Origin of the sequence: Hyphomonas chukchiensis, from assembly GCF_000682695.1 — a bacterium.
Taxonomy (GTDB): Bacteria; Pseudomonadota; Alphaproteobacteria; order Caulobacterales; family Hyphomonadaceae; genus Hyphomonas; species Hyphomonas chukchiensis.
The window spans coordinates 1-115,343 of the sequence record NZ_AWFG01000085.1 but is presented as its reverse complement, the minus strand read 5'-3'; the positions used below and the strand labels follow the sequence as shown (position 1 = coordinate 115,343).

At 61.1% G+C, this 115,343-nt stretch carries 107 protein-coding genes and 1 tRNA gene (1 of these 108 running past the window's edge); 34 read left to right on the top strand and 74 right to left on the bottom strand.

Annotated features, from left to right (window positions below; translation table 11 throughout):
* The 4 genes from HY30_RS18050 to HY30_RS18035 form a co-directional block, all read right to left on the bottom strand.
* Positions 1–1,070, bottom strand: partial view of a tyrosine-type recombinase/integrase gene (locus tag HY30_RS18050; RefSeq protein WP_034744323.1) — the 5' portion only. It extends 163 nt beyond the left edge of the window; 1,070 of the gene's 1,233 nt are visible here — the first part of the coding sequence; the start codon lies at positions 1,068–1,070; its stop codon lies off the left edge, out of view.
* Positions 1,071–1,361: 291 nt separating this feature from the next.
* Positions 1,362–1,844, bottom strand: a complete 483-nt coding sequence (locus HY30_RS18045; protein WP_081812361.1) for a MarR family winged helix-turn-helix transcriptional regulator — start codon at positions 1,842–1,844, stop codon at positions 1,362–1,364.
* 11 nt (positions 1,845–1,855) lie between these two features.
* Positions 1,856–3,796 carry a tetratricopeptide repeat-containing sulfotransferase family protein gene (locus HY30_RS18040; RefSeq protein ID WP_241765777.1) on the bottom strand — a complete coding sequence of 647 codons (1,941 nt, stop codon included), beginning with the start codon at positions 3,794–3,796 and terminating at the stop codon, positions 1,856–1,858.
* Between the two features lie 136 nt (positions 3,797–3,932).
* Positions 3,933–6,518, bottom strand: coding sequence for a TonB-dependent receptor (locus tag HY30_RS18035; RefSeq protein WP_034744315.1), 2,586 nt, complete (start codon positions 6,516–6,518; stop codon positions 3,933–3,935).
* A gap of 260 nt (positions 6,519–6,778) precedes the next feature.
* Between HY30_RS18035 and HY30_RS18030 the strand changes: the two genes are divergently transcribed.
* Positions 6,779–8,422 carry a BCCT family transporter gene (locus HY30_RS18030; protein ID WP_051615698.1) on the top strand — a complete coding sequence of 548 codons (1,644 nt, stop codon included), beginning with the start codon at positions 6,779–6,781 and terminating at the stop codon, positions 8,420–8,422.
* A 37-nt stretch (positions 8,423–8,459) separates the two neighbouring features.
* Here HY30_RS18030 and HY30_RS18025 read toward each other — a convergent pair whose 3' ends face one another.
* Positions 8,460–8,900 carry a BCCT family transporter gene (locus HY30_RS18025; RefSeq protein WP_081812364.1) on the bottom strand — a complete coding sequence of 147 codons (441 nt, stop codon included), beginning with the start codon at positions 8,898–8,900 and terminating at the stop codon, positions 8,460–8,462.
* A gap of 560 nt (positions 8,901–9,460) precedes the next feature.
* Between HY30_RS18025 and HY30_RS18020 the strand changes: the two genes are divergently transcribed.
* From HY30_RS18020 to HY30_RS18000, 5 genes are all read left to right on the top strand, one after another.
* Complete coding sequence (locus HY30_RS18020; protein ID WP_241765776.1) at positions 9,461–10,858, top strand: circularly permuted type 2 ATP-grasp protein; 1,398 nt, start codon at positions 9,461–9,463, stop codon at positions 10,856–10,858.
* A gap of 4 nt (positions 10,859–10,862) precedes the next feature.
* Positions 10,863–11,804 (top strand): alpha-E domain-containing protein, encoded by a 942-nt coding sequence (locus HY30_RS18015; RefSeq protein ID WP_034744305.1) that lies wholly within the window; start codon positions 10,863–10,865, stop codon positions 11,802–11,804.
* Between the two features lie 3 nt (positions 11,805–11,807).
* Positions 11,808–12,605 (top strand): transglutaminase family protein, encoded by a 798-nt coding sequence (locus tag HY30_RS18010; RefSeq protein ID WP_034744302.1) that lies wholly within the window; start codon positions 11,808–11,810, stop codon positions 12,603–12,605.
* A gap of 38 nt (positions 12,606–12,643) precedes the next feature.
* Positions 12,644–13,375, top strand: a complete 732-nt coding sequence (locus tag HY30_RS18005) for a proteasome-type protease (RefSeq protein ID WP_034744300.1) — start codon at positions 12,644–12,646, stop codon at positions 13,373–13,375.
* A 130-nt stretch (positions 13,376–13,505) separates the two neighbouring features.
* Positions 13,506–14,705 (top strand): CaiB/BaiF CoA transferase family protein, encoded by a 1,200-nt coding sequence (locus HY30_RS18000; RefSeq protein ID WP_034744297.1) that lies wholly within the window; start codon positions 13,506–13,508, stop codon positions 14,703–14,705.
* Between the two features lie 13 nt (positions 14,706–14,718).
* Here HY30_RS18000 and HY30_RS17995 read toward each other — a convergent pair whose 3' ends face one another.
* Complete coding sequence (locus tag HY30_RS17995) at positions 14,719–15,597, bottom strand: LysR family transcriptional regulator (RefSeq protein WP_034744295.1); 879 nt, start codon at positions 15,595–15,597, stop codon at positions 14,719–14,721.
* A 107-nt stretch (positions 15,598–15,704) separates the two neighbouring features.
* Here HY30_RS17995 and HY30_RS17990 point away from each other — a divergent pair, with 107 nt between their 5' ends.
* The 3 genes from HY30_RS17990 to mmsB are packed head-to-tail and all read left to right on the top strand — an operon-like array spanning position 15,705 to position 18,882.
* A complete protein-coding gene (locus tag HY30_RS17990; RefSeq protein WP_034744293.1) occupies positions 15,705–17,201 on the top strand; it encodes a CoA-acylating methylmalonate-semialdehyde dehydrogenase in 1,497 nt (498 codons plus the stop codon).
* A 5-nt stretch (positions 17,202–17,206) separates the two neighbouring features.
* Positions 17,207–17,983 carry an enoyl-CoA hydratase-related protein gene (locus HY30_RS17985; RefSeq protein WP_034744291.1) on the top strand — a complete coding sequence of 259 codons (777 nt, stop codon included), beginning with the start codon at positions 17,207–17,209 and terminating at the stop codon, positions 17,981–17,983.
* A gap of 8 nt (positions 17,984–17,991) precedes the next feature.
* Positions 17,992–18,882: a 3-hydroxyisobutyrate dehydrogenase gene (gene mmsB / locus HY30_RS17980; RefSeq protein ID WP_034744289.1), complete on the top strand. Its 891-nt coding sequence runs from the start codon at positions 17,992–17,994 to the stop codon at positions 18,880–18,882.
* Here mmsB and HY30_RS17975 read toward each other — a convergent pair.
* The 6 genes from HY30_RS17975 to HY30_RS17950 form a co-directional block, all read right to left on the bottom strand.
* Positions 18,879–19,676 (bottom strand): crotonase/enoyl-CoA hydratase family protein, encoded by a 798-nt coding sequence (locus HY30_RS17975; protein ID WP_034744287.1) that lies wholly within the window; start codon positions 19,674–19,676, stop codon positions 18,879–18,881. The genes mmsB and HY30_RS17975 overlap by 4 nt on opposite strands.
* Before the next feature lie 62 nt (positions 19,677–19,738).
* Positions 19,739–20,533, bottom strand: a complete 795-nt coding sequence (locus tag HY30_RS17970) for a TIGR03084 family metal-binding protein (protein ID WP_034744284.1) — start codon at positions 20,531–20,533, stop codon at positions 19,739–19,741.
* A gap of 131 nt (positions 20,534–20,664) precedes the next feature.
* Positions 20,665–21,114, bottom strand: coding sequence for a ribose 5-phosphate isomerase B (gene rpiB / locus HY30_RS17965; RefSeq protein WP_034744281.1), 450 nt, complete (start codon positions 21,112–21,114; stop codon positions 20,665–20,667).
* A 24-nt stretch (positions 21,115–21,138) separates the two neighbouring features.
* A complete protein-coding gene (gene guaA, locus HY30_RS17960; RefSeq protein ID WP_034744278.1) occupies positions 21,139–22,701 on the bottom strand; it encodes a glutamine-hydrolyzing GMP synthase in 1,563 nt (520 codons plus the stop codon).
* A 126-nt stretch (positions 22,702–22,827) separates the two neighbouring features.
* Entirely contained in the window at positions 22,828–23,286 is a 459-nt protein-coding gene (locus HY30_RS17955; RefSeq protein ID WP_034744275.1) for a hypothetical protein, read from the bottom strand.
* Positions 23,283–24,590 (bottom strand): RsmB/NOP family class I SAM-dependent RNA methyltransferase, encoded by a 1,308-nt coding sequence (locus HY30_RS17950; protein ID WP_034744272.1) that lies wholly within the window; start codon positions 24,588–24,590, stop codon positions 23,283–23,285. Before HY30_RS17950 ends, HY30_RS17955 begins: the two co-directional genes overlap by 4 nt.
* A gap of 124 nt (positions 24,591–24,714) precedes the next feature.
* On the opposite strand from HY30_RS17950, the gene HY30_RS17945 reads away from it, so the two are divergent.
* Positions 24,715–25,017 carry a DUF1330 domain-containing protein gene (locus HY30_RS17945; RefSeq protein WP_034744269.1) on the top strand — a complete coding sequence of 101 codons (303 nt, stop codon included), beginning with the start codon at positions 24,715–24,717 and terminating at the stop codon, positions 25,015–25,017.
* Between the two features lie 5 nt (positions 25,018–25,022).
* Here the strand turns inward: HY30_RS17945 and HY30_RS17940 are convergent, their stop codons facing one another.
* Positions 25,023–25,934, bottom strand: a complete 912-nt coding sequence (locus tag HY30_RS17940; protein WP_034744266.1) for an NAD(P)/FAD-dependent oxidoreductase — start codon at positions 25,932–25,934, stop codon at positions 25,023–25,025.
* A gap of 167 nt (positions 25,935–26,101) precedes the next feature.
* Here HY30_RS17940 and HY30_RS17935 point away from each other — a divergent pair, with 167 nt between their 5' ends.
* Entirely contained in the window at positions 26,102–26,704 is a 603-nt protein-coding gene (locus HY30_RS17935; RefSeq protein ID WP_034744263.1) for a GNAT family N-acetyltransferase, read from the top strand.
* A gap of 339 nt (positions 26,705–27,043) precedes the next feature.
* Here HY30_RS17935 and guaB read toward each other — a convergent pair whose 3' ends face one another.
* Complete coding sequence (gene guaB, locus HY30_RS17925) at positions 27,044–28,501, bottom strand: IMP dehydrogenase (RefSeq protein WP_034744257.1); 1,458 nt, start codon at positions 28,499–28,501, stop codon at positions 27,044–27,046.
* A gap of 254 nt (positions 28,502–28,755) precedes the next feature.
* On the opposite strand from guaB, the gene HY30_RS17920 reads away from it, so the two are divergent.
* Positions 28,756–30,081, top strand: a complete 1,326-nt coding sequence (locus HY30_RS17920) for a serine hydrolase domain-containing protein (protein ID WP_051615696.1) — start codon at positions 28,756–28,758, stop codon at positions 30,079–30,081.
* An 11-nt stretch (positions 30,082–30,092) separates the two neighbouring features.
* On the opposite strand, the gene HY30_RS17915 is transcribed toward HY30_RS17920, so the two are convergent.
* Entirely contained in the window at positions 30,093–30,515 is a 423-nt protein-coding gene (locus HY30_RS17915; RefSeq protein WP_034744254.1) for a hypothetical protein, read from the bottom strand.
* Positions 30,512–30,922 (bottom strand): GFA family protein, encoded by a 411-nt coding sequence (locus HY30_RS17910; RefSeq protein ID WP_034744252.1) that lies wholly within the window; start codon positions 30,920–30,922, stop codon positions 30,512–30,514. Before HY30_RS17910 ends, HY30_RS17915 begins: the two co-directional genes overlap by 4 nt.
* Positions 30,923–31,063: 141 nt before the next feature.
* On the opposite strand from HY30_RS17910, the gene HY30_RS17905 reads away from it, so the two are divergent.
* Positions 31,064–31,357: a dodecin family protein gene (locus HY30_RS17905; RefSeq protein WP_081812359.1), complete on the top strand. Its 294-nt coding sequence runs from the start codon at positions 31,064–31,066 to the stop codon at positions 31,355–31,357.
* 72 nt (positions 31,358–31,429) lie between these two features.
* Entirely contained in the window at positions 31,430–31,639 is a 210-nt protein-coding gene (locus tag HY30_RS17900) for a dodecin (protein WP_034744249.1), read from the top strand.
* A gap of 8 nt (positions 31,640–31,647) precedes the next feature.
* Here HY30_RS17900 and HY30_RS17895 read toward each other — a convergent pair whose 3' ends face one another.
* Both HY30_RS17895 and HY30_RS17890 read right to left on the bottom strand, forming a co-directional pair.
* Entirely contained in the window at positions 31,648–32,352 is a 705-nt protein-coding gene (locus HY30_RS17895) for an RlmE family RNA methyltransferase (protein WP_034744246.1), read from the bottom strand.
* The gene (locus tag HY30_RS17890) at positions 32,342–33,475 is read right to left on the bottom strand and encodes a Ppx/GppA phosphatase family protein (RefSeq protein WP_051615702.1); all 1,134 of its coding nucleotides are present in this window, start codon (positions 33,473–33,475) and stop codon (positions 32,342–32,344) included. Before HY30_RS17890 ends, HY30_RS17895 begins: the two co-directional genes overlap by 11 nt.
* Positions 33,476–33,648: 173 nt before the next feature.
* Between HY30_RS17890 and hspQ the strand changes: the two genes are divergently transcribed.
* Entirely contained in the window at positions 33,649–33,978 is a 330-nt protein-coding gene (hspQ, locus tag HY30_RS20610) for a heat shock protein HspQ (protein ID WP_034744386.1), read from the top strand.
* Positions 33,979–33,997: 19 nt separating this feature from the next.
* On the opposite strand, the gene HY30_RS17880 is transcribed toward hspQ, so the two are convergent.
* The 3 genes from HY30_RS17880 to rfaE2 all read right to left on the bottom strand — a co-directional run bounded on the left by HY30_RS17880 (position 33,998) and on the right by rfaE2 (position 37,493).
* The gene (locus HY30_RS17880; protein WP_034744244.1) at positions 33,998–35,773 is read right to left on the bottom strand and encodes an SLC13 family permease; all 1,776 of its coding nucleotides are present in this window, start codon (positions 35,771–35,773) and stop codon (positions 33,998–34,000) included.
* Between the two features lie 77 nt (positions 35,774–35,850).
* Complete coding sequence (locus HY30_RS17875; protein WP_034744241.1) at positions 35,851–36,030, bottom strand: hypothetical protein; 180 nt, start codon at positions 36,028–36,030, stop codon at positions 35,851–35,853.
* Positions 36,027–37,493, bottom strand: a complete 1,467-nt coding sequence (gene rfaE2, locus HY30_RS17870) for a D-glycero-beta-D-manno-heptose 1-phosphate adenylyltransferase (RefSeq protein WP_051615692.1) — start codon at positions 37,491–37,493, stop codon at positions 36,027–36,029. The genes HY30_RS17875 and rfaE2 overlap by 4 nt, the downstream gene beginning before the upstream one ends.
* A 216-nt stretch (positions 37,494–37,709) precedes the next feature.
* Here rfaE2 and HY30_RS17865 point away from each other — a divergent pair, with 216 nt between their 5' ends.
* The 6 genes from HY30_RS17865 to HY30_RS17840 all read left to right on the top strand — a co-directional run bounded on the left by HY30_RS17865 (position 37,710) and on the right by HY30_RS17840 (position 44,144).
* Positions 37,710–39,167 (top strand): cryptochrome/photolyase family protein, encoded by a 1,458-nt coding sequence (locus tag HY30_RS17865; RefSeq protein ID WP_034744238.1) that lies wholly within the window; start codon positions 37,710–37,712, stop codon positions 39,165–39,167.
* The gene (locus HY30_RS17860; protein ID WP_034744234.1) at positions 39,164–40,480 is read left to right on the top strand and encodes an NAD(P)/FAD-dependent oxidoreductase; all 1,317 of its coding nucleotides are present in this window, start codon (positions 39,164–39,166) and stop codon (positions 40,478–40,480) included. Before HY30_RS17865 ends, HY30_RS17860 begins: the two co-directional genes overlap by 4 nt.
* Positions 40,477–41,283: a DUF1365 domain-containing protein gene (locus HY30_RS17855; RefSeq protein ID WP_051615691.1), complete on the top strand. Its 807-nt coding sequence runs from the start codon at positions 40,477–40,479 to the stop codon at positions 41,281–41,283. The genes HY30_RS17860 and HY30_RS17855 overlap by 4 nt, the downstream gene beginning before the upstream one ends.
* Positions 41,280–42,503, top strand: a complete 1,224-nt coding sequence (locus tag HY30_RS17850; protein WP_034744231.1) for an SAM-dependent methyltransferase — start codon at positions 41,280–41,282, stop codon at positions 42,501–42,503. Before HY30_RS17855 ends, HY30_RS17850 begins: the two co-directional genes overlap by 4 nt.
* A gap of 147 nt (positions 42,504–42,650) precedes the next feature.
* Positions 42,651–43,313 carry a hypothetical protein gene (locus tag HY30_RS17845; protein ID WP_034744229.1) on the top strand — a complete coding sequence of 221 codons (663 nt, stop codon included), beginning with the start codon at positions 42,651–42,653 and terminating at the stop codon, positions 43,311–43,313.
* Positions 43,314–43,430: 117 nt separating this feature from the next.
* On the top strand, positions 43,431–44,144 hold the full coding sequence (locus tag HY30_RS17840) for an SDR family NAD(P)-dependent oxidoreductase (protein ID WP_034744226.1): 714 nt from the start codon (positions 43,431–43,433) through the stop codon (positions 44,142–44,144).
* Positions 44,145–44,155: 11 nt separating this feature from the next.
* Here the strand turns inward: HY30_RS17840 and HY30_RS17835 are convergent, their stop codons facing one another.
* From HY30_RS17835 to tpiA, 4 genes are all read right to left on the bottom strand, one after another.
* Positions 44,156–44,869: a hypothetical protein gene (locus HY30_RS17835; protein ID WP_155839414.1), complete on the bottom strand. Its 714-nt coding sequence runs from the start codon at positions 44,867–44,869 to the stop codon at positions 44,156–44,158.
* A gap of 40 nt (positions 44,870–44,909) precedes the next feature.
* Positions 44,910–46,544: a CTP synthase gene (locus HY30_RS17830; protein WP_034744220.1), complete on the bottom strand. Its 1,635-nt coding sequence runs from the start codon at positions 46,542–46,544 to the stop codon at positions 44,910–44,912.
* A gap of 63 nt (positions 46,545–46,607) precedes the next feature.
* Positions 46,608–47,093 carry a preprotein translocase subunit SecG gene (gene secG / locus HY30_RS17825; protein WP_034744217.1) on the bottom strand — a complete coding sequence of 162 codons (486 nt, stop codon included), beginning with the start codon at positions 47,091–47,093 and terminating at the stop codon, positions 46,608–46,610.
* Between the two features lie 80 nt (positions 47,094–47,173).
* Positions 47,174–47,920, bottom strand: coding sequence for a triose-phosphate isomerase (gene tpiA / locus HY30_RS17820; RefSeq protein ID WP_034744214.1), 747 nt, complete (start codon positions 47,918–47,920; stop codon positions 47,174–47,176).
* A gap of 87 nt (positions 47,921–48,007) precedes the next feature.
* Here tpiA and HY30_RS17815 point away from each other — a divergent pair, with 87 nt between their 5' ends.
* The 7 genes from HY30_RS17815 to lexA all read left to right on the top strand — a co-directional run bounded on the left by HY30_RS17815 (position 48,008) and on the right by lexA (position 55,335).
* Complete coding sequence (locus tag HY30_RS17815; RefSeq protein WP_081812356.1) at positions 48,008–49,921, top strand: SurA N-terminal domain-containing protein; 1,914 nt, start codon at positions 48,008–48,010, stop codon at positions 49,919–49,921.
* Positions 49,918–51,345: an anthranilate synthase component I gene (trpE, locus tag HY30_RS17810; protein ID WP_051615689.1), complete on the top strand. Its 1,428-nt coding sequence runs from the start codon at positions 49,918–49,920 to the stop codon at positions 51,343–51,345. The genes HY30_RS17815 and trpE overlap by 4 nt, the downstream gene beginning before the upstream one ends.
* Positions 51,342–51,920 (top strand): anthranilate synthase component II, encoded by a 579-nt coding sequence (locus HY30_RS17805; protein ID WP_034744207.1) that lies wholly within the window; start codon positions 51,342–51,344, stop codon positions 51,918–51,920. Before trpE ends, HY30_RS17805 begins: the two co-directional genes overlap by 4 nt.
* 10 nt (positions 51,921–51,930) lie before the next feature.
* Positions 51,931–52,689: an alpha/beta hydrolase gene (locus HY30_RS17800; RefSeq protein WP_034744204.1), complete on the top strand. Its 759-nt coding sequence runs from the start codon at positions 51,931–51,933 to the stop codon at positions 52,687–52,689.
* Positions 52,690–52,758: 69 nt separating this feature from the next.
* A complete protein-coding gene (trpD, locus tag HY30_RS17795; RefSeq protein WP_034744201.1) occupies positions 52,759–53,790 on the top strand; it encodes an anthranilate phosphoribosyltransferase in 1,032 nt (343 codons plus the stop codon).
* Positions 53,787–54,590, top strand: a complete 804-nt coding sequence (gene trpC / locus HY30_RS17790; RefSeq protein WP_034744199.1) for an indole-3-glycerol phosphate synthase TrpC — start codon at positions 53,787–53,789, stop codon at positions 54,588–54,590. Before trpD ends, trpC begins: the two co-directional genes overlap by 4 nt.
* A gap of 61 nt (positions 54,591–54,651) precedes the next feature.
* Positions 54,652–55,335: a transcriptional repressor LexA gene (lexA, locus tag HY30_RS17785; protein WP_034744196.1), complete on the top strand. Its 684-nt coding sequence runs from the start codon at positions 54,652–54,654 to the stop codon at positions 55,333–55,335.
* On the opposite strand, the gene HY30_RS19560 is transcribed toward lexA, so the two are convergent.
* A complete protein-coding gene (locus HY30_RS19560) occupies positions 55,326–57,386 on the bottom strand; it encodes a ComEC/Rec2 family competence protein (protein ID WP_162176976.1) in 2,061 nt (686 codons plus the stop codon). The two genes, lexA and HY30_RS19560, sit on opposite strands and share 10 nt — an antisense overlap.
* Positions 57,387–57,432: 46 nt before the next feature.
* Between HY30_RS19560 and gltX the strand changes: the two genes are divergently transcribed.
* Together gltX and HY30_RS17770 are read left to right on the top strand one after the other, a co-directional pair.
* Entirely contained in the window at positions 57,433–58,902 is a 1,470-nt protein-coding gene (gltX, locus tag HY30_RS17775; RefSeq protein WP_034744193.1) for a glutamate--tRNA ligase, read from the top strand.
* Positions 58,903–58,942: 40 nt separating this feature from the next.
* Complete coding sequence (locus tag HY30_RS17770) at positions 58,943–60,247, top strand: citrate synthase (protein ID WP_034744378.1); 1,305 nt, start codon at positions 58,943–58,945, stop codon at positions 60,245–60,247.
* Here the strand turns inward: HY30_RS17770 and lpxB are convergent.
* From lpxB to zwf, 44 genes are all read right to left on the bottom strand, one after another.
* Positions 60,244–61,401, bottom strand: coding sequence for a lipid-A-disaccharide synthase (gene lpxB / locus HY30_RS17765; protein WP_034744190.1), 1,158 nt, complete (start codon positions 61,399–61,401; stop codon positions 60,244–60,246). The two genes, HY30_RS17770 and lpxB, sit on opposite strands and share 4 nt — an antisense overlap.
* A complete protein-coding gene (locus HY30_RS17760) occupies positions 61,398–62,231 on the bottom strand; it encodes an LpxI family protein (RefSeq protein WP_034744376.1) in 834 nt (277 codons plus the stop codon). Before HY30_RS17760 ends, lpxB begins: the two co-directional genes overlap by 4 nt.
* Before the next feature lie 10 nt (positions 62,232–62,241).
* Positions 62,242–63,030, bottom strand: a complete 789-nt coding sequence (gene lpxA / locus HY30_RS17755; protein ID WP_034744187.1) for an acyl-ACP--UDP-N-acetylglucosamine O-acyltransferase — start codon at positions 63,028–63,030, stop codon at positions 62,242–62,244.
* 47 nt (positions 63,031–63,077) lie between these two features.
* Complete coding sequence (lpxD, locus tag HY30_RS17750) at positions 63,078–64,094, bottom strand: UDP-3-O-(3-hydroxymyristoyl)glucosamine N-acyltransferase (protein ID WP_034744184.1); 1,017 nt, start codon at positions 64,092–64,094, stop codon at positions 63,078–63,080.
* Between the two features lie 13 nt (positions 64,095–64,107).
* Positions 64,108–64,698 (bottom strand): OmpH/Skp family outer membrane protein, encoded by a 591-nt coding sequence (locus tag HY30_RS17745; protein WP_034744181.1) that lies wholly within the window; start codon positions 64,696–64,698, stop codon positions 64,108–64,110.
* Positions 64,699–64,726: 28 nt separating this feature from the next.
* A complete protein-coding gene (gene bamA, locus HY30_RS17740; RefSeq protein WP_034744179.1) occupies positions 64,727–67,294 on the bottom strand; it encodes an outer membrane protein assembly factor BamA in 2,568 nt (855 codons plus the stop codon).
* A 39-nt stretch (positions 67,295–67,333) separates the two neighbouring features.
* On the bottom strand, positions 67,334–68,503 hold the full coding sequence (locus tag HY30_RS17735) for a M50 family metallopeptidase (protein WP_034744175.1): 1,170 nt from the start codon (positions 68,501–68,503) through the stop codon (positions 67,334–67,336).
* 5 nt (positions 68,504–68,508) lie between these two features.
* Positions 68,509–69,708 (bottom strand): 1-deoxy-D-xylulose-5-phosphate reductoisomerase, encoded by a 1,200-nt coding sequence (gene dxr / locus HY30_RS17730; RefSeq protein WP_034744172.1) that lies wholly within the window; start codon positions 69,706–69,708, stop codon positions 68,509–68,511.
* Positions 69,709–69,711: 3 nt separating this feature from the next.
* On the bottom strand, positions 69,712–70,530 hold the full coding sequence (locus tag HY30_RS17725) for a phosphatidate cytidylyltransferase (RefSeq protein WP_034744169.1): 819 nt from the start codon (positions 70,528–70,530) through the stop codon (positions 69,712–69,714).
* Positions 70,530–71,291, bottom strand: a complete 762-nt coding sequence (locus HY30_RS17720) for an isoprenyl transferase (RefSeq protein ID WP_034744166.1) — start codon at positions 71,289–71,291, stop codon at positions 70,530–70,532. The genes HY30_RS17725 and HY30_RS17720 overlap by 1 nt, the downstream gene beginning before the upstream one ends.
* Positions 71,291–71,845, bottom strand: coding sequence for a ribosome recycling factor (frr, locus tag HY30_RS17715; protein ID WP_034744163.1), 555 nt, complete (start codon positions 71,843–71,845; stop codon positions 71,291–71,293). The genes HY30_RS17720 and frr overlap by 1 nt, the downstream gene beginning before the upstream one ends.
* Positions 71,842–72,597 carry a UMP kinase gene (gene pyrH, locus HY30_RS17710; RefSeq protein ID WP_034744160.1) on the bottom strand — a complete coding sequence of 252 codons (756 nt, stop codon included), beginning with the start codon at positions 72,595–72,597 and terminating at the stop codon, positions 71,842–71,844. Before pyrH ends, frr begins: the two co-directional genes overlap by 4 nt.
* 112 nt (positions 72,598–72,709) lie before the next feature.
* Positions 72,710–73,612, bottom strand: coding sequence for a translation elongation factor Ts (gene tsf, locus HY30_RS17705; RefSeq protein ID WP_034744157.1), 903 nt, complete (start codon positions 73,610–73,612; stop codon positions 72,710–72,712).
* Positions 73,613–73,651: 39 nt separating this feature from the next.
* A complete protein-coding gene (gene rpsB, locus HY30_RS17700; protein WP_034744154.1) occupies positions 73,652–74,452 on the bottom strand; it encodes a 30S ribosomal protein S2 in 801 nt (266 codons plus the stop codon).
* A 145-nt stretch (positions 74,453–74,597) separates the two neighbouring features.
* Entirely contained in the window at positions 74,598–78,020 is a 3,423-nt protein-coding gene (gene dnaE, locus HY30_RS17695; RefSeq protein WP_034744151.1) for a DNA polymerase III subunit alpha, read from the bottom strand.
* 79 nt (positions 78,021–78,099) lie between these two features.
* Positions 78,100–78,789: an ABC transporter ATP-binding protein gene (locus HY30_RS17690; protein WP_034744148.1), complete on the bottom strand. Its 690-nt coding sequence runs from the start codon at positions 78,787–78,789 to the stop codon at positions 78,100–78,102.
* Positions 78,789–80,081 carry an ABC transporter permease gene (locus HY30_RS17685; protein ID WP_034744145.1) on the bottom strand — a complete coding sequence of 431 codons (1,293 nt, stop codon included), beginning with the start codon at positions 80,079–80,081 and terminating at the stop codon, positions 78,789–78,791. Before HY30_RS17685 ends, HY30_RS17690 begins: the two co-directional genes overlap by 1 nt.
* Positions 80,078–81,397, bottom strand: a complete 1,320-nt coding sequence (gene proS, locus HY30_RS17680) for a proline--tRNA ligase (RefSeq protein WP_034744374.1) — start codon at positions 81,395–81,397, stop codon at positions 80,078–80,080. The genes HY30_RS17685 and proS overlap by 4 nt, the downstream gene beginning before the upstream one ends.
* A gap of 49 nt (positions 81,398–81,446) precedes the next feature.
* Positions 81,447–81,680, bottom strand: a complete 234-nt coding sequence (locus HY30_RS17675) for a DUF1467 family protein (RefSeq protein WP_034744142.1) — start codon at positions 81,678–81,680, stop codon at positions 81,447–81,449.
* The gene (mce, locus tag HY30_RS17670) at positions 81,680–82,108 is read right to left on the bottom strand and encodes a methylmalonyl-CoA epimerase (protein WP_034744139.1); all 429 of its coding nucleotides are present in this window, start codon (positions 82,106–82,108) and stop codon (positions 81,680–81,682) included. The genes HY30_RS17675 and mce overlap by 1 nt, the downstream gene beginning before the upstream one ends.
* 5 nt (positions 82,109–82,113) lie before the next feature.
* Positions 82,114–83,799 carry a ribonuclease J gene (locus tag HY30_RS17665; RefSeq protein WP_034744135.1) on the bottom strand — a complete coding sequence of 562 codons (1,686 nt, stop codon included), beginning with the start codon at positions 83,797–83,799 and terminating at the stop codon, positions 82,114–82,116.
* A gap of 6 nt (positions 83,800–83,805) precedes the next feature.
* Positions 83,806–84,573 carry a type III pantothenate kinase gene (locus tag HY30_RS17660; protein ID WP_034744132.1) on the bottom strand — a complete coding sequence of 256 codons (768 nt, stop codon included), beginning with the start codon at positions 84,571–84,573 and terminating at the stop codon, positions 83,806–83,808.
* A gap of 5 nt (positions 84,574–84,578) precedes the next feature.
* Positions 84,579–85,316 (bottom strand): biotin--[acetyl-CoA-carboxylase] ligase, encoded by a 738-nt coding sequence (locus HY30_RS17655; RefSeq protein WP_034744130.1) that lies wholly within the window; start codon positions 85,314–85,316, stop codon positions 84,579–84,581.
* Positions 85,313–86,740, bottom strand: coding sequence for an NADH-quinone oxidoreductase subunit NuoN (gene nuoN / locus HY30_RS17650; protein WP_051615685.1), 1,428 nt, complete (start codon positions 86,738–86,740; stop codon positions 85,313–85,315). The genes HY30_RS17655 and nuoN overlap by 4 nt, the downstream gene beginning before the upstream one ends.
* Before the next feature lie 6 nt (positions 86,741–86,746).
* Positions 86,747–88,246 (bottom strand): NADH-quinone oxidoreductase subunit M, encoded by a 1,500-nt coding sequence (locus HY30_RS17645; protein WP_034744127.1) that lies wholly within the window; start codon positions 88,244–88,246, stop codon positions 86,747–86,749.
* A complete protein-coding gene (nuoL, locus tag HY30_RS17640) occupies positions 88,246–90,390 on the bottom strand; it encodes an NADH-quinone oxidoreductase subunit L (RefSeq protein WP_034744124.1) in 2,145 nt (714 codons plus the stop codon). Before nuoL ends, HY30_RS17645 begins: the two co-directional genes overlap by 1 nt.
* Positions 90,391–90,396: 6 nt before the next feature.
* Positions 90,397–90,705, bottom strand: coding sequence for an NADH-quinone oxidoreductase subunit NuoK (nuoK, locus tag HY30_RS17635; RefSeq protein WP_034744121.1), 309 nt, complete (start codon positions 90,703–90,705; stop codon positions 90,397–90,399).
* A gap of 4 nt (positions 90,706–90,709) precedes the next feature.
* Positions 90,710–91,249, bottom strand: coding sequence for an NADH-quinone oxidoreductase subunit J (locus tag HY30_RS17630; RefSeq protein ID WP_422120004.1), 540 nt, complete (start codon positions 91,247–91,249; stop codon positions 90,710–90,712).
* Positions 91,250–91,381: 132 nt separating this feature from the next.
* Positions 91,382–91,867 carry an NADH-quinone oxidoreductase subunit NuoI gene (nuoI, locus tag HY30_RS17625; RefSeq protein WP_034744115.1) on the bottom strand — a complete coding sequence of 162 codons (486 nt, stop codon included), beginning with the start codon at positions 91,865–91,867 and terminating at the stop codon, positions 91,382–91,384.
* Positions 91,864–92,955, bottom strand: a complete 1,092-nt coding sequence (nuoH, locus tag HY30_RS17620; RefSeq protein WP_034744112.1) for an NADH-quinone oxidoreductase subunit NuoH — start codon at positions 92,953–92,955, stop codon at positions 91,864–91,866. The genes nuoI and nuoH overlap by 4 nt, the downstream gene beginning before the upstream one ends.
* Before the next feature lie 9 nt (positions 92,956–92,964).
* Positions 92,965–95,064, bottom strand: coding sequence for an NADH-quinone oxidoreductase subunit NuoG (gene nuoG, locus HY30_RS17615; protein WP_034744110.1), 2,100 nt, complete (start codon positions 95,062–95,064; stop codon positions 92,965–92,967).
* Positions 95,065–95,070: 6 nt separating this feature from the next.
* Positions 95,071–96,375 (bottom strand): NADH-quinone oxidoreductase subunit NuoF, encoded by a 1,305-nt coding sequence (gene nuoF / locus HY30_RS17610; protein WP_034744107.1) that lies wholly within the window; start codon positions 96,373–96,375, stop codon positions 95,071–95,073.
* Between the two features lie 3 nt (positions 96,376–96,378).
* A complete protein-coding gene (gene nuoE / locus HY30_RS17605) occupies positions 96,379–97,167 on the bottom strand; it encodes an NADH-quinone oxidoreductase subunit NuoE (RefSeq protein ID WP_051615683.1) in 789 nt (262 codons plus the stop codon).
* Positions 97,168–97,620, bottom strand: a complete 453-nt coding sequence (locus HY30_RS17600; protein ID WP_034744104.1) for a VOC family protein — start codon at positions 97,618–97,620, stop codon at positions 97,168–97,170.
* 3 nt (positions 97,621–97,623) lie between these two features.
* Positions 97,624–97,965, bottom strand: a complete 342-nt coding sequence (locus HY30_RS17595; RefSeq protein ID WP_034744101.1) for a nuclear transport factor 2 family protein — start codon at positions 97,963–97,965, stop codon at positions 97,624–97,626.
* Positions 97,962–99,167, bottom strand: a complete 1,206-nt coding sequence (locus HY30_RS17590) for an NADH-quinone oxidoreductase subunit D (RefSeq protein WP_034744098.1) — start codon at positions 99,165–99,167, stop codon at positions 97,962–97,964. Before HY30_RS17590 ends, HY30_RS17595 begins: the two co-directional genes overlap by 4 nt.
* A complete protein-coding gene (locus tag HY30_RS17585; protein WP_034744096.1) occupies positions 99,167–99,787 on the bottom strand; it encodes an NADH-quinone oxidoreductase subunit C in 621 nt (206 codons plus the stop codon). The genes HY30_RS17590 and HY30_RS17585 overlap by 1 nt, the downstream gene beginning before the upstream one ends.
* A gap of 9 nt (positions 99,788–99,796) precedes the next feature.
* Positions 99,797–100,399 carry a NuoB/complex I 20 kDa subunit family protein gene (locus HY30_RS17580; protein ID WP_162174863.1) on the bottom strand — a complete coding sequence of 201 codons (603 nt, stop codon included), beginning with the start codon at positions 100,397–100,399 and terminating at the stop codon, positions 99,797–99,799.
* On the bottom strand, positions 100,369–100,743 hold the full coding sequence (locus tag HY30_RS17575) for an NADH-quinone oxidoreductase subunit A (RefSeq protein ID WP_034744090.1): 375 nt from the start codon (positions 100,741–100,743) through the stop codon (positions 100,369–100,371). Before HY30_RS17575 ends, HY30_RS17580 begins: the two co-directional genes overlap by 31 nt.
* A 245-nt stretch (positions 100,744–100,988) precedes the next feature.
* A complete protein-coding gene (gene eda / locus HY30_RS17570) occupies positions 100,989–101,624 on the bottom strand; it encodes a bifunctional 4-hydroxy-2-oxoglutarate aldolase/2-dehydro-3-deoxy-phosphogluconate aldolase (RefSeq protein WP_034744087.1) in 636 nt (211 codons plus the stop codon).
* Positions 101,621–102,592, bottom strand: a complete 972-nt coding sequence (locus HY30_RS17565; protein ID WP_034744084.1) for a glucokinase — start codon at positions 102,590–102,592, stop codon at positions 101,621–101,623. The genes eda and HY30_RS17565 overlap by 4 nt, the downstream gene beginning before the upstream one ends.
* On the bottom strand, positions 102,593–104,425 hold the full coding sequence (gene edd / locus HY30_RS17560) for a phosphogluconate dehydratase (RefSeq protein WP_051615681.1): 1,833 nt from the start codon (positions 104,423–104,425) through the stop codon (positions 102,593–102,595).
* Complete coding sequence (gene pgl, locus HY30_RS17555) at positions 104,425–105,171, bottom strand: 6-phosphogluconolactonase (protein WP_155839413.1); 747 nt, start codon at positions 105,169–105,171, stop codon at positions 104,425–104,427. Before pgl ends, edd begins: the two co-directional genes overlap by 1 nt.
* A complete protein-coding gene (zwf, locus tag HY30_RS17550; protein ID WP_034744075.1) occupies positions 105,140–106,609 on the bottom strand; it encodes a glucose-6-phosphate dehydrogenase in 1,470 nt (489 codons plus the stop codon). The genes pgl and zwf overlap by 32 nt, the downstream gene beginning before the upstream one ends.
* 272 nt (positions 106,610–106,881) lie before the next feature.
* Between zwf and HY30_RS17545 the strand changes: the two genes are divergently transcribed.
* Positions 106,882–107,898: a LacI family DNA-binding transcriptional regulator gene (locus HY30_RS17545; RefSeq protein WP_034744072.1), complete on the top strand. Its 1,017-nt coding sequence runs from the start codon at positions 106,882–106,884 to the stop codon at positions 107,896–107,898.
* On the opposite strand, the gene HY30_RS17540 is transcribed toward HY30_RS17545, so the two are convergent.
* Positions 107,895–109,505: an alpha-amylase family glycosyl hydrolase gene (locus HY30_RS17540; protein WP_034744069.1), complete on the bottom strand. Its 1,611-nt coding sequence runs from the start codon at positions 109,503–109,505 to the stop codon at positions 107,895–107,897. The genes HY30_RS17545 and HY30_RS17540 overlap by 4 nt on opposite strands.
* 135 nt (positions 109,506–109,640) lie before the next feature.
* Here HY30_RS17540 and HY30_RS17535 point away from each other — a divergent pair, with 135 nt between their 5' ends.
* Positions 109,641–110,132 (top strand): flavin reductase family protein, encoded by a 492-nt coding sequence (locus HY30_RS17535; protein WP_051615679.1) that lies wholly within the window; start codon positions 109,641–109,643, stop codon positions 110,130–110,132.
* A 62-nt stretch (positions 110,133–110,194) separates the two neighbouring features.
* Positions 110,195–110,746 carry a hypothetical protein gene (locus HY30_RS17530; protein WP_034744064.1) on the top strand — a complete coding sequence of 184 codons (552 nt, stop codon included), beginning with the start codon at positions 110,195–110,197 and terminating at the stop codon, positions 110,744–110,746.
* Between the two features lie 8 nt (positions 110,747–110,754).
* On the opposite strand, the gene HY30_RS17525 is transcribed toward HY30_RS17530, so the two are convergent.
* Positions 110,755–112,407 (bottom strand): sensor histidine kinase, encoded by a 1,653-nt coding sequence (locus HY30_RS17525; protein WP_162176975.1) that lies wholly within the window; start codon positions 112,405–112,407, stop codon positions 110,755–110,757.
* Between the two features lie 132 nt (positions 112,408–112,539).
* Here HY30_RS17525 and HY30_RS17520 point away from each other — a divergent pair, with 132 nt between their 5' ends.
* Positions 112,540–113,844, top strand: a complete 1,305-nt coding sequence (locus HY30_RS17520) for an FAD-dependent oxidoreductase (protein ID WP_034744058.1) — start codon at positions 112,540–112,542, stop codon at positions 113,842–113,844.
* A gap of 29 nt (positions 113,845–113,873) precedes the next feature.
* Here the strand turns inward: HY30_RS17520 and HY30_RS17515 are convergent.
* Together HY30_RS17515 and HY30_RS19555 are read right to left on the bottom strand one after the other, a co-directional pair.
* Positions 113,874–113,949 (bottom strand) — tRNA-Trp (locus HY30_RS17515).
* An 83-nt stretch (positions 113,950–114,032) separates the two neighbouring features.
* A complete protein-coding gene (locus tag HY30_RS19555) occupies positions 114,033–115,193 on the bottom strand; it encodes an aspartyl/asparaginyl beta-hydroxylase domain-containing protein (RefSeq protein ID WP_051615677.1) in 1,161 nt (386 codons plus the stop codon).
* Positions 115,194–115,343 lie beyond the last annotated feature (150 nt).

The following is a 115,343-nucleotide window of genomic DNA, read 5'->3' as shown; positions in this document are numbered from 1 at the left end:
CGAAATGTGCTTCGGAAGCCATGGATTGTATAATCATTGGCGCCAGTACCGCTCATAAGATTTCGCAAGGCAGCTTCTGACACGTGACTCGCAATTGTCGGCGATTTGAAAACGAAACCAGAGGTATCCAGCGAGCGGCGCTCGACCAAAAGCGCCAGACACGCAGAGCTCAGGGGGATGCGCTGTTCCTTGCGGGCCTTCATCCGCTCTGGGGGTATGGTCCAGACAGACTTTTCAAAGTCGATTTCCGACCAGAGTGCACCCCTGCCTTCAGATGATCTGACAGCCGTCAGGATAATAAATCGCAGGCACTGGGATGCGCAGCTGTATCTGCCCGACAGTTCCGCGAAGTAATCCGGTAATTTTGAATAGGGCATTGCCGGATGGTGCTGTCGAAGCGAGCGCATATTAGGCAAGAGCAGATCGAGATTACGCTTCCATTGTGCTGGGTTTTTGCCGTCTCTGAGGCCAAGAACCTCAGCGGCGGCAAGCACGCGTTCGATCCTTTGTTGCACACGGCGGGCTGTTTCCGGTTTCGTTTGCCAGATCGGCTTCAGACAGTTGAGCACATGTTCCGTCTTGATCTCGTCTACAGGCAGACCGGCAATCGGCTTCGCATAGTCGCGAAGCGTATTGTACCATTGCTGTCTTGCCTTTGGATTGGAAAGGCTGACCAGGTTCTTATCCATCCAATCTTTCGAAAATTCGGAAAACGTAACGCGAGCCTCCTCCTTTTGTGCGGCCAGGCGTTTTTCTTCGCGTCGCCTCATCTGTAGCTGGTGATGAGCCTCGCTGAGCGAGGTTTCAGCTGTCACCAGTTCGGCCAATTCGCCCTCTACGAACTGTTTTCGAAGTTCAAATGCCTTTGTTCTTGCGGCCGCGAGCGTTACTGCGGGATACGCTCCCAATCCGAGGACCTGGCGTTTGCCGCCATACGTCTTCATGAAGATAAAGGTTCGAGACCCACCGGGTTGAACCTGAAGATAAAGACCACCTCCATCAGCGTAACGACCCGCCGCTTTTTTGGCATTGATCGCTCTGTCACTCAGTTTATTTATCCCCTGTGCCATCACCACTCTCGTAATTTTGTCGCAACTGTTTAGGCACGCTAGTGCTTTGCTAGTGCATTTTCTAGTGCACTCGTGACGCTGGTTCGGGATGAAATCAAATGAAACAAGCTGCATCAAAAGTTCCCCACTACGGCCTTTACTGCATTGTTATTTATTGGCTTATTGTCTAATAATGGAACAACAAGGAATGGGATGAGGTTCCTATATGACGGCCTCCTCCTCCGCCATCAATGGCATTTAGTAATCGTGCAAATGAACGACAGGTTCGGCCCAACAGCAGACTGCTCAAATTCAGTCAGGAGTTTGGTCGAGATCACCAATGTCCAGGACTGGCGCAGCATCCATGTTCTCTGCATTCACTAGCGACGTTACGGTTTCCAATGCAGAAATCAGCATTGATTGATGCCAGTCTGGAAGCTGATTGAAGTTGCGCGTAAACGTTTCGTGCAGCGGATCGGGCGATGTCTGAAGCGCTGTTTGGCCTTCCGGCAGAAGCCTTAGCCAGACGCGGCGCCGATCTTCATCGCAACGCCTGCGAGAGATGAATCCGCGCGCTTCTAGCTTGTCCACGAGGCTCGTGATTGTGGCATGTTTCAGTTGGGTTGCTTCAGCAAGCCTTCCCGCAGAAACCTCGCCAGCTTCCGACAATAAACGCAAAACGCTCAATTGTGATGGCGTAATCCCGGCCGTCATCGCGAGCCGCTTGGAAGCCATCTCCGTTACCCGCTGAATCTTGCGCAGCGCTATCAGGGCATCTTCAGAACGTAGGCTCAATGTCGTTGACCTTATTCAGGCGTAAGGTCGGGCCCTAGCGCAGCTTTCAGAGGGCCCATGTGTGCCTCATATGGGCGCCATTGTTCAAGCCCGGCCTTGTTGATTGGCTGGCGCACCTGTTCTGAGCTCGCCGTGCGCACGGCGCGTTCGGTATTGTGGAAGTCCACACAGCGCGCATCAAATGGCAAACCGCAATAATCGAGCAGCCGCCGGACTTGGCCCTCGAGATCATCTAGCACGTCCTCATGCTGGACCTTGAGAATACGTCCGTTGGGCAGGACAGAGTTCCAATGGTCCATTAAATCGACATAGCCGCGATAGTAGTTGCCAATATCGTCGAGGCTGTAAGTGAATTCCTGGCCCTCAGCGAACAATTGCTTGAAGCCCGACCAGCAGCAGTCCATCGGATTACGCCGCGCATCAATGATTTTGGCCTTGGGCAGGATGAGATGTATCAGGCCGATATGCCTGAAGTTGTTCGGCATCTTGTCTGTAAAAAATGGCGCCCCTTCCCGGTGAATACGAGTGCTTTCGATATAGTCCTTTCCCAGTGAAGCGAGCTGCTCAGCCGACATCTCGGAAAGGATGCGCGGGTAGCGCTCCCGATCCGTCAGCTGTTTGCGGCCACGCAGCTTGTGGGCCATGGAAAGGATATTGGGCAGTTCCAGCGTACCGTCCACATCAGGATGCGACGCGAGGATCTGCTCTATCAACGTTGAGCCAGCGCGCGGCAGCCCAACGATAAAAATCGGATCAGGCGCCACAAAGCCCTTCCCGGCCTGCGCCGCAAAAAGCTCAGGCGTGCATACTGACTTCTGTGCATCGAACTCAGCATGCATCTGGTCTGTCGAATAGCGCACGGTCTGGTGCTTCAGCCGGTTTCCGAGCGCGTATGCCTCAAATGCCTCATCATATGCGCCGCGGTCCTCGTACGCCTTGCCCAGCGCGAAGGCGACATGAATGCGGGCCATGCGATCGAGATCGGGGTCGACTGATTGCGTCTTCAGTGCAGAAAGTTCCTGATCAGTAAATCGGTAGGTCTTGAGATTGGCTAGCCCGTACCAGGCATCTCCCTGTCCCGGCGCAGAGCGCGTTGCCGCCTGATAGGACAAGACAGCCTCATCGCTTCGGCCATATGTTTTCAGGGCATGTCCCCGTGAAACAAGCGTCGCCGGGTCGTCCGGCAGCGTTTCAAGGACTTTGTCAAAGTATGCAAGGGCAACGTCAAAATCGCCAGCCTGCATACTCTCAATCGCAAAATAGGATTGAAACAGGGGGTTGTCAGGTTCGCGCTCAATCAAGGTCCGTGCTTGATTCAGAGCCTCACTGAACTTCTGCCGTTTCCTCAGTACCTTGATGAAATCAAGCCGGAGCTGGATATTGTCTGGCTCGAGTTCGATGGCGCTTTCCAGCAGGAAATCAGCATCTTCATCCACACCAAGCCGCGTGCCGATATCGGCAAGCAGACGCATGCCTTCGACGTGTGTCGGATTACGCTGCAAAAAGGCGCGGGCAATTTCTTCGGCACGAAAAATCCGCCCCTCATGCACGTAGTTTGTGACCGCCAACAGTTCACGCGGCAGCGCTTTCAATCGTTCGGCCTGATCGCGCGCATTGGCGGCCGCTTCTTTATTTCCGAATCCGGTGTGCAGGTCCGCCTGAGCGGTCCAACTAGCTGAAAGAGCCGGGTTAAAGCGGGTCGCCAGTTCATAGGCACGGAGGGCGCCAGGCGTGTCACCAAGCTTACGTTTCAGGTGCCCCTCTTCCTGGAAGGCACGGCCGAAGTCTGGAGCGGCCGCCTTCAGCTCTGCCAGTCGATCCGCCGCATCACCATGGCGGCCCTCGTACCGGGCGCAGACAGCTGCGATGTAAAGTGCATCCTGGTCATTTGGCTGGTGTTCAAGGATAGCCTGCGCCATAGCTGCGGCGCTCGCAAAATCCCCCGCCTGCATGGCTTTTTGCGCATCTTTCGGCGTCGTGTCGGAACGTTCGGTATATGTCATGTGAGCCGTTATACCCTCGTCTGAACGAAATGCAGCGCCCTGATCCTGCCAGGGCGCTGCAATATCAATGGTTTGGTGTCACGTTCTAGTAAGAGAACGAGACCCGTACACCCACAGTGCGCGGGCGCATTGGCGTGACGCGTTCCCGGTCGAAAACGAAATTGTTGGATAGTTCGGCATACTCGTTTGTAAGGTTGCTTCCGAACAGTTCCGCCGTCCATTTGTCAGCTGTCACGCCGAGCGTCGCGCCGAGTGTCACCCAGCCATCGATCTCGGCCTTGTTGATCTCAATGATATCGCTGACAGCGCTATCGGAGAAAACAATCTGGGGCATGAAGTGGGCGCGCAGGGATGATCCGGCGATCCGCCGCTCGAGATCCCACTCATAGCGAGCCCGAATATTGCCCTGATAGGCTGGCGCAAAGGCCAGCTCAGACCCCAGCACAACGTCATTGGTTGGCGTCAGGACTTCAGTAACTTCAGAGTCCAGTAGCGAGAACGCACCAGCCAGTGTCAAACCGTCGACAGATGCCGGAGCCCACGTGAACTCGCCTTCGAGGCCCTTGATTTCCGCGTTTGCCGCGTTGTCGGAGAAGAACAGGTTGACGATGGATGGATCGAAGATCGTTGTCTGCAAGTTATCAATCTTCACGAAGAAGGCTGAGCCGTTCAGCCGAAGCGAATTGTCGAACAATTCGGTTTTCCAGCCGATTTCGTAGTTCTTCACTTCATCTGTATCGAGAGCGTACGGAACCGAGAAGCCATTCGGGCCAGATGCACCGCCGGGACGGTTTAACAGCCCCGGTCGGAATCCTTCCGAATAGGTCGCAAAGAACAGGAGGTCATCGGTTGGCGTCCAGTTTCCAGTAACCTTGTAGATAAATCCGTCAGTGGCCGCTTTGTCAGGCGCGCCCACGGCGTTGTTTGGCGCGAACTGGGCCGAGATGTTCGTACCCGCCAGCTGAAGGTCGGAGTCTTGGTACAAGTTATAGAACGATGAGTTCGCACTGCCCTCGAGGTCAACTTCAATATCGTACCAGCGGGCGCCCAGCGTCAGGGCGAATTGATCGGTGATGTCGAATGTCGCTTCGCCGAAAATCCCTAATTGCTTATCGGTCCGTTTAACATCATTTCGGAATATCACACCGGCCGGGAAAGGGCCCGGCTGGCTGTAATAACCAGGTGAGGCATTGCCGATCGCGCCAGTCACATCCGTATTGGTCAGTGGATAGTTCGGTGCGAAGCCGATCGACCCATCCGAATAGGCGACGCTTGTCGAGCCAGGATAGGTGAAGTCGTTAAGCTCACGCAACTCCAGGTCGCTATAGAATCCGCCGAACGTGGCCCGGATACGATACTCTTCAGGCGTGTTGAAGCGCAGCTCGTGCGTCTGGATTTCTGTTTCAGTGCTCGATTTCACAAACAGGTTCGGCGCATAGCAATTGCCTGCAGGCGCAGCGCCACCCGCGGGATAGCTCACGTTATAATCACAGATATAATAGGGCAGATATTGTGCGACGAAGAGATAGTCGGAATAGTCGACAGTCTGGTCCGTTGTTCGCTCTGTATAGGCCCCAGTGTACAGTGCTTCAAGCGCGCCGATCCTGCCCTCCAGTGTCCAGGCTGTATTGTGATAGCTGTCCTCGATTGTATCATCTGTAAACCGCACAATATCGTAATCGTCGAGCTCGGGGTCCGCGAAGAATACGCCATCAGAATCCAGGCTCTGCTGGGAATGTGACACGCTGAGGCGCCAGTCAGCATCGAACTCATACAAGCCGCTGAGGCGGAAGCCCTGATAACTTGTGTCGTTGATATCGTTCTCCGCAATTGAGGCATTGTTGGCGGATATGATGTTAACTCCAGACAGATCTGCTCCTGCCTGGAAGCCCGCGCGGTTGGGCTGAACAACCGTGCCGTTCGCGCGTACTGTGCCGGCAGGGCGGAAACGCGCTGAATCGGTGATGTCGAGCGTTCCGCCGACATTGTCGATATAGCCGCCCTGATTATCGGTATAGACAACGCCTCGGAGGGCGAACTTGTCAGTGACCGGCAAGTTGATGACGGCCTCAACACTATTGCTCATCTCTCCGCCATCAGTGAACGACGTCGATGCCTTTACCTTGGCTTCGAAGCGTCCAAGTTTCGGTTTGTTGGTAATGAGGCGAACTGTGCCTGCCTGAGAACTGGCGCCGAACAGTGTACCTTGTGGTCCTGACAGGACTTCGACGCGCTCAAGGTCGGCTGCATATACATCAAGATTTCGACCCGGTTGCGAAACCGGCTGTTCATCTAGGTAGAGCGCGACGTTTGGCGCGAGCCCCGCCACGCCTGCCGTCGTGAGGTTTGGCGTAGTCGAGGCGATCCCTCGAATATAAATCGTACTTTGCCCCGGGCCTGATCCGCCAGCGGTGACGCCCGGCAATTGTACAAGATAATCAGTGAAATTCTTGACGCCAAGGTCATCAAGCTCGGTCTGCCCCAGCGCGGTCACCGTGACAGGAATCGATTGTGCGCTTTCGGTCCGCTTCGTTGCGGTAACTGTAACTGCCTTCAGGCGCCTCGTTTTGGTTTGGGGTTTGGCGGCTGCAGCGCCGTCCTGCGCCACAGCGATCGGTGTTGAAAGGCTCGCAATCGCTACCAGCGATGCGCCATACATAAGTGTCTTCATGCTTTTCCCCTTAAGTTGGTTCCAACCGCTCGGCGCTTGCACTCTGGGCGCGGCTCAACGAATCGCGGTTGCTCGTCAGGGTCCGGCTAACGTTTTATTTCGATAAGAGAAAGGTTATTGGCCGATATTTTCTATAGTAACCTATATGGTGTGACACAGAGTCCTCATTTATTGATATATTTCTAGAATTTCGCGCAGGGTCACATATCCGAGCTATATCATTATTTTGATTATCAAGATGAAATCTGCAATAGGCGAGCATGACCGCAATCCCCCCAGCACCGCCCAACGACGAAGCCGATCTTCTTGCAAGCAACCCGTACGAAACTGACTATGAGATTGGTCAGGACAATGTCGAGGTGCTGGGCTTGGATGTTCATAACCCCGTTTTTTTCACGAGCGCGGCACTGGTCATCCTGTTTTCGGCGGTCTCCCTTATCTTTCCTGAAGCGTCGAGCCTGGCCATGGCGAGGGCTAAAACGTGGACTTTGCAGAGTGCTGACTGGCTGTTTGCCATCACGCCGGTCATCGTCCTTTTGTTCTCGCTCTCACTGGCCATCAGCCCGCTCGGTCGCATTCGTCTGGGTGGCCCCTCAGCCGTACCCGATTTCAAAATCCACTCATGGATCGCCATGCTTTTCGCTGCAGGCGTCGGGATCGGCTTCATGTTCTATGGCGCAGCCGAGCCACTCGCCTATTACACGGATTGGGCCGGCACGCCGCTGAGCGCCGAAGCCGGAACGCCGGCGGCCGAGCGACTCGCCTTTAGCGCAACGATCTTTCACTGGGGCATCGCGCCCTGGGCCATCTATGCCATCGTCGGACTCTCTCTCGGCTTCTTCGCGCACAATAAAGGGCTACCGCTGAGCATCAGATCAGCCTTTTACCCCATACTCGGTGAGCGGATATGGGGATGGCCCGGCCATATCATTGACCTCTTCGCAGTCGTGTCGACAGTCTTCGGGCTCGCGACCACGATCGGCATCGGCGCGACGCAGGCGACCAGCGGTCTCTCCTACCTGTTTGGATTTGAGCCGACCCGTTTGATCCAGATCCTTCTCATCCTGGCCATGACAGGACTTGCTGTTTTATCGGTTCTTCGCGGTCTGGACGGCGGCGTAAAACTGCTCAGCAATATCAACATGGGCGTGGCATTCGCCCTGCTCATGTTCGTCATAATTGCTGGACCCACGGTGGTAATATTTACCGGTATCGGCACCAACTTCCTGGACTATATTCTTGATACACCTTCCCTTACCACATGGGTCGGACGCGAAGACATTGTCTGGTTCCATGACTGGACCATCTTCTACTGGGCATGGTGGATATCCTGGTCGCCATTCGTGGGCATGTTCATTGCGCGCATCTCCCGCGGTCGTACTGTGCGCGAATATTTTTCCGTCGTCCTGCTTGCGCCCTTCACTATCTGCGTCATCTGGTTCTCGGCTTTCGGCGAAACGGCCATCGCCCAGCACAAGTCCGGCGTCGGTGAGCTGGCAGGCGACATGACAAGCGCTTCGATCACATTGTTTGAAATGCTGCATGACATGCCCTTTCCGGAAGTGACATCAGGCGTCGCCATTCTCCTGCTGATAGTCTTTATAGTAACTTCGGCAGATTCCGGCGCACTGGTCGTCGACACGATCACAAGCGGCGGCAAGACGGATGCGCCCGTTGCCCAGCGTGTATTCTGGGCATGCATGCTAGGGGTGACGGCATCCGCCCTGCTATATGGCGGCGGTACAGATGTCCTGAGATCCCTTCAGGCGGGCACGATAACGGCAGCGCTACCTTTCACCGTCATCCTGCTTGCATGCTGTCTTAGTCTCTATATCGGCATGCGCGATGAGTGGAAGGAGATGAAAAACATCCAACCGGATCTGCTGGAAGAAGACGCGGTCTGATATATCCAGGTTGGCTGCAAAGTATCGCACTCCGAACCTAAGTCTCTTCGGCTTTTGTACTCACGACAGCGTGCGCAGTGTCTTCCTTCAACCAACCAAGCAGTGAGCGCACCATAAATATGCCGGCGATCGCAATGGGTAGCCCCGCAAGCAGCACAGCTGACTGAACAACTTTCAGGCCACCGATAAACATGAGGCCCACTGTAAGCAGGCCCAGCACACCGGCCCAGAAAAGGCGGTGCCAACGAGCAGGATCTCCTCCAGCATGCAAAACCTGAGTCGCAGCAGAGGCGAGCGTGTAGCTTGCAGAATCGTACGTCGTGGCCACAAAGACAGTTGTCACCGCCACGAAAATCGCCAGAGCCACCTTGCCGAGTGGAAGGTGAGCTATGATGGCGGCAATAGTGGCCGGCGCGTCCTCGTGGACCATGTCTACAACCGGTAACGGCCTACTAAGCAGGCGCCTCAGGACAGGCATGCAAAGAACCTGACCAGCTTCCCTGAAGCCAGCATCTGAGAGGTCGGAAATCACCGCTTCATTCAACGTCGGCAGCCATGGTCCGGAACGCGGTAACTTTCAAATCTGGTGGACGGAAGACTGAGGCGCTCGCTCTTTTTTTCAGCGTGCGGCTGTATTTCGATTTCCGTAGGCAAATCCCATATTGAACAGTGTTGGAAACCAGAACCAGAGCAGCGTTCAGGACAATAGACGAATTTGCGTTTCTAGGCTTTGAGTTCGTCATGGGGCGTCATGCCCGGAGTCGATCTCGGCACGCGGGGCGGGATTCCCTTAGGCACCCACCCCTGCCATTTTTGGACGAGTGCTGCTGCCCTTTACGAGTGATGCATGCAAGCAGGAATCCGCAAATCTGCCGGATATGGCGACTGGTGCACACATCTAAGTCGAATTTTCATGAACCTGCTGCAAACCTATTCACGCTGTGTGGCCTCTCAGGCGCACGGTTCTACCCCCTTGCAACGATTATGGATTTGGTGCGTTGTGACTTTATGGGTGGAACTCCAGTTTTCTTTGATGAAATGCGCGGATCTGATGAATCGGCACGTCAGCCATATGCTGAATACTGTGCCTGGCTTGAATCGGTCAAAATAAACGAGCTTCACAAGAAGTCGCGCGAAGCGGAAACCTTCTTCAGGCGCACCGGCATTACTTTCAATGTCTATGGCGAGAAGGACGCGGACGAGCGGCTTATCCCGTTCGACCTGGTTCCCCGCATCATAGATGGCAAGGAATGGCGCCTGCTCGTTCGCGGCATCGAGCAGCGGGTCAAGGCGATCAATGCCTTCCTGCACGACATCTATCACCGCCAGGAAATTCTCCGTGCGGGGCGTATTCCTGAACATCTTATCGCCAATAACGAGGCCTTTCTGCCCGAGATGATCGGTGTGACGCCGCCCGGCGGCGTCTACACCCATATTGTCGGTGTGGATCTCGTGCGCACCGGCGCAAATGAGTTTTATGTGCTGGAAGATAATGCCCGCACCCCGTCAGGCGTGTCCTACATGCTCGAAAACCGGGAAACCATGCTGAAGATGTTCCCGGAACTCTTCTCGCGGATCAAGGTCCAGCCGATCAGCAACTACCCTACGCTCCTGCGGCGCTCGCTTGGCAAATGCGCGCCGGCGCGCAGTGAAGGGCGGCCCACCGTAGCGGTCCTGACGCCGGGCTTGCACAACTCCGCTTATTTCGAGCACGCCTTTCTGGCCGACCAGATGGGCGCCGAACTTGTGGAAGGCCATGACCTGCGTGTGGTCGATGGCCGCGTCGCCATGCGCACCACGCAAGGCTACCAACCTGTCGATGTCCTCTATCGCCGCATCGACGACGAATACCTTGATCCACTGAACTTCAACCGGTCCTCAATGCTGGGCGTGCCGGGCATCATGGATGTCTATCGCTCCGGTGGCATCACGCTTGCCAACGCACCCGGTACAGGCATCGCCGACGACAAGGCTATCTACTCCTACATGCCTGATATCGTTGAATTCTACACTGGCCAGACCGCCATCCTCAAGAATGTGCCGACCTATCGCTGTTCGGAAGCAGACTCGCTGAAATATGTCCTCGAAAACCTGCACGAACTTGTCGTGAAGGAAGTCCATGGCTCCGGCGGTTACGGCATGCTTGTCGGGCCCGCGGCCAGCAAACGCGAACTGTCGGCTTTCCGCGCCAAGCTCACGGCCAAGCCCTCAAACTATATTGCCCAACCGACGCTTGCTCTCTCAACGGTGCCTGTACTGACACGCGGCGGACTCGCACCGCGCCACGTCGATTTGCGCCCTTACGTGCTCGTGTCGCCTGATAATATCGACATCACCCCTGGCGGCCTCACGCGCGTTGCCATGAAGGCCGGGTCGCTCGTGGTCAATTCCAGCCAGGGCGGCGGCACCAAGGACACCTGGGTGCTGGAGGAATGATATCATGCTAGGCAAAACCGCCGGCGGGTTATTCTGGCTCTCCCGTTACCTTGAGCGAAGTGAAAACACGGCGCGGCTTGTCGAAGCCGGCTTCCGTATGGCCCTGACGCGTGCTGCGTCCGGTGAGGATGAATGGGGCTCGGTTCTCACAACGGTCGGCTGCCTGAATGCCTACAAGGCCAAGCACGAAACGATCACGCCCAACACATCCGTCGACTTTTTGCTGCGCGACAAGACCAATCCGATGAGCGTTTACAGCGTCATGCAGATGGCACGCGACAATGCCCGCGCGACACGCACGGCCCTGACACGCGAAGTCTGGGAAGCTGTCAACGACGGTTGGATGGTGCTGAAGGAAATGCTCCGTCGGCCGGTCGCCCAGGCAGATCTGCCAAATGTTCTGACCACCGTGCGCCAGCAAAGCGCGCTTGTGCGCGGTGCTCTTCAGGGGACGATGCTGCGCAATGACATTTTCAGCTTCTCGCGTATCGGATCGCTGATTGAACGCGCAGACAACACGGCCCGGATCCTCGACGTAAAATACTATGTCCTCTTGCCCACAGGCGCACCTGTCGGATCGTCCCTCGATAATGTGCAATGGGAAATGATCCTCCGGTCCGCCTCTGCCGACCGTTCGTTCCACTGGCTCAACGCCGGCAATGTCACCCCCAAGGCCATTGCGGAGTTTCTGATACTCGACGCGCGGATGCCGCGCTCGCTCGCCTTCTGCTATGATGGGCTGATCGATTCGCTGCGCGAACTTGGAGCGGAGTATGGCGACACGCGCCCAAGCCACGACCTCGCGGCCAAGCTGGAAGAGCGCCTCACCGGCCGGACGATCGATAACATCATCGACTCCGGTCTCCACGAATTCATCCGGGAGTTCATCAAGGCCAATGCGGAGCTCGCCGCCCAGGTGGAGCAAGATTACAGGTTCTACGAATAAATCATGAGACTCCATATCAGCCACACAACGCGTTATTCCTATGACCAGCCCGTCCCCTACGGTCTGCAGCAGATCCGTCTGACGCCCAAGCCGTGCGACAGCCAGTCCATCGTCAACTGGACGATCGACATTGAGGGGGGCCGAGAGGAATGTGCTTTCAACGACCAGCACGGCAACCGGGTTCAGCTCCTGAGCCTCGATTCAGGTCAGAACGGGATCTCGATCACCTGTACCGGCGATGTCGACACAATCCCGACGAACGGCGTTGTCGGCCTTCATTCCGGGCATGCGCCCCTGTGGTATTACAAGCGCCAGACGGCGCTGACCCAGCCTGGAAAGCTCATTCGTAAGCTTGCCAATGACATGCCTGAAAATCCCAACACGATCGAAAGACTTCACGACCTCTCTGCCACGATCCGGGAGGCCATCGGGTATGAAACTGACCGCACGGACACAGGCACAACGGCCGAAGAGGCCCTCAAGGTCGGCCATGGCGTCTGCCAGGATCACGCGCACACCTTTGTCAGCGCGGCACGCCTTCTAGGCTTTCCCGCCCGCTATGTCAGCGGCTACCTGATGATGAACGACCGCGTGCACCAGGAAGCCAGCCATGCCTGGGCTGAGGCCTATGTGCAGGATGTCGGCTGGATCGGTTTTGACGTATCGAACGTGATTTCGCCTGATGAGCGCTACGTGCGCATCGCGACCGGCCTCGACTATGAAGAGGCGGCTCCCATAGCGGGAATAGTCTTTGGGGATGGCGCTGAATCCCTGCTTGTCACCCTTCAGGTCCAGCAGTAACCCTTGATGGCTAATAAGGGAAAACTGGCGGGAATCGTATGACCTACTGTGTGGCGCTGCGCCTCGACCAGGGGCTTCTGTTCATGTCCGACACCCGCACCAATGCGGGCGTCGACAACATTTCCACATTCAAGAAGATGTTCAACTGGTCCGTCGAAGGCGACCGCGTGATCACCATCATGACCGCCGGGAATCTTGCGACGACTCAGGCCGTCATCAGCCTGCTTGATGAGCGTTCCGTCGTGCCGGCAGACCGCAAGCAGACCCTCCTCGCGGCGCCGACCATGTTCCAGGTTGCACGCCTGGTTGGCGATACGCTGAAGGAAGTTATCCACTCACAAGCCGAAGGCCAGCAGGAATCCGAAAGCACGTTCAGCGCGACCATGATTGTCGGCGGCCAGATAAGGGGCATGGAGCCGCGCCTCTTCCTGATCTACCCGGAAGGCAACTTTATCGAGGCCAGTGAGGAAACCCCCTTCTTCCAGATCGGGGAAACCAAGTATGGCCGCCCCATCATCCTGCGCGCCTTTGATCCGACGATGAGCTTCGAAGAGGCCATCAAGCTGCTCTATGTCTCATTCGACTCGACCCTGAAGGCCAATCTGGCCGTCGGCATGCCCCTCGATATGCACGCCTACAAGATCGACACATTCGAAACAGGTATTCTGAGCCGTGTCCCACCGGAAGATCCCTATTTCAAGGTGATCTCATCGGGCTGGGGCGAAGCCCTCAAGGAAGCCTTCGATAAACTGCCCGACTTCAAATTCTGACTGTCTGACAGCATCTCGTCTTTCTAACGCTGCGTCACCCCTCTCCTGTGAGGGCTCGGGACTTCCCTTTTCAGTTCCCAGCGTCCAACCTTGCGCCAGAAAAATTGATAAACGGCACAGGGATTGAGGAATGCTCGAAGGATTGAAAGTCATTGAATACGCGACCTACATGGCCGCGCCGGGCGCGGGCTGCATCCTGTCTGACTGGGGCGCCGAGGTCATCAAGATCGAACCTCCGGGTGGCGACCCGATCCGTAATTTCTTCCGCACGATCGGCACCGACTATCAGGACAACCCTGTCTTCGACTTCGACAATCGCGGCAAGAAATCCATCGTCGTTGATACGACCACATCCGAAGGTCAGGAGATTGTCCGCAAGCTCGCCTCCGAAGCTGACGTCTTTCTCACCAATGTGCGCCCCGGCGGCCTGACACGGTCGGGCATGGATCATGAGAGCCTGCGCAGCCTGAATCCAAAGCTCGTCTACTGCTCGCTCACCGGCTACGGCCTTGAAGGCCCCGACGCAGACCGGCCCGGTTTCGACATTGCCAGTTTCTGGAGCCGCACCGGCGTTGCACGCCTCACCATTCCCAAAGGCGAAGACCCCTACGCCCTGCGCACCGCCTTTGGCGACCACACGACGTCCATGTCCGCGGCCGCCGGCATCTGCGCCGCCCTGGTCGAGGCCCAGCGCACCGGCAAAGGACGGCTCGTGGAAGCCTCCCTCTTCCGCACCGGCCTCTATGCCATGGGCTCGGACTTCGCGATCCAGCTCTTCTTCGGTCGGATCGCCTCCACGAAGAGCCGCACCGAACAGATCGTGCCCATCTCGAACTTCTACCAGACAAAAGACGGACACTGGATCTGCACCGTCGCCCGTCAGGGAGACGTCGATTGGGTGCCTATGTGCAAGGTGATCGACCGCGAAGACCTCGCCGAGGATCCGCGCTTCACGACCTCCAAGGCCCGCCGCCAGAACATGGGCGAAGTCATCGCCCTCATCGACGAAGGCTTTGCCAAATACACCAAGGCGGAAATCTCCGAACGTCTCGACGCCAATTCCATCGCCTGGGCCCCGGTCCAGACGCTTGGCGAAGTCGCAGAAGATCCGCAGGCCTTTGCCTCTGGCGCTATAGTGCAAACCCCGAGCTCAAAGGGCGATGGCTCGACCTATGCTTCACCCGCGTCTCCGGTCCGCTTCCCGGGCGCAGACGATGGTCCCAAGGGCCCTTCCCCCCGCATGGGCCAGCATACGCGTGAAGTCCTCGCCGACCTCGGAATGGACGAAGCCCAGATAGACGCGCTGCTCAAGTCTTCCGTGGTGGCATGAGCGTCGGCGCGGATCAGAACTCTGCCTGACGCTGTTTCACCAAGTCAGCGAGATAATCAGACAGGACCCTGATCCGCGCCAGCGAGGCCACGTCCTCGTGCACGGCAAGCCAGAACGACCGTTTGACCTCAATCTCGTCAGTGAGAACCGGCACGAGTTCTGCGTGCCGTGAGGCAATGAATTTCGGCAGGATGCAGAGCCCCGCACCGGCCCGCGTCATTTCTGTCTGCGCAATGATGCTCGGGCTTGAGAGCGCGTGATGAAGCCCCGGTAGCACGTCGTCGAAATACCGCAGCTGCGGCGAATAGATAAGATCGTCGACGTAACCGATCAGTTTGTGGGAGCCGAGTTCGTCGATGGAATTGATCGGCGGATGCGCGGCGAGATAGGCTTCGCTTGCATACAGCTGGAGTGAATAGTCGGTCAGCTTGCGCACCTTCAGCCGCCCCGCCTTCGGCCGCGTCAGCAGCACCGACATGTCGGCCTCCCGCTTCGGAACGCTGACGAGACCTGACAGCGCGATAAGGTCAATCGCGATGCCTGGCCACTCCGCCACGAAATCCGCAAGCGCCGGCGCCACAAAGGCCGTGCCGAAACCCTCCGTCACGCCGAGCCGCACCTTACCGATCAGCGACCGTTCGCCCTCCCCGGACTCGCCGACGGCCAGGGCCAGTGCCTCCATGGCTTCCACCCTTGCCGCGAGTGCCTCGCCCTCCGGCGTCAGCACATGCCCCCGCCGCGTGCGCTCGAACAGCGTCTGGCCGACGTCCGATTCCAGTCGCCGCAGTCTCCGGCTCAGCGTCGTCGGATCCTGCTGCAGCAGAGCCGCCGCAAGATCGAGCTTCTGCTGCCGGCTCACCACGAGGAAAAGTTTCAGGTCATCCCAGTTCATCAAAATCTACCTGCATAAACGCAGGCACAAGCTGCAATTATGTACATTTACCAGACTATACACGGGTCTTAGACTGGCCAAATCAGAAGACAAAGGGAATTCAACGCATGCGCGACGTCCACCATTTCATCGACGGCAAACAGGTTGCCGGCACATCGGGCCGCTACGGCGACATCTACAATCCGAACACCGGTGAGGTTCAGGCGCGCGTGCAGCTGGCGACGGAAGCCGAACTCGACGCCGCCGTGCAGAGCGCGCAGGCCGCCTTCTTCGGCTGGTCCACGACCAATCCCCAGCGCCGCGCCCGTGTCATGTTCGAATTCAAGCGCTTGCTCGAGGCCAATATCAACGAACTCGCCGAGCTGCTCTCCTCCGAACATGGCAAGGTCGTCGCGGACTCCAAGGGTGACGTTCAGCGCGGTATCGACGTCGTCGAATTCGCCTGCGGCATCCCGCATCTGCAGAAAGGCGAATATACGGAAGGCGCAGGTCCCGGCATCGACGTCTACTCGATGCGCCAGCCGCTCGGCGTCGTCGCCGGCATCACGCCCTTCAACTTCCCCGCCATGATCCCCTGCTGGATGTCTGCCGTCGCCATTGCCTGCGGCAACACATTCATCCTCAAGCCTTCCGAGAAAGACCCGTCAGTCCCCCTTCGCCTTGCCGAACTCTTCATGGAAGCGGGCGCGCCAGCTGGCGTCCTCAACTGCGTGCACGGCGACAAGGTTTCCGTCGACGCCATCCTCAAGCACTCCGACATCAAGGCCGTCAGCTTCGTCGGCTCATCGGACATCGCGCAATATGTCTACAGCCTTGGCACCAGCCACGGCAAACGGGTCCAGGCCATGGGCGGCGCCAAGAACCACGGCATCATCATGCCCGACTGCAACATGGAACAGGCCGTCAAGGACATCGTCGGCGCGGCCTATGGCTCGGCCGGTGAGCGCTGCATGGCGCTCCCCGTCGCGGTCACCGTCGGCAAGAAGACAGGCGACGAGTTCGTCGAACGCATGCTCGACGCCGCGCGCGGCCTCACGGTCGGCATCTCCACCGATGCTGACGCCCATTACGGCCCCGTCGTCTCCGCGGCCCACAAGGCCAAGATCGAATCCTACATCCAGATGGGCGTCGATGAAGGCGCAGACCTCCTGATGGACGGCCGTGGCCACACGTTGCAGGGCCACGAAAATGGCTTCTTCGTCGGTCCCTCCCTGTTCGACAATGTGAAGCCCCACATGCAGTCCTACAAGGAAGAGATCTTCGGCCCCGTGCTTCAGGTCGTGCGCGCTGAAACACTGGAAGAGGCTGCCGCCCTGCCCTCAAACCACCAGTACGGAAACGGCTGCGCGATCTTCACGTCCAACGGGCGCGCCGCGCGCGAGTTCGCTGCGCAGGTCAATGTCGGCATGGTCGGCATCAACGTGCCGATCCCGGTGCCGGTGAGCTATCACACGTTTGGCGGCTGGAAGCGCTCGGCCTTCGGCGACACCAACCAGCACGGCCCCGAAGGCGTCCGTTTCTGGACAAAGATCAAGACAGTTACCCAAAGATGGCCGGAAGGTGATATCGGAGACCAGGCATTCATCATTCCGACAATGGGGTAATTATCATGGCAAATTTCGACACGATCACCTTTGAGCACAAAGGGCGCGTCGCCCTCGTCACGCTGAACCGGCCGGAAAGCCTCAATGCGCTGAACCAGCAAGTCATGGCCGAGGTCGCAACGCTATTTGCCGAGATCGACCGCAACCGGGATATCGCCGTCACCGTGCTCACCGGCGAGGGCCGCGCCTTCGCTGCCGGGGCCGACATCAAGGAGATGCAGCCGCAGGGCTTCTCCGACATGTATGTCGAGGACTATTTCGCTGGCTGGGACCGTTTCGCCGCCTGCCGCAAGCCCGTCATCGCCGCCGTCAATGGATTTGCCCTCGGCGGCGGCTGCGAGCTGGCCATGATGTGCGACCTGATCATCGCTTCCGAAAAAGCAAAGTTCGGCCAGCCCGAAATCAAGCTCGGCGTGACGCCGGGCATGGGCGGCTCGGTCCGCCTCACCAAGGCTGTCGGCAAGGCCAAGGCCATGGACATGGTCCTGACCGGTCGCATGATCGACGCCGCGGAGGCTGACCGCATCGGCCTCGTCTCCCGCGTTGTGCCGCATGACGAACTGATGAGCACTGCCATGGAGGTCGCCAACACCATCGGCACCTATTCCCTGCCCTCGATCATGGCCGCCAAGGAAATGGTCGGCCGCGCGCTCGAAATGCCCACAACGGAAGGCGTACGCTTCGAGCGCCGCCTCTTCCAGGGCCTTTTCGGCACGCATGATCAGAAGGAAGGCATGGAAGCCTTCACCGCAAAACGCGACCCGAAATTCACGGATCGCTAGGAGTTCAAATGACACGCATTGCATTCATCGGCCTTGGCAACATGGGCGCTGGCATGTGCGCCAACCTCGCCAAGGCAGGCCACACCGTCCGCGCGTTCGACCTGAGCAAGGACGCCATCGCCAAGGCGGAAGCGTCCGGCGCCAAGGGCGCAGCCAGCGTGGCCGACGCTGTCGCTGACGCAGAAGTCGTTGTCTCCATGCTCCCCGCCGGCAAGCACGTGCTCAGCGTCTATTTCGGCCCGGATGGCGTCGCCGCCAATGCGCCAAAGGACACACTCTTCCTCGATTGTTCCACAATCGCTGTCGAGGATGCCCGCGAAGCTGCCCGCCAAGCCGAGGCTGCTGGCTTCAGCATGGTCGACGCGCCCGTCTCCGGCGGCACAGCTGGCGCCGAGGCTGGCACGCTCACCTTCATGTGCGGCGGCCATGATGACGGATTCGCCCGCGCCAAGCCGCTCCTTGAAAAAATGGGCAAGAACATCTTCCATGCGGGCGCCAGCGGCAATGGTCAGGCGGCCAAGATCGCCAACAACATGCTGCTCGGCATCTCGATGATCGCCACATCGGAAGCATTCAACCTGGCTGACAAGCTCGGCCTCGACGCGCAGACCTTTTTCGACATCTCGTCCACGGCGTCGGGCCAGTGCTGGTCGATGACCTCCTACTGCCCTGCCCCCGGTCCGGTGCCGACGTCGCCCGCTAATCGCGACTATAAGCCCGGATTCGCCGTCGCCATGATGCTGAAGGATCTCCACCTCGCAGCCGATGCCGCCCGCGCCGCCGGCGCCGACATCCGGCTCGGCGAGATGGCCGAAACCATCTATGCTAGGCTGGATGAAAAAGGCTTCGGCGGTCTCGACTTCTCCGGCGTCATCAAGGACGTGCGCGGCGAAATCTAGCGGCCCTTGAACTCGGGCTTGCGCTTTTCGAGGATCGCGTTGACGCCTTCGATATGATCTTCGGTCTCGTGCATCAGCGCTTGTGCCGAGGCCGAAAGTTCCATGATCGTATCATAGGATGCCATGTTCGCCTGGCGCATCAGCGTCTTCGCAAGGCGCAGGGCCTGCGGCGGCTGCTGCGCGATACGCTCGGCCAGTTTCATTGCCTCATCCATCAGCTGGTCTGCCGGATAGATTTCCGACACGAGACCCCATTCCTTCGCCGTCGCCGCATCAATCACATCGCCGGTGAACAGAAGCTGCGCTGCACGTGAGGCGCCGATCAGGCGCGGCAGCAGCCAGGCCCCGCCATCACCCGGGATCAGGCCCAGCTTCAGGAATGTCACGCCCAGCTTCGCATGGTCAGCTGCGAGGCGGATATCCGCCATGCACGCCACGTCACAGCCAAGGCCGATGGCCGGTCCGTTGATGGCCGAAATCAGCGGCACTTCCATATTGTAGAGTGACTTCACGATGACATGGATATTGTCGCGATACCCGCTCCGTACGTCATAGGGCGAGCCGCCAAACGCGCCGGACCGTTCCTTCATCGCCTTCACATCACCGCCAGCCGAAAACGCGCGCCCTGCGCCTGTCAGCACGGCGCAGCGGATCGAGGCATCCGCCACGACTTCGGCGCACACGGCGGCAACAGCCGGGCCATCGCCCGCCTGCCCCAGCGCATTCATCATGTCCGGGCGGTTGAGCGTCAGAACGGCAATCGGGCCGCGTTTTTCGAGAAGGAGGATCGACATGTCTTTCAGGTCCCTTGGTTTCTTGCTTTGTCCGCTGTGCTGGCAGGCAGCGCCGCATTTGTCTACTGCTGCGGCGTCATCGTGTGACGCACGCCCGGTGCAGGCGGGTTCTCCGGCGCGCCTGCAAAGCACTGGGCAAAGCCCATCCATTGCATTGCCACCGGCCCCGTCACCTTCAGCTGCGTATCTGCAATATTGCGTGTCTGCGTCACCACCTGTGCAAACTCATCAGCCCGGCCCTCGATGCGCTCTGCCTCGCTTGGCTCGCCATAGGTCCATACTTCGCCAGATGGCGTCGTCAGCGACACAAACGGCATGGGCTCCGGCACATCCAGCTTCCGGTTCCGGAATGTCCAGCCGAACGTATTGATGCCCAGAACGACGATATTGCGGATACGATCTGCGTTCTCCCGCACGACGCCCAACTGGTCATACACTTCCTGCCCATGCGCCCATGTCTCCATCAGCCGCGCCGTGATCGACGACCGCGCGCTCATGTCCGGCCCGGCCCATTTCAGACGCGCCTTGGGATCAGCCATCGCAAATACGTCGGCGGTCCTCTCGGCCTGAACCATCCACCGCGCGACCAGCGCCGGCCCTGATGCGCCATTCACATGTGCCGCCTCGACAGGCCGCATGCCGCCTGCGCGCGCGATCTCCTTCATCTGGGCCACGAGTAGCGCTTCGTCATTCAGCTGCAGCCAGGCCATCCAGTTCCAGTAATGCAGGTGGCGCAACACATCATTGATCGTCCAGCCCTTGAACGCGGTCGCCTGCCCGAACGCCGCATCGTCCAGCGGCGCGACCAGCGCATGCAGCGCCTTGCTCTCGTCCAGGAAATCCTGTGCCTGTTCCATACCGTCGCTCCTGTTTTGCCCAGATAAGCCGAGGGCATGTGACAAGGCCAGACTGCCCCGGCGACAGGTCTATCAGTGGAGCTTCAATCAAGAGATGTTCTCAACGGACCGATACCAGCCGCGAGGCGGCGCTAAGCCTCCAGCGCCGAGATCATATCCACGCGCAGCGCATGTCGCCCACCCTCGAACTCCGCGGCCAAGAACGCGTCAACAATATCCAGCGCCAGTCCCTGCCCTACAACGCGTGCGCCGAGGGACAGCATGTTGGCATCATTATGCTCGCGCAGCATTCGCGCCGAGAATGTGTCGGCGCAGACACCGCAACGGATGCCCTTCACCTTGTTCGCGGCCATCATGATCCCCTGCCCGGTGCCGCACAGGACAATGCCCAACTGGCAATCGCCGGATGCAACAAGCCGCGCCGCTGCTGCGCCATGTTCTGGATAATTTGTGCTTTCCGATGTCGTCGGTCCGATATCGACCGCCAGCCAACCCCTGGATGTGACATGCGCGGCAATGGCCTGCCGCAGCTCAATCGCCCCATGGTCGCTGGAAAGGACAATGCGTTTGCTGGCCGTCATCTGGAAATCATCCCGCTCTCAGGCCTATTCCCACTCAATCGTACCCGGCGGCTTGCTTGTCACGTCATATACGACGCGGTTCACGCCCTGCACTTCATTGATGATGCGCGTTGCCACGCGGCCAAGGAAAGCGTGCTCGAACGGATAATAGTCCGCCGTCATGCCGTCCGTAGACGTCACGGCCCGCAGCGCCAGCACGGCCTCATAGGTCCGCACGTCGCCCATAACACCGACCGTATTCACCGGCAGCAGCACGCTGAACGCCTGCCAGATCTCGTCATACAGACCGGCCTTCTTGATCTCGTCTATATAGATGAGGTCGGCCTTGCGCAGCGTATCGGCCTTCTCGCGCGTGATCTCGCCCGGAATGCGGATCGCAAGCCCGGGCCCCGGGAATGGATGGCGCCCGATAAAGCTTTCCGGCAGGCCAAGCTCGCGGCCCAACGCGCGCACTTCGTCCTTGAACAGCTCGCGCAGCGGCTCGACCAGTTTCATGTTCATGCGTTCCGGCAAGCCGCCCACATTGTGGTGGCTCTTGATCGTCACGCTGGGTCCGCCCAGGGCAGACACGCTCTCGATCACGTCCGGATAGAGCGTGCCTTGTGCCAGGAAGTCCGCCCCGCCAATCTTCTTGGCCTCGGTCTCGAACACATCGATGAACAGGCCACCAATGATCTTGCGCTTCTTCTCAGGGTCGGACACGCCAGCGAGCTTTCCTAGGAACAGGTCCGACGCATCAACGTGCACCAGCGGAATATTGTAATGCTCGCGGAACAGGCTCACGACCTGCTCACTCTCGCCATGGCGCATCAGGCCATGATCGACATAGACGCAGGTCAGATGCTCGCCAATGGCCTCATGGATCAGCACGGCCGCCACGGAAGAATCAACGCCGCCCGACAGGCCGCAGATCACCTTGCCCTTGCCGACCTCCGCGCGGATCTTCTCGATGGCCTCGGCGCGATAGGCGGCCATCGTCCAGTCGCCCTTCATGCCGGCCACGCCATGTGTGAAGTTGCGCAGGATCTGGCGCCCATGCGTCGTATGAACGACTTCCGGGTGGAACTGCGTGCCGTAGAACTTGCGCTCAGGGTCCGCGATGATCGCATAAGGCGCGCCCGGCGACTTCGCGATCACGCCGAAGCCCGGCGCCATCTCGGCGACATGGTCACCATGGCTCATCCAGACCTGTTCATGCTCGCCGCTTTCCAGCAGGCCTTCGAGGAACGGGTCATCGACCACTTTTTCGATGAAGGCGCGGCCGAACTCGCGGCTCGTGCCGCCTTCGACCCGTCCGCCCAGCTGGTGCATCATCACCTGCTGGCCGTAGCAGATGCCGAGCACGGGGATGCCCGCCTCAAAAATGGCCATGTCGGCCATCGGGGCCTCGTCCCAATAGACGCTGGAAGGCCCGCCCGACAGAATAACCGCCTGCGGGTCGTAGGTCTCGACAAAGGCCTTGTCGACCTTGTTGAAGGGGTGGATTTCGCAATAGACGCCGCTTTCGCGCAGGCGCCGGGCGATCAGTTGCGTCACCTGGCTGCCGAAGTCGACGATAAGGGCGCGTTCGTGTCTTTGCTCTGTCATGGCGCCGTTTAGCTGAGTCCCGCCCTTTCGGGCAAGCCTCCAGTCGCCGCAAAGCGCGGAATCCCTGCATCAAACCCGCTAAGGGCCCCATTTCGTCCCGTCAGCCGGGCTGGCGGGACGAAATGGCTAGAACTCGCGCGCCTGCGCTGAGCTGATCGGCCTGCCGGCGCTGCTTTCTATCCACCGTGCCAGCCTCAGCGACACGAGTATCCGGATACGCGGCTCAGGCGCTGCCCGCAGCTCGCAGAAGGTCCAGAACAGGAATGTCCGCTCCGCGCGCACGATATCGTCCAACGGTATACCGAGCGGTGGCTGGAACAGGCCGAAGATGAACCAAGGCTTCAGGATCAGCAGGCCGCTGTCGACCGTCACGTTCAGGCAGGCGCGGTAACGCACAAGCCGCCAGCGCGAATAGCCCATCATCGCGCTCTGGAAGCCCCGCGAAACACCCCGTATCTCACCGTGATAGGCATAGTGCTGGCCCAGCCTTTGCCAGCCGGAAACCCGGCCCAGCAGCCAGATCACGCCGCACCACATCGCGATGAACGCGACCGGGAACAGCGTGAGGGCCAGAACGACTGTCATCCCGCGCGGCGCAGAACGGCAAAGAAGAACCCGTCCGTCCCCGCCCGGCGCGGCGTCAGCCGCACGCTGCCGGTCGGCATGCGAAAGCGCTGTACCACATTGGCGCCCTCATCCGTCAGCAGGCCCGAGGCAATCGCCGCCCCGGCCGCGTCTTCCTCGGTGAACTCCGGATGCGCGGCAAGGAACTCCGCCACGCGGTCCTCGTCCTCTTCCATCAGGAAGGAGCAGGTTGCGTAGACCATCCGCCCGCCCGGCTTCACGAATTCGCTCGCCTTGGCGATGATGTCCGTCTGCTCGGCCATGCGCTTTTCCAGCTGGCCCTGCTTGATCCGCCACTTGGAATCAGGCCGGCGGCGCCATGTGCCTGTCCCTGTGCAAGGCGCATCGACGAAGACGCAGTCCATCTGCCCCGTTAGCGTCTCCAGCTGCACCGGCTCGCTCGGGTGCACCAGTTGCACATTGTGCGCGCCGGAACGCTTGAGGCGCGGAATCAGCGCACTGAGGCGCTTGCCGTCAATGTCATAGGCAAAGATCTGCCCCTTGCCCTTCATCTGCGCTGCCAGCGCAATCGTCTTGCCGCCACCGCCGGAACAATAGTCCAGCACTTGCTCACCCGGCTGCGCATTCGCGGCCGCCGCCGCTATCTGGCTGCCCGCATCCTGCACTTCCACCCAGCCCTTGGAATAGGCCGGGATGCTCTCAAGGCTCGTTTCGCGCTCGCTCGGGTCTTTCGCCGGTATATGGAAGGCATTGTGCAGCAGGCGGGACTGCTCGGCCTTGGCGCTCTTCAGCGGCATGGACGCCTTCTCGGCATCCACCTTCAGCGTGTTGACCCGCAGGTCCACGTCCGCGCGCACAGCCATGGCCTGCGCTTCGACCGTCGCTTCCTCGCCGAACACGCGCGCCATCATCGGCGCCATCCATTCCGGATAGTCGCCCTGCACATGCGGCGGCGCGGACGGATCCGGCGCCATTACGAGATGCTCGCGCTCGCTCAGCGTCAGTTTCGAGGGCGCATGCTCCTCGTCCATTGCCGTGTCGATCTGGCGGATATCCCAGCCCCAGGCGAAGGCCAGCGCGCCCAGCACCAGCGCCCGCGGGCTCTCGTCATCCATGCGATAGGCAATCGAGTTGCGCTTGCGCAGCGCATCCAGCACGAGGCCCGACACCCAGGCCCGGTCCTTGCTGCCGGCATAGCGCGCCCGCTTGCCCCAGTCCCGGGCCGCCGACTTCACAGGCTGGTGCCGGTTCAGCACGTCCGTCAGGACATCGATTGCCGCCGAAATCTTACCGCCATTGCGCATTATTCTACCTCATTCTTGATCTGACGGACGCTTTACGCGCGCTTGGCCTCCAAGGAAACCAATAGACACTGGATTGTCTGCATTCTTAGATGGGGGTCAAAGAGGCAGGCGGGGACTGGGCGCCATGACCGTCTATATCGTCGCCCGGATCACGATTTCAGACCGCGAGGCCTGCGGAAAATACGAACAGGGCTTCATGCCGGTGTTCAATCTCTTCGAGGGAAGGATGCTGTCGGTTGATGAATCCCCACACGTCCTCGAAGGCGAATGGACCTGCACGCGCACCGTATTGGCCGCGTTTCCCAGCAAGGACATGGCCCTCGAATGGTACAATTGCGCGGAATACCAAGCCATACTCCCCCACCGCCTTGCAGGCGCCAAGGCTGAGATCGCCATCCTTGCTGGTCTTCCCGCACCGGCGGCCTGACCGCCTCAGCGGCGAGCAATTTCCAGCACGCGCCGCGCCATAGCCCGTCCACTCGCTACCGCATCCGACGCAAGCGCTCCCAGCGCCCAGTCCCCGCCTGCCAGCAGTGTGCCTGCACCATTGGCCACAAAGGGCTGGCCCAGCGGCTGCGCCACCCGCGCATACCGCCAGCGATGCCCCCCCACATAGTCAGGTTCGCCGACAAGCCCTGTCGTCGCCATGAAGGCCTTCAGCAACAGGCTCGCCGCCGAATCCTTGTCCAGCTCAAGATGTGCGGCCGACCACGCGATAGAGGCATGCACGGTCCACCGCTCCGTCGCGATCTGCCCCGGCTTTGACAGCATCGGAATGGCCAGCGCGAGCGGCTCGGGGAGTGTCAGCACGTCCTGCGACAGCCCGCTTGGGGCATCAAAGCCCAGCAACAGGGTCCACAAGGGCGTCATGCGAACATTGGCGATGGCCTCCGCCATCTCCGTCTCATGCACCAGCAAGGCTGCGGCCTGAGGTGACGGCACAGCAAGGATCACGGCGTCGAACCCCGCATGCACGCCGCCTGCGGCGTAGGTCAGACTGAGTCCATCAGCCGTGTCCCCGACACCTGTGATGGTTATCTCGCGCTGCACATTGATGCCCTGCCCCAGATTGCGCGCCAATGTGCTCATGCCCGGTATGCCGATGCCGCGTGCATCATGCGGTCCCTCTGACCAGACACTACCGCCTGCAGCCTGCGCCACATCCACCGGCACGCCCGGCGCACCATGGTCGATCGGTCCGAGCTCGGTCCGGCGCGTGGCCAGACGCCCGCCCAGCCCCCGGCTCTTCTCGAAGACAACAGGGTCCAGGCCGGCCTCCTTGAGGTCCCGCGCTGCGGACAGGCCGGTCAGACCGGCGCCAACGATGGCCACGCGTTGGGTCATGCAATGCTCCTCTCCCTGCTAGAAGCCATCACCTAGACCGCGCCAGACCAATGTCCCGCTTTGTGTACGTTTTTCTTCAGCGCGCGACGGTCGCGCCGCCAAATATGGAAACTAGTCATCGCTATTTGTCTTCCCTATACTCCCGTCAGGCTGAGAGATGGAAAGACATGAAAATCGAACTTCCGGACAATGTGCGCGCCGCAACACAAGCTGACTGGCGACAGCTGGGCGACATCACGGCTGAGGCCTTTTTCGACGACCCGGTGAACAAATGGATCTTCGGCACCAACCGCGCCATCAAGAGCACTTTCACTGTCCTCGCACGCGACATCTACCTGAAGAACGGCCTCTGCTATCTTGCGGGCGATGGCGGCGCGACCATGTGGTCCCAGGGGGATGCGAACCGCAATCCGCCCCTGATGGCGATACTCTCAATCGCAGCTGGCGTCGCGCGCTGGGGTTCCAAAGGTGCCGTTGGCCGCGCCCTCAAGGCGGGCGAAGTGATGGATGCCAACCACCCGCACGAGCCTCACATGTACCTCTTCTCCATCGGCACACGGAAGGCCGCGCGCGGCAAGGGGCTCGGCAAGGCCCTCATCCGCCCCATGCTGGAGGCCTGCGACCGCGACGGCCTGCCCGCCTATCTCGAAAACTCGAACCCCGACAATACCGGCTTCTACATGAGCCACGGCTTCGAACACATGAAATACATCGAAGTCGGCCCCGGCGCCCCGCCCCTGCAAGCGATGTGGCGCAAGCCGAAGGCCTGACCTCTAGGACGGTCATCCTTCGTTTTCTCTCAGATGCGCTCTTGGCCGCAATGCACACAGGCTTTGCGCGGAATGCCGAGGGCCCAGGCTTGTAGCAAATTCCGATTGCCCCAATTCGGATCCTTAGGACCGTGGACCCACCAGACAATGCCGCATTCCTGGCACTTAAGGAAAAGTGCCCAGAAGTAGACTATCATATGGAAGCCAAAGCCTGCCAAGATCGGCCACCATGCTTTCAAGAGCAGTGCCAGAGCCGGTCCAACTACGAGCACGGTAAAACTGCCCGTAGCAACGGCGCCCCAGTATTTTACACGAAGCGGGTCCTTTGACTCCGCCATCCTACCCCCGGCTCACCGAATAGTTCGGTGCTTCGCGCGTCATCATCACATCGTGCACATGGCTCTCGGAGAGGCCAGCGCCCGTGATCTGAACGAACTCGGCCTTCTTGTGCAACTCGTCGATATCCTTGGCGCCGACATAGCCCATGGCCGCGCGCAGGCCGCCGACCATCTGGTGCACGATGGGTCCGATCGGTCCCTTGAACGGCACCTGGCCCTCGATGCCTTCCGGCACGAGTTTCTCGGCTGCCGCGTCCTTCTGGAAGTAACGGTCCGCCGAGCCCCGCGCCATCGCGCCAAGGCTGCCCATGCCGCGATAGGCCTTGTAGCTGCGTCCCTGATACAGGAACACTTCGCCCGGCGCTTCTTCCGTACCGGCAAACATGCTGCCCATCATGGCCGTCGCCGCGCCAGCGGCCAGCGCCTTGGCAAAGTCGCCCGAGAACTTGATGCCGCCATCCGCGATGATCGGAATGCCCGTCTTCGCGCCGATGTTCGCACACTGCTCGATTGCCGTCAGCTGCGGCACGCCTACGCCCGCCACGATCCGCGTCGTGCAGATCGAGCCCGGCCCGATGCCGACTTTCACGGCGTCCGCACCCGCATCAATCAGCGCCTTGGTCGCTTCGGCCGTTGCCACGTTCCCGGCAATGATCTGCACGGAGTTCGAAATCTTCTTCGCCCGGCGCACGGCGTCCGCCACGCTGATCGAATGGCCATGCGCCGTATCGATCACCACCGCATCAACGCCCGCCTCGATCAGCGCCATCGTGCGCTCATAACCGGCATCGCCAACAGTCGAGGCCGCCGCAACGCGCAGGCGCCCGGCCGCATCCTTGGCGGCGTTCGGGTTCACCGCCGCCTTATCCATGTCCTTGACTGTCAGCAGGCCAATGCAGCGCCCGTCATTGTCAACGATCAGCAGGCGCTCGATCCGGTGCTTGTGCAGCAGCGCGCGGGACTCCGACGGCTCGGTGTCCATCTTCACGGTGACGATCTCGCGCGTCATCAGGCTCGCGACGGTCTCGTTCAGGTCCTCAGCAAAGCGCGTGTCGCGGTTCGTGATGATGCCGACAACCTTGCCGTTCTTCTCGACCACCGGAATGCCGGAAAAGCCGGTCCGCTTCTTCAGTTCGCGCAGCTCGCCCAGTGTTGCGGTCGGCGCGATCGTGACGGGATTCATCACCACGCCGCTCTCGTATTTCTTCACCATGGCCACTTCACCGGCCTGTTCCTCGATGGAGAGGTTGCGGTGAATGACGCCAATGCCGCCTGCCTGCGCCATGGCGATGGCGAGGCGCGCCTCGGTCACGGTGTCCATGGCGGCGGAAATAAGGGGGATATTCAGGCTGATGGACTTGGTCAGGAACGTCGAGACGTTCACATCAGCGGGTAAAACCTCGCTCGCGCCGGGCTGCAGAAGCACGTCGTCGAAGGTAATGGCTTGTCGGATTTTCATGTGGGGAGCTCCCTTTTTGGCCTAGTAAGGGAGTCGCAGGGTCTTGTGAAGGGGGTAGTTTCGTCACAATTGCAGAACAATCGCTTTCAGCTGCAATAGACTTTCCACCACCGTCTTTCAGATGGTGCAGCCCTTCAGGAAGGCCTTGCCCGATCTGATAATCCATTGCCGAGGGAATTTGTTCCGCCGCAAGGATTGAAGTCCTCCCCCTTCCCCTTTAGCGAGACAAGCAGAGGTTTTGGGAAGGCCTACACATGAACAAGACAACGCTGCTGCGTATTTGCAGCGGGCTCATTCTCATTATGGTTGCGGCCTGTGGAGCCCAGAAAGCTGCGCCAAAGGCCGATGAGCCAGACCTGGCGCCCCTCGTTGCGGAAGTGCCGAAACCCGATCCGGCCGACTCCTTCTTCGCCCCCGTGCTCGACCAACTGGATGACAGACTCGCAGCGTCCGTGACAAATGACCATGTCGCCAGCCTGTCCTATGCCCTGATCAAGGATGGCCAGCGCGTGCGGAGCGGCTTCTTCGGCAGCCGCACCCTGGATGGCGAAGAGCCCGTCAACGACAAGACCATCTACCGGCTTTCCTCGATGACCAAACCGGTCACGGCCGTTGCCATCCTCATGCTGCAGGAAGATGGCAAACTCGACCTGGACGATCCCATCACCAAATACCTCCCGGAAATGCAGTCGCTGAGAGTTTCCAATTCGCCCGGCAGCAGCAGCAAGCCCGCCATGCATTCCGCGCCTGAGACCCCCACAATTCGCCAGCTCCTCACCCATACGGCGGGCTTTGGTTATGCTTATGGCAACCAGGATTACGTCAATCGCCAGTTCGTGGAGCGGAACGTCCTGACGGCGCCATCCATGGACGAACTGGTTCGCCGGACGGCCGGCATTCCGCTCAAATATGATCCCGGCACGGCCTGGTCCTACTCCATCGCCTCGGATCTTCAGGGCGCCATCATCGAGCGCATCACCGGCCAGTCCCTCGGCGACTTCATGCAGGCGCGCATCTTTGGTCCGCTCAATATGACGGATACGGCCTTTGCCGTCAGCGCCGCGCAAAAGGATCGGCTGGCGGATGCGACGGCCTGGACGCCTGACACTCCGATCCACCGGGTCGACGGCCCGCTGGCAACGATGGACCGCGCCAGCATACCGGTTGACCTGGGCGGCCAGGGGCTTCTCTCGACACTTGCAGACTATGAACGGTTTGCGCTTATGCTGCTCAACGAGGGCACGCTGGACGGGCAGACATTGCTGAAACCGGAATCGGTCACCCTGCTGCGCACCAATGCACTCCCTGTGGTCGATCCGGCCTCGCCGCGCACCTTCTTCAAGCGCAAGGCCGGTACCGGCTACGGGTTTGGCGTCGGCGTCGTGACGGATACGATCCAGTCCGGCCTGGCTGCGCCCGAGGGCACTTACTACTGGGACGGTGCAAGCGGCACATGGTTCTGGATCGATCCGAAGAACCACGTGATATTCATCGGCCTCCAGCAGAACTTCTCACCGGCAGGCGTCAACAGGCGCCCGTCGGCCATGCGCAGCGTCTATCACGCCATCTATAGCGACTAGTCTCTGCCGGCTCAGTCCACGCAGATCGCGTACTGTGCCACACCGTCATTGACCTCTGTATAGCAACCGAACGGGCTATCGTCGGCCTGGCAGACGCCATCCTCGGTCGGCTGGCCCATGTCATCATCCGAGTCGGCAGACAGCAGGCAACGCCCCTCGCAATCCTCCGAGCCCTTGCAGGCCTTGCCGGCATCCGCATAGGGCTGGACGCACTGGTCATAACCCAGCATGCCGCCCGGCCCGACAATGCCACCAGCCGCTTCGCATTTCGCGCGCTCCGCTTGGGTGGCCCGCTTGTCGTCCAACCATATCTTCTCGTGCCCGGTCGCCGCCGCCGGGGCCGGGGCATCACTTGCCGCGCCCATATCGGCGCCGTCCATGCCCGTACAGGCGCCCACCGTCGCCAGCGCGGTTGCCGCCAGCAGGGCCCTCATTGGCCCGGTGCCTTGTCGAACACGGGAATGCCCTCGGGTTTCGCATGGAAGGGCTGGGCGTCACACATGTAAATGGCCATCTGCGGGCTGCCAAAGTCCGCCGGATTGTCGAGCGTGCCCGCCTTCAACAGGAAGGCGCCCGGCAAATTCGGGCTTTCCGACCACAAGGACGTCCCGCAGGTCGCACAAAAAGAGCGCGTCACAGGCGTTTCGATATCGCTTCTTGTATAGGTTGCGGGCTTGCCAGCGGTCACCTTGAACGCCGTCGCCGGTACGCCGAACACCATGTTTGGCTGCCCGCCGGAGTAATATTGGCACTCCCGGCAATGGCACTGTCCCTTGAAAATTGTATCGCCATCAACCTCAAAGCGCACTGCGCCACAATAGCACCCACCCTTGGCTTTCATGCTGCTCTCCCTTTTCTGTTCATTCTACTGTGACGCCGTTGGTTAACGACTTCAAGACACTCCCAAATGGAACGATTGGCATGCCCAGTGCATAGACCCAATGGAGGGATAAATGCGTACTGGAACTGAAAGGAGACTTGTTTGGCATCGCCCACCTACACCACGCGCCAGATCACAGGCACGTCCGATATTTCAGTCGATGACGCGATTGCACGCGCCCTTAGCGTTGCCCGCCAGCGTTTCAGCGAACCTGACTGGTTCGATGTCGTCACCGCGCGCGGCTACCTGAGCAACGGGAACGTTTCGCATTATCAGGTCACGCTGGATCTCGGTTATGCCAAAGAGCGCGGCACGCTGGATGACGACCGCTATTTCACAGCCGCCTGTTCCGGTCGCAAATCCGAGCTCTATCACACGGTCGATCTGCGTCTCTAACGCTTGGTTCCCGAAAGTTACGGAACATTCCGTCTGCTCAGACGATTGGTCTCCACAACAAGGAGGACCACAATGTCAGCAGACACCTACGCCATCACCAAGATCGTTGGCACATCGAAAACATCCATCGAAGACGCCATTGACGGCGCCCTTGCCACTGCCAGCAAAACGCTGCGCAGCCTCGACTGGTTCGACGTCACCTCCACGCGTGGCTTCATCGAGAACGGCAAGGTCAAATACTATCAGGTGACAATCGAACTCGGCTTCAAATACGAAGGCTGACATTCGGCCTAGGCGCGAAAGCCCTTGGCAATCACGAAAATCTCAGGGCTGCCCGCACGACTTGCGGGCGGCTTTATATGTTTCACGGTCTTGAAGTTCGCCTTCAGCATGTCGAGCACATCCTTCGTCGTGCCGCCCTGGAAGACTTTCGAACAAAAGCTCCCGCCCGGTGCCAGATGTTCGACGGCAAAAGCCGCTGCCATCTCGACCAGCGCCACCGTCCGCAAGTGGTCTGTCTGCTTGTGACCCGTCGTATTCGCCGCCATGTCTGACAGCACCAGATCAGGCTTTCCCGTCAGGCCTTTCAGCATGCGCGCCACATCGTCCGGCTCATTGACGTCGCCCTGAATGATATGCGCGCCCTCGACAGGATCGACCGGCAGGAGATCAATCCCGACCACTTCCAGCGCGCCCTTTGCCACAGCCACCTGCAGCCAGCCACCCGGCGCGCAGCCGAGGTCGACAATGCGCTGGCCTCGCTTCAGCAGGCCGATCTTCGTATCTATTTCGAGCAGCTTGTACGCCGCGCGCGCCCGGAAGCCTTCGTCCTTGGCTTTGCGCACATAGGGATCCGCCAGCTGGCGCTCGAGCCACTTCTTCGAACTGTCGCTCTTGGCATGGTGCGCATGTATCTTGCGCTCGCCTGTCTGGCGTCCGGAAGACCCTTCCTTGCCGGTCGGTCCCTTCCAGCGGCGCTTCTCTTCATCCGCCATCTTGTGTGCCCTTCTGATCCTCAGCGCCGGCCCGTGCCTGTGAAGGCTTGCGCCCCCGCCGTCCGCGCCGACGCGGTTTCGGCTTCTTGGGCCCATACATCATCGACAGCAACAGGCCTTCGCGCAGGCCCCTGTCCGCCACGCGTAGCCGGCCCGTCGGACAGGCCTCCCACACCGCATCGACAATCGCGCAGCCTGACAGCATCAGTCCGGCGCGCTCATCGCCAATGGTCGGCAATTTCATGCGGCCTTCCATGCCGACATCCCGCAGCAGCTTGATCGCGGCCAGGCCATCCGCCTGACTCAGCCATGTTCCGTCCACCTTGTCACGGCGATAGCGGTCGAGCTTCAGGTGCACACCAGCCAGGCAGGTCACCGTGCCGGACGTGCCGATCATGTGCGCTTCCGATTCCGCCATTGCCTCACGTACGGCCGCGATGCCCGGCCAGCTGGCAATCGTCTGCCGCGCATGGTCCAGCATCAACGGATAGGCTTCCACTTCGTCCAGATGCGCAAAGGCCTCCGACAGCGTAACCACACCCAGCGGCAGGCTCGTCCAGTCGAGGATCGGCGCGCGTTCCAGGAGGCCCTTGAACCCGTTCTCGCGCGCGGCGCGGGCGTCGACCCATGACAGCTCCGTCGAACCGCCCCCGATATCCACGACAAGCACGGACGCGGCGTTCGGCTCGATCAGGTCATGGCAGCCGATCGTCGCCAGCCGCGCTTCTTCCTTGGCCCCGATGATCTTGAAGGTCAGGCCTGTCTCTTTATGCACACGGCGAATGAAGTCGGCACCATTGGCCGCCTTGCGGCAGGCCTCGGTCGCGATGCAGCGCACCCGGCCGACGCCATGCTGTTTCAGCTTCTTGCGGATATTCTGCAAGGCGTCGATGGCCCGTTCAATCGCGGCCTCGGACAGGCGCCCGGTCTCGTGCAGGCCCTCGCCCAGACGGGCGATCTGGGAATGCGAATCGACCACGCGAAATGTCTTCCCCCGTGGTTCAGCGACCAGCAGGCGGCAATTATTTGTTCCAAGGTCGACGGCCGCAAAAAGCGGTGCCGTCTTTCCGTTGCGCTGGGCGCCTCGCTTTTCGCGGGTACCGGGCGCTTTTTTATCAGCCATGGTGTGGCCCAAATTGATGACTTGAGGCATTGTTATCACAGGAGTGGGAAATGGCTAGTGGACCAAACTTCTTCTCGTGGTTGAAAAACCCGTTCAGGCGTCGGCGCAGGAAAGCGCAGACAAAACCCCTGCTATTGATCAATCCGATTGACGGAAATCGTAGATACAACGCCATATCCAGGCACAATGCCAAGTTCCAGATAGGCCAGGTCGTCCGCCATCGCATGTTTCCCTTCAGGGGCGTAATCTTCGATGTGGACCCGCAATTCGCCAATACGGCGGAATGGTATGAGTCGATCCCCGAGGAAGTCCGCCCCCGCAAGGACCAGCCCTTCTACCACCTCTTCGCCGAGAATGAGCGCACCCATTACGTCGCCTACGTCTCCGAACAGAACCTCCTGCCGGACGATTCCGAGACCCCGCTGACCCATCCCGAAATCCACGAATGGTTCACGCTGACAGGCCGGGGCACTTATGAACTGAAGAAGGGCGTCGCCAACTAGGCCTCGCCCGCGCGCCCGCTCACACCAGGTAGAAGAAATAGATCGCGACACTCGTCGCCACGCCCACGATCAGGTTCATGGGCACGCCGATCTTCAGGAAGTCCGAGAACCGGTAATTGCCCGCGGCGTGCACGATCGTGTTCGTCTGGTAGCCGATGGGCGAGGCAAAGCTCGCGCTCGCCCCGAACATCACCGCCACGACCAGCGCGCGCGGATCGATGCCCAATTGCGTGCCGATCGCGATCACCAGCGGCGTCATGATCACCGCCACCGCCGCATTCGTCACGACTTCCGTCAGCACCGAAGTCAACAGGTAGACCATCAGCACTAGCCAGAACGGCGACGCCGTCACCAGCACAGGCTGCAACGCGCTGACCAGTGCCTCGACACCTCCCGCGGATTGAAGACCCGCCCCCACCATCAGCATCGCTATGATCAGCGTCAGCACACCGGCATCCATCGCCTCGAACGCATCGTTCAGCGTCAGGCAGCCAAAAGCCAGCACCGCGCCCACGCCAATCAGCGATGTGATCAGCAGCGGCACGCCAAACACGGCCGACGACAGGATCACCGCGATGAGGATGGCAATCGCCAGCGGCCCACGCTTGCGGCGGAACGGCTCCACCTTGAGCGAGGTGTCGACCACCAGCGCGCCTGAGGCCGCAAGGTCGCGCAGCTCGCCGGGTGTGCCGTCAATGATCATACGGTCCCCGGCTTTAAGACGCGCACTGGCAAGGTCCGGCCCCGGCAGGCTGCCAAAGCGGGTCAGCCCGCGCACGGTGACGGCATGCCGCGAGAGGTAGGTCATTTCCGAAATCCGCCGCCCGATATTGGGGTCATTCGGCGTCACCGTGGCCTGAGCGTGTTCCTCTGCCCCGCCATCCAGCTGCCGCAGCTTGATGCCGATCCGGAACAGGCCGGAATCCACCATGGTCAGCAATTCCTGCAGGTCCGCACGCAGCGTGATCCGGTCCCCGGCTTTCAGCACGGAGTCTTCATCCCCCACGGCCAGTCGCCGGTTACCGCGGAACAGTGAAATGACGTTGATGCCCTTCTTCGCGAGTTCCGGCACCTCCGAAACCAGCTTTCCCACTGCCGGAGCCTCCTCGCGAACATACACATCCGTCAGGTAGGAGGAATCCAGCGCCGGCCGCGCCACATCGCCTTCTGATCGCGGCAGCAACAGCCAGCCAAGTCCCAGCAGGATGGCGATGCCCGAGGCGAACGTCACAAGGCCAATCGGCGTGATCTCGAAAATCCCGAACGGCTCCAGCCCGTTTTCCTGCGCCACACCAGCCACCAGAAGGTTTGTCGATGTCCCGATCAGCGTACAGGTGCCCGCCAGGATCGAGATATAGGACAAGGGGATCAGTAGCTTCTTCTCGGAAATCTTCAGCCGCTGCGACAACTCGATCACGATGGGCAGGAGGATGACCACCACCGCCGTATTGTTCACGAAGGCCGATGCCACCGACACAATCGTGCCCAGCAGCAACAGGGCCCCGACAGCCGACTTGTCCGCCACTTGCAGCACGGAGGCCGCCATTGCATCCAGCACGCCCGTGCGGCGCAGGGAGGCGGCGAGGATGAACATCGCCCCAATCGTGATCGGCGCGCTGTTTGAGAAGGCGGACAGCGCCCCCGCCTCGTCCAGATAGCCGAGCACGAGAAACGCCGCCGCTCCCACCATGGCCATGGCGGCCGCCGGCAAGCGCTCGAGGAAGAAGCCGACAAACATCAGCAGGAGAATGGAAAGTGAAATCAGCGCGGAGTGGTCGGTCAAAAAGGCCTGCATTCATGTATCCCGCTGTCAGTGGTGAGGTTCATACGCGTAGCTGCCCCGCGAGTTGCCTCACATACCGCGCGATCGTGTCAGCTTGACGGCCCCAGGTCCGTTCCCTCGATCAGCGCGATCACGGCGTCCCAGTGCGCCAGCGCCTCGACATCGCCCTGCGCCGCCACTTCAGCGGCCCGCAGCGTTGCGATCACGGCGGCATCCTCGCCATACTGGCGCATCAATTGTCCGGCGGTGCTGGCGGCTGTCTCGCTCATTCGGCTTGCGCATTCGCGCGTGCAATGGCCGCCGTCGTCGACTGGCCGTCCACCAGCGGCACGATATGCACCGTCCCGCCCCGCGCCAGCACGATATCGGCGCCGACAATCGTGTCGATGGAATAGTCCCCGCCCTTGACCAGAAGATCAGGCTGAAGCGCCTCGATCAGCGCCAGCGGCGTATCCTCGTCGAACACGACAACCGCATCCACGGCTGTCAGGCCGGACAGCACCCGCGCCCGCGAGACCTCATCATTCACCGGCCGCGTCGGCCCCTTCAGGCGCTTCACCGAGGCATCCGAATTCAGCCCGACGACCAGCCGCCCGCACCGCGCCTTGGCTTCCTCCAGCACACGCAGATGGCCCGGATGCAGGATGTCGAAACAGCCATTGGTAAAGCCGACGGTCAGGTGCGCATCGCGCCAGACCTCAACCTGATCCTTCAAGGTCTCCAGCGGCACATGTGACACGCCGCCATTGCGCAGGCCCATCTGCAGCGCCTGGTTCAGCTCGCTCGCTGCCACGGTCGCCGTGCCCGACTTGCCAACGGCTATGCCCGACGCCGCAATCGCCAGCGACACCGCCTCTTCCAGCGTGCCGCCCGCTGCGAGGCCGAGCGCCAGCGCGGCAATGCTCGTGTCGCCTGCGCCGGACACATCATACACTTCGCGCGCCTCGCCCGAGCGATGCATGACCTCGCCGCCCTGCGTGGCGAACGACATGCCCTTGGCAGCCCGCGTCACCACAATGGCTTTGGCCGGCAGAATGCTTAGCGCCTGTCCCAGCGCTTCGGCGGCATCGCGGTCGGTCTCCACCGGCAGGCCCATGGCCTGGCTCAGCTCCATCGCATTCGGCTTCAGCACGTCCACCGCCCCATAGCGCGCAAAATCGAGCCCCTTCGGATCGGCAATCACCGGAATGCCATGCGCGCGGCCTGCCGCAATCGCCGCCTCGATCACGCCCGGCGTCACGGCGCCCTTGGCATAGTCGGACAGGATAATGAGGCTCGCATCCTTCGCCGCGTCTTCCAGCGAGACGACAAGATCGGCCTCCGTCGAGAGGTCAATCGCCTGCGTATCCTCGGCATCCACGCGCAACAGCTGCTGCCCGCCCGCCACAAAACGCGTCTTCAGCGTCGTCGGACGGTCGCGCATGACGATCAGGTCAGCTTCAACCCCGTCAATCTGCCCCAGCAATTCGGCCAGCGCGCGGCCTTCGGCATCGTCACCCACCACGCCGATCAGCGAAGTCTGCATGCCCAGAGTCGACAGGTTACGGCCCACATTGCCCGCGCCGCCCGGCATCGCCGCTTCCCGCGTCCGCCGCATGATCGGCACCGGCGCTTCAGGCGAAATACGGGCCACATGGCCATAGACAAACCGGTCGAGCATCACATCGCCGACGCAAACAACGCGTTTGCCGGCCGCCGCGCGGACCAGTGCCATGAGTGCGCCGGTATCCATCAGCAATTGCCCGCCATGCTGGGTACATAATCTGTTGCAACTACAACGCAATGTGGCTGAAGCCCGAATTTCGAGGCCATGGCGGCGACTCCCTTTGTTGAACGGATATAGCCCCGCACTGCGCCCCGTGAAACCCATCGTGGCATCAACTGATCCAGATGCGCATCTGGGGCGTAAGAGAGGCATACACTAACCCGTAACCATTCGGAGCCTGTCCTGAGTAATTCTGCCCCCGCCATCGTCTGGTTCCGAGAAGACCTGAGACTAGCTGACAATCCGGCCCTCACGGCGGCCGTGAAGACCGGCCGGCCGCTGGTCCTCCTCTATATCCATGACGAAGAGTCTTCCGGCTTGCGCGCCCGCGGCGGGGCATCCAAATGGTGGCTCGGCAAGTCACTGGCAGAGCATGCGCGCCGCATTGAAAAGGCCGGCGGGCGTCTCACGATACGCGTCGGCGCCGCGAAGGACGTACTGAACGACGTGATTGTCGAAACCGGTGCCACAGCTGTCTTCTGGAACCGCCGCTATGGTGGCCCTGAGCGCGCCCTGGATGCTGACCTTAAGACAAGTCTCAAGCAGGACAACATGGACGTCAGCACATTTAATGGCCGCCTGCTGACGGAGCCGTGGGACATCACCACCGGCGCGGGAACGCCCTACAAGGTCTTCACCCCCTACTGGAAAGCCATGAAGGCCGCCTATCGCGCGCCTGACGCCCTTCCGGCCCCCAAGTCACTGAGCGGTCCCGATATCGAGTCCGTCACGCTGGATTCCCTTGGCCTGCACCCCACAAATCCTGATTGGTCCGACGGACTCGAAGAAACATGGAGCCCCGGTGAAGCCGGCGCCATGGACCGCCTCTCCGATTTCCTCGAGGGCCCGATCAACACCTATTCCAAAGATCGCAACAGGCCCGACCTCGAAGACGGCACGTCGCGCCTTTCGCCCCATCTCCACTTCGGCGAGATCAGCCCCGCCCAGGTCTGGCGCGCCGTCCAGCACGGCATCAACGCCGACAGGTTCGACGAATCCAGTGCCATGACCTTCCTCTCCGAGCTGGTCTGGCGGGAATTCTCCTACGTCCTGCTTTATTACAATCCGGACCTCGCCACGGAAAACTACAATTCCGATTTCGATGCCCTGCCCTGGCGCAAGGATTCCGATGCGGTAAAGGCATGGAGCGAGGGCCAGACAGGCTATCCCATCGTCGATGCCGGCATGCGCCAGCTCTGGCATACCGGCTACATGCACAATCGTGTGCGGATGATCGTGGCCTCCTTCCTCACCAAGCACCTGCTCCAGCCATGGCAGGTCGGCGAGGACTGGTTCTGGGACACGCTGGTCGATGCCGACCAGGCCGCCAATCCCGCCAGCTGGCAGTGGACCGCCGGCAGTGGCGCCGATGCGGCCCCCTATTTCCGCGTCTTCAATCCGATCACGCAGGGCCAGAAGTTCGACCCCAACGGCGCTTATGTCCGCCGCTGGTGCCCGGAATTGTCCGACCTGCCTGACAAGTTTCTGCACACCCCATGGGAAGCCGGCAGCGACACGCTCAAGGCCGCCGGCATAACCCTCGGCAAGACCTACCCCAAGCCGATCGTCGACCACCCAACGGCCCGCCAGCGCGCACTCGACGCTTATGATACCCTCAAGGAAAAACGGAACGCCGCATGAAACGCATCGCAATTATCGGATCCGGCATTTCCGGCCTCGGCGCCGCCTACGCGCTGAAAGACACCGCAGACGTCACCGTCTACGAGGCGGATGATCGCCTCGGCGGCCACGCCTGCACCCATGTGTTCGACTATGACGGCCATGAAACAGCCGTCGATCTCGGCTTCATCGTCTACAATGGCCTGAACTACCCGAACCTGATCGGCTTCTTCCAAGCGCTTGGTGTCGCCACACAGCCCTCGGACATGAGCTTTGCCGTCTCGGATCGTGACGGCTGGGAATGGGCGTCCACGGCGCGGGGCATATTCGCCCAGAAGCGCAACTTCCTGAGCCCGAAATTCCACCGCTTCTGGCGCACCATCCTGCGCTTCAACGATCTCGCCCGCGCCGAATTCGCGGCCGGAAAGATCGCCGACACGACACTCGGCGCCTGGCTCGACATGCACGGCTTCGACCAGCCTTTTCGCTGCAACTATATCCTCCCCATGGGCGCCGCCATCTGGTCGACACCCGAAGCCAACATGCTGGACTATCCGGCCCAAAGCTTCTTCCAGTTCTTCGAAAACCACCGCCTGATGCACAAGGAGCGCCCGAAATGGCGCACGGTCACCGGCGGCAGCCAGACTTATGTTCGCGCCGTTGCCGCCGAACTCGGCCAGCGCGTCCGCACGAATGCGCCCGTCACCCGCGTTTCCCAATTCGGCGACAAGGTCACCGTCCTGACCGCCGACAAGCGCACCCAGGTCTTCGACGACGTCATCCTTGCCTGCCATTCCGACCAGGCCCTGCGCCTCGTCGAGGACAGTTTCGAGGATCAGGCCTTCCTGCTGCGCTCGATCCACTATCGTCCCAACACGATCTACCTCCACCGTGATCCGGCGCTGATGCCGAACCGCCGCAACGCCTGGGCCAGCTGGAACGTCATCAAGCAGAGCAATGGCGACATCTGCCTCACCTACTGGATGAACCGCCTTCAGGGCCTCGACGATGCGCGCCCCCTTTTCATCACGCTGAACCCGGAATTCGCCCCGCGCGAAGATCTCACATTCCATGAATACAGCTTCGACCATCCGCAATTCGACGCCGCCGCCGAGGCCGCCGTGCGCGGGCTGAACCGGACACAGGGCCGGAATGGCCTCTGGCTCGCGGGCGCCTGGATGGGCCGCGGCTTCCATGAGGATGGCCTCAAGTCGGGCCTGTCGGCCGCCCTGTCGCTTGGCGGCCGGGTCCCGTGGGAGGTGAAAAACGTGGACATTCATGCGCCTTCGCGCAAAACTCCGTTCATGGAAATTGCAGCAGAGGTGTCGGTTTGACCGCCCCAGCGCTCAATTTGTGGCAGGGGCAGACGGTACACGCACGCTATGTGCCGTTCGAGCGCCGCTTTGCCTACAAGATCGCCATGATCGATATCGACATTGATCGCCTCGACGAAGCCGATGCGCAGACGTCGCTTTTCGCCGTCGACAAGCCGGGCCTGTTCTCCTTCCGGCGCCGCGACCATGGCGCCCGTCAGGATGTGCCCTTGCGTCCGTGGGCCGAAGACATGCTGGCCAAGGCCGGTGTATCGCTTGAAGGCGGCGCCATCCGCCTGGTCACCTTCCCGCGCCATCTCTTCTACAAGTTCGCGCCGATCTCGCTCTGGTATGGCTACGGTCCGGACGGCGCCCTGCGCGGCATCATCTACGAAGTGAACAACACGTTCGGCGACACCCATTCCTATGTCGCATCCGTTTCCACCGACCGGTCACGGCATGAGGCGCAGAAATACTTCCACGTCTCCCCCTTCTTTGATGTCAGCGGCACCTATCGCTTCACGCTGCGGGCGCCGGCCCAACGCCTCGGCGTGGTGGTCGAAAGCCTCAAGGACGGCCAGCTCATGCACATGGCCAATATCCGGGCCACGCGCCAGTCGGCCACGCCCCTCGCGCTGCTCGGGCTCGCCCTGAAGAGGCCTTTCTCGACGCTCGGCGTCACGCTCGCCATTCACTGGCAGGCTGCCTTCCTCTGGCTCCGCGGTGCGAAATACAGGTCCCGCCCGACGCCGCCCGACCGCACCGCCACCATCGCCACGGAACCGGCAAGCGCCACAGCCCAGATCGTGAAAGACGCCGCATGAGCGATCCCATAATTGCCACCGCGCAATCCATCGGCCGTCTCAAGGGCGTGCCCACCACGTTCCGGCTGGTCGCCCTCACCGTCCTGCGCACCCAGCGTGGCAAGATCCAGTTCACGCTGCCCGATGGCCGCAAGCTGCTCTTCAGGAATGCAGAGCCCGGCCCTGAAGCTGAAGTCATTGTGCATGACTACAACTTCGTGAAGCGCGCCCTGGCCGGCGGCGATGTCGGCTTTGCCGAGGCCTATATGGACAGCCAGTGGTCCACGCCGAACCTCACCAAGGTGCTGCAATTCTTCTCGGCCAATTTCGAAAGCGCCCAGCGGCTCGCGCGCGGCGGCATGGTCGTGCGCTGGGCCAACATGGTCCGCCACCTCTTCAACCGCAATTCCAAGGCCGGTGCGCGGCGCAACATCATGGCCCATTATGATCTGGGCAATGACTTCTACAGCCTCTGGCTCGACCCCAGCATGACCTATTCCTCGGCCATCTTCGAAAGCCCGAACCAGTCCCTCGAGCAGGCCCAGCAGGTCAAGTACAAGGGCATCTGCGACCGGATTGATGCTGGCCCCTCCAGCAGCATCCTTGAAATCGGCTGTGGCTGGGGCGGCTTTGCGGAATACGCCGCCAAGCATCGCGGCAGCAAGGTCACCTGCCTCACCATCTCTCCGTCCCAGCGCGATTACGCCATGGAGCGCATGCAGCGCGAAGGCCTCTCGGAACGCGTTGAAATCCGCCTCGAAGACTATCGCGACCATCAGGGCGTCTATGACGGCGTCGCCTCGATCGAAATGTTCGAGGCCGTCGGCGAGTCCTACTGGCCGAGCTATTTCGCCAAGATCTTCGACAGCCTGAAACAGGGCGGCAAGGCGGCGCTCCAGATCATCACCATCGATGACGATCTCTTCCAGAGCTATCGCAAGCGCGTCGATTTCATCCAGCGCTACATCTTCCCGGGTGGCATGCTGCCAGGCGAAACGGCTCTCAAGGACCAGTTCGCCAAGGCAGGCCTGCGCCATGACGGCGTGCATTATTTCGGTCAGGACTATGCCCGCACCTGCCATGAATGGGCCCGTTCGTTCAATGACAAATGGGACGAGATCCAGACCTTCGGCTTCGACGAACCCTTCAAGCGCATGTGGAACTTCTACCTTTCCTATTGCGAAGCCGGCTTCCTCGACGGCCGCATCAATGTCGGCCAGTTCTCGATCTCCAAGGCCTGACCCTGCAGGACAAGTGAGGCGCTTTCCCCGCACACCCCGGGCGAAAGTGCCCGTCGCAGCTGGTCCCGATGAAAATCTGTCCTACCGCACTGGCGTGCACACTATCCTCGCCAAATGCATTACCAGCCCACCCCTCTTATCAGCAGCATGGTCCGCTTCGCGTGGAACCAGGCGGGCTATCTGGTCGAAGGGCTCCACCGCTCTTTCGCCCTCGGGCTCACCGGCTGTCGCCCCTTCCTGCTGCGTCCGGTCCGCGCCCGCCTCGCCGCAGAGCTTGCGCGTTTCGAGCCGCTCGTCCGTCGTCTCCTCTTCCTGATGGCACTTGAGCTCGGTGCCCTGCCGCCACGCGTGCAGACCAACGCAACGTCCAAACCTGGCAGCGCGCCGCACAGCGCCCGGGCATCTTCCCGCTTCCTCCGTAAGCCCCGTTTCCGTATCGCGGAGCCGCCGAAACGCGCGGGCCACACCCTTCCGCCCCGCCGCGCCGCCTCCACCGGCCCCGGCTTCCGCTATCTCGACCTGCCCCTGCCGCCGCCCGCGCCCTTCGCCTACCCGCCGCAGCCGACAGACCTTCTTCCCGCAAAACCGCTGATACAGCGCCTGCGCGCGCTCAATGATGTTTTCGAAAATCCCCTCGTCTACATCACTGCCATGCGCCGCCGCCTCGGCCGGCCGCAAACCCCGCCCCCGGTTCGCGCCGATATGCCAGCCGCCTTCCGCTCCGGCGCTCGGTCAAAGCTCGAACGCGAAAACCTGAGCGGCCTGCAGGCGGAAATCGCCGCCGTCCTGGCGCACCTCAACTCGTCCTGACACCGGCCATGGCCGCAGCCTTCCTGACGCGACATGCCCCGCGCATGTGGCGCCATCTGTTCTGGGCGCTTTCCTTGCGCGGCCCGCGCCTTAGCTTCTCGCGGAAGGAGCACCACCATGCAGGCAGTCATTTTCGGCGCATCCGGCGGAATAGGCCGCGCCCTCGTGGCCCGGCTCGCCGCCCGCGCCGACATCAGCCACATCCACGCCGTCTCGCGCTCCGGCACTGAGGCAGACGAAAAGATCATGCCGCACACGGCCGACATCACAAGCGAAGCCGATCTTGCCGCCCTCGCCGCCGCGCTGAAAGGCACAGGCGACATCGCCCTCGTCATCGTCGCTACCGGACTCCTGTCGGACGCGTCCGGCCTCCAGCCCGAAAAGTCCTGGCGCCATCAGTCCCTGGACGCCTTCGAACAGGTCTTCCGCGCCAATACGTTCGGCCCGGCCCTCGTCGCAAAGCACATGCTGCCCCTGATGCCCCGCAAGGGACGCGCCGTGTTCGCCGCCCTCTCGGCCCGCGTCGGCTCGATCAGCGACAACCGCCTCGGCGGCTGGCACGCCTACCGCGCCTCCAAGGCCGCCCTCAACATGCTGGTGCGCAATTACGCCATCGAACAGGCCCGCGTGAACGACCGGTTCATCGCCGTCACCCTGCATCCCGGCACGGTCGATACCGGCCTCTCCCGGCCCTTCCAGTCAAACGTCCCCGACGCACAGCTCTTCAGCCCGGACCAGTCGGCCGGCTATCTGCTCAAAGTCATTGAAGGCCTCACCCCCGCCAATACCGGCAAGAGCTTCGACTGGGCCGGCAAGGAAATCCCGGCCTAGAGCAATGGATCCTAGTCGATCTTGACGATGTAGGAAGAAGGCTCACTGTCTATCGCAATTGCAGAACCCAAGCTCAGCGAAAATGGGTATGAGCCATCTTCCCGCATTTTCCCGATCGACAGGTTCATGAGGGCATCCGGCGCAGACCAGCTTGTATTGTGCTTGTATTTGCCGGTATCAGGCCCTTCGCCGTATGCCTCTTCATCGAATTCAAGCTGAAAACCCGCACTGTTTATTTCAAGTGCTTCGACACGGTCGCGTAGGCTGTAGGGGTCATCTACGTTGCCATCCAGACGGCAATTCCTGCCGCCTATCGAGTCGGAAGGCTCCTGCATGAAAGGGTAGCTTAGCACCACGCCAGGTTTCACAGGGCTGCCCTCAGTGACCAGCCCGCCATAAAAGCGCCGCCGTTGCTCAGCAGTGATCTGTCCCTGCGCTGACAATATAAGCAGAAATCCAGAGCCGTCCTGCGCGCGCGCACCAACGCGGTAATGCGGCTTGATACCCCAGATATACGGATCGATCACTGAGGTCGGAACCTTCACCCAGCCTGCATCCGTTGCCGCCATCCACGCCTTGGTCGCATCCAGACCGGTGTCGATACAGAGGGTCTCCACCACTTCAATAATGTCGTCTGTCGAAGATGCGGCAGCGCTTTGCGCGCTAGCCATTGCCGGCGCGCAAAGCAGGAGAACCCATAGAGAGGCAAAAGCGAAAACGCGCATTTTGCCTACCCTAAGGCGAACTTAATCTACTTCAAGATGCCTAGACCAGCCGGCTCTGTTTCACCGCCGCGCCGATAAAGCTCGCAAACAGCGGGTGCGGCTCGAACGGGCGTGACTTCAGTTCCGGGTGGAACTGCACGCCTATGAACCATGGGTGATCCGGCAGCTCGAAAATCTCCGGCAACCTGCCATCCGGCGACATGCCCGAGAACAGTACGCCCGCCTTTTCCAGCTGCTTGATATAGCTGGCATTCACTTCATAGCGGTGGCGGTGGCGCTCGGAAATGTCCAGCGAGCCATAGATCTCGGCGACCTTGCTCCCCTCTTTCAGGCGGGCCGGATACGCCCCGAGGCGCATCGTGCCGCCCTTGTCGGTGTTCTCGTCCCGCACAACGCGCTCATTGCCCTTGGTCCACTCTTCCATCAGGCCGACGAGCGGAGATTTGGTCGGGCCGAATTCGCTGGTCGAGGCATCCTCGATGCCCGCCATGTGCCGCGCCGCTTCCACGACCGACAGCTGCATGCCGTAGCAGATGCCGAAGCATGGCACGGCGCGCTCCCGCGCAAAGCGGGCTGCCCGCATCTTGCCGTGCGCGCCGCGCTCACCGAAGCCGCCCGGCAGGATCACGCCATGCACGCCTTCCAGAATGTCCAGCGGCGCATGCTCATCGTCGAACTGCTCGGAATCGATCAGCTTCACGTCGACCTTCACCTGGTTGGCAAGGCCGCCATGCACCAGCGCTTCCATGACCGACTTGTAGGCGTCCGGCACGTCCGTGTACTTGCCGACAAGGCCGATGCAGACGTCGCCGTCGGGGTTGCGGATTGTCCTGGCGATCCGGTCCCAGGACGTCAGGTCAGGGTCCGGCGCATCCGTGATCCGGAAATGGCCCAGCACTTCCGTGTCGAGGCCCTCGGCGTGATAGGCGGCCGGCACGTCATAGATGTGGCCCACGTCACGCGCCTCGATCACCGAGGACGGACGCACGTTACAGAAGCTCGCAATCTTGCCCTTTTCCGTCTCCGGAATCGGCCGGTCACAGCGGCACAGCAGGATATGCGGCTGGATACCGATCGAGCGCAGCTCCTTCACCGAGTGCTGCGTCGGCTTGGTCTTCATCTCGCCGGCGGCCGGAATGTAGGGCAGCAGCGTCAGGTGGATGAAGCAGGCCCGCTCGGGGCCCAGTTCCTGGCCGAGCTGGCGGATGGCCTCGAAGAAGGGCAGGCCTTCAATGTCGCCCACCGTGCCGCCAATCTCGCACAGCACGAATTCCACGTTCTCGCCCGGATCGGACAGGACGAAATCCTTGATCTCGTTGGTCACGTGCGGAATCACCTGGATCGTCGCGCCGAGATAATCCCCGCGCCGTTCCTTCTCGATGATGCGGCTATAGATGCGCCCCGTCGTGATATTGTCCGACTGGCGTGCCGAGACGCCGGTAAAGCGCTCATAGTGGCCAAGGTCGAGATCGGTCTCTGCCCCGTCATCGGTGACATAGACCTCGCCATGCTGGCGGGGGCTCATCGTGCCCGGATCGACGTTGAGATAGGGGTCCAGCTTGCGCAGGCGGACCTTGTAGCCCCTTGCCTGCAGCAATGCGCCGAGTGCGGCGGAAGCAATCCCTTTGCCAAGGGATGACACCACGCCGCCCGTAATGAAAATATAGCGGATCATGGGACTATCCCGATGCCGTGATTCGTTGATGATTGGCGCGGGCAAAATGCCCTTGCCGCAAATTTACTGGGGATTGCCCGTTTCCGGCTCAGCCGGGACAGGGGTTTCCTCTGCTGCCGGTTCGCCTTGCGGCTGGGCAGGTTCGGTTGCCGTCGGATCGACCAGGTCATCCGATGGCGCTTCCGGGGTCGACAGCGTGCCCGATCCGGCATCCTGTCCGTCCAGCAGCGATGTCGACGGGTCAAACAGGTCCGACGGGGCCGATGGGGCGCCCGTCTCGTCGGCGCCAAGCGCCTTTTCGACGTCGGAGCGCGTATCATTGCTCCGGTTGGCAATCGCGGTCAGGGCAAGGCTCGTCACAAAGAACACGCCGCCAAGGATGATCGTGGTGCGCACCAGTGCGCCAGCTGCCCCGCGGCCCGACATCAGCGAATTGCCACCGCCGCCGCCGCCCATTCCCAAACCGCCGCCTTCCGACTTCTGGATCAGGACCAGCCCGGTCATGATGACACAGGCGAAAATATGGACGACGAGGATGAGATTCTGCATGGCGGACCGAATTTCCTGAAATCAAGGGGCCCGCATATCGCCTATGAAGGCGAACGCCAAGCCTCTCCCGTCAGTCTGGGTTAAATTGCTGACATGTAAATGGAGAGGAAATCCTCGGCCTTCAAGCTCGCACCGCCGATCAGGCCGCCATTAACATCAGTCACGGCAAGGATTTCGGCCGCATTGGCCGGGTTCATGCTGCCGCCATAGAGAATCAGTGTGGCCGCCGCTTCAGGCCCGAACCGGCCGGACAGCCAGGCCCGGATGGCGCCGTGAACTTCGCCGATCTGGTCCGTACTGGCCACCTTACCGGTTCCGATGGCCCAAATTGGTTCATAGGCGATCACGAAATCACCTGCGGCAATTCCCTCGGGAATGGAGCCCGCAAGCTGGCTTTCGATCCGCTCCAGCGTCCGCCCGGCTTCGCGCTCTTCAAGGCTTTCTCCCACGCAGATGATCGGAACAAGGCCCGCCCGCAGGGCCGCTTTGGCCTGTGCAGCCACCACGGCATCGGTCTCGCCATGGTCCGCGCGGCGCTCGGAATGGCCCACAATGACGTGGGACGCGCCTGCATCTGCCAGCATTTCGGCCGAAATATCCCCCGTATGCGCGCCTTTTTCGTTCGGATGGCAGGTTTCCCCGCCGATTCGCAGGGCCGAATGACCCGTAGCCGCAGCGCCAAGCGCGACGAGGGTTGCCGGCAGGCAGAGCAATGCCGTCACGTCCTCTTTACCGGCGCCAACTGCAACAGCCACTGCCTCTATCTGTGAAAGGCCCGCTCTCAGGCCGTTCATTTTCCAGTTTCCCGCGATCAGTGTCCGTGACATGCAGCCATCCCTATCTTGCAAGACTAAGCCGTGTCGCCTAGCAAGCACTGAGCCATCCCGCAAACCTTCAGAAAGACTGCGTCAATTATGCTAGCCGTGATGAAAAGCCTGATGAATTCGATCTTCGGCAAGATCGTCGTCATGATCATCTGTGCAGGCATGGCCCTCTGGGGCGCTGACCAGGCGTGGACCGCCGTGAATTCCGGCCTCGGCAGCAACCTCGCCGCCGCCGGCGCGCGCGGCATTGATGCCCAGACGCTTGACCGCCGCGTCGAAAACCTCCTGCGCAACATCAACGCGAATGCCGACAAGCCGATCACCAAGTCGGAAGCCGTCGAGCAGGGCATCATCGACCAGGTCTTCCAGCTCGAAAAATCCAAGATCGTCAGCCTCGGTTACGCCAATGCCATCGGCATCAAGCCCTCCACCGACGCCGTGGTCGAACAGTTGAAAACGGTCGACGCCTTCAAGAACCCGCTCACCGGCGAGCTCGATCTGAACACCTATCGTGAAGTGCTCTACCAGAACCGCTTCACCAAGGAAGAATACGAGCAGCAGGTTTCCGACGATCTGGCCCTGAAAACGCTCAGCGAAGGCGCCACCGCCGCGCTCTTCCCGCCGCAAGTCCTTGCCGGCATTCAGGCACTCTATATTGGCGAGACGCGCGACGTCGCCTGGTTCATACTCGATGCGTCCAAGGCGCCCACGCCCGATGCACCGACGGACGAGGACATCCGCGCCTATTATGACGCAAACCTCGCCGCGCTGGAGCAGCCCGAGCGCCGCGCCATCGACCTTCTGCAGATGTCGGCCGATGATTTCCTCTCCAAGGTCACCGTCACCGAGCAGGAAATCGCGACCATTTACGAGGCGACCAAGTCCGAGCGCTTCTCCGAGCCGGACCAGCGCACCTATATCGAGCTCTACTTCGCTGACCGTGACACCGCCCGCGCAGCCTTCGGCCTGCTCGCTGGCGGCGCAGACCCGGCCACCCTGCCCGGCGTCCTCTCCAGTGAGACAAAAACCGGCGCCAGGGAAAGCATTGCCGACACCGCCCTGCAGGACGCCATGTTCGGCCCCGGCAAGCAGAGCGGCGCCCTCTTCGGCCCGCGCGAGGTTGACGGCCGCTGGCAGGTTGCGCGCCTCGTGTCTGTCCAGCCCGGTGCCGTCTACCCGATCGAGACCGTGTCCGACGTGATCCGTGGCGAACTGGCCCGCGAGCGCGCCCAGGTCCTGTTCTATGAGAAACTCGATGAGCTTGATCGCGCCATTGGCGCCGGTTACCCGCTCAGCCAGATCGCCTCCGAACTGGGCGTGCCGGTCATCAGTTTCGAACCGGTCGATGCCAATGGCATGACGGCCGATGGTCTCATGATGAACGGCCTCATTGCCGCGCAGGATGCCTTCCGTGGCGCCTTCCAGATCAATGCAGGCGATGTCTCCAACCGGTTTGACGGCGAGGATGCCGTCTACCTGACCTCGCCCCGCACGATCATTGCGCCCAGCACGCCCGAGTTCGACACGATCAAGGATGACATCCGCCAGACGCTGGTGTCGCAGCGCGCCGCAAGTGCGATGAAGACCTATACGGATGGCATCGTCGCCAGCATCAAATCCGGCGAGACATCGCTGGCAGACGCGGCAGCCGCCGCCGACTCCGCGGTCGACTCCACGCCCATGCCGCTGACGCGTGTCACCGCCGAGCAGAGCGGCCTGCCAACGCCGGCCATCACCGCCATCTTCAGCGGCGCCGAAGGCGATGTGTACGCCTATCCGAGCCGCGCTGGCGACAAGTACATGGTTGTGCGCCTCAACACGATCACGCCGCCTTCGGACGAAGCGCTTCAGGTGCTTGGCACACGCGCCACCTCGTCCCTGAACCAGGCCCTGAACGAAGACCTGCAGGTCGCGCTTCAGGCCGAGATCGAACGCGCGATCAAGCTGAAGACCAATCCCGGCGCGCTTGACGCCTACAAGAAATCGATTGCCACCGATCAATGAGCACCGCCCGTCTGATTGTTCGCAGGCGCATCGGGGATATTGAAACGCCCGTCGGCGCGATGCTGAAACTGGGCGATGACCAGCCCGGCAGCTTCCTGTTCGAATCCATTGCCGGCGGCCAGCGCCTCGGCCGCTATTCCTTCATCGGCCTTGAACCGGAACAATGGTTCCGCATTCAGGACGGCGTGGCCGAAACCGCCAGCGACGCCGCCTTCAGCGATGCCGTGAAGCTGGACGCCACCCCCGTGGCCGCCCTGCGCGCCTTCGTGGCCAGTGCCCGCGCCGAAACCGACACGCCCCTGCCCCCCATGGCGTCGGGTGCGTTCGGCTATGTCGGCTATGACATGATCCAGCATGTCGAACCGGTCACCATCACCGCCGAAGACACGCTCGACGTGCCCGAAGCCCTGCTGGTCATTCCCAGGGTGGTCATCGTGTTCGACCATATCTATCAGGAAATCCTGCTGATCGGCCGCGTCCACAATGGCAACGAGGCCGCGATCAACACGCTGCTCGACGAGGTCGAAGCCCGCCTCGAGCGCCTGCCGGTCGTTCCGCCCAAGGACCAGAAGCCGGCCGAGGTGACGCTCACCTCCAACACGACCAAGGAGCGCTATTTCGAGATCGTCGAGAAGTGCCGCGACTATATCCGCGCCGGCGACATCTTCCAGGTCGTGCCGAGCCAGCGCCTGTCGACGCCCTTCACCCGCAAGTCCATCAGCTTCTACCGCGCCCTGCGCCGCCTGAACCCGTCCGCCTTCATGTTCCACATGAACCTCGGCACCGTGCGTCTCGTCGGTTCCAGCCCGGAAATCCTTGTCCGCGTCCGCGATGGCCGCGTCGCCATCCGCCCGATCGCCGGCACGCGTCCCGTGTCGGGTGACGCCGCAGAGGATGCCCGCCGCGCCGAAGGCCTGCTGGCCGATCCCAAGGAAATCGCCGAACACCTCATGCTGCTGGATCTTGGCCGCAATGATGTCGGCCGCGTCGCCGCCTATGGCAGCGTCGAGGTCACCGAGCGCTTCATCGTCGAGCGCTACAGCCACGTCATGCACATCGTCTCCCATGTAGAAGGCAACCTCCGCGAAGGCCTCGACGCCGTGGACGCCCTCTTCGCCGGTTTCCCGGCGGGCACCGTCTCCGGCGCGCCCAAGATCCGCGCCATGCAGATCATCAACGAGATGGAAAGCGCCAGCCGCGGCATCTATGGCGGCGCCGTCGGCTATTTCGGTTGGAATGGTGACCTCGACACCTGCATCGCCCTGCGCACCGCCATCATCAAGGATGGCCAGCTCCACATCCAGGCGGGCGGCGGGGTCGTCCTCGATTCCGTCCCGCAATACGAATATGACGAGACCCTGCACAAGGCGGGTGCCCTCCGCCGCGCCGCCGAACTCGCCGCCACCTACGAGTTCGACCAATGAAGCCGCACATCCTCGTCGTCGACAATTATGACAGCTTCACCTGGAACCTCGTCCACTATCTGGAAGAGCTTGGCGCCCATACGCAGGTCATCCGCAATGATGAACTGACCGTCGAAGAGGCCCTCGCCCTCAAGCCCGATGGCATCCTGCTCTCCCCCGGCCCCTGCACGCCGAACGAGGCCGGCATCTGCGTCGACCTGATCAAGTCCGCACCCGACGACATGCCCATCCTCGGCGTCTGCCTCGGCCACCAGTCCATCGGCCAGGCCTTCGGCGGCGCCGTCATCACGGCGAAGGAAATCCGCCACGGCAAGCTGTCCGACATTCACCAGACCGGCAGTGACCTCTTCGAGGGCCTGCCCGAAACCTTCACCGTGGTCCGCTACCACTCGCTCTCCGTCCGCGAGAATGACCTGCCAGACTGCCTCGTCGCCGACGCCCACACGGACGATGGCGAGATCATGGCCCTTCACCACAAAACCCGCCCCCTCTACGGCGTCCAGTTCCACCCCGAATCCATCATGACCGAACACGGCCACGCCCTGCTGAAGAACTTCCTCAGCAAGGTGAAATAGAAGGCGCGTCATGAGCGATCTGGATGCCAGAGCCGAAGCGCTCCTCGAAGCCCTGCCGATCAGCCCCAGTGCCGCGCCGGGCCAGAACTTCCTCCCGCCCAATACCCGTAGCGACATTCCCGGCGAATTCGGCGACACGCCCGTCTGGCGCGCAGGCACAGGCCCGGCCACGCTGTTCGTGCACGGCTGGGACGACACCCACCGCGTCTGGCGCCGCTTCGCGCAGGATTTCCTCCAGAACACACGGCCCCTCCTTCTGATGGACCTTCCCGGCCATGGCGCCTCGAAAGCGGAAGCCTGCACGCCCGTCATGGCGGCTGCGTCCGTCGCAGCGGTCTGCGCCGCCGAAAGCCCCATCGACACGATCATCGCCCATTCCTTCGGCTGTGAAGCGGCGGCCCTCGCCATCGCCGCAGGTGCCGCGCCCGACTATTTCGTCATGATCGCCCCGCCCTTGCTCGGCTGGGCGGACTATCAGCGCATGCGCGGAGAGGATGAAGCGATCATCGCGCGGGCGCTTGAGCTGCATGAAGAAAAGACCGGCGCCCCCATGTCCAAAACGGACATCACGGCTGCCCTTGCCAATTATGAAGGCTCCATCCTCATGATCGGCTCGGCCGCCGACGAAAGCTCCCCGCTCGGCCTGATCCGCGATCTCGCCGAAACCCTGCCGGGCGCCAAACTGGTGACGCGCGAAACGCTCAGCCATCGCGATCTCGCCCTCGATCCGGGTATCCTGTCCGATATCCTGGCCTTTCTTGGCTATTGAGTCCCGTTTGGCGCATTGAACCGCGTCTCCAAGGCCGCTATCGGTGTCCCTCTTCATTGGAAATGATTGATGACTGACACTGCCCTCACCACGGCCATCAAGGCCATCGCCCGCAATGAGACGCTGGAAGGCGACACGCTCGAAACGGCGTTCGAGCTCCTGCTGACTGGCGAGGCCGCCCCGGAAGAGATCGGCGCCTTCCTGACAGGTCTCGCGGTACGCGGCGAGACGGCCACCGAGCTGACCGCAGGCGCCCGTATCATGCGCCAGCATGCCCGCAAGATGCATGTCGACGGCCCTGTTCTCGACACGTGCGGCACCGGCGGCCTGCCATGGAAGAGTCTCAACACATCCACCGCCAGCGCGCTCGTCATCGCCGCCGCCGGTGGCCGCGTCGCCAAGCATGGCAACCGGTCCGTGCCGCCCAAGACGGGTTCGGCCGACGTGCTCGAAGCGCTCGGCGTGAACCTCGAAACCGACGAGAGCGAATTCCAGGCCTGCCTCAATGGCGCCGGAGTCGCCTTCATGTTCGCCCGCGCCCATCACAGCGCCATGCGCCATGTCGCGCCCGTGCGCGCCAAGCTCGGCATCCGCACCATCTTCAACCTGCTCGGCCCGCTCTCCAATCCGGCCGGCGCGCAATTCCAGGTGCTCGGCGTCTTTGCCCCGCAATGGACCCGCCCCATGGCCGAAGCCCTCGCCGCCCTCGGCACAACCAAGGCTTGGGTTGTCCACGGCCGTGACGGCATTGACGAATTGTCCATCGCCGGCGCCTCCCATGTCTGCGAAGTCGAGAATGGCGCCATCCGCGAATTCGAGATCCATCCCGCTGATGCCGGCCTCGACACCAGCCCGCTCTCGCGCCTCGAAGGCAGCAGCGTGCAGGACAATGCCATGGCCATCACCGATCTGCTCGACAGCCAGGAAGGCCCGTTCCGCGACGCCGTGCTGCTCAACGCCGCCGCCGGGCTCCACGTCCTCGGCCTTGCCACCGATCTGAAACAGGGCGCCGCCATGGCGACCGAAGCCATCGACACCGGCAAGGCCCGCGACACGCTGCGCCGCCTCGCCGCCCTCTCCAACGGGCAGGAACCGGCATGAGCACCGCCCTCGACCGCATCATCGCCTACAAGCATGACGAAGTGGCCGCCCTGAAACAGGCCGAAAGCTTCGAAAGCCTCTCCCGCATGGCCAGCGAGGCGAGCCCCGTTCGCGGCTTTGCCGCCGCCATGGACCGCGTCGCGGCGCAGGACGAAAACGCCCTGATCTGCGAACTGAAGCGCAAGAGCCCGTCCGCCGGCGAAATCCTGCCCGGCGCTGACCCTGTCGCCATTGCCACGGAATACGAGTCCGGTGGCGCAGCCTGTCTCTCCGTGCTGACCGATGGCCCGAGCTTTGGCGGTTCGCTCGCCGATTTCTCTGCCATCCGCAGCGCCGTCAGCCTGCCCATGCTGCGCAAGGATTTCCTCGTCGACACGATCCAGGTCGCCGAGGCCCGCGCCCATGGCGCTGACTGCATCCTCGTCATCCTGTCGGCCGTTGACGACGTCCTGGCCGCCGAGCTTTCGGCTGCCGCAACTGGTTTCGGCATGGATGTTCTCATCGAAACCCATGACGAAGCCGAACTGGAACGCGCCCTGCGCCTTCCGTCGCCGCTGATAGGCGTCAACAACCGCGACCTGAAGCGCATGGTGACCGATCTCTCGACCACCGAGCGCCTTGCCCCTCTGATGCCCCCGGATCGCCACCTGATCGCTGAAAGCGGCATATCCACGACAGATCACATCATCCGCCTCCGCGCCACGGGCGCCCGGCGCTTCCTCATTGGGGAAAGCCTGATGAAGGTGAACCAGATGCGCGAATCCGCCGTGACAGGGTTAAGAAAAGCCCGTTCCAATTGACCCGAAACATGAACGCATGTAGAACAGATGAGAACATAGATTCGGACGGAAGGAATCACCCGTGCTGACCAGTAAACAGAGAGAGCTGCTGCTCTTCATCAATGAGCGGATCAAGGAGACCGGCGTTTCCCCCTCTTTTGATGAAATGAAGGAAGCGCTCAATCTTGCTTCCAAGTCCGGTATTCACCGCCTGATTTCGGCGCTTGAGGAACGCGGATTCATCCGCCGCCTCGCGCACCGGGCCCGCGCCCTTGAAGTGCTCAAGATGCCTGAGTCCGCGATTCCCACGCAGGCCTCGCGCGGCCGCAAGGATTTCAAGCCCGCGCTTGTCGCCACCGGCCTTCCGACCGAGGCCCGCGCGCCCCGTGCCATTCCGATCCTTGGCCGCATTGCGGCCGGTGTGCCCATCTCTGCCATCCAGCAGGACAATGGCCATATCACCGCGCCGGATGACCTTGCCGAGGGCGAGGAGCATTTCGCCCTCGAGGTCAAAGGCGATTCCATGATCGAGGCCGGTATCCTCGAAGGCGATCTCGTCATCCTGCGCCGCACCGAAGCCGCCAATACGGGCGACATCGTCGTCGCCCTCATCGACGGCGAGGAAGCCACGCTCAAACGCCTCCGCCGCAAGGGCGCCTCCGTGGCCCTCGAAGCCGCCAACCCGGCCTATGAAACCCGCATTTTCGGTCCCGACCGCGTGCAGATACAGGGCCGCCTCGTCGCCCTCGTCCGCCGCTACGACTGACACTGCCGCCAGGGCCGGTCGCGGCATACCGCACCGGCCTCGACGACCCATCCCGACTTGCCTTGCCACACGGAGAGCCCGCCTTCGCGGCTGACCGCGTCCCAATCATGGTTGAAGGCGCATGTCTCACCGGGTGGCGTAAGTGACAGTTGCAGGACCGCCCCATCAACCGGGCGGCAACTCCCCTCTTCACTCAGTTCGACGATGCCGGCCGGCGTTTCGAGTTCACACGGCAGCTCGCCGCAGCGCGTCGTCTCCAGCGTGCTGTAGCGCAGCGGCGCAAGGCCGTCGCCATCGGCAAACGCAAACCGCGTCATCCCGCCTGCGCTTGTTCGCGCGAAAACCTCGCCGGAAGCAGACCAGTGCAGCACCAGTTGGGGGCTCGATGTCCACAAATAGACCGCCGGAAGGACCGCGAAGGCACACAGAAGTACCCGACCTGCCCCGCGAGCGGTCGTCACAAGGGCCAAGGCGACTGCAAAGAGCGCCATGCTCGCCCCCGGCATCGCCGACGGAAGGGACACTTTCGACGGCGCCATGTCCGCGCACCCATGCGCAATCATCAGCACCAGCTCCAGCGAATAGCCAAACAGCCTGAGCCCCACATCCCCCAGCCCGAACGGCGTCAACAGCAGTGCCAGCGCCGCAGATGGCGCACTCACGAAACTGATCACCGGCATCGCCAGCAGGTTTGCGATCAGCCCCAGCCCCGCCAGTCTGTCGAAATGGTAAAGTGCGAACGGCGCAGTCGCCACAGCAGCCACAACAGATGTCATCACCAGCGAGGCCCACGCAAACGGGATCGGCCCCAGCACGCGTTCCCGCCCGGCCCTGTGGTGCGACCAGGCCTCATAGGTGGCGATCAGCGCCCCCGACGCCGCGAACGACATCTGGAATCCCGGCGTCATCACGCTTTCCGGCTGCAGCAGCACAACAGCAATCATCGCAATCGCGAATGACCGCATCGAGATCGCCGCCCGGTCAAACAGCACAGCGCCGAACACGACCGCCGACATGATGAAGGCCCGCTGTGTCGACACGCTCGCCCCTGAGAGGACCAGATAGGCGAGGCTCGCCAGAAGCGCCGTCACTGCCGCCGGCTTCTGCACCGGCACGCGCAGCGCCAAGGGCTCGAAAAGGACCAGTACCTTCTGCGTCAGGAAGAACACAAGGCCGCCGACAATGCCCATATGAAGGCCGGAAATGGCCAGCAGGTGGGCAAGACCTGATCCTCTCAGCGCCTCCTGGTCCTCCTCCGCCATGAAGCTGCGATCCCCCGAGATCAGCGCCGCTGCAAATCCGCCTGCGCGCTCGCCTGCCGCGACATTCACATGGGCGGCGAGGTTCCGGCGAAAGGTCGAGAGGCTGAGGCCAAGCCGGTCAGCAAGCCCGGTCGGCGGGCCGAGGGTGCCGCCCCGGCAACGGCCCTGCACATAACCGACGGCGCCCAGTTGTTGGAACCAGGCCTGCCGCTGGAAATCATAGTCGCCGGGCAGGACGGGCGCCGGCGGCGGTCTCAGAACGGCCCAGCAGCGCACGAAGCGGCCGGGCGCCACTTCCAGCCGTGCCATGTGGGTCAGCCGCACGAAACGCGGCTGGTCCTCCGGCGCGAAGCCCTGAATGGCATGAACCTCAAGGCGCAGGCGCGGCCCCTTCTTGCCGGGCTCCACACCCGCCACCCAGCCTTCCAGCATGACCGGCCGCGTTGCCTCGCTCACGACCGGCGCGTCCACAAGCCGGGCCCGCACAGCGCCCGCCGTGAAGCCCGTCACGATCCCGAAACCGGCCACCATCAGCACATAGAGGAAGGTCCACGTCACCATGCGCCGGGCGGCGAGCAGGAGCACGGCTGCCCCGATCCATGCGCCGATACAGGCCAAAAGTCTTGGCTCCTCGGGGACCAGAAAGTAGGTTGCGGCTCCCGCGCAGAGGGAAAAGGCGAACAGGAGCGGGCGCGCATCAATCGCGGCGAGCGACCACATCCCGGTCCACAGGGTGTGCCAGGCCGGGGCCGCCCCCTTGCCTTCCGGCGCAACCTTGTGTTTGTGCACCGCAGATGAACTATCCGCCTGCATTTACCTGGAGCCCGCCGCCCTTATGACCGTTGTCACGCGATTTGCCCCCTCTCCCACCGGCATGTTGCACATTGGAGGGGCAAGGACCGCACTTTTCAACTACTTGTTTGCCCGCCACCATGGCGGCCGCTTCCTGCTGCGTATCGAAGACACAGACCGCGCCCGTTCGACCGACGAAGCCACCGCCGCCATCCTTGAAGGCATGGCCTGGCTTGGCCTTGAGGCCGATGAGCCGCCGCTGATGCAATCCAGCCGTGAAGCGCGCCATGCCGAAGTGGCCGCCGAGATGCTGTCGCGCGGCACAGCATTCAAATGCTACGCCACCCCTGAAGAGCTGCAGGCCCGCCGCGACCTCGGCGAGGAGAAGCGTCAGGCCGCCAAGGCCGAGGGCTTGAGCGAGGAGGCCCGCGCCGCCCTGCTGGCCGAGGCAAATGACCTGCTGGCACCCTACCGGTCGCCATGGCGTGACGGTGCGCCGGCGCCCTCGCCAGACGCCGCCTACACGATCCGCCTGCGCGCGCCCGATGGCGGCGACCGCGTTGTGGAAGATGGTGTTCAGGGCAGTGTCCGCATCCAGGCCAGCGAGATTGACGACCTGATCATGCTGCGCGCCGACGGCACACCGACATATATGCTGGCCGTCGTTGTCGACGACCATGACATGGGCGTGACGCAGGTGATCCGCGGGGACGACCATTTGCGCAACACGTTCCGCCAGATCCCGATCTACGAGGCCATGGGCTGGCAAGCGCCTGCCTTCGCGCATGTCTCGCTGATCCACGGGCCGGACGGCGCCAAGCTCTCCAAACGCCACGGCGCGCTATCGACACTCGCCTATCGCGAGATGGGCTACCTGCCGGAAGCCATGAAAGCCTACCTGCTCCGCCTCGGCTGGAGCCATGGGGACCAGGAAATCTTCACTGAGGAAGAGGCCATTTCGCTCTTCGATCTCGCCGGCATAGGGCGCGCGCCCGCCCGGCTCGACCTTGAGAAACTGGGCCAGATCAACTCGCACTTCATGCGCCTCGCCGACGATGACCGGCTGTTCGGCCTGCTTAAGCCGCTGTTCGAGGCAGAGGGCCCGCTGCAGCCGGATCAACAGGCGCGCATTCTCCGCGCGCTGCCACATTTGAAGGACCGTGGCACCACCCTGTCAGAGCTGGCATCCGCTTTTGCATTCCTTCAGGCCCAGCGACCACTGGATCTGAACAAGAACGCCAGGAAGGCGCTTTCCCCGGAAGGGCTTGACCGGCTCGCCGGGTTGCGCCACGAACTGGCGCGGATATCGCAGTGGACAGCCGAAGAAATTTCGGGAACGATTACTTCGTATTGCACTGCACAAGACCTATCTATGGGGCAGGTAGGTCAACCACTTCGTGCCGCACTCACTGGCGGCCTTCCCGCACCCGACATTGCGCCGGTGCTGGAATGGCTCGGCAAAGAGGAAGCGCTCGGGCGAATTGACGATCAACTCGTCCAGGCTGGCACCTGAGCCACGCCGGACAGACACTGAACATGAAGGGCATATGCTGATGGAAAACAAGACCAAGAACGCCGGAACCGCCAAGCTTGAAGTCGCTGGCAAATCTTATGATCTGCCGGTCCTGTCCGGTACACACGGGCCAAACGTTGTCGATGTCCGCAAATTCTACGCGGAATCCAACCACTTCACTTTCGATCCCGGCTTCACGTCGACAGCCAGCTGCGAAAGCCAGATCACCTTCATCGATGGGGACGAAGGTGTGCTGCTGCACCGTGGTTACCCGATCGGCCAGCTGGCCGAACAGTCGACGTTTCCGGAAGTCTGCCACCTGATCCTGAAGGGCGCCCTGCCGACCAAGAGCGAACTCGACGTCTTCAACAACGAGATCAAGCAGCACACCCTGCTCCACACGCAGATGGACCGCTTCTTCGAAGGGTTCCGCCGTGACAGCCACCCGATGGCGATGCTGACCGGCGCCGTTGGTGCGATGGCCTCCTTCTACCCGGGCGCCATCGACAGCGAAGATCCTGTGGAGCGCCACCTCGGCTCGATCCGCCTTGTCGCCAAGATGCCGACGCTCTGCGCCCGCATCCTGAAGTACAATATGGGCCAGAAGTTCGTCGATCCGCGCAACGAATTCTCCTATGCCGAGAACTTCCTGAACATGTGTTTCTCGGTCACCGCCGAGGATTACAACGTTGACCCGAAAATCGCCAAGGCGATGGACCGCTTCTTCATCCTCCACGCCGACCACGAGCAGAACGCCTCGACATCCACCGTGCGCCTTGCCGGTTCGTCGGGCGCTCACCCGTTCGCGGCTGTCGCTGCAGGCGTTGCCTGCCTCTGGGGCCCAAGCCATGGCGGCGCCAACGAGGCCTGCCTCAACATGCTGCACGAGATCGGCACGGTCGATCGCATTCCCGAATATATCGAGAAAGCCAAAGACAAGGACGATCCCTTCCGCCTCATGGGCTTTGGTCACCGCGTCTACAAAAACTACGATCCACGCGCCACCGTGATGCGGGAATCGGCCCACGAAGTGCTCGACCTGCTCGGCCTGCGCGACCAGCCAATCCTGAAAGTCGCCATGGAGCTGGAGCGTATCGCGCTCGAAGACGAGTATTTCGTCGAGAAGAAGCTCTATCCGAACGTCGATTTCTATTCCGGCATCATTCTCGATGCGATGGGCTTCCCGAAGCAGATGTTCACCGTGCTGTTCGCGCTCGCCCGTACGGTTGGCTGGGTCGCCCAGCTGAACGAGATGATCGACGACCCGACGCAGCGCATCGGCCGTCCGCGCCAGATCTATACCGGCCACGCCAAGCGCGATTACGTTCCGATGGACAAGCGCTAGGCGCCGGCTTCCTCAAGGATCACTTCAGCCGCAATTTCGGCTGCATCGCGATCGCCCTCTTTCATCCGGGAGAGGGCGATTTGCTGTTCGGCCCTCTGATCGGCCAGCGCGTCCGGATCGGTCAGCCATTGCAGCGCGCGTGCCGCGATAAGCTCGGGCTTTTGCTGTGTCTGGACGAATTCCGGCACGATCTCCTGATCATCACTGACGATGTTCAGGAGCGTGATGTGGCGCTTCTTGTAGAGGAGCCCGCGCGCAAGCGACCAGGTGACCCAGCCGGTCTTGTAGGCGACGATCATCGGCGTGCCCTGCATGGCGAGCTCGCTTGTCACCGTGCCGGAACAAGCGAGCGACAGATCGGCCGCCGCCATGGCATCATAGCGCTCTGCCGGATTGGTCGAGACCGTTGCCCATTCCGCAACATCCGGAAAGGCCTCGGCGAATTGCGCGGCGACGCTGGCGGCGGGCGCCATGATGATCGTGCGGTCCGGGTCGGAGTCCTTGAGGATTCGGGCCGCTTCAACGAGCGCCGGCGCGACACGCTTGATCTCGCTCGAGCGGCTGCCGGGCAGAACGAGCACGACTTGCGCATTGGCAGGAATGCCATGGGTGATGCGGAAGGATTCGCCATTCCCCCATTGGTGACGCGAGAGGGCCGGATTGCCGATCACCGTCGTCTTCAGGCCATAGGGCTCGTAAAATGGCGCCTCGATCTCGTGCATGCACAGGAGGTGATCCACGGTGGCGGCGAGCGTCTTCGCCCTGCCCGGCCGTGTGGCCCAGACCTGCGGCCCGATCAGCTTGACGAGTTTGATATGCGGCGCCCGCGCCCGGACGCGCTGCGCAACACGCAGCATGAAGCCCCATGAATCCACCAGGATCACGGCGTCAGGCGCATCTGCGACAATGGCGTCAGCGGCTATGTCGGCCAGCTTCACCACAGTGCCATAGGCTTTGAGACCTTCCAGAAGGCCCAGAACGGAGAGCGGCGCGATATCCAGCGGCGACTCGATGCCGAGGGATGCCATTTCGGCGCCGCCAATGCCCGAGATATGCGCGCCGGGTTGCCGTGCCCTGACGGCTTCAATCACTTCGCGGGCCAGCAGGTCGCCGGAGGCCTCAGCCGCCACGAAATAGAGCCGGGGCGCCGTCATGTGTCGAATCCGTAGATGAAGACGCCGAGCCGCTCTGCAGCGGCCTGCATCTTGTCCCGGCCCAGCATCAGGGCGCCGTCAGCCTCGACGGCGAGCCCTGCGAGACCCGCAGCGGCGACATGTTCGACCGTTGAGACGCCGACCGTGGGCAGGTCTATGCGGCGTTCCTGACCGGGTTTGGGCCGTTTTACGAGAACGCCGCGGCGCGCGTCGGGAGTTCCCCGGATCGCTTCCGGGAGGCCTGCGCACCGTGCCAGCATCGCGTCGGTGCCTTCCTGAGCCTCAACGGCGAGCACGAGCCCTTCGCAGACCACGCAGCCCTGCCCGATATCGAGATCGCCGAGGGCCGCCACGACATGGGCGCCGCGCGAGATGTCCGCGAGCGCCGTCTCGGTGGGTTGAGGACCGGCGATCAGGCCTGAAGGCGCGAGAAGGCCGGCATTGACTGTATCGGAGCCCACCACGTTGAAGCCGTTTTTCTCCATTTCCTTGACCATGAGGCGCAAGAGCGCGTCGTCGCCCTTGCCGGCTTCGGCGATGACCTTGGGCAGCAGGGCGGCGCCGCGCAGGTCCAGCTTGAGGTCCTTGAAGTTCGGGCGCTTCACGATGCCGGCAAACAGCACGTCCTTGCAGCCGGCCGCCTTCAACAGGGTGAACAGTTTGCCGATCTCGCCCAGGCCGACCACATCGCCCGGATAGGCGGCAAGACGCGGCTCTTCAAAGCCCTTGAGCCGCAGGACGTATACGCCCTGCCCCGTCTCCACGGCATTTTCTGCGATGCTGACCGGCAGGTCACCAAGGCCCGCAATCAATCCGAGAGGTGCAGTCATGACGCGCACATCAGGGTTTGCAGATCGGCCGGTCGCCGCCCTGGCGAATGAAGTCGATCAATTCCATGGCCAATGGCTTGTCGGCGAAGGTCACGGCGGCCTGCGCCAGACGGTCCTTGAAGATGCCGTCGCCGGTGAAGACGGCCTTGTAGGCCCCGCGGATTTCCTGGAGCTGCGCCTTGTCGAATCCGCGCCGTTTGAGGCCCACCATGTTGAGGCCGGAGAGCCTGGCATGGTTGCCGACAACGGAGCCGAACGGGATGACATCCTCGACGAGGATCGCGCCGCCACCGATGAAGGCATTCCGGCCGATGCGCGTGAACTGGTGCACGGCGGCGAGCCCGCCAAACCAGACATTGTCGCCCACGGTGATGTGGCCTGCGAGCGAAACATTGTTGGCCATCACGACATTGTTGCCGATGTGATTGTCATGCGCGATGTGCGCGCCAATCATGATGAAACAATTGTCGCCGACCTGGGTCAGTCCGCCGAATTTCGGGATCCCGGTATGGGCCGTCGCATATTCCCGGAATGTGCAATTGTTGCCGATCTGGAGACGGGACTCAGGCGTTTCCTGAAAACCGATCACCTGCGGGGGTCCACCCACGACGGCGTGGGGATGCAGGACGCTGTTCTCGCCAAGCGTCGTGTGCCCGGTAACGACAGCATGCGAGCGCAGCTCGCTGCCAGCGCCAATCACGGCATGGGGGCCGACATGGCAGAACGGGCCGACGCGCGTGCCTTCGCCGAGCTCGGCGCCGGTCTCGACATAGGCGGTAGGATGGATTTCGACGGGCATAGGCGGGTCCGGGCGCTGCGGTTAAGGGAAGATCGGGGCAGCCGCGTTCAGGAGGTTTTCTTCGGATTTGCCTGTTTCTGCAACCAGGCAACTTCCCGCATCCACTGACGGATGGGCTTGGCCGGTGTGCCGCCCCATGTTTCGCCTGCCTCGATATTGCGGAAAACACCTGCCGAGGCCGCAAGGTTCACGCCGTCGCCGATGACGACATGATCGGCAATGCCGACGCGTCCACCGATCCGCGCGCCGTCACCGACGGTCACAGAGCCGGAAATGCCGCCGAACGCGGCCATGACAACGCTGCGTCCGAAAACGACATTGTGGGCGATCTGGCAGAGATTATCGATCTTGGTGCGCTCGCCAATGATCGTGTCGTCGAACACGCCGCGATCAATGCAGGAATTGGCGCCGATGGTGACATTGTCCTGCAGGATAACGCGTCCGAAATGGGGCGCATCCTCCATGCCGGCCGGACCACCTGTGACGCCGAAGCCGGCCTCGCCTATGCGCACACCCGACAGGAGCGTGACCTTGTCGCCGACAAGGGCGCAGATAAGCGAGACATTGGCCCCGATACGGCAATGGCGGCCAACCTGGACGCCGGGTCCGACCACTGCATTGGCGCCGATGACCGTGCCCTCACCAACCGTGGCGCCGGGTCCCACGACGGCACCGGGCGACACAATCGCACCGGGATGCACCTTGGCCTCAGGTGAAATGCGGTCGTCGCCCGACCAGACGAGGTGACGCGGCTGGAACAGCGCGTAGGCCACAAGGCCATGAAAATGGCGCGGCAGCGATGTTACAAGACAGGGAACGCCTTCCGGCACATGCTTGCGATTGGCCTCGTTGAGAATAAGCGCCGACACATCAGGGCCGACGGAAACCTCGCCTTTGCCGTCACCGTCGAGAAAAGCGAGGTCTCCGCGGCGACCTGTGGCCGCTGCGGAGACCCCTGTAATCTCGACCGACGGGTCGCCCTCAAGGGTGGCACCCGTCAGCTCCGCGATCTTGCCAAGCGTCAGAGCGCCCTGCGGTGCATAGAAGCGTGGATCGACCGTCACGGAGCCTTCAGTCCTATTGTGCGGGTTGGGCCGGCGCGCGCTGGCGTGTTACCGCGATGGTCGGCGTCTTGGCATCCAGTTTGGAGATCACCAAAGCGCTCACATCGATCGCATCCGTGCTGTAGATGACCTGGGATTTCGACATCACGACCTGGGCATTCTTCTCCTTCACGACGTCCATCAGAACAGGTTCGATCGCCTTGTTGAACTCGATCAGAGCTGCGCGCTCGGTCAGCTGGAATTCCTGGCTGACGGTCTGGCGCTTCTGGGCAAAGGCGTTGGCGCGGGTCTGGTAAGCCGTGAGCTGCGAGACGAGCGCCGTATCGGCAGCGACCGCTTCACGGGTCTTGCCTTCGACCTTCGCCTGGAGCGCCTTGCCGTCCGTTTCGAGCGTGGCGCGCGTTGGCTCCAGCTCGTTCTTCATCTGGGTCTCAAGGTTCTTCAGCTTGGTCTGGATATCCTTGCCGGCCTTGCTGTCGCTGAGAATGCGGCCCTCGTCGATCATGACGACGGTCGTGCCCTGGGCAGACGCTGCAGGGGCCGTAACGGCCGCAGCGCTGACAACCAGCGAAAGGGCAATAAGCATGTTCTTGAATAGGGACATGGTCCGTCTCCTGTTTGGCATTTCTGGATTAGAAACGTGTAGAGGTTGAGAACCGGAAAGTTTCGGTTCGGTCATAGTCTTCCCTGCGCAGGATCTGCGAGAAGTCAAAGCGGATGGGTCCGAATGGGGAATCCCAGAACACGCTGAGACCGGCGGACGCCCGCAGGGATGTGGCATCCTTGGTGAGACGCACAGCCGACACCGGATTACCGGCTGCGTCTGTCGTATCATAGTAGATGGTCGGGCTGACATCAGGCCCACGCAGCGTGCCGACAGAGCCGACATCTGCGAACAGGGCACTCTTGATGCCATATTCTTCAGGGAAGACGCTCGGAAGCGTGAGCTCGAATGTACCCTGGTAATATAGGTTGCCGCCGAGCGAGTTACCGCGCCGCGTCGACAGGAGTTCACCGGTTTCGGGATCATAGGTCCGCACGATTTCGCGTGGGCCAAGGCCGGCCACGTCAAAGCCGCGGAACGTGCTGCCACCCCGGAAGAAGCGGTTGTTGATCCGGATGCCCTGACCATCTTCAAGCGGGAAGATATAGCCGCCCGAGAAACGCGCACTGGCAATGACGCCCTTCCAGATGCCGCGATAGAGCGATGCGCTGCTTTCGGTCCGGAGGTATTTCACATCCCCGCCGAGACCAGCGGCTTCCTGGCTGAAGCGGAAGTCAAAACCGCGTGTTGGCTGGATCGGATCGTTCGTCCGGTCCCAGAAGAAGCTGTAGCCGACGATACTGGAAATCTCGCTGCGTTCTGACCGGCAGCTGGAATCGCGCAGAAGGAAGAGCGGGTCACACCGGTCGACAACCAGAAGCTCATCCGGGAAGTCTTCCGTTGTCGCTGCGCGATACTTGTCATCGGTAAGATCATTCGGCGTGTCGGCGCCGGCCGTCTGGATCACGCGCGTAGACTGGAAGCCTGTGAGTGTATCGAGCAGAATGTCGACATCCGGAATCTGCACGTCATCCGACTGGATCTTGTAGCTGAGGCCCATCTGCATCCGTTCACTGAGCGGGAAGCCGACGCGCAGGCCAGTACCGATGGTTTCGGCCGTGTAGCTGCCATAGTCCTTGAAGTCCTGCTTGGTGGCGTAGACATCAACGCCTGCCGACAGGTTGCGGTCGAGGAAGCGAGGCTCCGTGAAGCGCAGGTCCACCACTTGCTGACGGCTGGACGTCGAAATACGCGCGACGACCGACTGGCCACGACCGCGCAGGTTGCGCTGGGAGGCGCTGAGATCGAAGAGATAGGAGTCGACCGACGAGAAGCCCGCTGCGAAGGAAAGCTCGCCCGTCGGCTGCTCGGTGACCTTCACGTCAACGATGCTCTTGTCCGGACCATCGCCCGGATTTTCCACGATTTCGACATCCTTGAAGAATCCGAGTGCACGCACACGGTTCTTGGAACGGTCAAGCAGGATGCGGTTGAAGGCATCGCCCTCGGAAATGCGCAGTTCACGGCGGATGACGCGGTCGAGGGTCTGCGTGTTGCCGACGATATTGATGCGCTCGATATAGACGCGCGGACCTTCATCCACCGCGAAGGTGACGTCGATACGGCCCGTATCGGGGTTCACGTCGAGCTGTGGACGGATGTCGACAAAGGCATAGCCGGCAATACCGGCGGCGTAGGTCAGTGTGTCGATCGTGTCTTCGATCAGGTTGCCGCGGAAGAGGTCGCCCGGCTGGATGGGCACGGCGGCGCGCAGCGCCTTGGCATCGAGCTTCTCAAGCGCGGTTTCGACCTTCACCTCACCGAAATCATACTGACGACCCTCATCGATGGTCATCGTGATGTAGAAGTCTTTCTGGTCAGGCGTCAGTTCGGCGACAGCCGAGTCCACGCGGAAATCGTAATAGCCATTGTTCTGGTAGAACTCGCGCAGCTTCTCGCGGTCATATTCCAGACGGCCGGGGTCATAGTTGTCGTTCGAGCTGAAGAAGCGCCAGAGGCGCGACTGACGTGTCACGATCTCGCTGCGCAGGCGCGAGTCGGAATAGGCCTTGTTGCCGATGAAGTTGATCGAGCGGACGCCGGTGACCGGGCCTTCGGTGATTTCGAACACGAGATCGACGCGGTTCTGCTCGAGTGGCTTGTATTGCGGCTCGACCTTGGCGGCGAAACGGCCGGACTGGCGATACAGCTCCAGGATGCGCTGCACGTCGGCCTGAACGCGGGCGGCGGTGAAGATGCCGCGCGGAGCAGCCTGGATTTCTTCCTTGAACTTGTCGTCCTTGAGGGCCTTGTTGCCCTCGAAAATCACGCGGTTGATGATCGGGTTCTCGACGACGCGGACGAGCAGGTCGTCCCCGCTCCGGTCGATGGACACGTCAGCAAACAGGTTGGTCGCGAACAGGGTCTTCAGGGAGAGGTCGATACGTTCCGGATCAAACGGATCACCTGGCTCCACCAGGAGATACGATTGCACCGTGCGCGCTTCAATACGCTGGTTGCCTTCAACAAGAATGGAGCGGATCGTACCGCCATAGCGGCTGTCTTCCTGCGCTTCGGCGGTATTGGTCAGTCCCGGCAGGACGACGAACGAAAATACGCTGGTCGCCATAAGGGTTGCTGCAAGGAACTTACGCATTGTGGACAAATCTTTCTTGTTTTCTTTGAGACAGCCGTATCAGCCGCCCGTTCCCCCGAACAAGCCGGTCTCCATGATGTCACCCCATGTGATCACCACTACCATCCCCAATAACAGGATCAGACCGAATGTCAGGCTCATCTCCTGCACTTTCTCTGGCAGTTCCCTGCCCACAATCGCTTCATAAGCATGAAAGACGAGGTGTCCGCCATCCAGCACAGGCAGTGGCAGGAGGTTGAAGAAGCCGACACCAACGGAAATGGCGGCGCAAATGCTGAGCAGCATCCAGAATAGCTGCTCCAGCTTGGCGGTCTGGCTGACGTCAGGCTGTTCCCAGACCTTGTTGACGACCCGCCGTGAAATATCACCGATTCCGACAGGGCCGGTCATCGTGTGCACGGACATCTTGCCGGTCACGATGCGCGACAGCATGGTGACGGTCCGGTCAATCGTTGCGCCTGTTTCCACCACGCCTGCGCCGAGCGCCTGGACGGGATTGTATTTGATCCGCTCGCCCATCGCGATTGGCGCCATCCCGATGCCGATGGTCGCCTGGGGCACCATCTGGCCGAACTCGTTTTCGCGGACCACTTCGTCCGGCGTCACTTTCAACGTAACAGGCGCGCCATCACGCAGCATCTCGAACGTCATTTCCTCATTCGGATTGAGCATGATCGGAATGGTAATGCTGCTCGCATCGGTGACCGGATGCCCGTTGATGCTGACAAAGGCGTCACCAACCTTCAGGCCACCGCGCTCAGCGGGCGAATCGGCCACGACGGCGGCGATCCCGACGGAATAATTGGTGCGGCCATGGGTGCCGAGGATGAGGGAGAATATGAGGCTGGCCAGAACGAAATTGGCGAGGGGGCCTGCGAGGCTGACGAGCATGCGCTGCCAGACGGTCAGGTTCTTGTAGGCCTTTCCGAGAGGCCCCTGCTCCACCTTGCCGACATCCCCGGCCAGCTGGCTTTCGCCGACGAATTTCACGAAACCGCCGAGCGGGATCCAGTTGACGCGCCAGCGCGTGCCGACCTTGTCCTTGCGCTCGAAAACGGGGCGGCCAAAGCCAACCGAAAAGGATTCAACCGCGGCGCCGAACAGGCGGCCCATGAGATAATGTCCAAGCTCATGAATGATCACGACGATGCCCATCATGAAGACGAGGCACACGATGAAGAGCGGACCCTGGCTAAGCAGCTGACCCAAACGACTTACCCTCCTGCCCGGCTAGGGGCCCTTCTTAACAATTCGGTCGCCGTATCGCGTCCGAACTGGTCCAGATAAGCTATTTCATCCAGCGTGTCACAGGCCAATGAGGCCATATTGCCGGAAGAAAAGCGACTCAAGGCTTCTTCTACCGCCCAGCTTATGTCCAGAAATCCGCATTGACCCGCAATAAATGCAGAAACGGCGGCTTCATTAGCGCTATTTAATACGGTCGTACCGCCTGTTCCGAGACTTATCGCGTGCCGGGCGAGTTCGATGGCCGGAAAGCGCGCAGGATCAACAGGTTCGAAATCCAGACGGCCCAGCGCCGCCAGGTCGAGCCGGGCGACATTCGTGGTTAACCGGTCCGGCCAGCCGAGGGCATAGGCAATCGGGGAGCGCATGTCCGGCATGCTCAGCTGGGCGATCACCGAGCCATCGGTGAAATGCGCCATGCCATGAATGATGGATTGCGGATGCACGAGGACTTCGATGTGCGCCGCATCGACCTCAAACAGGTAGGCCGCCTCGATGAATTCGAGCGCCTTGTTCATCAAGGTGGCACTATCGATGGAATTCTTGATTCCCATGGCCCAGTTGGGGTGGGCAGCCGCCTCAGCGGGCGTTGCGCCGGCCATTTTTTCCAGAGATGCCGTGCGAAACGGGCCACCGGAGGCGGTAATGCTGAGCTTCTCAAGCGATCGACCGTCGCCGATGGACTGGAAAATGCCGCTATGTTCCGAATCAACCGGCAGGATGCGCGCTCCGGACTTGGCCGCCTCGGAAAGGATCAGCTTGCCGCCGCAGACGATGCTTTCCTTGTTGGCGATGGCGACATCCGTGCCCTGGCGCACGGCAGCGAGCGTGGAGGCCAGCCCTGCCGCGCCCACAATGGCCGCCAGAACGCGGTCGCAGGGTCGTGTGGCTGATTCTGTAATGGCTGATGCACCACCGGCGGTTTCGATGCCGCTGCCCGCGAGTCGTTTCCGCAGATCGGGCAGCTGGCTCTCGTCAGCGATGACTGCAATTTCAGGACGGACGGCCAGCGCCTGTTCGGCAAGCGCGGCGGCATCCTTGCCCGCCGCCAGCACGACAATTTCGAACGGGGTGTCACCTGCCGCATTGGCCTGCGCGACGACGTCGAGGGCAGATGTGCCTATCGAGCCGGTCGAGCCCATGATGGAAATACGACGGGGTTCGGCCATGAACTAGAATCCAAGCGTTTCTGCGAACCCCGGTATGGCATAGAGCGCAAGCGATCCGAAAATACAAACAGCACCCAGACCGTCCACGCGGTCGAGCACGCCGCCATGTCCCGGCAGCAAAGTGCCTGCATCCTTGACCTTGAACCGGCGCTTGATGCCACTCTCGAAGAGGTCCCCCATCTGGGCGACGACAGAAGTGCCGACTCCTGCAGCAATCCATACAGGATAGGATGCCATTTCGATGTCGCCGATGGCGAGGCCGCAGAGGCCGCAGGCCGTCACCGCGCCCAACGCCCCGCTCCAGGTCTTGTTGGGGCTCTCGCTCGGCAGGAGGCGGGGTCCGCCGAGACCGCGCCCGGTGAAATAGGCCGCCGCATCAGATGCCCAGACAAGCGACATGAAGAACAGGGCCGCCGCGCGGCCGTCCCAGGGGCCGGAGCGAAGGAAATAGAGGCCAGCCGCCATGCCGGAGACGTAGAGCAGGCCGAACATGGCTGTACTGCGAACGCGCGGCGTACCGCCCGCTGCGACGGCGCAAAACACCATCCCGGCAGCAAAAACCAGCGCAGAGACCCATAAGACGCCGAGGGGCAATGAGAGCAGGAATAGCGCGGCAGCGGCAGACATGGCGCGCGGCCGTGGAAAGACGCTTATCTGGCTCCACTCATGGGCCATGGCAGCTGCGAAGACGGCGCAGCCTATGCCAAGCCACCAGCCGCCCGCCCAGACCATCCCAACGGCCACGGGAATGAGCACCGCTGCGGACATCAGGCGCAGTCCCAGTTCCGAGAACCGCCTATCGCGCGGCGTCCAGTCGCCCATCAGTAGGCCCCAGGCGAGACCGCGCCGAACCGGCGTTCGCGCTCCTGGTATTTCGCCAGCGCCTCCTCAAGAGAGGCGCGATCAAAGTCCGGCCACAGGACATCCATGAAAACGAGTTCTGCATAGGCGCACTGCCAGAGCAGGAAATTGCTGAGCCTGTATTCGCCGCTCGTGCGGATAAGCAGGTCGGGGTCCGGCAGCATGTCGGTATCCAGAAAATGGCCGAGCCGCGTTTCGTCGATCTCGTCTGGCTTCAGTTCACCCGCCTCAACTGCGAGCGCCATGCGGCGGGCAGCGCGGGCAATTTCCTCGCGGCCACCATAATTGAAGGCAATCGTCAGGAAGAATTTGCTGTTGTCGGCCGTTGTTCGCTCGGCCTTGTCGACGAGGGCCGCGACATCCGCCGGCAGGCCTTCGCGTTGGCCGATGATGCGAATACGCACGCCCTCCCGCGTCAGCCGGGCCAGGTCGCGCTGGACATAGGCCTTCAGCAGGCCGAACAGCGCGTTGACTTCAGCGGCAGGCCGACGCCAGTTCTCGGTCGAAAAGGAGAAAACCGTAAGATAGCGGATGCCGATCTCGCCGGCGGCTTCCACTGTCCGCCTCAGCGCCTCGACGCCCCGCTCATGGCCGGCCGCACGCGGCAGTCCCCGCGCCTTGGCCCAGCGGCCATTGCCATCCATAATGATCGCGACATGGGAAAGTCCCGGCTGCTGCCCCGATACAACATTGGTGACATCAGAGGCGGATGCAGCAGCCATTAGACCTGCATGATCTCCGTTTCCTTGGCCTTCAGCGCGTCATCCACACGGCCCACAAAGGCGTCCGTCAGCTTCTGGACTTCATCGGAGAGGCTGTGGAGGCGGTCTTCACTGATCTCGCCGTCCTTCTCCATCTTCTTCAGGCTGTCCATGCCGTCGCGGCGGATGTTGCGCACGGCGACTTTGGCCGCTTCGGCATATTTGCCGGCAATCTTGGTCAGTTCCACCCGGCGCTCTTCGTTGAGCGGCGGGATCGGGATACGCAGTGTCTGGCCATCCATGATCGGGTTGAGGCCGAGACCGGACTCGCGGATCGCGCGGTCCGTCGCGCCAACAACGGTCTTGTCCCACACGTTGACGGACAGCATGCGCATGTCGGTGACGGAGACCGAAGCGACCTGCGAGAGCGGCACGGTCGAGCCATAGGCGGGCACGTTGATCGAATCGAGCAGGTTCACCGAGGCCCGGCCGGTGCGCAGGCCGCTGAACTCGGTCGACAGCGACGTCAGCGCGCCTTCCATCCTGCGTTCAAGATCCTTCTTGTCATAGGTCATTTCGCGACCCCTCCTTCATTCGATATCGTTGTCGATGTGCCCCGCCCGTGCAGGACATTCAGGAGCGAACCTTCTTCCTTGAGCGAGAAAACCACAATCGGGATATTGTTGTCACGCATGAGGCTGACCGCCGACGAATCCATGACTCGCAAGTCCTTGGCCAGCAATTCCTGATAGGCCACCTTCTCATAGCGGGTTGCGCTGCTGTCGAGCTTGGGGTCGGCCGTGTAGACGCCATCGACCTGGGTGCCCTTCAGGAGGGCGTCGCAATTCATTTCTATGCAGCGCAGGGCTGCGCCCGTATCCGTGGTGAAGAACGGGTTGCCGATGCCGGCTGCGAAGATGACGACGCGGCCCTTTTCCATGTGGCGCTGGGCGCGGCGGCGGATATAGGGTTCGCAGATCTGGTCCATGTTGATGGCCGACTGGACGCGCGTCGGCACGCCCTGGCTTTCCAGCACGCTCTGCATGGCGAGAGCGTTCATGACCGTGGCCAGCATGCCCATGCTGTCGGCCTGTGCCCGCTCCATGCCCTTGGCAGCGCCCGCCATGCCCCGGAAGATGTTGCCACCCCCGATGACGAGGCAGATCTCGGCGCCGGCTGTGCGGGCCCCTGCAATGGCTTTGGCGAACTGTTCAACGGTCGGGATGTCGATGCCGAACTGGCCGGGGCCCATGAGGGCCTCGCCGGACAGTTTGAGGAGCACACGCTTGTATTTTAGCGGGCTGGTCTCCGGATTCTCGCCTGGCATAGCTTTCTCCGTCACTTGAAGCCCTGAATAGAGCTCCTAAAAGATTCCCGGCTGCCTGTCATGGGCAGCCGGGACTGTTTAAGGCCTCACGTGGGGCTAAAGGCAAGCCCGATCAGCTGCCTTTTGTGAGGGAAGCCACTTCATCTGCGAAGTTATCCGCAGCTTTTTCAATGCCTTCACCCAGTTTGAAGTGGACGAAGCCGTTCAGAGTCGCGCCCTGATCCTTCAGATAGGCCGCAACCGTCTGGTCAGGGTTCATGACGAAGGGCTGCTCGAGAAGAACAACTTCCTTGTAGAACTTCTGCATCCGGCCCTTGATCATGCCTTCGATGATATTGTCAGGCTTGCCGCTTTCACGGGCCTGTTCGGTCAGCACGCGCTTCTCGGTTTCAACAAGCGCCGGGTCGAGCTCGTCCGTCGTGGCAGCAGCCGGCGACGTGGCAGCGATGTGCATCGCGATCTTGCGACCGATGTCTTCGAGGTCGCCGGAACCCGACAGAGCCACCAGGACGCCGACCTTACCCATGCCAGCCGTTTCGGCGTTGTGGATATAGGAAGCGACCTTGTCTGCCGAGACCTTTGCCGAACGGCGCAGCGTCATGTTTTCGCCGATCGTGGCGATCATGCGCTTGATCATGTCGTCGACCGTGCCGTTGCCGTCTGGTGCAGGCGCAGCTGCAACAGCTTCAACAGACCCATCGGTGCCGAGGGCGGCTTCAGCGATGCCGGCGAGGGCTTTCTGGAAGCCTTCGTTACGGGCCACGAAGTCAGTTTCGGCGTTCAGTTCGACGATCGCGCCGGACTTGCCGTCAGCCGACACTTTCACAGCCACGAGGCCGTCAGCCGCGGTGCGGCCCGACTTCTTGGCAGCTTTGGACAGGCCTTTGGCGCGCAGCCACTCGATGGCGGCTTCTTCATCGCCGTCATTTTCAACGAGGGCTTTTTTCGCATCCATCATGCCTGCGCCGGTTTTCTCGCGCAGTTCCTTGACGAGCGCAGCAGTAATCTGGGCCATTGCGGTTATCCTTCAGTGTAAAAGTTCAACTCGGAGGGCTTAGGCGCCCGTTGCGTTTTCCGTGGTTTCGCCATCAGCAGCAGCGACGTCAGCATCGGCCAGGCCATCGAGATCTTCGAGGGCGCCGAGGTCAACACCGAGGCCAGCCGTCGACTCTGCGAGACCATCGAGCACTGCGTCTGCGAACAGGTTGCAGTAGAGCGAGATGGCGCGCGCCGCGTCGTCGTTGCCGGCAAAGCCGTAGTCAGCGTCTGCAGGATCGCAGTTCGTGTCGAGAACAGCCACGACCGGGATGCCCAGCTTGCGGGCTTCCATGACGGCAATGGCTTCCTTGTTCGTGTCGATCACGATCATGGCAGCCGGCAGGCCGCCCATTTCCGAGATACCACCAAGGGCGCGCTCAAGCTTGTCGCGGCGACGCTCCAGGTCGAGAAGCTCTTTCTTGGTGAGGCCTTCGCCGCCACCGGTCGAGAACATCGCGTTCAGCTCTTTCAGCTGCTTGATCGACTTGGACACAGTGGTCCAGTTGGTCAGCGTGCCGCCGAGCCAGCGGTGGTTCATGTAATACTGGGCGCAGCGCTGGGCTGCTTCTGCCACAGGATCAGACGCCTGGCGCTTGGTGCCGACGAAGAGAACGCGGCCGCCCTTGGCAACCGTGTCGCGCACGAAAACGAGCGCCTGGTGGAGCGACGGGACGGTCTGGGACAGGTCCATGATGTGGATGCCGGAACGCTCGCCGTAGATGTACGGCTTCATGCGTGGGTTCCAGCGGTGGGTCTGGTGACCGAAGTGAACGCCAGCCTCGAGCAGCTGACGCATTGTGAAGTCAGGTAGTGCCATTAATTTTCTCCATCCGGTTGGCCTTCGCAGGTGGAACGTTGGGCCAGAATGGCTTTCCGCACCGGATGCACCCGCGAAATGGTTTCAGATAAGGCGGCTTATACATAATTCCGCGAGGGCGGCAAGCTGCGCAGATGCGCTTTTGTTACGCGGCCTTCATGGGCTCGACACGCTCGACACCGGGGGCATCCTTGAGGGCCCGCTGGGCCTTGAGGCCGATCGTATATGTATCCGCGAGGCGCAGGAGGACAATCCGGCCATCCTCAAGCGGCATCTCGACCAGAATCGCCCCCCGTTCATGGTCCTGCAGGCGTCCGAGATGGCTGATGATGCCGACGATATCGTCCGTTCTGGCGCCGACAGCGAGCCGCACCTTGAGCGCGCCCATGGATTTGGACAGCCGCGCCGATTCCAGCTGGACGATGCGCTCGGCATTGAGCTTGATCTCGTCGCCGGTGCGCTTCACGCCGACGGTGATGGCGACAGAATTGCCGACCTGCAGCAGGTCATAGCTCTGCTGCAGGGTTTCCGGGAAGACCATCATTTCCACCTCGCCTGTCGGATCTGACAGGGTCAGGAAGGCAAACTTGCCGCCGTTACGGGCCGGCTTCTCGTTGCGCATCCGCACGACGCCGATCAGCTCAAGCGGCTTGCCATCGCTGGCGCGCTCCTCGATCTCGATGGCGAGCGTCACCCGGTCCCGGTCGATCCCCTCAAGCACGTCATCCAGCGGGTGGCCGGAGAAATAGAAGCCGATGGATTTGAATTCCTCGTCCAGCTTCTGCTGACCGTTCCAGGCCTTGGCCGTGGGCAGCGACGGCCGCAGCGCCGGCTCGGCCTCGCCGAACAAGCCCCCCTGCCCGCCCTGCCGGTCCTCGGCGGACTTGTTGGCCATCTGGGCGAGAATAGGCGCGGCGGCGAGCACCTTGGCGCGGTTTGCGTCCAGCCCATCCAATGCGCCGGACTTGGCAAGCGATTCAAATGCCTTCTTGTTGATGTGGCGCGGATCCACCCGTTCGGCGAAGTCATAGAGATCACTGAACTTGCCATCGCTGTTCCGGATCGCCTCGACATGGCGCATGGCCTCAAGGCCAACGCCCTTCAGCGCGCCCAGCGCATAGACCACCGCACCGTCGCGCACATCGAAATCAGCGGTCGAGGAATTCACATCCGGCGCCAGAACCGGAATCTTCAGGCGGCGCGCTTCCTGGAAGAAGGCGGCGAGCTTGTCTGTGTTGCCGAGATCGAGGCTCATGGAGGCGGCGAGGAACTCGACCGGGAAGTGCCGCTTCAGGTAGCCGGTCTGATATCCGATCAGCGCATAGGCGGCGGCGTGGGACTTGTTGAAGCCGTAACCGGCGAACTTCTCCATCGTGTCGAAGATCTCGTTCGCAAGCGGCTCGTCCATGTCCTTGCTGGCGGCCGCGCCTTCAACGAAGCGCTTGCGCTGCGCGATCATCTCTTCGAGCTTTTTCTTGCCCATGGCCCGCCGCAGGAGGTCAGCTTCGCCAAGCGAATAGCCGGCGATTTCCTGGGCCATCCGCATGACCTGTTCCTGGTAGACAGGCACGCCATAGGTGGCTTCTAGGACCGGTTTCAGGTCCGGGTGGGCATATCGCACGCCTTCCGGGTTTTCCTTGCCTTGCACATAGACCGGGATGTTCTCCATCGGGCCCGGCCGGTAGAGCGAGATGATGGCGATGACGTCTTCGATATTGTTCGGGCGGACCTTGCGCAGCGTGTCGCGCATGCCCGCACCCTCGAGCTGGAACACGCCAAGCGTCTCGCCGCTCGCCATCAGGTCATAGGTCGCCTTGTCGTCGAGATTCTCCCATTCGGGGCCGACATCGCGCCCATCGCGCCGGATCAGCTTCAGCGCGCGGTCGATCACCGTCAGCGTTTTCAGGCCGAGGAAGTCGAACTTCACGAGCCCGGCCATCTCGGCATATTTCATGTTGAACTGCGAAGCAGGCAAGTCGGCGCGCGGATCATTGTAGAGCGGCGCGATCTCGACCAGTGGCCGGTCGCCAATCACAACGCCGGCCGCGTGCGTGCCCGCGTTCCGGTAGAGCCCTTCCAGCGCGAGCGCAATCTTGATCAGCTCGCCAACGCGCGGGTCCGCCTCGATCTCGTCATCGAACTTCGGCTCGTCGTCGATGGCTTCCTGCAGCTTGGGCGGCTTGGCCGGGTTGAACGGGATGAGCTTGGCCAGCCGGTCGACCTGGAAATAAGGCATCTGCATCACGCGGCCGACGTCGCGCACCACGGCCTTGGCCTGCAGCGTACCGAACGTGATGATCATGGCCACACTGTCAGCGCCATACTTGTCGCGGACATAGCGGATCACTTCGCTGCGCCGCTCCTGGCAGAAGTCGATGTCGAAGTCGGGCATCGAGACGCGTTCAGGGTTCAGGAAGCGTTCGAACAGAAGGTCGAAGCGGATCGGGTCGAGGTCAGTGATCAGCAGCGACCAGGCGACAAGCGAGCCCGCACCTGAGCCCCTGCCCGGCCCGACCGGGATGCCCTGCTCCTTGGCCCATTTGATGAAGTCGGAAACGATCAGGAAGTAGCCCGGAAAGCCCATCCGCTCGATGACGCTGAGTTCGTAGTCAAGGCGTTTGAAATAGGTCTCCCGCTCGGCGTAGAGCTTGCTGGCCGCTTCCAGACGGCCTTCAAGGCCTTCCGTGGCCTGCTTGCGCAACTCCTCGATCTCCGAGCGCCCTTCATTGCTGAACGAAGGCAGGATCGGTGCACGCGTGACGGATTTGACGGAGCAGCGCCGCGCGATTTCAGCGGTATTCTCAATGGCTTCGGGCAGGTCCGCGAACAGCTCGGTCATCTCGGCGGCGGACTTCAGGTATTGCGAGGGCGAGACCCGTTTGCGGTCTTCCTGACCGAGATACTGTCCATTGGCGATGCACATGAGCGCATCGTGCGCCGTGGCATCGGTCGGCTTCATGAAGCGCGCGTCGTGCGTGGCGACCAGCGGCAGGTCCAGCTCATAGGCGAGGTCAATGAGGCTCGGCTCAACGGCGACTTCGTCTGGCGTGCCGTGGCGCGTGATCTCGACATAGCAGCGGCCGGGAAAGGCGCTCGCCAGCGTCGAGAGTTCGGTGCGCGCATCGGCGGTGCGGCCCTTGAGCAGGTGGCGGGCGACTTCACCCTCGGAACCGCCGGTCAGCACGATCAAGCCATCCGTGTCATTCAGCAGGAGGTCGCGGTGCAGCTTTGGCACGCCGTCGTCGGCATCGAGATAGGCGCGTGAGGACAGCAGCATCAGGCGCTGATAGCCTGTCTCGTCCTGCGCATAGAGCGAGATACGGCTCGGCTCGCTGCGATGGGCGCCGTCGGTCAGGTCGAAGCAGCAGGCCATGATGGGCTGGATGCCGGCATCAGACATGGTGAGCGAGATTTCGAGGGCGCCGAAGAGGTTGTTCCGGTCTGTCACCGCCACCGCCGGCATGCTGTGTTCCAGCAGCCAGCCTTTCAGGCCCTTGGGCGTGATCATGCTTTCGAGCAGCGAATAGCTCGAGCGCACGGCAAGGTGGATGAAGGGCGACTCAGGCAAAGCGGTTTCTCCTGTGGAGAGTGTACAATGCCGCTGCTGCCGCAACCAGACCACCCGTCAGCGACGAGTGGTCCACAGCTTATTCCGGCTTGTAATCCACCAGCTGGCCGTCCTGCAGGGTCAGGACCCGGTCCATGTGCTGTGTCAGCGCGAAATTGTGCGTTGCCACCAGAACGGCGGCGCCTTCGTTGCGCACCATCTTGATGAGGGTCGCGAAGACGCGTTCGGTCGTGACCGGGTCAAGGTTGCCGGTCGGCTCATCGGCGATCACGAGGCGCGGGTCATTGGCCAGTGCGCGGGCAATTGCCACGCGCTGCTGCTCGCCGCCGGACATCTGGCCCGGCTGGTGATGGCCGCGATCGGCGAGTCCCATGACTTCCAGAAGCGCCTGCGCCTTTTCGCGCGCGGCTTTCTTCTTCACGCCGGCAATCATCAGCGGCATGGCGATATTGTCTGCCGCGTTGAATTCGGGAAGCAGGTGGTGGAACTGGTAGACGAAGCCGATCTTGTTGCGCCGGACAGCCGTGCGGCCCTTGTCATCCAGCGACAGGCAGTCGATGCCGTCGAGCATGACCTTGCCGCCTTCCGGGCGCTCCAGCAGGCCGGCCGTATGCAACAGGGTCGACTTGCCCGAGCCGGATGGGCCAACGAGGCCCACAAGTTCGCCCGCGTTGAGGCGCAGTTCCGTCCCTCTCAGGACGGGCAGTTCGCCAGCCTCGGTCCGGTAGGTCCGGTCGATGCCGATAAGTTCGAGAACGGGACCGGACATTATTCGAACCTCAAGGCGCTGACCGGATCCTGGCGGGAGGCCCACCAGGCCGGAATGAGTGACACGCCCATCGACATGAAGAGCGCATAGAGCCCTGTGCGGATGACTTCATTCCAGTCAAGAATCGCTGGCAGGCCCTCAAGGCCATAGGTTTCCGCATCGAAGACTTCGCCCTGGACGAACAGGTTGATGAAGGATTCCACGTAATGAATGTTGAGCACCACCAGAACACCCACAAGAACGCCCAGAAGCGCCCCAAGCGTGCCCAGAACCGTGCCCACAAGCAGGAAGACGCGCAGCACGCCGCCCTGGCCAAGGCCGATGGTACGAAGGATGGCGATGTCGCGGGACTTGTTCTTCACCAGCATGACCACGCCGACGATGATGTTCAGCGTCGCGATCGCCATGATGACCATGACGAGCAGGCGCACCATCGTGCGCTCGACGCGCAGGGCATTGAGATAACTCTCGCGCTGGCTCTTCCAGTCGAATGTGTAGAGCGCATTGCCCGTCGCGTTGGCGATGGCGGCCATGGCTTCGTGTGTTTTCTCGGGGTCCTTCAGCCTTATATCCAGCATGGAATAGTGGCCCTTCGACTGGAACAGGATCTGCGCCTGCTCCATCGGCATGAAGGCATAGAGGCTGTCGAGTTCGACGCTGCCTGTCTTGAAGATATCGCCGACGATGTATGACTTGCTGCGCGGCGTGCCGCCCATCGGACCAGCGGTTTGCTGGGAGGTGATGATCTCGACCTTGTCGCCCGGGCGAACGCCCAGCCCTTCACGGCCGGCCGCGAGGAAGGCGCCAAGCATGATGACGTCACCGCCATTGCGGCCAACACCAAAACCGGCGTCCACAGCGGCCTTGCCGCCATCCTTGAGGAAGGGCATCGTTGCCAGATCTTCATTGCGGATGGCACGGACTGCGGCGCCGGTCTTGCGGCCATTGGCCGTGATCAGGACATATTCCTCGATATAGGGCGTTACGCTCGTGATGCCGTCGATCTCGCGGATCTTGGCCGCGAGGGCGTTGGCCTCGTCTTCGGTATAGCTGCTGACAACGCCGTAGACATGGGGCTGGCCACCGAGCAGCGCGTCCAGCAGGGTCGCGCGGAAGCCGCTCATGACGGACATGGTGATGATCAGCGCGGCCACGGCGAAGAAGATGCCGACAAAGGAAATGATCGAGATCAGCGACGCGCCGCCATGTTCCCGCTTGGCCCGCAGGTAGCGCCAGGCCAGCGTGCGTTCCAGCTTGCCAAAGGGCGAGGCGCGATGACCCAGTTCGCTCATTTTGGTGCCACTTTCCTGATCGCTTCGGCAAAGGGCATCTCGGTCTTCTCACCCGTCTTGCGGTTCTTGACCTCAACAACACCGTTTTCGACGCCGCGCGGACCGATCACGATCTGCCATGGCAGGCCGATCAGCTCCATACGGGCAAACTTGCCGCCGGCGCGTTCGTCCGTGTCGTCATAGAGCACGTCCATGCCAGCATCGGTCAGTGCCTTGTAGGCATCTTCGCAGGCTGCGTCACAGGCCTCATCGCCGACGCGCATATTGATCAGGCCGACATGCCATGGGGCGACCGATTCCGGCCACACGATACCGTTCTCGTCATGGCACGCCTCGATGATGCCGCCGACAAGGCGCGAGACGCCAATGCCGTAGCTGCCCATCTGGACAGGCACCATCTGGCCGTCTGCCGTTTGCACAACCGCGTTCATGGGAAGCGAATACTTGGTGCCGAAGTTGAAAATGTGGCCGACTTCAATACCGCGTGCAGAAACCTGGCTCTCGGCCGGGATCGCTGCGAAGGCTGCCTCGTCGTGCATCTCTTCGGTGGCGGCATAATATTGCGTGCGCTTTTCGACTTCAGCGTTCAGGTCGCTGTCGAAATCGAGGTCCAGTCCGGGCGGCGGCAGGTCCAGCAGGGCCTTGTCGCAGAACACGGCGCTTTCGCCTGTGTCAGCCAGGATGATGAATTCATGGCTCATGTCGCCGCCAATGGGGCCGGTATCGGCGCGCATCGGAATGGCCGTGAGGCCCATCCGGTCAAAGGCATTGAGATAGGCGCAGAACATCTTGCGATAGGAGACGCGGGCGTCTTCTTCCGTCAGATCGAAGGAATAGGCGTCCTTCATCAGGAATTCACGCCCCCGCATGACGCCAAAGCGCGGGCGCACCTCATCGCGGAATTTCCACTGCTGGTGATACAGGTTCAGGGGCAGCTGCTTGTAGCTTTTCACATAGGCCCGGAACACGTCCGTGATCAGCTCTTCATTGGTCGGCCCGTAGAGCATCTCGCGGTCGTGCCGATCGGTGATGCGCAGCATTTCCTTGCCATAATCGTCGTAGCGGCCGGATTCGCGCCAAAGGTCGGCCTGCTGGAGCGTCGGCATAAGCATTTCGACAGCGCCCGCACGGTTCATTTCCTCGCGCACGATCTGCTCGATCCGCGTCAGAACCTTCAGTCCCATCGGCAGCCACGTGTAGATGCCGGCGCCGTTCTGACGAACCATGCCGGTGCGCAGCATCAGCTTGTGCGATGCGATGGCCGCATCTGCCGGGGCCTCTTTGCTGACCGGCAGAAAATACTTGGAAAGGCGCATGAATTCCCCGTTATCGATGAACTTGGCGCTCAACTAGCCGCAGCCGCCCCTACTCCGCAAGGAGCAGCGGCACAACCACGGCGGCAATGACTGTCAGAACTGCGGCGCCGATACTGGCCCACAGCGCTTTCTTCCAGATCATCGGCTTCACAGGCGCACCCTCTTCGGTGCCCGGCGTATGTGCGCCATCCTCGAACTGCCCGCGAACGCCGATCGGCAGGACGGCGAAGAAGCAGATCCACCAGCACAACACGAAGACGACAACGCCGCTCGCTATGGTCATCAGTGGTCGCCTTTCGGCGTTTCCATCAGCTCGATCAGAACACCGTTGGAGTTCTTCGGGTGGACAAAGATAATCATCGTGCCGTGCGCGCCGATGCGCGGCTTACCGAGCACTGTCGCGCCGCGCTTGTTCATCTCGTCGACGGCCTGATTGATGTCATCAACCTCGAAGCAGACATGGTGCTGCCCGCCCTTGGGGTTTTTCGTGATGAAGTTGGCGATAGGCGATTCGGCGTTCAGCGGTTCGATCAGTTCGATCTGCGCGTTGGGCAGGTTGACGAAGCAGACTTTGACGCCCTGCTCGGGCATGTCGAATGGCGTGGTGATGTCGGTCGCGCCGTAGAGCGTGCGATAGGTTTCGCAGGCTTCCTCAAGATCCGGAACGGCGACGCCGACATGGTTCAGCGGGCCCAGTTTGAATTCGCTCATCGTGTTCAACTCCTCAATACGGTCACATCTATCATCGGGCGGCGGCCGAACGTGGCGTCGCAGGCCTTGCGCAGGGCGCGGCCGATCTCGCGTTCAACCAGATCATCTTCCAGCCGCGTCTTGCGTTTCATCTTCTGCACGGCGTTTTCCGCTGCCTCATCCAGCTCGTCGAGGCTTTCGTCAGCAAGGCGGCCGTCGGCTTCCGAGAAGCCGCGCACGACGACGACCGGGCCGTCGATCACGTCGCCCGCCTCGTCGATGACGACGCTGGCGAGGACGAACCCGTTTTCTGCCAGTTTGCGGCGCTCATTGATGCCCTGCGCACCTTCCGGCACGAGGAACTTGCCATCGAGATAAAGGCGCCCGGCCGGGACCAGATCGATGATCTCGGCCTTGCCGGGCGCGAGGCGCACGAGGCTGCCATTGCGCGGCGCAATGGACTGCGGCACCTGCAGTGTCTTGGCATAGGCGGCGTGCTCCAGGATATGACGGCGCTCCCCATGGACAGGCACGGCAATCTCGGGCCGCACCCACTGGTACATGCGCTGCAGCTCGCCGCGGCACGGGTGACCGGACACGTGGATCGGGTCCTTGACCATGCGTGGCGTGATGATCCGCACGCCCTGGTCGGCGAGCGAGTTCTGGAGCTGGAAGATTTCGCGCTCATTGCCGGGAATGATGCGGCAAGAGAAGATCACGCAGTCGCCCTCATGGAGCGTTACATTGCGGTGGTCCTTGCGGGCAATACGCGCGAGGGCTGCCCGTGCCTCACCCTGACTGCCGGTGCAGAGATAGAGGATGTTCTCGGCCGGAATGGAACTGGCGTCCGCCTCGTTCACGAATTCCATGTTGCGCGGCAGGATGCCAACGGCTTTGGCGGCGTCCGTGATGCGGTGCATGCTGCGTCCGACAAGGCAGACGCTGCGGCCCGCGAGTTCGGCGGCCTCGATGATGGATTTCACACGCGCGACGTTTGACGCGAAGGTGGTGACGGCAACGGCCTGCTTCTGTTCGGCGATGAGTTCGATCAGGCCCTGCTTCACCGTCTCTTCCGAGCCGGACTCGCCTTCCTCGAACACGTTCGTGGAATCGCAGACCATGGCCAGCACGCCGCGATCACCGAGCGCCGTCAGGCCCTTGATGTCTGTCGGCCCGCCAATCTGGGGATCGGGATCGATCTTCCAGTCGCCGGTATGCAGGATCATGCCTGCGGGCGTCTCGATGGCGAGCGCGTTGGGTTCAGGGATGGAGTGGGTCAGGGTCACGTAAGTGACCGAGAACGGTCCGGCAACGACCGTACCACCCAGCGCAACCGGCTTCAGCCAACGCGGATCGACGCCCCGCTCCAGCATCTTGGAGCGCACAAGTTCCGTGGTGAAAGGTGTCGCATAGATCGGCGCCTTGGTCTGCAGGCGCGGATAAAGCAGGCCGACGGCGCCGATATGGTCTTCATGGGCGTGCGTGAGGAAGATCGCGTCGATCTGCTCGCCGATGAGATAGTCAGGATCGGCGCAGATGAGGTCGATTCCGGGCGTATCCAGCGATCCGAACGTGACGCCCACATCGACCAGGATCCAGCGGCGCGCATGGGCCGGTCCATAGCCATAGGCGTTCAGGTTCATGCCGATTTCCTCGCATCCCCCTAGCGGGAGGAAAACGAGTTCGTCGGAGATCTGTGCTGAATCGGCCATAAGGTCCTATTTATTTCGTTTGTAGATTTCGAGGAGACCCGTGATGAGAATATCCGGGTCGTAGTGGTCAATCGTTTCGCTGGCGCCTTCAAAAAGCGAGGCAACGCCGCCGGTTGCAACCACCTGCAAGGGCTTTCCATACTCGGCCTTGATGCGTCGTACCAGCCCGTCAATCAGGTCGATATAGCCCCAGAACACACCGGACTGCATGGCGCTGACCGTATCCTGGCCAATTACCCGCGCAGGGCGCTGAATGGCGATGCGCGGCAATTGCGCGGCTGCATCATGCAGGGCGCTGACAGAAAGGTTGATACCGGGCGAGATAATGCCGCCCTCAAAGCCGCCATCCTCGGCGACAATATCGAACGTCGTGGCGGTGCCACTGTCGATGACGATCAGGTTGCCGGGATAGGTCACATGCGCACCAAGCGCGCTGACGATGCGGTCGGCGCCGACCTGTTCCGGCCGGTGAATGCGGATCTCGACGCCCGATTTGAGCGACGGATCCCCAATGAACATGGGCTCCACGTTGAGATAGCGGCGCGCGAGATTGCGGAAGTTGAACACGGCTTGCGGCACAACGGTCGAAATCACGCAGCCATTGATCTTGCCAAGGTCCATGCCGTGCATGTCCGCCAGACGCCAGAGCCATGCCGCATGGTCGTCAGCCGTCTTGCGGGCGTCGGTGGCGCTGCGCCACTGGACAACCCACTTGTCGCCATCGTGCACACCGAAAACCGTATTCGTGTTACCTACGTCAATCGCAAGCAGCATCGCGCTTATACTCTCCCTATCAGGTCAACGTCTCCAGCCCTTATGGTCTGCCGCGTGCCATCGGGCAATCTGAGTATAAGGGCGCCTGTTTCGTCCATATCTTCGAAAATGCCTTCAACAGGTTCTCCCGAAGCGGTTACACGTATGGTGCCACCAAGGCCCTCGGCGCGTTCCAGCCAGCTTTCCCGCAGCTTCGCGAAACCCGCCCGGGCCTCAACGAGGCGTGCCGAAAAGGCTTCGCGCAGGGCATCAAGCACCATGTCTGCGTTGATGATCGTATCGCCGCGCAGGGCGGCAATGGAGGTTGCGCTTTGCCCTGCGCCCTCGGGCGCATGCGTAACATTGATGCCCATGCCCGCCGCGACCCAGGTGTCAGGGCCCGAACTACCGGTTTCAATCAGGATGCCGGAGAGTTTTGCGCGATGGATACGCACGTCATTTGGCCATTTGACCTGAACATCGGCATCCGGTGCGAACTGGAGGGCCATATCGCTGACGGCCAGCGCTGCAGCGAATGGCGTGCGGGCAGCGACAGCCATGCCACCCGGCTCGCGATACAACACTGTTGTGAAGAGGTTTCCCGGCGGCGAGAGCCAACTGCGCTGCAGCCGTCCCCGTCCTGCGGTCTGGGCTTCGGCAACCAGCCAGCAATCAGCAAAGCCGCCTGCCGCAGCCCGCCGCTTTGCCTCGCTATTGGTGCTGTCTATCGTGCCGAGGTGATGGACGGGCCAGTCAAACTTCAAGAGGGCAGTCCCAAGGCGGCCGTATTGGCCCAATCGGCAAGCGCATTGATGAAGATCAGGAACACGATGCCTGCGACAAAGGCCGATGCCAGAACCGTCAGCGTGACAGATCCGTCAATCGGCTCGAAACGCTCTTTCGGTTCATCAAACCACATGATCTTCACGACGCGGAGATAGTAGCCAAGCGACACGACCGACGCGACGACCAGAATGATCGCGAGCGGCATGAGACCAGCCTGAATGCCGGCATTGAATACTTCCCATTTCCCGAAGAAGCCGCCGAATGGCGGCAGGCCGGCAATCGAGAAGATCAGGATGGACAGGGCAATCGCCAGCCAGGGGCGAGTGCTCATCAGGCCGCCAAGCTCGTCAATGCTTTCCACCATGCCGCCACGGCGACGCATGGCCAGGACGCCGGCGAACAGGCCAAGCGAGGAGATCACGTAGAGGGTCATGAAGACCAGCAAGGCCCCTGCCCCGGTCTCGCGACCGGCAGCGACCGCGACGAGCGCGTACCCCATGTTGGCGATCGACGAATAGCCGAGCAGGCGCTTGATGTTCGTTTGCGTCAGCGCGCCGAACGAACCGATGAGCATGGACATGCCGGCGATGATCGAAATAACCATCTGCCACTGGTCCAGAATGTTGCCAAAGGCCGTGAACATGACATTCGCGAAGACGACCATGGAGGCCATTTTCGGCGCCGTCGCAAAGAAGGCGCCAACTGGCGTCGGTGCGCCTTCGTAAACGTCGGGCGTCCAGACGTGCATAGGCGCGGCAGAGACCTTGAAGGCCAGACCGACGATCATCATCACCATGCCGAACAGCAGGCCGATGGACGTGTCAGCCGTGAAGATGCCCGCATAGCTCGTCGTGCCAGAGAAGCCGTACACGAGCGACGCACCGTAGAGCAGCATGCCGGAAGCCAGTGCGCCGAGTACGAAATACTTCAGGCCCGCTTCGGAGGAGCGTGCGGAATCGCGGTGGAAAGCGGCCAGCACATAGGACGACAGGCTTAGCGTCTCGATACCCATATAGAGGGTCATCAGGTCTGAAGCGGACAGGATGATGCCCATACCGAGCGATGCGAAGATCGTCAGCAGGACGTATTCGTAACGGATCGTGTCATGACGCTTGAGGAAGCCCTCGGACATGATCAGCGCAAAGCCGCCAACAGAGAAGCTGACGAACTTTGCGAAGTTTACGAACGTGTTCGTTCTGACAAGGCCGCCAAAAGCCTCACCGCCCTGGTAGAAGACGAGCGTGAGCGCCGCAGCGCCGAACAGGGCCAGCGCGCCGTATTTGAATGACAGGCTGTTGAACCGGTCCTTGAGCAACGCGCCCAGCAGGACGCCCACGAGGCCAGCTGCCGCAAGCCAAAGCTCCGGTCCGATTGCCAGGATCATAGCGGTATAGTCGAGCATGGGCCGTCAGCCTCCGACCATCAGGGACAGAATGCGGTTGGTCGCCCCTTCAGTAATGTGGAAAATCAGGTTCGGCGCGACGCCAAACAGCAAGGTAAGCAAGGCCAGCGGCACGATGCAGACCAGTTCGATCATGCTCATGTCGCGGATGCCTTCGAGTTTCGGATTGGTGATCTCGCCGAACACGGTGCGACGGTAGAGCGTCAGCATGTAAACTGCCGAGAAGATCACGCCGAGGGCTGCGCCTGCAGCCGCCCAGGTCGAGGCCTGGAAGCCGCCAACCATGGTCAGGATCTCACCGATGAACCCGCTGGTGCCTGGCAGGCCCACGTTTGCCATCGTGAAGAGCATGAACAGGGTTGCGTAAACCGGCATGCGATTGACGAGGCCGCCATAGGCCGCAATTTCGCGTGTATGCATGCGGTCGTAGACGACGCCTACGATCAGGAAGAGCGCGCCGGAGATCAGGCCGTGGCTGAGCATCTGGAAGATCGCGCCCTGTACGCCGACCTCGTTGAACGAGAAGATGCCGAGGGTGACAAAGCCCATGTGCGCAACAGATGAGTAAGCGATCAGCTTCTTCATGTCGGTCTGGCGCCACGCGACGAGCGAGGTGTAGACGATGGCGATGACGGCCAGCGCAAACATGGCAGGCTGGAACAGGTGGCTCGCATCCGGGAACATCGGCAGCGAGAACCGCAGGAAACCATAGCCGCCCATTTTCAGGAGTACGCCCGCCAGGATGACCGAACCGGCCGTCGGCGCCTGAACGTGGGCGTCGGGCAGCCAGGTATGCACCGGCCACATCGGCAGTTTCACCGCGAAGGATGCTGCAAAGGCGAGCCATAGCCAGGTCTGCACCTCAGGCGCGAAGGCAAATTTCTCCAACACTTCAATGTCGGACGAACCAGCCGCCTGGAACATGTAGACGACAGCAACCAGCATCAGGAGCGAGCCGAGCAGTGTGTAGAGGAAGAACTTGAAGGCCGCGTAGATCTTTTCCTTGCCGCCCCAGATGCCGATGATCAGGAACATCGGGATGAGGCCAGCCTCGAAGAAGATATAGAAGAGCACGATATCCAATGCTGCGAAGACGCCGAGCATGAATGTTTCGAGGATAAGGAAAGCGACCACGTATTCCGTGACACGTGTATGAATCGAGTTCCAGCTTGCCAGAAGACAGATCGGCGTCAGGAAGGTCGTCAGCAGGATCAGCGGCATCGAGAGGCCGTCGACACCGACCTTGTAGGTTACCGCGCCATACCATGCGTAATGCTCGACCAGCTGGTAGCCGGATGCGTTTGAATCGAATGTCAGGAATGCTGCCACCGAGGCAATGAAGGTTGCACCGGAGATGATCATGCCGGCAAGCAGGGCTGCGCGGTTGTCTTTACCGGCTTCCTCCTTGCTGAAGCTGCCGGCCGTAGCCGTGCGCACGCCCATGATGATGAGCGCGCCAATCAGTGGCAGGAAAACGACTGCTGAAAGGATGGGGAACCCGCCCATTAGTTAGCTCCTCCAGCCCGCAACCACATCACAGCGCCAAAGACGAGCGCCGCACCGATGATCACGAAGGCGTAATGATACAGGTAGCCGGTGTGCATGGCCGACAGGCGGCGCGCACTCCAGCGGGTAAGGGATGTGACGCCATCGGGCCCGAGACGGTCGATGACTTTCTTGTCGGCCTTCCAGAACAGGTTGCCGAGCATGGCAGAGCCCTTGATGAGCGTCGCGTTGTAAATCTCGTCGAAGTACCACTTGTTCGCAAACAGGGAATGGAGCGGGCCACCGCTGTCGGCGATACGTTTGCCGAAGCCGCGATTGAAGAAGTAGGTGAATGTGGCGATCAGGAAGCCCGCGACTGTTACGACCAGTGGCGCCAGGATCACCCATTCAGGGACGCTATGGCGGTCATGCAGGACATGGTTGTCGACCGCCGAATAGATCGAGCTGCCCCAGAACGCGCTCTCCGCGTCCCCGACAAACCAGTCGTGGAAATAGAAGCCCGCGAACATGGCACCAAGGCTTAGCACGCCAAGCGGCACCAGCATGATGGCAGGGCTCTCGTGTGGCTCATGGGCATGATCGGCATGTGCGTGGTCATGGCCGTGATCGTCGGCGGCAGCATGCGCGTGATCTGCGTGATCATCATGGTGTTCCGCAGAGGCCATCGGGCCATGGAACGTCATGTAGATGAGGCGCCAGGAATAGAAGCTGGTCAGCAACGCAGCGATAATACCGAACCAGAAAGCCACCTGGCCGAACATGACCTGATGCTCGCCGGCCGCGAAGGCGCTCTCCAGGATGGCATCCTTCGAGAAGAAGCCGGAGAAACCGATCAGCGTATGCGGAATGCCGAGGCCGATGATGGCAATCGTGCCGATCATCATGGCCGCATAGGTCAGCGGCATGTATTTCGCGAGACCGCCCATGCGGCGCATGTCCTGCTCGTGGTGCATGCCGTGGATGACCGAACCGGCCCCGAGGAAAAGGAGCGCCTTGAAGAAGGCGTGCGTGAAGAGGTGGAACATGGCCGCTTCATAGGCGCCAACCCCGGCTGCGAAGAACATGTAACCGAGCTGCGAACAGGTCGAATAGGCGATGACGCGCTTGATGTCGTTCTGCGCCATGCCGACGGTTGCCGCATAGAGACAGGTCACGGCACCAATGATCGTGATCATGCCGGCGGCATAAAGGGTGTGCTCATAGAGCGGCGACATGAGGCAGACGAGATAGACGCCTGCCGTCACCATCGTGGCTGCGTGGATAAGGGCGGACACCGGCGTCGGGCCTTCCATGGCGTCCGGCAGCCAGACGTGCAGGAAGAACTGCGCAGATTTGCCCATTGCGCCGATGAAGAGGAGAATACCGATCAGCTCGAGCGCGTAGACATGCTGACCAAGGAAGTCGATCGCCAGCTCCTGCGCCGGCGCAGCGCTGGCAAAGGCGAGCGGCGTCACGACCGCATTTTCGCGGATCGCAGTGAGGACCGGCTCAAACTCGACCGAACCGAAGACGAAGAACACGGCCATGATGCCCAGTGCGAGGCCGAAGTCGCCCACGCGGTTGGTCACGAAAGCCTTGATGGAGGCGTCGTTCGGCGCCTTCTTCGTGTACCAGAAACCGATGAGCAGGTACGAGGCGAGGCCCACGCCTTCCCAGCCGAAGAAGAGCTGGATGAAATTGTCCGCCACGACCAGCGACAGCATCGCGAACGTGAACAGCGAAAGATAGGCGAAGAAGCGCGAGCGATGCGGGTCTTCGCTCATATAGCCCCAGGAATAGAGGTGCACGAGGCCGGAGACGCCCGTGATGACAGCCATCATCACGATGGACAGCGTGTCGATCCGGATCGCCCAGTTTGCGTGGAATGCGCCGACATCGATCCAGGGCATCAGGGTGATGATATGTGCGCCATTCGTGGCGACGGCCTCGACCGCATGGCCGACTTCCTCGGCATGGCCTTCAGCGCCATGAATGCCGGCGGCATAGGCAAACAGCTGGTACAGCGACAGCGCACCCGCCAGCAGGACCGTGCCCGTCGTCAGGATCATGACAGGCGCGTCGCCGATCTGCTTATGGATCAGACCCGACAGCGCCACGATACCCGGCGCAAGGACAATGAAGAGGATGAGGAAGTCCGGCAGCATTGTCCGTTACCCTTTCATCAGGTCAACATTCTCGACCGCGATATCGCCGCGATTGCGGAAATACACGACGAGGATGGCGAGGCCGACGGCCGCTTCTGCAGCGGCGACGGTCAGGACAAGCATGGCGAAAATCTGCCCGGTGATGTCCCCATTGAACACCGAGAAGGCGATCATGTTGATGTTCACCGACAGAAGGATCAGTTCGATCGCCATGAGAATGACGATGATGTTCTTCCGGTTCACGAAGATGCCGACGACACCGATCGTGAACAGGGCCGCCGAGACGGCGAGAAAGTGCGAAAGTCCAAGGTCCATGATATCAGATCCCCTGCCCGGAGCTCGGGTCTTTCAATTCGAAGGCGTCTGAACGGCGCCGTGATGTCTGGTGAGCGATGCTTTGACGTTTCACGCCTGGACGGTGACGAAGCGTCAGCACGATGGCGCCGATCATGGCGACGAGAAGCACGATTCCCGCGAGCTGGAACAGCAGCATATATTGCGTGTACATGACTTGGCCGATGGCCTCGGCATTGGTTTCCGCGCCCGGCGACGCATCGAAGTTGCCGACATGGTTTTCGAGGCCGGCAAACGAGGCCATCACGATTTCCGCAAGAAAGACAGCGCCCACCAGCAAGCCAAACGGCAGATAGCTGAGGAAGCCCTGCTTCAGTTCAACGAAATCCACGTCCAGCATCATGACGACAAACAGGAAGAGAACGGCGACCGCGCCGACATAGACGACGACGAGCAGCATCGCGAGGAATTCAGCGCCGATGAGCACGAGCAGGCCTGCCGAGGTGAAGAAGGCCAGGATCAGGAAGAGAACGGAGTGCACGGGGTTGCGCGCCGCGATCACCATCACGGCGGACAAGACCACAATCGTGGCCAGAATCCAGAAAGCGTAAACTGCCAAAGCCCTCAAAGCCCCTATTTGGTGAAACAGCGAGGCCTCTGCCCTGCCGCTCCGGTTCAGTCATTCTGCAGGCGCGCCCTATCGGTAAGGCGCGTCCAGCTCCAGGTTTTTCGCGAGCAGGCGCTCCCAACGGTCGCCGTTCGCAAGCAGGCGATCCTTGTCATAGAACAGCTCTTCACGCGTTTCCGTCGCAAATTCAAAGTTCGGCCCTTCGACGATGGCATCCACCGGACAGGCTTCCTGACAGAAGCCGCAATAGATGCATTTCACCATGTCGATATCGTAGCGGGTTGTGCGACGCGCGCCGTCAGCCCGCGGTTCCGCCTCGATTGTGATCGCCTGCGCCGGGCAAACGGCTTCGCAAAGCTTGCATGCGATGCAGCGCTCTTCGCCGCTTGGATAGCGACGCAGCGCGTGTTCGCCACGGAAGCGCGGGCTGAGCGGGTTTTTCTCGAACGGATAGTTCACGGTTGCCTTGCGGCGGAACATTTCCAGCGTGGCTGACCAGAAGGCGCCGAGGAAATCGGTCAGCAATGCGCCGCGGATGGTCTGCGCGATGCTCATGACTGCACTCCGGTATAAGCGACATAGCCAGCGACGATCAGGACGGCAGCAAGGGATGTCGGGAGGAAAATCTTCCAGCCGAGACGCATCAGCTGGTCATAGCGATAGCGGGGCACGATGGCCTTCACCATGGCGAACAAGAAGAAGAAGAACAGGATCTTCAGCATGAACCAGAACAGGCCGGACAGGCTGAGCAGCAGCGGCGGCCAGTCTTTCACCACGTCGCCAAGGTCGAACGGGCCATGCCAGCCGCCCAGGAACAGGATTGTCATCATGGCGCACATGAGGACGATGTTAAGATACTCGCCCAGCATGAAGAGGAGGTAGGGCGTGGAGCCGTACTCGACCTGATAGCCGGCCACGAGTTCGGATTCCGCTTCGGGAAGGTCAAATGGCGGGCGGTTCGTTTCTGCCAGCGCCGAGATGAAGAACATCACGAACATCGGGAACATGACGAAAATCATCGGAAAATACTGAAGGCTGAAGATATGCCAGTTCCAGAACCCGCCCGACTGGTTCTCGACAATTGCGCTCAAGTTCATGGACCCGGTCAGCAAGATTACCGTAACGATGATGAAGCCGATGGACACTTCATAAGAGACCATTTGGGCAGCCGAACGCAGGGCGCCGAGGAAAGGATATTTCGAGTTCGAGGCCCAGCCACCCATGATGATGCCATAGACACCCAGCGAGCTGATCGCGAAGAGGTAAAGCACGCCCACGTTCAGGTTCGACACGACCCAGCTTGTGCCGGATGTCGTACCCGGCGCGACCGGAATCGCGGCCCAGGCAACGAAAGACAGCGTACACGTCAGGATCGGCGCGAGGATGAACACGGTCTTGTTGGCGCCTGCCGGAATGACGATTTCCTTGAGCAGGAACTTGCCGAAGTCCGCGAAGGACTGGAACAGGCCAAACGGCCCGACCACGTTCGGGCCTTTGCGCATCATCACGCCAGCCCAGATCTTGCGATCGAGCAGGAGCAGGAAGGCGATCGAAATCAGCAGGACAAGCGTGAACAAGGCAATCTGGCCAAGCACCATCCAGAAGCCCGTGAAATCGCCAAAAGACTCGATGAGATTGCTCATGCCGCCGCCCTACTCCGCTGCTACCGGAGTGTCCAGAGCCGTGCTGAGCGATGAACACTCGGCCATGGTCTTCGACGCTCTTGCGATCGGGTTTGTCAGATAGAAATCATCAATTGGCGTTGAGAAAGCATCTGCGGAGATAGTGCCTGCAGAACCTGTGACAGCGGTCTGGAGCGCTGAAGCGCCACTGGCGCCCGGGGCAAATCCCAGGCCGGAGAAGACCGTGTTTTCGCCTTCAGGGCCACGCAGGCCAGCGCGCAGCGCAGCCGCCGTGTCATAGGGCAGCGTCTTGCCGACAACCTGAGACAGGGCGCGGAAGATTGCCCAGCCCTCGCGGGCCTCGCCTTTCGGCTGGACTGCGCGGGTCGTCATCTGAATGCGGCCTTCAGTATTGGCGTAGGTGGCGTCCATTTCGGTATAGGTCGCGCAAGGCAGGATGATATCAGCGCGCGATGCGCCGGCGTCGCCATGCGAGCCAACATAAATGACTTTCGCGCTGCCCAGAGCCGAGAGGTCGACTTCGTCTGCGCCGAGCAGGACAACAGTCTCCATGCCGCCGCCGAGAATTTCCGCAGTGGCCTTTCCGCCCTCACCCGGCACGAAACCGACATCGAGCGCACCAACACGGCCAGCCGCATTGTGCAGCACGCCGAAACCGGCCCAGTCATCCGCCACGGCGCCAACGTCCTGCGCGAGCTTCAGCGCGGCATCCAGAACAGCCTGGCCGTCTGCGCGGCAAAGAGCGCCCTCGCCGACGACAACCATGGGCCGTTTGGCGTCCTTGAGCACTTTGAAGAAGTCGCTGCTGGCGACATTTGCGAGCGCATCGCCGCCGGTGCCGAGATGGTCATAGTCATAAGTCAGGTCGACAGCCTCGCCGATCACGCCAACCTTCAACTCGCCCCAAAGCCAGGACTTGCGGATACGGGCGTTCCATACGGCGGCCTCAACACGGGGATTGGTGCCGATCAACAGCAGCGCATCGGCCTCTTCCACGCCCATAAGCGTCGGGTTGAGGATGTAGCGCTCACGCACACCGTCTGTGCCGTAAGCCGCGCCAGCGGGGCGGCAGTCAGTATTCTGGACACCCATCGCGCGGAACAGGTCCAGCGCGGCCTTGGCTTGTTCGACTTCGATCAGGTCGCCTGCGACCACACCGATCTTATCGGCAGGCGCTGCGAGAGCGGCCTTGGCGGCTTCGAAAGCTTCACCCCAGGTTGTCGGCACGAGCTTGCCGTTCACGCGGACATAAGGGGTGTCGAGACGCTGGCGGGCAAGGCCATCCCAAACGAAGCGGGATTTATCGGAAATCCACTCTTCGTTCACTTCTTCATTGGTTTCAGGCAGGATGCGCATCACGCCATCGCCTTTGGCATCAACGCGGATAGCCGCACCCATCGCATCCATGACGTCGATGGACGACGTCTTGCGCAATTCCCATGGGCGCGCGTTGAAAGCGTATGGCTTGGAGGTCAGCGCGCCGACCGGGCAGAGGTCGATCACGTTGCCCGACAGTTCCGATGTCAGTGACTTTTCGAGATAGGTCGTGATCTCGGCATTCTCGCCGCGCGAGATCATGCCGATCTCTTCAACGCCAGCGACTTCCGCGACGAAGCGGACGCAGCGCGTGCACTGGATGCAGCGCGTCATGATCGTCTTGACCAATGGCCCCATATATTTGTCGTCGACGGCGCGCTTGTTCTCTTCATAGCGGCTGCCGCCACGGCCATAGGCCATGGCCTGGTCCTGCAGGTCGCACTCGCCGCCCTGGTCGCAGATCGGGCAATCGAGCGGGTGGTTGATCAGCAGGAATTCCATCACGCCATTGCGGGCCTTCTGGACATAGTCGCCCTTGGTGCGCACGTTCGGCGCCGAACCATCGCGGTTCGGGCGCATGTCGCCAACGGTCTGCGCGCAAGAGGCAATCGGCTTGGGCGCGCCTTCCCACTCGACGAGGCACATGCGGCAGTTGCCGGCGACAGACAGGCGCTCGTGGTAGCAGAAGCGCGGAATCTCGGCGCCCGCTTCCTCACACGCCTGCATCAGCGTGTAGTGCTTGGGGACCTCGATGTCCTGGCCATCGATATTGAGTTTGAACGTGTCGGACATGTTTTCCTACTCCGCCGCGATGACCGCGCCCTGCACCATGGCGCGAGGCAGACGATACTGGTTGATGCGGTCTTCGATTTCAGGCCGGAAATGGCGGATCAGGCCCTGGATTGGCCAGGCCGCTGCGTCGCCGAGCGCACAGATCGTATGGCCTTCGACCTGTTTGGTGACATCGAGCAGCGTGTCGATTTCGTCATGCTCGGCTTCGCCTTTGACCATGCGTTCCATGACGCGCCACATCCAGCCGGTACCTTCACGGCACGGCGTGCACTGGCCGCAGGATTCGTGCTTGTAGAAGTAAGCGAGGCGCGCAATCGCCTTGATCAGGTCGGTGTCCTTGTCCATCACGATGACAGCCGCTGTACCGAGACCCGATTTCAGGTCGCGGAGCGTGTCAAAGTCCATATAGGCGTCCATGATCTGCTCGGCGGGCACCATGGGAACGGACGAACCGCCCGGGATGACCGCTTTCAGATTGTCCCAGCCGCCACGGATACCGCCGCAATGGGTGTCGATGAGGTCGCGGAACGTGATCGACATCTCTTCTTCCACGTTGCACGGCTTGTTCACGTGGCCGGAGATGCAGAAGAGTTTCGTGCCGGAATTGTTCGGGCGGCCAAAGCCCGCAAACCATTCGGCACCGCGACGCAGGATGGTCGGCGCCACAGCGATGGATTCCACATTGTTTACAGTCGTCGGGCAGCCATAGAGCCCCGCATTGGCCGGGAATGGCGGCTTCATGCGTGGCTGGCCCTTCTTGCCTTCGAGGCTTTCGAGCAGTGCGGTTTCTTCGCCGCAGATATAGGCGCCTGCGCCATGGTGGACATAGATGTCAAAGTCCCAGCCATTGTCATTGTCCTGGCCGATCAGCTTGGCCTCGTAGGCCTCCTTGATCGCAAGTTCCATGGCATGGCGCTCGGCAATGTATTCGCCGCGCAGGTAGACGTAGCATTTGTGGGCGCGCATCGCGCGGCTGGCCACCATGCAGCCCTCGATGAAAAGATGCGGGTCGTGCCGCATGATTTCGCGGTCCTTGCACGTGCCCGGCTCGGATTCATCGCCATTTACGACCAGGTAATGCGGACGTTCGCGCACTTCCTTCGGCATGAAGGTCCATTTCAGGCCCGTAGGGAAGCCAGCGCCGCCCCGGCCGCGCAGGCCACTGGCCTTGATCTGGTCGCAGATCCAGTCTGGTCCCATGGCGAGCATTTCGCGCGTGAGGTGCCATGCGCCGCGCTTTTTCGCGGCCTCGAGGCTCGGTGAATGGAGCCCGTAGAGATTGGTGAAGATGCGGTCCTTGTCGAGCAACATGTCCTAGTCCTCATCACCCTTCTTGGGCAGCAGGGTCGTTTTTGTACCCGGCTTTACCTCTGGTGTTTCACGTTTCGTATTGGTCGGCGCGTCCTCTTTCGGCAGCGCCTTGGAACCTTCGGCATCCGCTGCAGGTTCAGCGGCTGGCAGGTTCGGAAGAACAGAAACCTCGTTGCGCGAACCATCAAACAGGTGCGGTTCGGTCAGCACGGTCGTGCCGCCTTCAGGGCCGCTATTGATCCGGTCAATCTGCGGGCCCGGTTGCACTTCAGCGCCATTTTTGAGTTTGGAGAGGATCTTGCTGAAACTGTCAGCCGTCAGGTCTTCGAAATAGTCGTCATTGATCTGCGCCATGGGCGCGTTCACGCAGGCACCGAGGCATTCGACTTCTTCCCATGAGAGACGCTTGTCGTCGGTGACATACATCGCCGGGCCGATTTCCTTCTTGCACACGTCGCGGAGCGATTCCGAGCCGCGCAGCATGCAGGGCGTCGTGCCGCAGAGCTGAATATGGAACTTGCCCACCGGCTGCATACGGAACATCGTATAGAAGGTCGCGACTTCGTAGACGCGGATATACGGCATCTCGAGACGGTCAGCGACTTCGCGCATGGCAGGCTCGGACAGCCAGCCATTATTGTCTTTCTGCGCCAGCCAGAGCAGCGGGATGACAGCCGAGCGCTGGCGGTCCGCCGGATACTTGGCGCGCCAGAAGGCGATCTTGTCTTCTGTTTCAGGCTTGAAGGCGAAGCTGTCGCCGCCTGCCTCGATGTCGAACCGGCGCAATGCCATCTACTGCTCCTTCGCAAGCGGAACAGTCACATGCCCCGCTTCGTCAATTGGCCAGAACGGATTGTGCGCCACTTCCCAGGCATTCCCCTCGGGGTCTGCAAAGTAGCCGGAATATCCGCCCCAGTATGTCTTGTGCGGCGGCTTGGAAATGTGCGTATCCGCACGCTCCAGCCGACCGAAAATCTCGTCAACCTCTTCGGCCGAGCGCGCATTGAAGGCGAGCGCGAAACCCTTGAAGCCCTCGCTGTTGCCTAATGGCATTCCGGCGTCATCAGCCAGCTTCGACTTGTCCCAAAGGCCAATCACCATTCCGCCTGCATTGCAGAATGCGATTTCACCTTTGACGCCACGGTCCTCAAAACCCAGAACATCCGTGTAAAAACTGATCATGCCAGCGAGGTCACTGACCCCGATGGTAATGATCGATACGCGCTGTTCCGGAAATGCCCCCATGGATCAGCTGCCCCGCGCGAAGTCGACGCGGGCGATCTTGCCGTCGCGGAGTGTATAGATGGCGGCCACTTCGAAATTGTCACCGCCCGGCGCGCGCTCGACCCGCTCATGCACCATCACGATGGAACCGAGGTCGATTTCGTTGACCACATCCGCGCGGTTCTCCGGAAACTCGGCGAACAGATCCAGGTGACGCGCGCGAATGGCAGCATGACCTTCCTGGTTCACGGCTCCATTGAGGCCCGACAGAACGGCGTCCTCGGTATAGAACGCCATGAAGGCCTCAATGTCCTGCGCATTGTAGGCATCGAGTTGGCGCCGAACGAGATCGGTTGATGCGCTCAACGGTCAATCTCCCCGAACACGATGTCGAGCGAACCAAGGATGGCCGAGACGTCTGCCAGCATGTGGCCCTTGGAAAGATGGTCCATGGCCTGAAGGTGCGGATAGCCCGGCGCGCGGATCTTGGCGCGGTAGGGTTTGTTGGTCCCGTCAGAAACAAGGTAGACGCCGAACTCGCCCTTCGGCGCTTCGATATGCGCGTAGCACTCGCCCTCCGGCACGTGGAAGCCTTCGGTGTAGAGCTTGAAGTGGTGGATCAGTGCTTCCATCGAATTCTTCATCTCGCCACGGCGCGGCGGTGCGAGCTTGGAATCGCGCGGCAGGACAGGCCCGGGGCCTTCCTTGGCCAGCAACTCGATGCACTGCTTGATGATCTTGGTCGACTCTTTCATCTCCTCCATGCGGCAGACATAGCGATCGTAATTGTCGCCGTTCTTGCCAACAGGGATTTTGAAGTCGAGTTCGTCATAGCATTCATAGGGCTGCGAGCGGCGCAGGTCCCATGTCAGGCCGCTTCCGCGCACCATGACGCCCGAAAAGCCCCATTCCATGATCGTCTTCACGTCAACGACGCCGATGTCGACGTTGCGTTGCTTGAAGATGCGGTTCTCGGTGATCAGCGACTCGATCCGGTCCATGGCAATCGGGAAGTGCTCGCACCATGTCGCGATATCGTCGATCAGCGCCTGCGGCAGGTCCTGGTGGACGCCGCCCGGGCGGAAATAGGCGGCGTGCATGCGGCTGCCGGAAGCGCGTTCATAGAACACGCAGAGCTTCTCGCGCTCTTCAAAGCCCCAGGTGATCGGGGTCAGCGCGCCAACGTCCATCGCCTGCGTGGTCACGTTCAGGATGTGCGACATGATACGGCCGATTTCCGAGAACATGACGCGGATGAGGCTTGCACGACGCGGCACCTCCACACCAAGCAGCTTCTCGATGGCAAGACACCAGGCGTGTTCCTGGTTCATGGGGGCGCAATAATCGAGCCGGTCGAAATACGGCATGCCCTGCAGGTAAGTCTTGTATTCGAGCAGCTTCTCGGTGCCGCGGTGAAGCAGGCCGATATGGCTGTCGATACGCGTCACGACCTCGCCATCGAGATCCATGATCATGCGGAGCACACCGTGCGCAGCCGGGTGTTGCGGGCCGAAGTTCAGCGTGAACTTGCGCTCGTCTTCGATCGAAGTGTGGATCGTGTCAGCCATTATTCGGATGCCTCTTCGGAGACGGCTTTCTCATCGCCGGGGATCTGGCTGGTCATGCCCTCCCATGGCGAGAGGAAATCGAAGTTGCGGTATTCCTGGGTCAGCTTGACGGGCTCGTAGACGACGCGCTTTTCGAGATCGTCATAACGAACTTCGTAATTGCCGGTCAGCGGGAAGTCCTTGCGCAACGGATAGCCCTCGAATCCGTAGTCGGTCAGGATACGGCGGAGGTCCGGGTGGTCGGCGAACTGGATGCCGTACATGTCGAAGGCTTCGCGTTCGAACCAGTTGGCAGCCGGCCAGAGCACAGTCGCGCTTGGCACAGGCGTTTCCTCATCGGTGCGGATGCGCACGCGGATACGGTGGTTCATGCGCATCGACAGGAGATGGTACACGACCTCGAAACGGTCTGAGCGCTCCGGGTAATCCACACCGCAAATATCGATCAGCGTCTCGAAATTGCACTGCTGGTCGTCGCGCAGGAAGCGCAGCAGCGGCACGATATGGTCGCGCTCGGCCAGCAAGGTCAGCTCACCAACAACGATCTGGGACGCTCGTACAGCGTCACCGTGCGTTGCCTCGATATGGGCCGCGAGATCTTTCAGTGCTTCGATACTCATGCTTTTCCCCTAGCGCTCGATCGAGCCTTCGCGGCGGATTTTCTTCTGCAATTGCAGGAAGCCATAGACCAGCGCCTCTGCGGTCGGAGGGCAGCCCGGAACATAGATGTCCACAGGCACAATCCGGTCACAGCCGCGAACAACGGAATAAGAATAGTGATAGTAGCCACCGCCATTGGCGCAGCTGCCCATCGAGATGACATAGCGCGGCTCTGGCATCTGATCGTAAACCTTGCGCAGGGCCGGAGCCATCTTGTTGGTCAACGTGCCGGCGACGATCATCACGTCCGACTGGCGTGGTGACCCCCGTGGCGCCATGCCGAAGCGCTCAAGATCGTAACGCGGGTTGCCGGCGTGCATCATTTCGACGGCGCAGCAGGCAAGACCGAAGGTCATCCACATAAGTGAGCCAGTACGCGCCCAGGCGATCAGATCGTCTGCCGCCGCAGTGAAATAGCCCTTGTCGGCCAGTTCGTCCGACAAGCCGTTATAAAACGGGTCGTCGGCGCGAGGAACGAAGCCACCCTCAACACCCGAGCGTGCCGCGCCGAGCGCGTATTTCTTGAAACCGTCGTCAGCCATTATTCCCACTCCAGCGCGCCACGGCGCCATTCGTAGACAAACCCGATCGTCAACACGCCGAGGAACACGACCATTGACCAGAAGCCGACAAGGCCGATGGCACCTAGCGTGATGGCCCATGGGAACAAGAACGCAACTTCAAGGTCGAAAATGATGAACAGGATGGCGACCAGATAGAATCGCACGTCGAACTTCATCCGCGCGTCGTCGAATGCGTTGAATCCGCACTCATAGGCGGAGTTCTTTTCGGGATCCGGGTTTGAAGGCGCCAGAAGCGTGGTTCCCAGGATAAAAAGCCCCGAAATAGCGGCGCCAATCACCAGGAATATGATCACCGGAAGATAATCCAGCGCGAGCCGTTCAATCTCGGTCATGTGCAGTTTCTCCTGACCTTGTCTGGCGCCGGATTAGGACGGTTTTGCCCATCGCGCAACAGACAGCCACATTATATCTCCAGCGGGGACTCTATACTCTTAAAGCCCTGAATTCACGGGTCATCAGCTGCGGCGGTGCGTCACGCGCAGGCAGCCGGTGAACCCTGAAACCATTTATTGTGCGCGGCCCTCAGGCGCTTATTGCCCGTCCAACTCCCCGAGAGCCGGGAATCGCATGTTTCACGTCAGATGGCGGCCAGTGCCTTGCGTGCCTTGGCGCTGATTCCCTTCCAGTCCTCGGCAGCTATATCCGCCCCGGTCGCGATCCATGAACCACCCACCGCGACCACATTCGGCAGCGCCACGTATTTGCCCGCGTCCGCTTCGGTAATCCCCCCGGTCGGCATGAACCGCAGGTGCGGCAAGGGTCCGGCGATGGCCTTCAGGGCACCGACACCACCTGCGATTGTGGCCGGGAAGAGTTTGAGCAGGTCAAACCCCTCTTCATGGCGGCTCATGGCCTCGCTGGCCGTCGCAACACCCGGAATCATGAGGCGTCGGCGATTACCTAGCCCCGCCAGCAATTTTGGTGACATGCCGGGTGAGACAAGGAAGTCAGATCCAGCCGATAGCGCATTATCGACATCCGCTTCCGTCAGGACTGTACCCGCGCCAACCTTTAGGCCCGGCTCGGCAGATTTCATTTCTTCGATCACACCAAGGCCCGAAGGCGTTCTCAATGTCACTTCAGCAATGGTCAGGCCGCCATCGACCAAGGCGCGCGCAAGTGGCGCAGCCATCTCGATCCGGTCGACGACCAGAACAGGGACTATAGGCGCCTTGCTCGCGGCCTCGACAAGTGACTTCAGCGGGAAGGTCATGTCTTCAGTGTCTCCTGTTCGTGATAGGCAGCAGCGCCGATCAGGGGCGCTTCCGGGTCGTGCATAAGCTTGACCGGGCATGTGCTCAGATAATTGCTCAGCGGCCCGCGCTCAACGAACCTTTCGCACGCTTCGGGCGTCTTGAGGAAGTCCGCAATTCGCTCACTGACACCGCCGGCCACAACAACGCCCCCAAGGGCGCCGTTGGCCAGCACAAGGTCGCCAACGGCACTCATGACGGTATTCGCGCGGACCTTGATGAGTTTCAGGAACATTTCATCGCCTGCGTCAGCCAGTCGGCGCATCTCCTGAGGACTGATTTCCTCATATGCACGGCCAAAGATTTCGCAGAAAGCTTCATGCACGGCTTCAAGCCCGCTGCCCGAGGCGACGAGCTCGTTGGACACATAACCATGCCGCTTGAGCAGGATGCGCGTGAGTTCGATCTCCGTGGTATCGCGGGGCGAAAAGGCAATATGCCCCCCTTCCCCATTGAGCACATACCAGCCACCAGTCCGGTTGCGCAGCAGAGTGGCAACGCCAAAACCCGTTCCGGGGCCGGCCACCAGCATCGGCGCATTATCAACCGGCGTGCCCTCTATGATGGTTTCAAAGTCTTCCGGACCATGTTCCGGCACGGCGCGCGCCATGGCGGCGAAATCATTGATGAGGTGGACGCTGCCTATATCAAAGGTCCGGCTGATCCGGCTGGCCGAGACCTGCCATCCACGATTGGTCAGAACGACCTCGCCCTTGCTGACGGGGCCTGCCATGGCGAAACAGGCCTTGCTCGGCTTCAGGCCGGTCTTTTCCAGATAGCTCGCCAATGCATCATCGAACGACTTGAAATCATCGCCCTTGAGCTTCTCGAAATCTTCAATTCGAAAACGCCCGTCCACACGTCGTGCCATGGCGAAACGGACATTGGTGCCGCCCACATCACCGACCAGGAGTTCGTGCCCGGTCACTCAGCGCTCCTCGCCAAGAAAGGTAAACTGACTGGCGCCGGCGTCGGCTGTGCCCGCGAACTGGCGGAAATAGGAGAACATTTCCCGGCCAAGCCCCATGGACGACTCGTTAGGACGGAACTGCGCAGGCTCGCGGGCATCAAAAGTGGCGCTGTCCACGTTTATGTCGAGCGTGCCCTTCTCCGAATCATATGCAATCACGTCGCCATCGCGCACTTTCGCCAAGGGCCCGCCGCGCGCAGCCTCCGGGCTCATGTGGATCGCCGACGGGATCTTGCCGCTGGCACCGGACATCCGCCCATCCGTTACCAGCGCCACCTTGAATCCCCTGTCCTGAAGAATGCCAAGCACTGGTGTCAGGCCATGCAATTCCGGCATGCCATTCGCCGCCGGTCCCTGGAAGCGAACTACGGCAACGAAATCACGATCAAGCTTGCCTGCCTCGAAGGCGGCCTTCAGAGCGGCTTGGGAATCAAAGACAATCGCCGGTGCTTCCAGCACGCGGTTCGCCGGCTTGACGGCGGAGACCTTGCTCACCCCCCTGCCCAGCTGGCCGCTCATCAAGCGCAACCCGCCATCTTTCGAGAATGGGTCGCTTGCCGGGCGGAGTATTTCGAGATCGGCGCTTTCGTCTGGCGCATCGCGCCACACCAGCTTGCCATCCTCAAGGAAGGGTTCCCTGCCATAACCTGACATGGGTCCGGCAACGCCCTCACAATCCCCATGCATCAACCCGGCACCGAGCAGTTCGCGCATCAGGAAGCTCATGCCGCCCGCGGCGTGAAAATGGTTTACGTCAGATGGTCCGTTCGGATAGATCCGCGCGAGCAGCGGCGTCACCCCACTGATGTCGGCGAAGTCTTCGAGCATGACCTGAATGCCCGCAGCCGCCGCCATGGCCGGGATATGTAGCGCGTGGTTGGTGGAACCGCCGGTTGCCATCAGCCCCACAATACCATTCACGACCGAGCGCTCATCAATCAGTTCGCCTGCAGGCCGGTAATCGTCGCCTTGCGCTGTGATCGCTGCAGCGCGCTGTGTCGCGGCACGCGTGAGCGCCTCGCGCAAGGGCGTGCCGGGATTGGTGAATGCGGCGCCTGGCAGGTGCAGGCCCATGACTTCCATCAGCATCTGGTTTGAGTTTGCCGTGCCGTAGAACGTGCAGGTACCCTGGGTATGGTAGCTTTCGGCTTCGGCTTTCAGCAGTTCATCCCGCCCCACCTTTCCTTCCGCGAACAGTTGGCGAATTCGGACTTTTTCAGGATTGGGCAGGCCAGAGGGCATCGGCCCGGCTGGCACAAACACGGACGGTATCCAGCCGAAACGCAGGGCAGCAATGACGAGGCCGGGCACGATCTTGTCGCAAACGCCCAGATGCAATGCCGCGTCGAACACGTCGTGGCTGAGGCCAATTGCGGACGACATGGCAATCACGTCGCGCGAAAACAGCGACAGCTCCATGCCTTCCTGGCCTTGCGTAACACCATCGCACATGGCCGGCACACCGCCGGCGACCTGCGCCACGGCGCCAGCCTCGCGGGCGGCTTTACGAATGATGTCCGGATAATGCTCGAAAGGCGCATGGGCCGAGAGCATGTCATTATAGGCCGTGATGATCCCGATATTCGGCCACCCGGCGCCCAGCAGTTCGGCCTTCTCCATCACCGCGCAGCCCGCTGATGCGTGTGCGAGATTGCCCTCTGTCATCTTCAAACGAGCGAAGTTCGTCGGTCGCCGCGACCGGATCATCTCGAGATAGGCTGCGCGTGTGTCCTTCGAACGAAGCCTGATGCGTTCCGTAACTTCAGCGATTGTCGGGTTCATGTCTGGCATTATGGGGCCCATATGATTGTGAGACGCGGTCCGAGTCCATCAATGGCATACCTGACTGGCATGTCTTCCGGCGACGCCTTGAGGGCTAAATCTAGCACCTCGCGCTTGTCCTCTCCAAATATGAGCAGGATAGCGGCGTCGGAATCGATGATCGCCGGTCCCGTCAGGGTCATGCGATCGGTAAACTGTCCGGCGACCTTGCAGCCGGTGGCATCGATGGAAGCGACGGCCAGGCCATCAGAAGCGTGCAAGGCGGCATTCAGGCCGCCCGCGTTGGGAAACCAGCTGGCCGTGTGGCCGTCCGAGCCCATTCCGAGGAGGATAAGATCAATCGGGTCGCAATGCGGCTGATAGGCGAGCACACGATCTGCGACCGCAATGCGGGCCGTTTCCGCCGCCGTCTTCATGGGTAGAAACCCTGCCGCACCTGCTTTGCCCGTCAGCAGATGTTGCCTCACCAGCGCTTCGTTTGAGCCTTCATGTTCCGGCCCGACCCATCTTTCGTCGACGAGCCCGACCGTCACGCGATCCCAAGGCAGATCTGTTTTGGACAAGCGGTTAAATACGGGCGCAGGACTCGTTCCGCCCGACACCATGAAGCTTGCTTTACCGGAATCTTCGATTGCAGCCGCCAGCACGCCACTCGCCATGCGGGCCGCGAAATCCGCAGCCTCCTCTCGCGTCGCATGGGCGAGAAATTCGTACTTCATGGCTTTACTTCCCTTCGAACCATGCACGTCCGTCACGGTCCATCATCATGGCCGCCGCAAGCGGCCCATTACTACCGGCCGCGTAAAGTTCCGGCGCAGTGCCGCCCCGGTCCCAAGCCTCGATCAGGCCATCGACCCATGTCCAGGCCGCTTCGACTTCGTCGCGGCGCATGAAGAGTGAAAGGTTGCCCCGAACAACGTCCATCAGCAGGCGCTCATAAGCGTCAGGATACCGTACCGTGAAGCTCTCCGCATAGGAGAGGTTCAACGGAAGGGATTTCACGCGCAGACCGCCCGGACCGGGTTCCTTGATCTGTACATAGAGGCGCACGCCTTCGTCAGGCTGAAGGCGGATCACCAGCCGGTTGACCGCATCATTGCCTTCTCCGAACAGCGGATGTGGCGTGGGCTTGAACTGGATGACGATATCGGAATGGCGGTAAGGCAGGCGTTTGCCGGTGCGCAGGTAGAAGGGAACCCCGGCCCAACGCCAGTTGTCGACCGCCGCCTTGATGGCCACGAATGTTTCCGTGGTGCTCTGCGTGTCCGATGACAACTCGTCGACATAGCCTTTGACGGGCTCGTCGCCGCGCACACCCGCCTTGTATTGCCCACGCACGGTAAGGCGCTTGGCTTCATCACCCGTGATTGGTGTCAGCGCATTGAGAACCTTGATCTTTTCAGTCCGCACATCATCATCGTCGAGATGGTTTGGCGGCTCCATGGCCGTCAGGCACAGCAGCTGGAGCATGTGGTTTTGTACCATGTCGCGCAGCGCGCCGGACTTGTCGTAATAGTCCGCCCGGCCTTCGAGTCCCAGGTCCTCGGCAACTGTGATCTGGACGTGATCGATATAGTTACGAGACCAGAGCGGCTCGAACAGCATGTTGGCAAAGCGCAGGACCATCAGGTTCTGGACGGTCTCCTTGCCAAGGTAGTGGTCAATGCGGAACACTTGCCGCTCGGCGAACACAGCGCCGACGCCATCATTGATTTCACGGGCGGAATCCAGATCCGTCCCAATCGGCTTCTCAAGCACGACGCGCGCATTGGGCGTAGCCAGACCGGCGCGTCCCAGCGCTTCGGAAATATCGACATAGAGCCGCGGCGATGTCGCCAGATAGAACACGCAGGGATGGTCGCTATTCGAAGAAAGCTTGGACTTCAGGGTCGGCCAGTCGGCGTCAGGGTTCGTGGCATCTATGGCCACATATTCAACGAGCTTCTCGAAGACCTTCCAGGCCTTGGCATCCCAGCTTTTGCCGGACGCCGTCTCGCAGGCCTCCCGCGCCATTTCGCGGTATTCCTTGGTCGTCATCTCGGAACGCGCGGTCCCGACAATGCGGCTTGTTTCCGGAATCTGGCCATCGAGCCAGCGGTGATAAAGCGCGGGAAGAAGCTTCCGGCGCGAGAGATCCCCCGTGCCGCCAAAAATAACAATGTCGAACGGATCGACCGGAATGAACTTGGCCATATTTCGAACTCCCCGATCGGACATGTTCGCGCCAACGCGCGAATTCGGCTCTGACTTATAGTATTTTGCGGAACATGCAAAAGCAGACTGTGTTAGCGCACATCATTTTAGCGCTCGTGATCAGGTTTACACCAATCACTATCTCATTTCATTATAGATCACACTGCTCAAGCAAAGCGGTTTGCAGTTTTTTTCATAGCCCCTAGATTGTGGCGCTCACCTTGGCGAAGGGCCGTGAGAATTCCCAGACGATTTTCCAAACTTGAGGCAGAATGTCCAGCAACCGTACCCGACTTGAAGACCTTGCCGAAATAGCGGGCGTATCCATCGCCACCGTATCACGTGCATTGAACAATAGTTCGGCAGTCAATGACGAGACCAAGCGTCGTGTCTGGAAAATTGCCCGGGAACAGAACTACAGTTTCCGCCCGGGCATGCCGGCCGTCATATCAGGCGCCACCGCAACGATCGCTCTGATCATTCCGACATCTCCCGGTCGTCCGACTCAGGCTTTGACTCCCTTCTTCCAGGAACTCATTGGCGGCATAAGCGATGCGGCCCGCAGTGCAGACTGTGATGTCCTGATCTCCCACCTTGCCCCCAAGAGCCCAGACGATCTTGCCCATGTGATGTCGAGCAACCGGGCAGACGGCGTGTTTTTCCTGGGCCAGAGCCTGTTCCACGAACGGTTCAACAAGCTGGCAGAAACGGAAACACGATTCCTTGTCTGGGGCGGGCAGCTACCGGGCCAGAAATACTGCTCTGTCGGGTCGGACAATCTGAAGGGCGGCATGCGCGCGACGAGCCATCTGCTCAACCTTGGACGCCGCAGGATTGCCTTTCTGGGCGATATTCGCGTGCCCGAGGTACTGCAACGCTATGAAGGTTATCTTGAAGCCCACACGCGCGCAGGCGTTGAGGTTGATCCTGCGATGATCATTCCAGCCCGTTTCGAAGTTGAATCTGCCGAGGCCGCCTTGAATGTGCTGCTGTCACAGGGCCTCGATTTTGATGGTGTATTCGGCAGCAGCGACCTCGTTGCCCTTGGCGCCATCCGCAGCCTGTCCCAAGCGGGGCGCCAAGTACCGGCCGATGTGTCCGTCGTCGGCTATGATAATATAGATTTGGCGGCCTATAGCCTCCCCTCGCTGACCACGATCTCGCAGGATCTGGGAAAGGCTGGCCGCGTGATTGTGTCAAAGCTCCTTGCCGCCAGCGATGGCGTCGCGATGCAATCCGAGCGCTTGCCGACAGAGCTCATCGTGCGGGAATCGTGCGGGCTCGGCTAGATGCGACCTATCCAGACCGAATATTCGGGGACAGACCCCGTCATGTCGCCATCACGCCAGCCAGACGCCAGTAAGGCGTCAGCGTCCTTCGGCATGCATGATGGCCGCAGCTGTGCTGCTTCTCCGAGATTGAATATACAGAGCAGGGTCTCGTCACCGGCTGAGCGCCGTAAGGCCAATAATGGCGCTTCGACATCTTCGAAAGCTATGTCCCCCGTCGTAAGCGCCCTGGAAGCGCCTCGGACGCCCAAAAGGCGGCGTGTGAAGTTGAGAACGGACTCAGAATGGTCATCCTGGACGTCAACGGCGGCCTCAAGATGCCCCTGCCCCACTGGCAACCAGGGCGTTCCCGTCGTGAAACCGCCTTCGGGTGCACCTGAAACCCAAGGCATGGGCGTGCGCGCGCCATCACGACCGAGCGTTAGGGGCCAGTTCGCGATGGCTTCAGGATCCTGAAGCCTCTCGAAAGGCACCTCGGCCTGCGGCAAGCCCAGTTCCTCGCCTTGATAGAGAATGGGATTACCCCTCAGGCATAGAAGCAGGGCGTTTGTCAGCTTCGCAAAACGGTTTCTGTCGGTCCCCCCATACCAACGACTCACGCACCGGGGCGCGTCATGATTTGAGAAAGCCCAGGAGGGCCAGCCTTCCTCCACCGGCCCTGTCCAGTTTGACTGGGCGCGCTTCACGCGGCCGGGTGTCAAACTCGATGCGTAGAGGAAGTCAAAATTGTAAGCCGAGTTGAGGCGGCTATCCCCTGCCGTGAAGGCCCGCATTTCCGGCAGCGGATCGGGCCCGGCGACTTCGGCGACCGTAAAGACCGCGCCAAATTCATCCGTCAGCGCGCGCACCCGCTCGAGATAGAGCGGGATGTTAGGGTGGGACTGGTTGTGCACATGGTGCTGCAGGTCGAAGGGGCGCGTGATGGTACGATCGCCAATTTCCCAGGCCGGATTATCCTGGAAGGTCGGATCGAACATGGAAAAATTGATGGCATCGAGGCGAAAACCATCGACTCCGCGCTCAAGCCAGAAACGGGAAGCAGCCAGCAAGGCATCTTGAACTTCGGGATTGTGAAGGTTCAGCTGCGGCTGCTCGCTGAGGAAGTTGTGCATGTAATATTGCTGGCGGCGCGCGTCCCATGTCCATGCGGCGCCGCCAAAGACGGCCTGCCAGTTATTGGGCGGTGTCCCGTCGGGCCGCGCATCGCGCCAGACATACCAGTCTGCCTTGTCATTGGTTCGGTCTCGGCGGCTTTCCGCAAACCAGGCGTGCGCGTCGGATGTGTGCGACATGACCTGATCGATCACCACTTTCAGGCCAAGCGCATGAGCTTCTTCAATAAGCCGGTCAAAGTCAACGAGCGTTCCGAAAATGGGGTCGACGTCGCAATAGTCCGAAACGTCATAGCCGAAGTCCTTCATCGGCGATGTGAAGAACGGCGAAATCCAGATGCCTGCGACGCCAAGCGAAGCGATATAGCTGAGCTTCCCTGTAATTCCGGGCAGGTCACCGATGCCGTCGCCATTCGAGTCTAAATAGCTGCGCGGGTATATCTGGTAAATGACTGCGCCGCGCCACCACGGCTGCCCGGTCTGTTCCTGTTCCATCTCATCCTCACATGCGTCTGAGCATCACAAGACCCTCCGCCAGCGCATTCAAGGGCATTCCATCTCGCGGTCAACGCCATAAACGCGCGGGAAAATCGCCTTTGACCCAGACCGAAAGCACCTTAGATGTGAGGTATGGAATTCGACACCCGCTCTCTCCGGGACGCACTTGGCTTGTTTGTCACGGGCGTCACAGTCATTACTGCGCGTAATGAGGCTGGCGTGCCCTTCGGCGTGACGGCCAACAGCTTCAATTCCGTATCCATGGACCCTCCCCTGATCCTCTGGTCGCTCAGCCGGGCGTCCCGCAATGTGTCCGCCTTCAAGAAGGCCGAACACTTCTGCGTTCACATTCTCCGCGAGAACCAGCAGGAGCTGTCCCGTCGCTTTGCCATGAGCGATATCGACAAGTTCGAAGGGATGGAATTTGAACCAGGCGCCGGCGGTGTGCCTATTCTTCCCGGCAGTGCTGCGCGCCTTGAATGTCGAACCTACGCCCAGCATGACGGCGGTGACCATGTGATCTTCCTGGGCGAGGTCATTCGCATCGCCGCAGACCATGATGCGCGGCCCCTCCTGTTTCATGGTGGGCGTTACGCCGTTTTATCTGATACGATCAATTCCTAGGCGGGCACACGGCGGAGGCTGGGACGCTCTTCCGCGATAAGCACGTCAGATGGAGGGGATCAGTGAATCTGTTTTTGCGCTTCATGATCGTGCTGCTGTCTGCATTGCGCAGCCCGGTTGCCGACGATCCGCTGGCCCCCACTCGGGTGACGGTGCCCTTGTGGCGCTTTGATCATGCCTTTGCGTCTGCCGTGCCCTTGCACCGGATACGCTCGTTCACCGATCTTGCGACAATCAATTCCGTTATACACATCGGACTCGGGCGGCTGATCCGCAAAAATGGCTGGATGCCGATCATACAGGTCGAAGCGATCAGCCAATCAGGCAAGCTGACTTGCCCGGGCAAGGTGGAAATCATCACCCGTATTGTCGGCTGGCAGGACAATTATGTCTGCTATGTCCATGACATCCTTGTTGAGGGAGAGGCCGTCGCGGTTAGCCACATGCTGGCGCGCATTATTGGTAGAAAGGGCGCCAAGATCGGGATTGATGGGATCGCCAAGGAATTGGGCGCTCCTGCGGAAAGTCCCGAACTGGATGTGACCTTCCAGGCTATGATCGCCGAATCGGAAACGGGCCGGGCATTGGCGGGTCCTGCGCGTGACGCCGCCTGACTTGCGTATCAGACAGCGTCCTGTGCCCGTTCCCCCGGGTGCTGGTCACCCGCGGTAACACAACGGCTTGATGGAATGACGAGGAACGCACTCGTGCCCCGGCCCTCCTGACTGTCGAGCAGCACATCACCATCATGTTGACGGGCGAGCTTCCGGCTCACAGTCAAGCCGAGGCCCACGCCTCGGCCATCCTTGAATTCATTCGTCCGGGCGCCCTGGAAGAAGGGTTCAAACGCCTTTTCCAGTTCCTCTTTGCTCATGCCCGAACCGCGATCCCTGACCATGAGAAGGATGCCACGCCCGACAATCCGCGAAACTTTCACGGTAATTGGCGATGCTGAACCATGCTCGAACGCATTCGTCACGAGATTCTGGACAATCCGCTCCAGCGCCGTGCGGTCATAATAGACCTTCGGCAAGCCCGGTTCGGCGCTGACCTGCAAGGGCACGTCCGCATAGCCCGGCGAAGCAAGGCGGACGCGGCTGACGGCGCTGTTGATGATCTCTGACAGCTCCACGATTTCTTCTTCGGCCGTCACCGTCTCGCGGTTCAGTTTCGAGAAGCTGATGATCTGATCGATAATGCCGCCCAGATAGGACGCGTGCTTGCGAATCTGATCGGCATAGCCACGGAATTCGCGCTCATCGAACGGAATGTTCGAATCGCTGCCCATGAGACCCGAACAACCGACAATCACATCCAGCGGGACCTTGAGCTCGCGGCTCATCGAATTGAGGAAGCGGGTTTTCGCGGCATCGGCGGTTTCCGCCTCCTCCTTCGCGACCTCGATCTCGCGTTTACTCTGCTCCAGGCTGGTCACATCCGTGTGGAGAATCACGTGACCGCCATTCGGCACTGTCTCAACCGATTTCTGCCAGTAGCGATCGCCCGCCTTGGGCAGGCGCCGCGAACCGACACTCAGATCACCTTCCGTACCAGCGAAATAGGTCTTGTGGAGGTCATTCTGGACGAGAACGTTTCCATTTGCATCGAGATAGGCAAAGGCCTGCCCGCTCGCATTCAGGGCGCCGATGAGGATTTCATGGGATTCGGTAGCCCTGATTCGCGATTCCACGTTCGATACGAATGTCAGGTAGGTGCGCTTCATGCCGAAATAGACAGCAAACATGAAGACCATGACCATGAGAGAGATCGCGACCGTCGAACGGGCCGAAGCTATCCCGACGAAAAGCAGAAACATGAAAATGGCAGCGCCCGAGTATCGCAAGGCCACGCGAGGCACATGCGGCAGCAGGGCCGACATGCCCGCAATCATTGGCAATATCAGCAAGGCGGCATAGATAACCGCCATATATTTGTCGCCATTGATGAAGAACGGGAGCGATCCCCAGGCGGCCCCGAACATATAGGCCAGCCATTCCGACCGTCGCAGATAGCGCCCGCTGACCTTTACGGGTCGCGAAAGTCCGCGTTTGAGGAGGGCATCAATAACCAGGACGGCCGCCAGTACCCAGTTCATGAATAGCCAGTAGCGGAGCGACGTGTTCGCAATGCTCTGCTCGATCAGAATGGTTGTCGCCGTCGAGTTGACGAGCATGACGCCGGCCATGGTTGCGGTGTGACTCGCGAACGCCAGATGCTGCTCAAGCAAGACCACCCGGTCCACGGCCGTCGTGTTCGGGTGCCTGCTCTGCAGCAAGTACTTCAGGAATGAAATCTGAGATCCATTAGTCGGCATTAGGCCCGATTACCGCCATAAGATGAAAATGAGCCTTGTCACCAAGTGCTAACTTTATGAGAGTGAATGCAATTTCGTTAATAAATAGAGTTCATGGGACACAGTGTGGGCACGCCGGAGACGTTGAAAATTGCGATTATCGGGGCCGGTCCAGCCGGCCTCAGCGCGGCGCATTTTCTTATGCAGCGCGGCATTCGCGCGACCGTTTTCGAGGCTAATGATCGTATAGGTGGAAAGTCCTTTTCTATCCTTAACGGCGACAACCTGAACGAGATGGGCACCTGCTACACCACGCGGTCACATACGATGATCAAGGGGTGGATGAAGCACAATGGAATCACGCTGAAGCGCCTTGGCGAAGCCCGGTTCGACGGAGAGCCTGTCGTAAACTATGTGAAGCATGGTCCGGGAGCGCCCCTGCCCTTGCAGGTCCTCCGGTTCATCCGGAAGGCCGCCAGCCTGCGCAAAGCCATCAAGGCACGACCAGACGATCCCGATGTGATGAAAGAGGCTTCGCTGTCAACGATCGAATGGGTGCGCGCGCTCAACATCCCCAAAATCGAGCGCGCCATGCACCGAATCCAGACCACGCAGGGATATGGCTTTGTTGACAAGGCGACGATTGGCCAGACCGTCCAATGGTGCGACTTGCAATACGTTCTGTCCGGCGTTCTGAATGATCTGCACATGCCCGAACAGGGTTGGACGACGTTCTGGCAACGATTCGCCAGCAGCTTTGATGTCCGCCTCGGAACGCCGGTCCTCGGCCTCGACCGCTCCGGCCCCAAGCCCGTTATTCATACACGTGAGGGCGAGCACGTCTTCGATGCGGTTCTATCGACCATCCCGATGCAATTGTTCACTTCAATTGCAAAGGCCACAGAGCTTGAACGACGCGTCGCCGACAGCGTTGCCTGGCAGACCTATACGACGACCCTGCTGGCCTCGAATGACTGGTTCACCGGTCATCAGGTCATCGGGTATTCGCGCGCATCCAAGGACAGCTCCCTTCAGGGGGCGATTCTCGGTGGTCGGGCCGAGGGCGAAAGCGCCGATCTGGGCGGCCGCCTATACGTTACAGGACAATTCTCGGAAAGCCTGACACCGGAAGAATTGCGCGAGATCCTGTATGCTGATGCCACGCATCTGGGGTTCACCATCAATAACGTGATCCTGCAGAAATCCTGGCAATATTTCCCGCAATACAAGGCTGAAGCTGTCGCGCACGGCCTGTTTGGAGATTTGCTCAGGGTGCAGGGCCATAACAGGACGTGGTTCAGTGGTTCGACATTTTCGCATGAACTCGTGTCGAGTGTCGTCAGTCGAAGTGAAATTGTTGTGCGCGACCTGACTCTTGCCCTGTCAGGACAGTCTCAAACTGCCTTGGCTGACGCGTGAGCAGCGAGAGTACGGAAGCTAAGAACGCCTGGCAGGGGCAGTAAGACTCGAACTTACGACACCCGGTTTTGGAGACCGGTACTCTACCAACTGAGCTATACCCCTACAGGCGAAGCGGTTGTTTGCCTCAAAGCGCGAGGCGGTGCAAGCGCAAGAATGTATCTCTTTCGCAGAACCAGTCTCGCAAATTACCCGGCGAAGTAAGTATCAATTTCCCGCAGGACACTCGAGATCCAGGTGCGCTCTTCGAGACTTATTTCAGGACGCCATACCTGGAAGATCAGCACGAAGCGCTCTCGGTCACTATTGTTCCACGCCTCATGTTCAATGGAATCGTTGAAAATCAACAGCTCGTTTGGCTGCCAGGCGCGAGTCTCGTTGCCCACTCTCAACCCGCAATCAGCCGGAATTTCGAGAGGCAGGTGGCAGGTAAGACGCGTATTCAGGAAGCCGACATGCGCCGCTATCCGAGCTTTAGGTGCCAGACGGGATATCAAGCTTGAGGGCCCGCGATCGGGAATGATTTCTTGGGGCACGCCACCCAGGGCGGCCAGCGTATTAGCAAAGCGCTCCGAGCACCGATCCATCACAACGCCATCCTTTTGAATGAACAAGGCTGTCCAGTCCGGGCTGTCGATCAGGGGATTATCCTTGTTGACCGGCTTGTTGCCGGTTGCGTGGATGTACGGGATGAAGGCCGAGATATCTGCACGAGCCGCTTCAAACTCCCGCTGGATTTCGCCTGACGAGGCCATCAGACCGTCCGTCCATTCGAATTCAGAGGGTTCATAAAACTGGATATCGGGCAGCTCCGGATAATAGAACGCCCGTGGTTGTTGTATGTATCTCTGCTTTCTCTCCGCCAACAGGTCCAGAGACTGCCTAAAACGCGCGCTCAGCCCGTCACGATGGCCGAAAAGCGCACTCAGACGCGTCTCTATATGATCGACCAATTCTGACTTATGCGATTCATAAAGTCGGCGAACACGCAGCAACTCGACCGCCATTTCTGCCGACACGCCATCGCCTTCGGGCGCCAGTCGGCCCACCAGATCGTAAAATGACGCGGCACCGCGTTTGTCGCCACTATTCCTAAGCGCATCGCCTTTGAGGATTAGGGCGCGCAGATTCTTCGGCTCGAGGCTCAAGGCCCGATCAGCGGCTCTTGCCACACCCTGCCAGTCAGCCTGAATACGTGCCGACAAGGCAATTGCGATCCACACCGATATATCGGCCTGACCGGCTGCGGCGATCGCTTCAAACTTTTGCCGCGCAGTCTTTCCATCCCCTGCCCGCAAAGCCTGCATGCCGGCCGTGCCGAGCTGGTTTATGTCGGTTACTTCGCTCATGCGCCATCGCACCTGTGATCAAGGAAAATTGTCTAAAGCTGACCACACAGGTTTACAACACTTCACCATAACGCAAAACGCCGCCCCGTTTTCGGAGCGGCGTTTGACTTTAACAAGCTGGTATCAGCTTATTTCTTGATGGCGGAGACG

Excerpts from the sequence above, each read along its gene's own strand:
- HY30_RS17970 (WP_034744284.1), bottom strand. The coding sequence starts at position 20,533 with ATGGAACAGGCACAGGATTTCCTGGACGAGAGCAAGGCGCTGCATGCG.
- HY30_RS18000 (WP_034744297.1), top strand. The coding sequence starts at position 13,506 with ATGCTCGAAGGATTGAAAGTCATTGAATACGCGACCTACATGGCCGCG.
- HY30_RS17760 (WP_034744376.1), bottom strand. The coding sequence starts at position 62,231 with ATGACTGCACCTCTCGGATTGATTGCGGGCCTTGGTGACCTGCCGGTC.
- HY30_RS17910 (WP_034744252.1), bottom strand. The coding sequence starts at position 30,922 with ATGAAAGCCAAGGGTGGGTGCTATTGTGGCGCAGTGCGCTTTGAGGTT.
- guaB (WP_034744257.1), bottom strand. The coding sequence starts at position 28,501 with ATGAAAATCCGACAAGCCATTACCTTCGACGACGTGCTTCTGCAGCCC.
- HY30_RS17895 (WP_034744246.1), bottom strand. The coding sequence starts at position 32,352 with ATGGCGGATGAAGAGAAGCGCCGCTGGAAGGGACCGACCGGCAAGGAA.
- frr (WP_034744163.1), bottom strand. The coding sequence starts at position 71,845 with ATGACCTATGACAAGAAGGATCTTGAACGCAGGATGGAAGGCGCGCTG.
- trpC (WP_034744199.1), top strand. The coding sequence starts at position 53,787 with ATGAGCACCGCCCTCGACCGCATCATCGCCTACAAGCATGACGAAGTG.
- nuoF (WP_034744107.1), bottom strand. The coding sequence starts at position 96,375 with ATGTTGCTCGACAAGGACCGCATCTTCACCAATCTCTACGGGCTCCAT.
- HY30_RS18005 (WP_034744300.1), top strand. The coding sequence starts at position 12,644 with ATGACCTACTGTGTGGCGCTGCGCCTCGACCAGGGGCTTCTGTTCATG.
- rpiB (WP_034744281.1), bottom strand. The coding sequence starts at position 21,114 with ATGACGGCCAGCAAACGCATTGTCCTTTCCAGCGACCATGGGGCGATT.
- zwf (WP_034744075.1), bottom strand. The coding sequence starts at position 106,609 with ATGGCCAAGTTCATTCCGGTCGATCCGTTCGACATTGTTATTTTTGGC.
- HY30_RS17985 (WP_034744291.1), top strand. The coding sequence starts at position 17,207 with ATGGCAAATTTCGACACGATCACCTTTGAGCACAAAGGGCGCGTCGCC.
- gltX (WP_034744193.1), top strand. The coding sequence starts at position 57,433 with ATGACCGTTGTCACGCGATTTGCCCCCTCTCCCACCGGCATGTTGCAC.
- HY30_RS17745 (WP_034744181.1), bottom strand. The coding sequence starts at position 64,698 with ATGTCCCTATTCAAGAACATGCTTATTGCCCTTTCGCTGGTTGTCAGC.
- HY30_RS17815 (WP_081812356.1), top strand. The coding sequence starts at position 48,008 with ATGCTAGCCGTGATGAAAAGCCTGATGAATTCGATCTTCGGCAAGATC.
- HY30_RS18030 (WP_051615698.1), top strand. The coding sequence starts at position 6,779 with ATGACCGCAATCCCCCCAGCACCGCCCAACGACGAAGCCGATCTTCTT.
- edd (WP_051615681.1), bottom strand. The coding sequence starts at position 104,425 with ATGCCAGACATGAACCCGACAATCGCTGAAGTTACGGAACGCATCAGG.
- HY30_RS17845 (WP_034744229.1), top strand. The coding sequence starts at position 42,651 with ATGGTCCGCTTCGCGTGGAACCAGGCGGGCTATCTGGTCGAAGGGCTC.
- proS (WP_034744374.1), bottom strand. The coding sequence starts at position 81,397 with ATGCGCCTTTCCAAGTATTTTCTGCCGGTCAGCAAAGAGGCCCCGGCA.
- HY30_RS18020 (WP_241765776.1), top strand. The coding sequence starts at position 9,461 with ATGCGCGGATCTGATGAATCGGCACGTCAGCCATATGCTGAATACTGT.
- bamA (WP_034744179.1), bottom strand. The coding sequence starts at position 67,294 with ATGCGTAAGTTCCTTGCAGCAACCCTTATGGCGACCAGCGTATTTTCG.
- eda (WP_034744087.1), bottom strand. The coding sequence starts at position 101,624 with ATGACCTTCCCGCTGAAGTCACTTGTCGAGGCCGCGAGCAAGGCGCCT.
- HY30_RS17580 (WP_162174863.1), bottom strand. The coding sequence starts at position 100,399 with ATGGCGCCGTGGCGCGCTGGAGTGGGAATAATGGCTGACGACGGTTTC.
- HY30_RS17645 (WP_034744127.1), bottom strand. The coding sequence starts at position 88,246 with ATGGGCGGGTTCCCCATCCTTTCAGCAGTCGTTTTCCTGCCACTGATT.
- HY30_RS17880 (WP_034744244.1), bottom strand. The coding sequence starts at position 35,773 with ATGCAGGCCTTTTTGACCGACCACTCCGCGCTGATTTCACTTTCCATT.
- nuoG (WP_034744110.1), bottom strand. The coding sequence starts at position 95,064 with ATGTCCGACACGTTCAAACTCAATATCGATGGCCAGGACATCGAGGTC.
- nuoH (WP_034744112.1), bottom strand. The coding sequence starts at position 92,955 with ATGAGCAATCTCATCGAGTCTTTTGGCGATTTCACGGGCTTCTGGATG.
- HY30_RS17540 (WP_034744069.1), bottom strand. The coding sequence starts at position 109,505 with ATGGAACAGGAACAGACCGGGCAGCCGTGGTGGCGCGGCGCAGTCATT.
- HY30_RS18025 (WP_081812364.1), bottom strand. The coding sequence starts at position 8,900 with ATGCCTGTCCTGAGGCGCCTGCTTAGTAGGCCGTTACCGGTTGTAGAC.
- trpE (WP_051615689.1), top strand. The coding sequence starts at position 49,918 with ATGAGCACCGCCCGTCTGATTGTTCGCAGGCGCATCGGGGATATTGAA.
- nuoE (WP_051615683.1), bottom strand. The coding sequence starts at position 97,167 with ATGGCATTGCGCCGGTTCGACATCGAGGCAGGCGGCGACAGCTTCGCC.
- nuoL (WP_034744124.1), bottom strand. The coding sequence starts at position 90,390 with ATGCTGCCGGACTTCCTCATCCTCTTCATTGTCCTTGCGCCGGGTATC.
- HY30_RS19555 (WP_051615677.1), bottom strand. The coding sequence starts at position 115,193 with ATGAGCGAAGTAACCGACATAAACCAGCTCGGCACGGCCGGCATGCAG.
- rfaE2 (WP_051615692.1), bottom strand. The coding sequence starts at position 37,493 with ATGGATACCGGCGCACTCATGGCACTGGTCCGCGCGGCGGCCGGCAAA.
- HY30_RS17955 (WP_034744275.1), bottom strand. The coding sequence starts at position 23,286 with ATGACAGTCGTTCTGGCCCTCACGCTGTTCCCGGTCGCGTTCATCGCG.
- HY30_RS17585 (WP_034744096.1), bottom strand. The coding sequence starts at position 99,787 with ATGAGTATCGAAGCACTGAAAGATCTCGCGGCCCATATCGAGGCAACG.
- HY30_RS17630 (WP_422120004.1), bottom strand. The coding sequence starts at position 91,249 with ATGGTGATCGCGGCGCGCAACCCCGTGCACTCCGTTCTCTTCCTGATC.
- pyrH (WP_034744160.1), bottom strand. The coding sequence starts at position 72,597 with ATGCCAGGCGAGAATCCGGAGACCAGCCCGCTAAAATACAAGCGTGTG.
- HY30_RS17950 (WP_034744272.1), bottom strand. The coding sequence starts at position 24,590 with ATGCGCAATGGCGGTAAGATTTCGGCGGCAATCGATGTCCTGACGGAC.
- mce (WP_034744139.1), bottom strand. The coding sequence starts at position 82,108 with ATGAGCGAATTCAAACTGGGCCCGCTGAACCATGTCGGCGTCGCCGTT.
- HY30_RS17675 (WP_034744142.1), bottom strand. The coding sequence starts at position 81,680 with ATGACCATAGCGAGCGGCGTTGTCGTCTTCGTGTTGTGCTGGTGGATC.
- dxr (WP_034744172.1), bottom strand. The coding sequence starts at position 69,708 with ATGGCCGAACCCCGTCGTATTTCCATCATGGGCTCGACCGGCTCGATA.
- HY30_RS17770 (WP_034744378.1), top strand. The coding sequence starts at position 58,943 with ATGGAAAACAAGACCAAGAACGCCGGAACCGCCAAGCTTGAAGTCGCT.
- HY30_RS17890 (WP_051615702.1), bottom strand. The coding sequence starts at position 33,475 with ATGGCTGATAAAAAAGCGCCCGGTACCCGCGAAAAGCGAGGCGCCCAG.
- HY30_RS17805 (WP_034744207.1), top strand. The coding sequence starts at position 51,342 with ATGAAGCCGCACATCCTCGTCGTCGACAATTATGACAGCTTCACCTGG.
- HY30_RS17990 (WP_034744293.1), top strand. The coding sequence starts at position 15,705 with ATGCGCGACGTCCACCATTTCATCGACGGCAAACAGGTTGCCGGCACA.
- rpsB (WP_034744154.1), bottom strand. The coding sequence starts at position 74,452 with ATGGCACTACCTGACTTCACAATGCGTCAGCTGCTCGAGGCTGGCGTT.
- HY30_RS17830 (WP_034744220.1), bottom strand. The coding sequence starts at position 46,544 with ATGATCCGCTATATTTTCATTACGGGCGGCGTGGTGTCATCCCTTGGC.
- HY30_RS17660 (WP_034744132.1), bottom strand. The coding sequence starts at position 84,573 with ATGCTGCTTGCGATTGACGTAGGTAACACGAATACGGTTTTCGGTGTG.
- HY30_RS17590 (WP_034744098.1), bottom strand. The coding sequence starts at position 99,167 with ATGGCTGACACGATCCACACTTCGATCGAAGACGAGCGCAAGTTCACG.
- trpD (WP_034744201.1), top strand. The coding sequence starts at position 52,759 with ATGACTGACACTGCCCTCACCACGGCCATCAAGGCCATCGCCCGCAAT.
- HY30_RS17520 (WP_034744058.1), top strand. The coding sequence starts at position 112,540 with ATGGGACACAGTGTGGGCACGCCGGAGACGTTGAAAATTGCGATTATC.
- HY30_RS17725 (WP_034744169.1), bottom strand. The coding sequence starts at position 70,530 with ATGGGCGACTGGACGCCGCGCGATAGGCGGTTCTCGGAACTGGGACTG.
- HY30_RS17545 (WP_034744072.1), top strand. The coding sequence starts at position 106,882 with ATGTCCAGCAACCGTACCCGACTTGAAGACCTTGCCGAAATAGCGGGC.
- HY30_RS17900 (WP_034744249.1), top strand. The coding sequence starts at position 31,430 with ATGTCAGCAGACACCTACGCCATCACCAAGATCGTTGGCACATCGAAA.
- HY30_RS17915 (WP_034744254.1), bottom strand. The coding sequence starts at position 30,515 with ATGAGGGCCCTGCTGGCGGCAACCGCGCTGGCGACGGTGGGCGCCTGT.
- HY30_RS17690 (WP_034744148.1), bottom strand. The coding sequence starts at position 78,789 with ATGTCCGGTCCCGTTCTCGAACTTATCGGCATCGACCGGACCTACCGG.
- secG (WP_034744217.1), bottom strand. The coding sequence starts at position 47,093 with ATGCAGAATCTCATCCTCGTCGTCCATATTTTCGCCTGTGTCATCATG.
- HY30_RS17800 (WP_034744204.1), top strand. The coding sequence starts at position 51,931 with ATGAGCGATCTGGATGCCAGAGCCGAAGCGCTCCTCGAAGCCCTGCCG.
- nuoI (WP_034744115.1), bottom strand. The coding sequence starts at position 91,867 with ATGAGCATCGCGCAGACCATCCGCGGCGCATTGCTGACCGATTTCCTC.
- HY30_RS17945 (WP_034744269.1), top strand. The coding sequence starts at position 24,715 with ATGACCGTCTATATCGTCGCCCGGATCACGATTTCAGACCGCGAGGCC.
- HY30_RS17665 (WP_034744135.1), bottom strand. The coding sequence starts at position 83,799 with ATGGCCGATTCAGCACAGATCTCCGACGAACTCGTTTTCCTCCCGCTA.
- mmsB (WP_034744289.1), top strand. The coding sequence starts at position 17,992 with ATGACACGCATTGCATTCATCGGCCTTGGCAACATGGGCGCTGGCATG.
- tpiA (WP_034744214.1), bottom strand. The coding sequence starts at position 47,920 with ATGTCACGGACACTGATCGCGGGAAACTGGAAAATGAACGGCCTGAGA.
- HY30_RS17975 (WP_034744287.1), bottom strand. The coding sequence starts at position 19,676 with ATGTCGATCCTCCTTCTCGAAAAACGCGGCCCGATTGCCGTTCTGACG.
- HY30_RS17860 (WP_034744234.1), top strand. The coding sequence starts at position 39,164 with ATGAAACGCATCGCAATTATCGGATCCGGCATTTCCGGCCTCGGCGCC.
- HY30_RS17940 (WP_034744266.1), bottom strand. The coding sequence starts at position 25,934 with ATGACCCAACGCGTGGCCATCGTTGGCGCCGGTCTGACCGGCCTGTCC.
- lpxB (WP_034744190.1), bottom strand. The coding sequence starts at position 61,401 with ATGACGGCGCCCCGGCTCTATTTCGTGGCGGCTGAGGCCTCCGGCGAC.
- HY30_RS17535 (WP_051615679.1), top strand. The coding sequence starts at position 109,641 with ATGGAATTCGACACCCGCTCTCTCCGGGACGCACTTGGCTTGTTTGTC.
- HY30_RS17840 (WP_034744226.1), top strand. The coding sequence starts at position 43,431 with ATGCAGGCAGTCATTTTCGGCGCATCCGGCGGAATAGGCCGCGCCCTC.
- HY30_RS17850 (WP_034744231.1), top strand. The coding sequence starts at position 41,280 with ATGAGCGATCCCATAATTGCCACCGCGCAATCCATCGGCCGTCTCAAG.
- lpxA (WP_034744187.1), bottom strand. The coding sequence starts at position 63,030 with ATGCCCGTCGAAATCCATCCTACCGCCTATGTCGAGACCGGCGCCGAG.
- HY30_RS17685 (WP_034744145.1), bottom strand. The coding sequence starts at position 80,081 with ATGAGCGAACTGGGTCATCGCGCCTCGCCCTTTGGCAAGCTGGAACGC.
- HY30_RS17575 (WP_034744090.1), bottom strand. The coding sequence starts at position 100,743 with ATGACCGAGATTGAACGGCTCGCGCTGGATTATCTTCCGGTGATCATA.
- nuoK (WP_034744121.1), bottom strand. The coding sequence starts at position 90,705 with ATGGACCTTGGACTTTCGCACTTTCTCGCCGTCTCGGCGGCCCTGTTC.
- HY30_RS17995 (WP_034744295.1), bottom strand. The coding sequence starts at position 15,597 with ATGAACTGGGATGACCTGAAACTTTTCCTCGTGGTGAGCCGGCAGCAG.
- HY30_RS17720 (WP_034744166.1), bottom strand. The coding sequence starts at position 71,291 with ATGGCTGCTGCATCCGCCTCTGATGTCACCAATGTTGTATCGGGGCAG.
- HY30_RS18010 (WP_034744302.1), top strand. The coding sequence starts at position 11,808 with ATGAGACTCCATATCAGCCACACAACGCGTTATTCCTATGACCAGCCC.
- HY30_RS17920 (WP_051615696.1), top strand. The coding sequence starts at position 28,756 with ATGAACAAGACAACGCTGCTGCGTATTTGCAGCGGGCTCATTCTCATT.
- HY30_RS18015 (WP_034744305.1), top strand. The coding sequence starts at position 10,863 with ATGCTAGGCAAAACCGCCGGCGGGTTATTCTGGCTCTCCCGTTACCTT.
- guaA (WP_034744278.1), bottom strand. The coding sequence starts at position 22,701 with ATGACAGAGCAAAGACACGAACGCGCCCTTATCGTCGACTTCGGCAGC.
- HY30_RS17875 (WP_034744241.1), bottom strand. The coding sequence starts at position 36,030 with ATGAGCGAGACAGCCGCCAGCACCGCCGGACAATTGATGCGCCAGTAT.
- HY30_RS18035 (WP_034744315.1), bottom strand. The coding sequence starts at position 6,518 with ATGAAGACACTTATGTATGGCGCATCGCTGGTAGCGATTGCGAGCCTT.
- HY30_RS17600 (WP_034744104.1), bottom strand. The coding sequence starts at position 97,620 with ATGGGGGCATTTCCGGAACAGCGCGTATCGATCATTACCATCGGGGTC.
- HY30_RS18040 (WP_241765777.1), bottom strand. The coding sequence starts at position 3,796 with ATGCAGGCGGGGGATTTTGCGAGCGCCGCAGCTATGGCGCAGGCTATC.
- HY30_RS17835 (WP_155839414.1), bottom strand. The coding sequence starts at position 44,869 with ATGCGCGTTTTCGCTTTTGCCTCTCTATGGGTTCTCCTGCTTTGCGCG.
- HY30_RS17935 (WP_034744263.1), top strand. The coding sequence starts at position 26,102 with ATGAAAATCGAACTTCCGGACAATGTGCGCGCCGCAACACAAGCTGAC.
- nuoN (WP_051615685.1), bottom strand. The coding sequence starts at position 86,740 with ATGCTCGACTATACCGCTATGATCCTGGCAATCGGACCGGAGCTTTGG.
- tsf (WP_034744157.1), bottom strand. The coding sequence starts at position 73,612 with ATGGCCCAGATTACTGCTGCGCTCGTCAAGGAACTGCGCGAGAAAACC.